The organism is Paenibacillus sp. sgz302190 (genome assembly GCF_059820445.1).
Genome location: NZ_JBZYAO010000037.1, coordinates 1 through 84,667 on the forward strand (window position 1 = coordinate 1; position 84,667 = coordinate 84,667).

An 84,667-nucleotide genomic window follows, 5' to 3' on the forward strand; every position below is an offset into this window, starting at 1 on the left:
GTGCGCTCCCGCAGCCGGCGCCCGGCCTTGCTGGGCCCGCTGCGCTTGCGGCGACCCGCTGTCCTCCAGCGCAGCCGGATCAGCCGCCGGCTGCCTCCAAACTGCCGGGACCGCCGGCTGCAGACCCGGCGCTGCGTTTATAGCTGCATGACTTAGCACCATGCCGCCTTTGGAGATCGCTGCTGCCATAGGCCCGCTGCTCTTGCCCTCTATGCCGCCGCTGCTGCTTCTATCGGCTATCTCTGCCGCCAAGCTCGCGCTCAACTCGGAGCGGCTCGCCATAAATCCGCCGGCAACCTGTTCAGGATGCGTCAAAGTTTGCCCACTTGCTGCCAACGAACCGCCCAACAAATCGCGTCCATCCCCTAAAACAACGTTACCCTGAACATCGGAACCAGAACTTCCGCCGCCTTTTCTCCTTGCGACCGTACCCAAGCTTGGAAAAGTACCTGGACTTTTAGCACCGGCAGCGTGACTTGCCGCCGCCAATTGAATGCCTGCATTCGCTTTTGGAGCGGTTTTCGCAATTGTTGCCGGATTCCCGGTTATACTTGCACGCAAACTGCCGTTTCTGCTTGCTGCCGCTTGCGAGCGCGCATTTTCAATTAATCTTGCATGTACGCTTGGTGCATTTGCGCTACTGTTTGTAATTGCATTTATGCTTGCTGTTAAGCTCCTGCTAACAATTCCATTAATGCTTGCTGTTGAGCTCCTACCAGCCATTCCATCCATGCTTGCTATTGAGCTTCTGCCAGCTACTCTATCCATGCTTACTATTGAGCTTCTGCCAGCTACTCTATCCATGCTTACTGTTGAGCTTCCGCTAGCCACTCCATCCACGCTTGCTGGTGAGCTTCTGCCAGCCACTCCATCCACGCTTGCTGGTGAACTTCTGCCAACTACTCCACCTATGCTTGCTGTTAAGCTTCTGTTAGCCACTCCGTCCATGCTTGCTGATGAACTTCTGCCAACTACTCCACCTATGCTTGCTGTTAAGCTTCTGTTAGCCACTCCGTCCATGCTTGCTATTGAACTTCTGCCAACTACTCCGCCTATACTTGTTATTGAGCTTCTATCAGCCATTCCATCTGTACTTGCTATTGAGCTTCTACCAACCATTCCATCTATGCTTGTTGTTGATCTTCGGCCAGCCACTCCATCTAGGCTTGCTATTGAGCTTCGCCCAATTAACCCATCTATACCTGCTATTGAGCTTCTGCCAGCCACTCCACCTAGGCTTGCTATTGAGCTTCGGCCAACCACTCCACCTATACTTGCTGTTGAGCTTCGGCCAACCACTCCACCTATACTTGCTATCGAGCTTCTGCCTGCCACTCCACCTACGCTTGCTGTTGAGCTTCTGCCTGCCACTCCACCTACGCTTGCTGTTGAGCTTCGGCCAGGCATTGCATTTATGTGTTCTGTTGAGCTTTTGTTCGCTATTGCACTGGCTGATACAAGTACTTTTGTTCCTGCATTGACGTATGTACTCTCAACTGGATTTGCATATGAATTGGTATCTGCATTCGCATGGACTTTCCTGCTAACTTTTGCAGGCCCTTTTTCATATGGAAAAGAATTTTTTGTATGTATAACAGAATCTGCTCCAGCAATGAGACGGCTCCCGGCAAAATTGCTCCTTACCCCGAAAGCCGGTCCCTGGACGTTATTTCGATCCTGAGGGGCAGATTCCTTTATTTTTGCAATGACATTCAAACCTAAATCGGCGATCGCTTCTGTGCCCGGCCGTACGATCGATCTTGTTGTTCGTGGCGTGCCATCACTGCCTGCCCCTGCCAACATTCCTGCACGGACACCAGAATTTACAGCCCCATCGTCAGCAGCCTGTACGTGTCCTTTCGCAATCGATCTGCCCAACGTTTCCGCATTACTCGCAGCCATCACATTTGTACTGCCACTTGCACTTGTATTAGCATTTGTACTCGTACTGCCATTTGCACTGCCACTCGCACTAAGCTTTGTAATTGTACTGGCACCTGAACCTGATAGCGGGCTTGTTTTTGCATATATAACAGAATTTGCTCCAGCAGAGGGACTAACTCCGACGAATGGGGTCCTCATTCCAGAAGCTGATTCCTGAGTACTATTTCGATCCGGTACTGCAAATTCGCTCATTCTTTCAATGACATTTGAACTCAAATCGAGTTTCGGATTTACAAACGGTTTTGTATGTATAACAGAAATTGCTTCAGCAGCGAGGCGGCTCCTTATGAAATCGCCACTCTTCATTTTTCCGATAACATCCGAACTCAAACCCGCTGCCCCAGCCGCAGATTTCCCAGCACGAGTGCCGGAATTTGCAGACTCGGAAGCACCGGACCGTGCGTTTGCTTTCGCGTCCAATCTCGCACCAGCACTGCTTGAATCTACGCTTGCGCCGAAAGCGGCCGTACCGCTATGCAGCCTTGCGCCGATTACCTCATTGCCGCTACCGGTCTCAATAGCTAATGACCTTCGCAGTATTCTCTGGGCCGTCCCCTGATCATGCCGGGGGCTCTCCATCACAGGCCGCGATCGGGTTCCGGCCTCGTGCGAAGCGGGATTTCCCGATGTATTCCTTTGCTGCTGAACAAGCAGTCTAAGCTCCGTACGGCTGCTGTTTATTTTTGGAGCTGACTTGGCGCTTGCAGTCTGAGTCTCGGCAGAAAGGATTCCGGACATGGACTCGGTCTTTCGGACAAAAACAGGCGCGTTTTCCCGGCTGCGAGTATCTGCCCGTGCTGCATCATTCCCACCCTCTTCCGCTTGCCTTGCTTCCAACTGTGCGGCTTTCGTTTGATCTGGCGCGGTTTTTCGCCAAATAACAGTATGTGCAGGTTTGTCCTTATCGTGAACAACCTGATAGCTGATTGTTCCTTCGTACTGCCGCCGCATGGAGTGCGGAACCGCCGTGGTCAAGCTGGCGGCCGCAATAGCGGAAGGCGCGATGCGCCGGGCAATCGCCACCGGTTCGTTATCCTGGCTCCCTGTCGTATTGTAAGCGAAATGCCGCAGCACAGGTGCTGTCTTTCGAACGGTTTCCGCATGACGATAATCAATGCTCCGCTCTCTCCGAACGGACTCGCCAAAAGCTTCGTTTTCAACCGTTCGCAGCGGTTTGCGGGCCGCCCTTTGAGCCGGTTCCCCCATCCATACAGCCGAATTAGGGTGCCGCTGGGAGGTCGAATGTGTATGTAAGGATTCTAAATGAACGAATTTGGATAAAGCCGTATGATATAAACGGACTGCCGCCGTCCGGTTCGTCGCTGCACTCCTGCTGCCTGCCTGTCTGGAAAGCATCCGAACCGAAGCTGCAAACTGTGCAAAAGCACGCTGTATCGGCGGCGTTCCCCGCTGATTGTCGATAGTAATGTAACGCTGCCGCAGTTCGCGGCTTGAAGGCCGCTGATCCGAGGGCCATCTCAAAATGTGTTTTCCCTGCCCGGTTATTGCCGTGGCCGGGGGGCTTGCGCTTGTATTCGGCGGTGCCCCATGCACTTGCCCTGCGGTTGATGCCGGGTGTGAATTGTTTCCGCCAGAAGGGATGTTCGTTTTTTCCTTGCTGTTCTTTTTAGCGGTTGCATGGCCGGAACTTGTCCGGTCGATTTCATCAAGCTCTGCGGTCAGCTGCAAATCGCTCCGCAGTTCTTCGATAGCCATGAGTTCTGAAACGGCGGCTCTTCGATCTGTTGAAATTACGGCCTGCTGCGACAGCAGATGTCCGTAGCGCTTCACCCATTGTTCAAGACGATGGATCGTCTCCCGCTTGGTGGACAGCGGCGCTGCGTTCGGATGCTGCAAATTTTGCAGCTGCAGTTGGAGCCGGATGATCCACTCCCGTTCGCTCTCGCCTGCCGATGCCGTAGGCTCATCTTCCGCGAGCATGCCGTTGATCCTGAAAATGAGTGCCAGCAAGCCTAAATAAGGCATGCGTCTAAAACCGTACTTGCCCATGATGCCGGAAGCAAATTGATTCGTTATGCGGGCAGTCCGGCCAAACGTGCCGGCGTCTGCCGCCGCCAAAGGGCTGCCGGCCCCTGCGGGCTGCTTCCTGCGGGGGATATGCGATTGTCGGGATAGCATGAACAATCCCCCTGCCCGTTATTTTTTGAAAATCGTCTTCAGGCCGCCATGCACAAGCTCGATGGATTCGATGGCCACATTTCCGCTGGTCGCGTTTAACTCCGGGCCGTTCCATTTCACGGGAAATGCGTCGAAAAAATTCCAACGGCACACTTCCTGCCCGGCCTGATTGTGCAAAATGACGGAACCGTTCTTGCGCTTGATTTTCCCGGCCGTGACGTTGTTATACCAGTCCCACAGCTCGCTGGAGCTGGTGATGCCTCTTTTTAAAACGATGTTCGGGTACTTCGTATGCTCGATCATGTAATGGGGACGCGTGTTGACTCCGCCTTCCCATAGCGGCTTGACCTCTATTTCGGAGCGCATGCCGGAGACTTCGGAAAAACCGCCGACGATCAGCCCGTCAAGCTCGACCAAAAAGCGGAACGCGCCCGCTACATCATGCGTTTTGGACTGCTTCATACCTTATCACCTCTTGCCGAACACGTCGAAAGGATTGTCCGGCTTTTTGCCGTCGTCGTTCAGATTGCGGTTGATGCGCGATATTTCCTCGCACCATTTGCGGCGTTCCCGGTGCTCCATTGACATGATTTCATCGTGCGTCCAATGAAAGTAATAAGCGATGAAGCCGGCTTCCTCGTAGATCTTGTCAATGGGATATCCGGTTATGCCCCCGCCATCTCGTCCAAAAAAGACACGTCCACATCAAATTCGTGCTCGCATTTCGGACAAACCGTATGCACTTTGGGCACTTCCATTTCGTTGATCTGGCGGTAAAAATTTTGCAGAAACGCAAGGTCTGCCGTGAACAATTTTTCCACGACCCGCGTATCGATAGCGCGCAGATCGCCTAATTTGGTAATGACGCGCGTTAGCAAAATGATCGTGAGGTAGCCGGGATTTTGCTGGACGCGCTGATCGCGCATCGGCAGTATTTCGTCGGCGGCCGTCGCAAGGCGCATCACGCCTCTTTTGTGCAGCGTGCCGTCCTCATCGACGTATCCTCTGGGGAGCTCGAATTCGTACTCCGTTTTAAAAGCCATGCTTGCTTCCTCCTTCATGTGAAAAAAGAAGAGCCGGAAGCTGAAGCGCAGCGCTCCAGCTCTCCTACTCTTTCGCTGCCGTTACTTCGTGCGCGTCATGCCTTCGTGGGCAAGCTCCAAATTTTCGATCGCGACTTCGTTGCCCGATCCGTTAAAGTTCGGAGCCGTATACTTGGACGGCCACGCTTCGATAACCTGCCATGTCGCCACGTCGCCGCCCTCTTCGTTGATTGCGATGATCGTAACGGTTTTGCGGGAAATTTTGCCCTGAATCGACTCGGACATCCAGTTGTACATATCCAAAGAGTCGGTTACGCCCCATTTCAGCGTGATGTTGCCGTATTTGGCAAGCCCCGGAAGTTTGCGAGGCGTAATGACTTCGTTGCCCTCGCGGTACTCGATGACGGACAGCGATGCGTCAAAGCCGGACACTTCGCTGAACCCTGCTTGCTGAATGCCTTCCACTTCGATTCTGAATCTAAAATTGCGGTATGGATCTTTACGTTCGACAGCCATATAATACCCCTTTCCTGATTATGAAAAAAATGATCGTCCGAGCGGGCCTGCTCTTCTCTCGTCTTACTCTTCTCTCGTCTTCTGAGTAATGCGGAAAATGACGAACTCGGCAGGCTTCACAGGCGCTACGCCGATGACGCAAATGAGCCGTCCGTTGTCGATGTCGTCCTGCGTCATCGTGCTTCGTCCGATGTTGATGTAGAACGCCTCGGCAGGACTGCCGCCCATCAGCGCTCCGTCTCTCCATACGCGCGTCAGGAACGCATCAATCGTGCGTTGTACGCGAGCCCACAGCTGCTCGTCGTTCGGTTCGAAGACGACCCAGTTCGTGCCGTTCTTGATCGACTCTTCAAGGAAAATGAACAGCCTTCTGACGTTGACATATTTCCATAAACCGTTGGAGGAAGCGGTGCGCGCACCCCACACGCGGATGCCTTGTCCGGCAAAATGGCGGATCAAGTTCACGCCTTGCGGGTTAAGGATATCCTGCTCGCCTTTGTTGTACTGGCAGTCGAGGCCTACGGCGCCGCGAACGACTTCGTTGGCCGGCGCTTTTTGCACGCCGCGGGTTTGGTCCGAGCGCGAGTAAATCCCGATGACGGAGCCGGACGGCGGGATATAAATGTTGCGCTTGTCCAGCGGGTCGAACACCTGCAGCCAAGGGTTGTACATCGCTGCATAGCTGCTGTCGAAAATGTTGCGGTGCGTCATCACGTCCGCCACTTTCGTTTTGTCGCGCGGAATGTCGAGCACGGCAAAACGGCTGCCGAGGTTTTCGCAATGCGCGACGAGGGAAAGCTGAACGTTCGGGTCCGTTACGCCCGGAACGGCCATAATGCTGACCACGTCGTTATCGATGAACGACTGGATGCCCGTACGCTTGCCGGGGCCGCGGTCTACGCCCATGAAATCGCCCGCGGACAGATTGGCGACGGAACCGTTGCTGCCGCCCGACAGCGCGATCTGGAACTTGCCGGCCGTCTCCTCTTCGCCGGAGAGCACCTCGAAAGGAGCTACGGCGCCGAGATCTTTGCCGTCGGTCAAATCTTTCACCGTTACGATGTTGGAACGGGACATGATTTTCTCGATATGGTTCGCTGCGGAAATGTTCAGGGACATCTTTTCATAAGTCTCCGCTTCATCCCCGTAAAAAACGTTGATCGTAAATTCGCAGGTAGTCAAAACTTTGGCAGGCAGCAAATTCGCGTCCGTCACATCGCCTGTAAGCTCGGAAGCGAGCTTGATGATGTTGTCTTGGGAAGCTACGATTTTGTTGTACTGCTTGCTGCCGTCCGCTTCGAAAGCGACGACGTCGCCTACGTTGAAGCCCGCGTTGTTTTTGACGCGGTATTGGTTCTCGCCCAGGTCCTCGTAGATTTGCGTCTTGGCCTTGCTCGCCGGAACGATGACCGCGCGGATTTGGTTGCCCCATGTGCCGGGATTTTTGGAAGTAATGCGTACAATCTTGGCTTCTCTGTTGCCTTCGGTCTGATTCGTCGCAGCTTTGGCGTCGGACGGCGCTACCCGCATGACAAAGCAGCGCGAGCCTCCGTTCAGGAAAAAATGTTCAACGGCATACGATAAAAAGCGGTAATCGCCAAATTCGTTTTCCGACAAATAGCTGCCGAACAAACGGTGAAAGTCCGCTACGCTCGTCACTAATTGAGGTACGCCCTCGATTTCTCCTCTTTGCGCGAGTCCTAAAAACCCGGCCGTACTTGTGCTTGCACCTTCCAACGGCTGCGCGCCGCTGTCAAACTCTTCCACATAGACTCCCGGTGATAAATATTCAGCCATTGTTCCCCGGTTCTGCCTGCAGGCGCTTGCTTGCCGCTTGATGCCGCCGCAGACATGATACCAGTTCTCTCCTTTCTGCTTGTGGTTTTTTGTATAGAAGATGGACGCATGCACCCATCCGCTAAATGAGGTTACGTTATGTATTGCGTTCCGAGGTTGGTGGTTTGGCCTTCCGCCACCATCACCTCCTTCAAGAAAGGCTGGCCGCTCCCGCCGCCGGCGATGTGCAGGCGCACCGAAAACGAAGGCGCTCTGCAGCCTCCCAAAGCGATGACCGCTTCGCCGCGTTCGGTGCAGCGGGTCTCGACGGCGGGAAGCAGCAGCGCTCCCCGCGAATAGCTGCGGACCAGCGGCTTCGCGAGCCGGAAACGCTTCCGGTGCTCCAGAACCTCCGCAATTTGCACCGGTTCTTCCGGACCTTGCGGTCCGCGCTCTCGCAGCACGTACCGGCTGCCCTCAACCATGCTGCCGGTCACAAAACCGACCGCAATTTCTTCCGCGCCTGCGCCGGTCTGCTCCGGCATCAGCCTGGCCCGCGCGCATTCTTCCGTCAGCACGCTGGCTGCGACCGGCGCTCCTTGCAGCGGCGCGTCCTTGCCGTCCCGCAGGCAAACCCTTATGAGCGGGGCGCCCGGCGGAAACGGATACGAGGGCAGCGGCTGCAGCTGCAGCCGAATTTGCTCGATGGAACGGGAAGATCGGGTGGAAAACGGGATTTGCTCTTGAAAATAATGTTCAGCGTCTATGCGGAGCCGGTAATCGCCCTCCGGTAAATCGTTGAATATATAGGATCCGTTCGATTTGCTGATCGCAATCGAGCGGGCGCCTTCGAGATGTACGGCGATATTCGTACCGATGGGGGCTTCTGAGGTGAATGAGTCTGACAGGCCGACAACCAGGGAAACGCGTGATTTCAAATGTACTTCGCGCCTGAGTTCCAAATCCGACGCCACCTGTCCTTTCCGGAATTTTAACCTTGTATGCGAATATCGCGTTCCAGCACCCGCTTCGTCGTCCTGATTCTTGTCGAATCGATTTGGACAGGGCCGACCGTGTAGCTCAGGGAAAGCCTGTAAGGGGTATCGGCAAAATTCCACATGTTCATCATGCTTTCTCCGGCGAACGGGTCCAAGACGATGCGCACTTCCTCCTCGCGCTCGGCCAGCGTGCCTACCGTCATGGAGCCCCGCAGCACCGAATTGTCGTACAGCACCTGCATCGCTCTCCCCAAAATCCGGTGCTCGTCAAGCGCGCGGGACTGCAGTTCCGCCGGCGATTGGACGGTAAGCAGGTAGCCGAGCTCGACCGACATGGGAGGAAACTGGATTTCGTGGGTCCCCCTGGATATCATCTGCGTCCGCCGGTTATCTCCGCTTTCCCTGACCGTATACAGGAAAAGAGACAGGTAGAAATCTCCTTTATCGACAGGCGATGCCAGACCGATCATCTCGGGCTGCGGGATGGGGTCGGGGGTCATGTTTTCTCTGAGCAGCTTCACTAAGGACGCGCTGACATCAGCAATTACGGAATAGTCGCCTATTGGATTTCACTCCTGCCTCTTGAAATGGCAATTATGTATGCGTGTAGAACAAACGTGCAATATGTCAAATCTTTACGTTAATCTTAAATCCTTTTTTATTATAATTGTATTTAAGTAGGATGACTACAGATTTCTTCATCTTTCCCATCAAAAATTTACCTTCTTAATAGTTCTCCAGATCCAGTTTTGCCACGATTTTCCCGGATTTTTGCAATTCATGGCGAATGGAGGCGATAATGTGGCGCATGCGTATCGGCTCTCCCGCTTCCGCAGCCAAAAACGCCGAAGACAGCACGACATTTTTGATGTTGCCCCCGGCTATCTCGAACTTTTGCGCCAGGTATTTGAAGTCGACCTCGCTGCTGACGGGCGCCGCCGGCGGAAACATCGAGCGCCAGATCCGCTCCCGGTATTCCGCGTCGGGAAACGGAAATTTGATCACATAATTGATTCTCCGCAAAAAGGCCTCGTCGATATTGTTCAGCAAATTCGTCGCCAGAACCGTGATCCCCTGGTACTCCTCCATTTTTTGCAGCAAATAGGCCGTCTCGATGTTGGCGTATTTGTCGTGCGAATCTTTCACTTCCGACCGCTTGCCGAACAGGGCGTCCGTCTCGTCGAAGAAAAGCACGGCACTGCTCAGCTGCGCTTCGTGGAAAATTTCGTGCAAGTTCTTCTCGGTCTCGCCGATGTATTTGCTGATCACCTGCGAGAGATCGACCTTGTACAGCTCAAGCTGCAGCTCCCCCGCTACGACCTGGGCCGACATCGTCTTGCCCGTGCCGGGGGGACCGGCGAACAGCATGCTGAGACCTTTGCCGTAGGCCAGCTTCTTCTCGAACCCCCAGTCTCCGTAGACGAGACTGCGGAATTTGACCTGGCTGCACGCATTGCGCAGCTGATCCTTTTGCTCCGGCGGCAAAATGACGTCCTCCCAGCCGTAGCGGGGCTCGATGCGCACCGCCTTGCGCTCCAGCCGGTGCTGGGCCTGCCGGAAGCATGCCCGGTACAGCGCGGGCGCTTCCAGCGCTGCGGCGTCCGCCGGGCGGCCGTCCAGCTGGCGCTGCCAGGCCGAATAGCCGGCGGCAAGCTCCAGCGACTGGCGGATCTGCCCGGGGGTGAAGCGGAATTTGCCGCTCATCACCCGCCAGTCGACGTCCCCCTGGACGCCGAGCTCTTCGGCGAAGCGCCGCCAGAGCAGCTCTCTGGCCGCCTCGTCCGGCACCTGCAGCTCGTGCTCCACCAGCAGGCGGTCCTTCGGCTTCCACTCTATGCGCAGCTGCTGCCCCGCCAGCAGAAACAGCAGGCCGGCATAGCCGTCCAGCTGCTCGTGAAACTGCTGCTGGCGCTGCCTCGCGGCGAAATCCGGCTCTTCCGGATACAGCGCTTCAAGCCGCGTAAAGCAAAGCACCGCCTGATGCAAAATCGCTTCGCGCATCACGGCCGCAAGCAGCCCGGCGAAGCCGGCCGGCTGCAAAAGCAGCTCCTCCGCGTTCACGAGGAGGAGCGGCTTGCCAAATGCGCGGGCGCAGTGCCGCACATGCAGTTTTTTGCCTGCGCCGGCGCTGCCCCACAGGCAGAAAGCAAGCCCCCGGCGCGCCGGGACCGGTGCTTCGTAAGACTCGCGGACGAATGCCTGCAATCGCCGCTGAAAATCTTCCTGGATGAGCAGCGGCGGCGCGGCGTCATCCGGGTACACGATCGCCGCGGCCGGCTTCAGCCCGGCGTCCAGCTCGCCGGTGTCAAGCAGGAACGCGGCGATCCGCTTGTCCAGCAGCACCGGCTTCGAGAGCAGCGATCTGCCCGGCGGCTCGTGCTCCTCCCGCTGCAAAAAGTACCGGGCCAGCTTGCCGGCCGGGCCCAAAAATGTCGCGCGCCATGTGCGCATGTCCTCGGGCGTGCGGCATGCCAATTGCAGCGCCGTGCCGACATTAGGCGCTTTATTCGTCAAATCGTCCTGCAAAAATCCGAATAACCGCTCGTATTTGCGGTCCAGCTCGAGCGCCAGCGCCAGCAGCACGATGCGCTCTTCCACCTGCGAAAGCCCGAATACCGCCGACATGTAGACGAGCGGCAGCAGCACCTGGCTTTCCCGGCTCGCCCGCAGCCGCTCCGCAATCCGCTCCTCCCACTCCTCGATCTCTCCGAGGAGCTCGGCCTCCGTCTCCTCCTGCCGAGCGGCCTCTTCCGCCGCCTGCGCCCCTGCGAGACGCATGAATTCGTCCTCGGACACGAACATGCCGCGAAACGCGTCCGTCTGAGGGTCGGCGGTTTGAACCTGCCTTCTCGCGTACAGCAGGCGAAGCTTTTTGTCCAGCAGGCAAAGCTCGTCCGCATAATGCTCCCAAGCGTGCGTATAAGATTGAGCTGCCATAAATCCTCCTGACGGCCTGCATGCAGCGCCTTTTGCAAATTCCCAAAAATAATGTCGCATTCTATATACTTATGTCGAATCTACTAGTTCCTCTTGCCTAATTGGAAATCCTTTCTTACAATATCGTTAGCACCTCTGCGCAAATCCGGGCGAATACTCCTAATCCTGCTTCCAGCCTGACTGGAAATAAGGATGATTGCCGTTCATGCACCCATGGCCGTCCCGGTAGAAAAGGAGCCTGAAACTTTTGGAACAACCCCCGGTAAACGACAGCAATTGGAATCGGAAGCTCATTCGTATTTTTTGGTCGATTTTGTTGATATACGAAGCGGCTGCGACGATCGGTCTGTTCGTAGACATCAGTCGAACCCCTGATCAGTGGGGGCACAGTTTTATCCGATTCCAGGTGATTCCGACATGCTTGCAGTTGGCTCTTATGGCGATCGGCCATGCCGCTGTTTATTTGTTCAAGCGCTACAGCGATTTTATCATGATTGTCTGGACCATGACTATGGTCGGTCTTTTTATTATTTGCATCCCGGAATTAAACGACAAATACGAGTTGATGTGCATTCCCGTACTGCTGTCATCGAGTTATTTTCAGCGCAAGCTGATCGTTTTTGCATATGTATCGAGCCTTGTTTGCATCGTGATATTGGTTGCCGCCAATTTTTACAGAGGAATCGTGCCTAGCGCGTATGAAATGATCGTGTCCGCAGCAGTCGTAACGGCAACCGCGGTCGTTTGTTTTGCCATTATGGATAAAGGTCTTGATTTAATTACCCAGCTTAAAGATTCCGTCGTCAGGGAACAGGAGCTGCTAATTCGCAACGTGATGATCGACCGGCTCTCCAAGGTGGACGCGCTGACCGATTTGTTCAACCACCGTTCGTTTCAGGAGCATACCGATCATCTCATTTCGCACATTCCGCACGACACGCCGCTCGAACTCGCGCTTATGGACATCGACAATTTCAAAAGAATCAACGATACTTACGGCCACTGGGTTGGCGACGAAGTGCTGAAAACGATAGGCTCCATACTGAAGCAAACGTTAAGCTCGGACGATATGGCTTTCCGTTACGGAGGCGAGGAGTTCGCGGTGCTTTTTGTCGGGAAGCGGCACGACGAAGTGATGGCCCTGTGTGAAACGCTGCTGCACAAGGTGCGCGGCACGCTCATTCCCGAAATACCCGATCAGCACATAACAATGAGTATCGGAGTAGCTCCGTACGACCGCAATACGCTCAAAAAAGCCTGGTTCCAGCGCGTGGACGAATGTTTGTATACGGCCAAGCGGTATGGCAAAAACCGCATCTACGCCCAGACTGCCGATTAGCCCGGCTTTTTTTACCGCCGAACCGCATCCTTCGCGATGCGGTTTTTGTTTTTTCCGTCTGTACTTTTTTTCCGCCTGTACATGATTTTGGTCGTTTAGGCAAATAATAGCCAAAATCATAAAAGGTGGTCTTAACTATGTGCACATCGATATCGATGCTCGCAGACGTCTCGGAGGTTGTCGCGCAATTCCGCATTGACCGTCTGCTGTCGTACAGCTCCAACCGTTACGAAATCAAGCCGACCCAGTCGCTGTCCGCCATCGTAACGAACCGCAAGTCCGAGCGGCTGCTCGACGAATTCAGATGGGGGCTCATGCCGTTCTGGGCCAGAGACGCGGTGTGCGGCGACCGCGATTCGATTTTTCGCAGCGATGCGTTCGAGCGCATCGTCCGCAAGCAGCGCTGCGTCATTCCGTGCAGCGGCTTCTATATAAGCCGGACGGAGGGCAAGCGGACGCAGTGGCACAGGTTCAAAATGCGCAGCGGCACTTTCGGCATCGCCGGCTTGTACGATGTGTGGCGCTCCCCGTCGGGCGAAGAGCTGCGCACCTGCACGATGCTGATGACGGAGGCCAATTCGCTCGTGGCCCCTTATATGGGCCGGATGCCGGCTATTCTGGAAGCGGACGATGTCGACGCCTGGCTCCAGCCGGCCGTGAAAGACGCCCACTCCCTCCATAAGATGCTCCGTCCCATGGAGGAACTGAGGATGGTGGCGAACCGCCTCGCTTCCCCGCAGGAAAAGCTCGAAACGAATACGGACGTCGGCGTGCTTGCCTGAAAGTCTGTCCTGCCTCCGCCGGGCCGTTCACCTGTCCGTTGGTCCCTCATGCCCGTTTGGCCGCCCCTGCGGGCGGACGCATGCACGTAATAAAGCCGGGAAAAGAACCGCTTGGCGGATTCTTGCACCGGCTTTATTGCTTAAGCGGCGGCAGCTCCTCGCCCCGCGTGACAAGACGGACGCCTTCCGCGCAGACCCCGTACGGCTCCCAGGGACAGGTCGCGCATACGACGCTGATGTCCTTCGGTACGAATTCCGCCGCTATTTTACCGAGAATTTCCTCCCAGCTCCATTCGAAGCCCGTTTGCAGACCGAGCATCTCCAGAACGGCGGCATCCTTCCGGTACACGCTTAGATCCTCGCAGTGCGGCCTCTGCTCATCGCTCGGAAAGGCGGCGCAAATCTCGTCGGGCCCCTCCACGATCGCAATCCTCGTCTCCGGGCGGCTCCGCAGCGTCTCGTAAATTTTTGTCATATTGACGCAAAAATACGGGGAATAGCCCATCCCCCTGTAACCCAGCAAGCAAAGCAAATGGTGTCCTCGAAGCTTTATATGCATCGGATGGTTCTCCTTCAACTGATTGGCCTTCGTGTATGACTTCGTGTATGTCTTCATGTAGATGATAGCACAAAAACAGATGCGGAAGGCTTGACATTTTTCCGTATCAACATGTATTATGTGTATCATATCAACTAGTACACTTGGTACATTCGAAAGGAGGAGCTGCATGTATCTTCATTTGGATGAACGGAGCCCCACTCCGATCTGGGAACAAATTGTCCAGCAGATCAAAGAACGCATTCTGCAAGGCGCCATTCAGCGGGGCGACAAGCTGTTGTCCGTACGCGAGCTTTCCGCCGCGCTGGTGATCAATCCGAATACGGTGAGCAAAGCTTATCAGGAGCTGGAGCGGCAGCATGTTATCGAAACGCGAAGAGGCAAAGGGACGTTCGTCGTCGATGCGCTCCCGGCAAAAGGAGACCGAGACAAAATGAATGAAATCCAAAAGGCTTTAAAGCTGCTCGTCGTGGAATCGTCATACGCGGGCGTAAACCGTGAAACACTGATCCAGTGGATCGAACAGTATTGGGAGGAACTTGGAGGTGCAAAGCATGTTAACCGTGCAAAATCTGAGTAAACGCATCGACGGGCGGCTTGTTCTGGAGAACATCGGCTTTGAGCTGAAGGCCGGCTCCATCGCCGGTCTGCTCGGACGCAACGGCGTCGGCAAAACGACGCTGCTGAAAACGATCGTCGGCATTCTCGACCCCGACGAAGGAGAAGTGCTGTTCGACGGCCGCGCCGTCGCCCGCGAACATGCGGTTCGCACTCATATTTATTTTGTGCCCGACCATACAGGCATGTTCAACAGCTACTCGGTAAGCGAGATCGTCAAGCTGCATCAAAAGCTGTACCCGGAGTTCGACGACCTGAAAATGGTCACGTTCATCCGGCAATTCAGCCTGCCGCCCCGGCAATCCTTGCGCAGCTTCTCGCGGGGGATGAAAGCGCTGCTGTTCATTCTTTTGGCGATATGCAGCGGCGCCCGCCTCATCGTTTTGGACGAACCGACCAACGGACTGGATGTCGTCGTGAAAAAGCAAATTATGCAAACTTTGCTGGAGGAAGTGGCGGAGCGCGAGCTATCTCTGCTCATTTCGACGCATCAGCTGGAGGAATTGGAAAAGATCGCGGATTCGCTGCTTCTGATGAAAGGCGGGCGGCTGGAGATGTGCATCAGCACCGACGATGTGAAACAGCAGTATAAAAAAGTGCAGGTCGCCTACGGCACAGGCGCGCTGGAACATCTCGCCGAAGTTAAGGGTATCGAGCTGATCGGACAGATCGGCCGTGTGATGACTCTTTTGCTCAAAGAGCGGCCGGAGGAAACGCTGAAGCAGCTTCAGGCAACGAATCCCGTGCTGCTGGAAGAATTGCCGATGAAATTGGAGGATATTTTCGTAACGGTGCTGGGAGGAGATTCGCGTGTTTCATAAAGCGCTTTTGTTCAGAAACTACAAGCAGGCCAAATTTGCGATTTGGGCATTCTGGCTGATGACGCTGTTCACTTCCTATAAATTGTTCGATCATGCACAAAACTTGCAGAGCATGCTCGACTATTGGAAAAAATCAGGGAAATCCGGTGGGTTCGAATACCATTTTTCCCCTAATCTTTCGAATGAAACGCTGCTTCAAATTTGTATTTGCGCAGCCATCGCCGTGCTCATGATCGGATTCGGCAGATCGAATCAAGGTCTGGAATACTCGTTCTCCTGGCCCGTGCGCCGGATTGACCTGTTTTTATCCAACTGGTGGCTTGGAGCGGCGCATATCACAGCGGCAGTAGCCGTCAGCTCGGGACTCAATTTTTTCATTTTACATAATACCGTTTTGAAAGATTACCTGAAAGACAGCGTGCTTATGTACTACCAGATCCATGAGCTGTTCACGATGATCGGCGTTTTCACCTTCAGCCTGTTTGTCGGACTGATCGGCGCCAGCGTAGTTTCCCAATTTGCGATCGGCTTTATAGGCCTTTTCGTCCCCGGGGTCGTGTACCAGCTTTTGGAGGATTTCGCAGACAAGCACTATTGGGTGTTCACAGGGCGTCATTTTGTGACGAATCCTTACCTGTACGATTTTTTTGGCATCATTTCCTTTCCCATGCGTATGATCAAAATCACCGATTACGTGATGAGAGAGATGAATCAAGGCACCGCCGTTGCCCATGAGGTCTATACCGGGTACGGGAGCATATATACGTCTCTCGTTGTGATCGCGGCAAGTCTGCTGTTGATCGTTAAAACTTCCGGCAAATCGACAAATGAAAATAACGGCAAAATGCTGCTGTACCCTCAGCTCATCCCTTATTTCAAAGCAAGCGTCATCGTGTGCGCCTTTCTGCTGGGAACGACGATGTTCAGCAACAGGTACGAAGACAATCCCAACCTGGCGGGGTACATATTCAGCCTTTACGCAGGCGGCATTCTTTTTACCGCCATCGCTTGGCTGATCGTGCGCAAACTAATGGGAGTCCGGCTCGTGCTCGGACGGAAATAAAACAAAGGCGTCCCACACGAGGGGGACGCCGCAGCGCGACTGCGCCGGGGCAGCTGCTGCGGCGCGACGGTGCCGGGACGGCGCGAACGGCGAGGCAGACGCGACGCAGGAACGTCGCGGCGTGACGGTGCCGAGGTGGCGCGAACGGCCCGAGACGCGCGGCGAACGGCGCCAATCCATAGTCTGTGGCCGGATAAATCTGCAGAAACCCCCGTGGCGCCGTGAGCGTCACTCCACAGAATGAAGCTAATTCAGGTCCGCTGCGTTTTGCGAAACCACACGCAAAAGTCACTCCCCTGCCTAGCTGCGCGAGGAAAACCTGCAAAAGTGCAGGTTTTTACTCGTTGATTCGCTTGCTGCGAACAATTCCTGCAAAAGTGCAGTCTTTTCACCGAGTACACGCGCTCAGATTCATTTCCAACGAAAATTCCTGTACTTTTGCAGGCTTTTCGCCAAAACGGACCATTTTCGCAGGAATTCCTGCACTTTTGCAGGCTTTTTCCCCGGCCTGGCTTGCCAAGCCGTCTTAGGCTCCCTGCTGTGCAGCGCCGCAACCCGTGCGCATTGGCAAAAAGCAGATGCGCCGAAATAGGCCACCTTTTGCGAAATCACACGCAAGAGCCACTTCCTTTGCCTAGCTGCGCGAGGAAAACCTGCAAAAGCAACCATTTGCATTTGACTTGGGAAGAGCTCCCAAAGTAGATGATTATGGCCGTTTCGCAGCAAAAGCCAGGCCTTCAATGTCACAAATTCGTTCAAACATCCGCAAAAGGCTTGTAGAAATAGAATGATGCTTCAGGGATCAGTGCGCCGGCACCGCGAGGATAGAGCGATGTTGTGGAGTTACTAAGGAAAAGAGAATGTATTTTTTAATGATCAAAATCCCAAATTGGCTCGCATTAACTTTCCTGCTAGCCTTGTGAGTCTTGCCCGAACAAAACTTCACCTTTTTCCAAAACGCCGTTTTTCCGCGCTAAATGTTGTCATTTAACCTCTGTTTCGAATTGTAATCCGGCAATTTAATCGAACTATACACTTCTTTCGACTCATCAACAGACAGGCTTTCTGAGTCAGAAGATTGTAAAGTGGCGAGCATCTGATTACGGAATTCCAGCTCCTTACTGGTACGAGGAAAAAGGACTGCCGCACCTTTATCGGCCAAAGCCTGGTTCGCTTCAGCAAAAGGCCGCATTAATTTTTCATAAGCAGAAAAGGCTTGTTCATGTTTTTCATGTGAAGCGATTTCTCCAGCCAGAATATAAGCGCCAACCAATGCGAGACTTGTTCCCTGTCCGGTTAAAAAGGACGGAGCAAAGGCAGAGTCACCTGTCAGCACCACTCTGCCCTTCGACCATCGGGGCATTCGAATCTGACTGACTATATCAAAATACATATCCTCAGCTTCCGTCATCGCCTTTACAAGTCGAGGAACTTCCCAGCCACTATCGGCAAATTTTTCTGCGGTCAACTTGCGTTGTTGGCCAGGATCCGGCCTCCCAGAAAAAGGAGGCTTTTCTAATGCGAACGCCAGAAAAGCAAAAAGCGTTTCACTGTCTCGGTAGGCCAACAATGCGGTATACAGCCCTGGTGTGGCATAGGAGATAATCTCATAGGACAGGCCCAGTTCATTCGGAATGGTGAATACGTTAAAACAATATCCAAGATATCGAGTAAACTGCTCCTCTTCCCCGAATACAAGACGGCGCGTTTTGGAGTGTATACCATCTGCACCGATAACAAGATCGAATCTTTCGCTATGACCGCTCTTAAATGTAACATCTACTCCATCATTGATGTCATTCAGAGTAGCAATGGAATCATTGAACATGTATCGAACCGGTTGATTCTTCGTTAGTTCGAATATTGCTTCCGACAACTTGCCTCGCGGCACTTCGAGATCCCGCTCTTCCTCTCCGCCGGTAAGCTCCTCCGGCTTCATGATGGCTGCAATGCTGCTATCCGGTTTGAGAAAAGTAAACTTCTTTGACTGACTGTGAGCTGCTTGGAGTTGTGGGAGTATTCCCATCTTCTCGACCACATCAATTGCCGTTCCTCGGATATCGATTGGGTATCCACCAGTACGGACTGTTTCGGCAAGTTCAACAATAGTTACATCGAAGCCATACTCACTAAGCCAGTAGGCAAGAGTCGGCCCGGCGATGCTTGCACCTGAGATCAATACTTTCTTAGCTTTACTTTTCTTAGCGTTTGTCATTAAGATTCTTCCTCCTTCAAATAAGGTACTATTAGTTCCTTATTCCAAGGATAACCTATTGACTTAGGATGTGCAATAAATTTATTTTTTCATAACAAAAAGCCACATTCCATACCGTTGGAATGCGGCTAATTAACATACTGTCAAACTTGGACTGTCAAATTCGGACAAGTGGCAAAAAAATGTCATCCACGATTTCTGTAATGATCTGTTCAGTCAGCGCCTCATGAGTGGTGAACACTTCGTATCGGAGCAAATCGGCCGGCAGTGAAAGGATCCTTTCACTTATTCCTTTCAGGCTAACTTCTCCACGCTTCTCCGCGTTATTTAAAATAGTCCTTATCAGCATCGTCAACTGATCCTCGGTTTTGTTACCAATAAGCTGAGGTAGATAAGCGATAATATCCTTGCCGTGGTAGTCGACCATAATACCATGTATCGTTTCCGATCCAATGATTTGCAAAATTTCTGCAATCCGATTCAGCAGTATTATAACATCTTCACGCAAATCTCCTGTGTTCGGATCCTCAAGGGAGGGCTTGGGAATCAGTTTGGTAATAGCCGCAACCACAAGCTGCGTTTTATTGGGCCAACGACGGTACAGTGCGTTCTTGTTCGTTTTCGCCCGTATAGCGACTGCCTCCATAGTTAAAGTAGTATAGCCTACCTCTTTCCATTCATCCCATGCTGCCTGCAGAATTGCATTCTCCAAAATGTCACCTCGACGCCGTGTACCCTTGTTCTGCTTTCTATCGTTATTCTCGTCCATTATCTTTTGGTACGTCCCTTCTAAGTTTTATTATCACAACCTCACACCTGAAATTCAGCCTCAGTTTAGATGAGATTCTCTGCAACTACAGCAACTCCTTTCGGATTTTCTTAAATATGAGCGATCTCCAAATGTAGCAATTATTCGATGGAGTTCCCCCCGAGATCTATGCATGATCATCCAAGTTTCGGCGGGTTCACGTGTGATAACTAGCAAGGATAATGGCATAAACTAAACATTTTTGAACCCCGACTTCGAGATCGTGACGGTGCGTGGTTTGGGGTATAAAGCGGTGAGGCGCGTATGAACCCGATAAAAAAGCTACTTCCGAAAAAATCAGCCTTGCGCTTTCCTTGGTAGCATTGGTTTTTCTTATTATTTTTTAGCTCATACTTTTGGTGCTTTTTTTGAGCATCCAGAAAAAAAGGGGGTTCTCAAGAGCCTGAATAGTGCAAGCTTTTCACCAAAACGAACCATTTTCGCAGGAAATTCCTGCACTTTTGCAGGCTTTTTCCCCGGACTGGCTTGTCAAGCCGTCTTAGGCTCCTCGCTGTGTAGCGCCGCACCCCGTGTGGGAGAGACGCGCTTTGGAAAACGGATGCGCCGAAATAGGCCCCCTCCGGTTCTTCTTGCCCGCCACTTCTGATTTTCGCTGGTTTTCCGCGTGTTACCGGCTGGCCCCTGCTCCTATTGGCGAGCATCTTTTGCGATGGTTTCCGAAACGTCGTTCCGTACACTTTTCGCGATCAGGAGTAGGAGCTCCCGGAGAAGTGCAGCGGCGACTGCTGCTACCTGCCTCCGGCCGGGACTCTGTACAGCCCGTAGCCGTTCATCGGAACGATCGGGTGCTCGTCCACGGTCAGGCCCGCCGCGTTCGCGTTCAGCGCCACATCGACGAGCCAGCGGGTAAAATCGGCCACAGGCATCGATGCCATTTCATCGAGGCTGTAAAATCCCGCCGCATCGACTTCCACGTTGTCCGGTACAGGCTCTCCGCCGATGTATTCCATTTCGAAAGCGATGTACAGGTTATGAATGCTTCTTGGAAGATCGCGCACTGCAACCACCCGTTTCACAACCGCTTCTACGCCCGCTTCTTCCAGCACTTCTCTTTGAATTGTATCGTGAATAAGCTCCATCTGCTCGATGTATCCTCCAGGATTCGTCCATCTTCCCAGCCCCGGCTCCTGGGCTCTGCGCACGAGCAGCACTTTGCCTTCTTTTACCACCAATGCACCGACGCCAACGCTGTAATTTCCCCAGTGCACGAAGCTGCACGCCGGACAAGCTCTTCTTGCAGCGCCGCCGATTTCCCGGGTTTCCAAAGCAGTCCCGCATGACATACAATAGTTGATCTCCATAAATTACCTCTCCAATTCTCAGGTGTGTTACCCCTGAACCTTATGCCCCTCATGTTCCTTATACTCTTGTGCTACGTACTCTCTTTGTCAGTTCTCACTTCACTCTTGTGGCGATCGTTTGGTTTCGAATCCGGCCAGGAGGACGTCGATTCCGAATAAAAATTCGTTATCCCAGTCTACGGCCGTTGTATACGAAGCCAGCCGGGCGATATGGGGATAGTGCTCCTTGGGAAGCGCCTGAAACCGTTCGGATTGGGCTTTGCCCAGTTCATCCATATCCATATGTTCCCTCTCGGCGCGGCCGGTTAAGCGGCTCTCCTCGTCCACAAAACCTAGCACGTAGTTTTTCAGCATGGATGCCAGCCACGGAATATGCGGGTCCCTGAACCCGGATTCGGCCAATAAGCGGAACAAAAATTCGATATGCGCCAGTCGGCTGGGACTCGCTGCAATCGTCGCGCCCATGATGCGGACAGCGTCTCTGTACCGGTGAAGCGTCCGGCGAAAATTCAGCGCCCACTGCCGGGCCTGCTCTTGCCAAGCCAGTTCCGCATCCGGGAATTCGGCTTCGGCGCTTATTTGCTCCGCTAACAAATGGAGCAGCTGCTCCTTGTCTTTTACGTGATAATAGAGGGCCGCCGCTTTAACTCCGAGGGAATCGGCGATTTTCCGCATACTCAGCCGATCCAGTCCTTCGGCCTGCAGCATGTTCAAGACCGCCTTCACGATCCGTTGACCGTCGAGAGGCGTATGCAGCGGCTCTGTCTGCCCCTCGTGCAGTTCGGCCGCCGGTTGATGAATTCGCCTTCTAGCCATAATCACCCTCCAGTTTTTCTTGACAATTATAGCACACCATATTAATCTAACGGTATTAAATTACAATTTAACATCGTTAAATTAAAATCAAAAAAAGGAGCTGCATATTATGACCGAAACTTCATTTACCACCCTTATCCGCAGCGCGGGGAAAATTTTATCCGTCTCATGGCGGGCGGTTTACGAGGAAAAGAAAGAGGAATTAATGCGGATGTTCGAAGAACATGGGGACCGGGCATACGGCGTGTGGATTCAGCAATTTATGGCGCCGGTCTTTGAATACTTGGCTGCGGAAGGTTATCTCGTGAAAAGCGGCTTTAATCGGAAAGACTCCGTGGAAAATTGGGGGCCTCCCGAAGAAAGGGAACGGTGCATTTGGTATATCGTCAAAAGCGGAGACGGTATCCCGCTCGGTACGATGGTTTTGCAAGTGTATCATTCGCACACGACGTTTCATCTCCCCCGGGCTCCCCGCCTGTTCGCTCTGGAAGTTACGGAAACGGAACAAATCGTATCCGCGCTTTCAAATGCCGCTACCCGCATCAGGTGGGATGTGAAAGAAGAGCGGCTGCCGCATCCGGACGCCGCTCCTGCCCGAGACGTCCGTTGGGCATACGCGACGGATATCGCAATCTCGGATTGCCTGCACGCCGCAGCCGACGGGCACATGTACAGCTGGACACTGGACGACTCGCTGTCCCATTGGGGCCGGTACGGCTGGGAGCTCGTTTCCGTCGTGCCCAAAGACGGCCATGTCATCGCCTTTTTCAAGCGGCCATGCCCGGCGTGACGCGAAATATCGCGTCGCCGAGCAAGGCCGCAGCCACGCGATAGCGCAGCCGCTCCGGCGATTATTTGCGCAGCAGCGCGCGCCACTCGTCGATCTCCAGCGAGGCGAGCCGGCCCTCCTCCACCCGGACGGCAAAATAGTTCTGCACCGCCGGATCGGCGCCGCAAATATAGCGCTCAACTTCCGCTGCCTGCTGCTCGGTTGCCGCGGTTCGTCTTACCCAGGCCGGGAAGGCGTGCCTTTTGCGGCTTAGCACGGAGTTTTCGACGCGGAGCCCCGCTTCCCCGGCCAGTTCTTCCCACTCCCGAACGGGTAGACAGCGCACATGACTGGTGTCGCGCAGCCGTTCGAATTCGTTCATATACGCCCCGTAAGCCGGGTCGTCGGGAGCGACGTTGTCGATGAGCAGCAGCCTGCCGCCCGGCTTCAGAACACGGGCCGCCTCGCGCAGGAAAAGATGCGGATTCGGAAAATGATGCGCCGCAATCCGGCAGGTCACCGCGTCGAAAGTGTCCGCCAGGAACGGCAGCTTTTCGGCGTCCGCCTCCACGAACAGGACATTGCCGCACTGTTCGCGCCGGAGATGGCCTGCAGCGGCCTCCAGCATCGGCAGCGTCAAATCCGAGGCGACGACCTGCCTGACATGGCCGGAAAGCTTTTTGGCCGTATGGCCGCCGCCGGTGGCGATATCGAGCACCTGCCAGTCGGGCTGCGGGGATAGCCATTCCACGGCCAAATCGAGGTCATCGCCCTTGGCATGGCTCTCGCTCGCTACATATTTTTCGGCATGCTTGCCAAATTGATCCTGAACATTCTGCTTGATGAGGCGATCATCATTTTTCATTAATTATGCACCTCCAAATGGAATACCATCATTTCATTAGACGAAACCACATTGCATTAGACGAAACTAACAATTTCATTTTACCACTCCTTCATGCAAAAAGAAATAGAACAAACTCACTGCACAGCAGATACCTCCGTTACCATCTGACACAAAACCACACTCAATTATTCCCATATTTTACTGGATCTATAGATAAATCAGAGGTATATTTGTGTCAATGGACGGTACAGCGAATCGGAAGAATGGCAGGCATTAGAGCGCGGCCTTAGGCTGAGCAAATCCAACCTTTGAGCTGCTTTTACACGTATGCGAGAAGAGGTGAACAAATTTGTCTAAAAGAGGCGTTGGCGCTTTATTTTGTATCGTTGCTATTTTTTTGTATATTCTCCCCTACGCACTGGCTGCAATAATTGCATCTGGCGGGCGAATTGAAAATTACCAGATTTCTTTGGATATCATTGGAACAACTTTCCACACTGTTATGTATTTTTCTTTGATTCTGGGATTGTTTTATCTTGTCTGGTCAGAAGTTGAGAGGAAATGAACTCCTGATCCGTCAGGCTCCCCGAGAAAGTGACGGCGCACTATTAGGGCTGGCGGAACTGGGGGAGGCGTCTCATGCAGCCTTGCTCTCCAGCTCGCGTCTGTCCTAGAGCTGATTGCCGCTGCATGGCAGACTGTCATGAGGCGGGTTGACAGGGAAAAACCTGCAAAAGTACAGGTTTTTCCTGCTGGAATGGTTCATTTTGGCGAAAAGCCTGCGAAAGTGCAGGAATTTTCAGCGAAAATGGGCCAGAGCCCCTATGCGTAGCGAAAAAACTGCACAATTGCAGGAATTCTTCGTATCCAACGTATCGAGGCGCAAATTCCTGTATTTTTGCAGGTTTTCTTCGCACCGCCACCGCCACCGCCAGAAGGATTGTAGCTATCTGGTCAACCGACCGCCGTCATGCAGCGCAACACCGTGCGCTGGGAGCTGCGCGCGGGGCGGCCTGGCGTGGTTTTTCCAACAGGGGAATTGAACTCCCAGTTGAAAGCCGCCGTCTTTACGTGTCATGCATCGATAGCAATGGAAGCAGGCGGGGCGGCCGGACAAGCCCCAACGCACGCGAATCCCTGCGCCGAGAGACTCGGCCTGCCGTCACGTACGGAGAAGTCTGCAGCTCCGGTCTGCCAATCGGCTTAAATCCATAGTTGACTCATAGGATTTATTATGTTTTAATGAGGATACAATTCGAATTCCTGCTCTTTCAAACTGCAATGCAGCCTCTTGGAGCCGCAAGGAATCCATCATACCAACGTGAGATTTAAGTGATATAATGTAACATCACCACTTCATTTTTATTTCAAAAGTTGGTTGCGCCCTTTGGCTTCAGCTGGCAGCTCTATTCGTCAGCTTTTATTCGTGTGAAATATGTTGACACTATTTTTTTCGATCCTTTATAATTTCTTCATAAGGAAGTCCCTCTTTTTTTTGGCTTTTTTAATGGTTTAAGGTTTGGACCTTAATGTATTATTTCACTGATAGCGGAGGGGTCGGATGCAGTCGACGGATACGCTGCAATTCCAAAAGGTGTCGCCTAAAAAGGTCAGCGATTTTATTTTGGAGCAGTTGGAAGAAGCGATTATTTTGAAAGAGTTTTTGTCGGAGGAGCAGCTGCCTACGGAAAGGGAGCTGGCCTCCATGTTCAATGCCAGCCGGCTGGCGGTCCGGGAAGCCTTGTCCCAGTTGGAAGCGAACGGGCTCATCGAAAAACGGCTCGGCGCCAAAGGCGGGACGTTCGTCCTTCCGCTGACGATGAACTCGCACCGCCGCAACCGCGCCGAGATTCGGAAGAGCTGGGACCGGATGCTGAAGGTGTTCGAGTTCCGCTCGATCATCGAGCCCGAAGCGGCCCGCCTGGCAGCGGAGCGGATCGCCCCCGGCGACATCGGCCAACTGCGGGGCTACGTCGAGAAAAGCATGGAAGAAGATTGCGAACGCGAAATGTTTCGCTCGCTCGACGTCAAATTCCATCTGTTGATCGCCAAAGCGTCGGGCAACGTTTATTTCGAACGGGCGGTCCGGCAAATCCGCACCAAAATTAATCCTGCGCTCGATCTGATGCCTTACAGCCCGAGCGTGAAGCTCGCCAGCTACGACAAGCACACCGTGCTGCTCGAAGCGCTTCAGGCGGGCGACGGAACGAAAGCACGGGACATTATGAAGCAGCACATCGACAATACGGCGTCCGCCATTTATGCCAGAGTGTTCGGCGATACGGCGCCGTAAGTCGTGCTGTGAGCCTGTCCGGCGGAGCCTTTTTCCACCGGCGTCATCGGACAGACTCCTATGTACTGCATAAGCAATCATAGAACGAGCATCATTCGGGAGGTAGTTGTTGTGGAGCTTGATAAGTTGGTTGATTTGGCGGGAAATTTAAAAGAACAGGTCGTCGCATGGCGGAGGGATTTTCATCAGCATCCGGAGACGGGTTACGAGGAGTTCCGCACTTCCGGCATCGTCGCCGACCATTTGGCGAGCCTGGGCCTTGAGGTGCAGCGCAACGTCGGCAAAACCGGCGTCATCGGGCTGCTCAGAGGCGAGGAACCCGGACCTACGATCGGACTGCGGGCCGATATGGACGCGCTGCCGATTCAAGATCAGAAGACCGCGCCTTACTGCTCGCAGGTGCCCGGCAAAGGGCATCTGTGCGGACATGACGCCCATACCAGCATGCTGATGGGCGCCGCCCAGCTTCTCGCCGGTCTCGGCAAGCCGAAACGCGGCAACATTAAGTTCATCTTTCAACCGGCCGAGGAAGGGCTTGCGGGCGCCAAAGCGATGATGGACGACGGAGCGCTCGACAATCCGAAAGTGGATGCGATGGCCGGGCTCCACGTCTTCCCGGCTTTGCCGACGGGCTCCCTGTCCGTAACCAAAGGCGTCGCTTTTGCCTCGGCCGACAGCCTGTACATCAAAATCATCGGCAAAGGCGGACATGCCGCCCGGCCTCACGAAGCGGTCGATTCCATCACCGTTGCCGCCCAGGTCATTTCCGCCTTGCAGCACATCGCAAGCCGCCTGGTCGATCCGCTCGACACGGTCGTCGTCACGATCGGCAAAATTCAAGGCGGCTATATGGGCACAGCCATCGCCCCGGAAGTTGAAATGACCGGGACGATCCGGACGCTAAATCCGGCGCTGCGCAAGCAAATGCCCGGTCTCGTCGAGAACATCGTCCGCGGCGTAACCCAGTCCTTCGGCGCCGAGTACGAGCTGAAGTTCAATATGGGCTACCCGATGGTCATCAACAACGACGATATGGTCGATTTTATGACCCGAACGAGCGAGCAGGTGCTAGGCGGTAAAAAGTGGACGTACGTCAACCCTTCGACCGGCGGAGAAGATTTCGCTTTTTATTCCGAAGCCGTGCCGAGCGTGTTTTTCCGTCTGGGTGTCAGCAACGATCAGGAATACACCGGCTATCCCCTGCATCACCCCAAATTCGATCTGGACGAAAACGCGCTCCCTTACGGAGTCGCCATGCTTTCGGCCTTAGCGCTTTCGTACCTCGCGGATTCAACGCAAGCCAAATAAACAGCACCGAAAGGGAGGTCGTTTCATTTGAAACGTTTTTACGCAAAAGGGTTAACCGCCGTTCTGGCCGCCATGCTCGCCGTAACCGGCTGCAGCACGGGAGCAGGCAAAGAAGGCGCCGCCGACGCATCGCCGAAAGCTTCGGCAAGCTCGGGCGGACAAGTTTTGACCATCGCCAACAGCACCGACATCGAGAGCTTTGACGCGCACAATAACAACAACACGCAGAGCGAGGCCGTCCTGGTCAACGTGTTCGATTATTTGATCAAGAACGACAGCTCGCAAAAGAAAGTCCCCTCACTGGCCACTTCCTGGGAAAAAGTCGATGACACCACTTGGAGATTCAAGCTGCGTCAAGGCGTCAAATTCCATAACGGCGATCCGTTCACTGCCGCCGACGTGAAATTTTCCCTGGAGCGCGTCGCCAAGGACGGCAAGCTCAAGCAGAACACTTACTACAAAAACTTTAAAGAAGTCAAAATCGTTGACGATTATACCGTCGATATCATTACAACGGAACCCGATCCGCTGATGCTGAACCGCTTGTCCCGCATGGGCGCCGATATGCTGCCGTCCAAATATATTCAGGAAAAAGGCGTCGACGCATTCCTGAAAGAACCGGTCGGCACCGGCCCGTACAAATTCAGCAAATGGACGAAAGACGACCGCATCGAGCTGGTCAAAAACGCCGACTATTTCGGCGGAGCGCCGAAATGGGACAAAGTCGTTTTCCGCTCGATTCCCGAAGCTTCCACCCGGGTATCCGAACTGATCGCGGGCGGCGTCGATATCGCAGCAGGCGTGCCTGCGACGGACATCAAACGCATCGAAGGCTCCGGCAATAAAGTGGCCCAGGCTACGATCCAAAGGGTGCTGCATATCATCATGCGGACGACGCCCGGCACTGTAACCGCCGATCCGAAAGTTCGCGAAGCCGTGGATCTGGCCATTAACAACAAGGCGATCATCGACAGCGTTGCAGGCGGTGCGGGCATTCCTACAAGAACCTCCGTTACGCCGGGCAATTTCGGCGCTGATCCGAGCTTGTACAACCAATATGTATACGATTTGGACCGCGCCAAAGCGCTGCTAAAAGAAGCCGGTTATGCGAACGGCGGACCTGAAGTTACTTTCTCCTCCTCCGTCGTATATAAGGAAATTGCCGAAATGACCGCCGCCATGCTGACGGAAGCCGGCTTTAAGGTGAATCTGGAAATTTTGGAAGCAAGCAAATTCAGCGAAAAATTGAATTCCAAAAAATTCAACGAGCTGTTCCTGCTCGGCGTCGGCAACTCGCTGTTTGACGCGTCGAACAACTACAACCGGTTTAAATTCGCCAATGCCAAGGGTGAGACGGATTACAACAACCCTGAAGTCGAGCAATTGCTGCAGGCTGCCGATAAGAACATGAGTCCCGAAGACCGGGAAAAACAATTCCAAAAAGTGCAGCAAATATTAGCCGTCGACAGACCGACCATTTACCTGTACCAAATGAAAGGCATCTACGGCATCGGCTCCAAAGTCGATTACACGCCGAGACTGGATGAAATGTATTTTGCCGAAGACGTTACACCTAAGAAATAACCGGATTGCACCGCATGAAAAGGGAGGATCAGCCTTATGTTCCTCCCTTTGCGTTTAGGATGACCATTTGGGAGGGAGGCGCTGTCCTTGGGTAAATATATCGTCAAGTCGCTGCTGCAAATGGTTCCCGTGCTTTTTTTGATCTCGACGATCGTCTTCATTCTCGTGCACGTCACAGGAGATCCCGTGTCTCTGATGCTGCCGGAGACGGCTACGGAGGAAGACCGCGCGGTGTTGTCCAAAGCGCTCGGACTTGACCAGCCTTTATACGTTCAATTCGGCTTGTTTTTAAACAGCGTGCTGCACGGCGAGTTCGGCAGGTCCTTTCACTACGGCCAGCCGGCGCTGCCGCTGGTGCTGGAGCGCTTGCCGGCCAGCTTCGAGCTGGCGCTTGCGGCCATGGTGATCGCAACGGCTATGGCCGTGCCGCTCGGCATCATTTCTGCGATCAAGCGCAATACGTTCCTTGACTTGTTCATTTCCGGCATCTCCGTGCTGGGCAAAGCGATGCCTAACTTTTGGACGGGCATTATGCTCATCCTGCTGTTCTCCGTCATGCTGGGCGTGTTCCCTGTGTCGGGAAGAGGCGGGTTCGGGCATTTGGTTCTGCCTGCCGTTACTTTGGGAGCCGGCGTCGCCGCTCAGATGACGCGCCTCATCCGCTCCAGCATGCTGGAAATTTTGAATCAGGAGTACATTCGAACCGCCCGAAGCAAAGGTCTGCTGGAAATGATCGTCATCTGCAAGCACGCTTTCCGCAACGGCCTGATTCCGGTAGTGACCATCATGAGCCTGCAATTTACGAGCTTGATCGGCGGCACGCTGATTACGGAAACGGTCTTTTCCTGGCCCGGGCTCGGGCAGCTGCTCGTTTCTGCGGTGAACACGCACGATATGGCGATCGTACAGGCGGCGGTTTTTATTATCGCCATCATCGTCATCCTCGGCAATCTGGCGACGGATCTGGTTTACCGCTTTCTGGACCCTCGTATTAAATACAACTAGCGAAAGGGGGAAGCGCCTTGGCCTTGTCAGCGGAAACGCAGCCCGGAAGCTTGCCGCCAGATCATTCGAAAGACCGCGCCAAATCCGGGCGGATCAAGCATTGGTTAAAGCTTCTGCTCAAAAGCAAAACCGGCACCGTAGGCGCCGTGCTGGTCGCCGCCGTATGCCTCGTCGCGCTGCTGGCGCCTGTGCTGGCGACGCACGATCCCGCCAAAGTGAATCCGATGCAAAGATTGCTGCCCCCGATGTGGCTGGAGCGGGGAACCGCGGATCATATTCTCGGGACGGACAATCTCGGCAGAGACATATGGAGCCGCATCGTGTACGGTTCGCAGGTATCGCTGATCGTCGGCATCTGCGCCGTCGTCGTGTCCGGAGCGATCGGCGCCGTGCTGGGGCTGATTGCGGGTTATTACGGCAGATGGATGAATACGGTCATCATGCGGGTGGCCGACTCATTCATGGCAATCCCTTCCATTCTGTTCATGCTCGTCGTGCTGGCCGTGCTGGGGCCCGGGCTCGGAACGCTCATCTTCGTCATCGGAGTTACGAACTGGGTCTCTTACGCCAGGGTCGTCCGCGGCGAAGTGCTGAGCGTGAAAGAGCGGGATTTCGTGAGAGCGGCCAAAGCGGTGGGCGCGAAAGATTTTAGAATTATTTTCACCCATATTTTGCCTAATGTGCTCTCTTCTTTCATTATCATTTCTACCATGAGCGTCGCGACGACGATTATTATGGAAGCCTCGCTAAGCTTTCTCGGTCTCGGTATCAAGCCTCCGACCGTGTCTTGGGGAGGCATGTTAAGCGATGGCCGGCAGTATTTGGCAACCAGTTGGTGGGTGGCCACGTTCCCGGGATTGGCGATTACGGTCACCGTACTGGGCGTCATCTTTTTGGGCGACTGGCTGCGGGACGTGCTGGACCCTCGCATGAAGACGAAAGAATAACATTACGAAGCGGGGGGAACCGAGTATGACAACGAGCTTGCTCGAAGTGAAAGGGCTGAAAACGTATTTTATGACCGACGAAGGCGTCGTGCCGTCCGTTAACGGCGTAAGCTTCTCCGTCGCGCCCGGCGAAACTTTGGCTATCGTAGGGGAATCCGGCTGCGGCAAAAGCGTCACTTCCCTGTCGATCATGCGGCTCGTCGCTTCGCCGGGAGAAATCGTCGGCGGCGAAATCCGCTTTGAAGGGCGCGATTTGCTCAAGCTGTCGCGCCAGGAGATGCGCAAGCTGCGCGGCAGCGAAATTTCGATGATTTTTCAGGAGCCGATGACTTCCTTGAACCCGGTTTTTACGATAGGCAATCAGGTTGGCGAAGTGATCCGGCAGCATCAGCGCGCGAGCAAGCAGGAAGCTCGGCGGAGAAGCGTCGAGCTTCTTGAGCGCGTCGGCATCGCCAATGCCGCCAAAGTGGCCGCCAGCTTCCCGCATCAGCTATCCGGAGGCATGCGGCAAAGAGTCATGATCGCCATGGCGCTCGCCTGCCGTCCGAAGCTGCTGATCGCCGACGAGCCGACCACCGCGCTGGACGTAACGATTCAGGCGCAAATTTTAGAGCTGATCGCTACGTTAAGCAAAGAGCAAAACACCGGCGTCATCCTCATTACGCACGATCTCGGCGTCGTCGCGGAGATGGCGGACCGGGTGGCGGTCATGTACGCCGGCGAAATCGTCGAAGAAGCTTCCGTATATGACCTGTTCGCGCATCCCGGGCATCCGTATACGATCGGTCTCCTCGGCTCGCTGCCCAAATTGAACGAACAAAAGGATGAGCTAGATTCGATTCCCGGCATGGTGCCGAACCTGCTGCACATGCCGAGCGGCTGCGCCTTCCATCCGCGCTGTCCGTACGCCGACAGCCGGTGCTCGGCCGTCAAGCCGGAGCTGGAACTCAAAAAAGACGGGCACCTAGTCAGATGCCTGCGCGCCGAGGAGGTGTCGTCATGAGCGAAGCCAAAGAACGGAGCTTGCCGCTGCTTAGCGTAAACGGGCTAAAAAAATATTTCCCGCTCAAGCAGGGCATTTTCTTCAAAAAGACGGGATACGTCCGCGCTGTGGACGGGCTCACTTTCGACGTGCATCCGGGTGAGACGCTCGGCATCGTAGGCGAATCCGGGTGCGGCAAATCGACGATGGGGCAAATGATCGCCCAACTGCTGGAGCCTACCGCAGGAGAAATCCGGTTTGACGGCCGACAGCTGGGCGAACTGAACGAGTCGGAAATCCGGCACGTCCGGCGGGATTTACAAATCGTGTTCCAGGACCCTTTCGCCTCGCTAAATCCGCGGATGCGGGTGTTCGACCTTGTCGCCGAACCGCTCAAAGTGCACCATATCGCCAAAGGCCGGGAGCTGCGGGACATGGTTATCGAGCTGCTCGAAACCGTCGGGCTCGGCGCATACCACATCGACCGCCATCCGCACGAATTCAGCGGCGGCCAGCGGCAGCGCATCGGCATTGCCAGGGCGCTCGCCCTGAAGCCGAAGCTGATCGTCTGCGACGAGCCCGTATCGGCGCTCGACGTCTCGATCCAGGCGCAAATTCTCAACCTGCTGAAAAAGCTGCAAAAGCAGTTTCAGCTGACTTACATTTTCATCGCGCACGGCTTGCCGTCCGTGAAACATATCAGCGACCGCATCGCCGTCATGTACTTGGGCCGGATCGTGGAGTTGGCCGACCGCGACGATTTGTTTGCAAAGCCGCGCCATCCGTACACGGAAGCGCTGCTTTCCGCGGTTCCGGTTCCCGATCCGACGCTGCGCAAGAAGCGCGTTTTGCTCACCGGCGAGCTGCCCAATCCGGCCAATCCGCCGCAGGGCTGCGCGTTCCATCCCCGCTGCCCGTACGCCAGCGATTTGTGCCGGCAGCAAGCACCGTCGCTGGAAGGCGGCGCTCATTCCGTCGCCTGTCACCACCCGTTAAACGGCGAGTAACCCATCTGCACAAATAAGGAGCTGTGAGGATAAAATGGCTTTTCAACTGGTTATGGCGCAATTGATCTCCACCGACGACAAGCATATCAACCTGAAAAAAGCGGAGGCCGCCGTTCAGGAGTCGGTCTCCGTGCACGGCGCGCAATTGATCGTTTTTCCCGAAGTGTTCATGAGCCATTTTCCTATCGGCACGCCCAAGGACGTTTCTTTAAAAGATGCGGAGCCTGTTGACGGCCCTTTCGTTCAAGGGATGGCGCAGCTCGCAAGAGCCCACGGCGTCTGGCTTATTTTCGGCATGCGGGAAGCGGTGGAAGACCCTCAAGAGGAACGCGTCTACAATACGACGGTGGTCGTCGATTCGAACGGAGCGGTGGTCAGCGTGTATCGGAAAACCCATCTGTTCGACGCCTTCGGCTATAACGAATCGCGCAACATCAAGCCGGGCGACGCGCTTTTCAAACCGATCGATACGCCTTTCGGCAAAATCGGCCTGTTCGTCTGTTACGAGCTGCGATTTCCGGAAATTGCCCGCTACCAGGCGATGCACGGCGCGGACATCATCATCGTTCCTTCAGGCTGGGTGCGCGGCCCGATGAAGGAAATGCATTGGACCAATCTCGTCACGACAAGAGCGATCGAGAATACGGTCTTTGTCGTCGCCTGCGATAAAATCAGCGATAACTTTTACATCGGGCAAAGCCTCGTCGTCGATCCGATGGGCGTTACGATGGTCGCCGGGCCCGAGACCGAAGCGCTCATCCCGTGCCGCATCGATCTCAAACGGGTCGAAGAGGTGCGCGCGAAGCTGCCTTCCTATGTGCACCGGAGACCTGAGCTATACGAATAAACCCCATGAACGGAGGGAACCCGATGAAAGAAGGCTGGACATTCGATACTTTGGCGATTCATGCCGCGCAAAAACCGGACGACCGGACGGGAGCCGTCTCCCAGCCTGTCGTCCCCGCCGTCGCCTACGCGTTTCCGGACGTTGAAACGGCTGCGGCCGTCGTAGCCGGAAGTATGCCCGGAACGTATTACGGCCGATACGGGAACCCTACGACCCGCGCGCTGGAAGAAAAAATAGCCCTGCTCGAAGGCGGAGAAGACGCCGTCGGGCTGAGCAGCGGAATGGCCGCGGTTTCCGCGGCTCTTTTGGCTTTTTTGCAGCATGGGGACCATGTCGTCGTAACCAAGGACGTTTACGGGGGAACTTACAATTTTATGACGCTGCTCGCTCCCCGCTTCGGCATTGAGTGCGATTTTGCCGATTGTACGAATCCGGACAGCGTGCTGGCCGCCATCAAGGAAAACACCAAAGCGATTTATGTGGAAACCCCTTCCAATCCCAGGCTCACGGTGTTGGACCTGGCCCAGCTTTCCGCCATCGCCCGGCAATTCCGTATTCCGCTCATTGTCGACAATACGTTTATGACGCCATGCTTGCAGCGGCCTCTGGAGCTCGGAGCGGACGTGGTCGTGCACAGCGCGACGAAATATTTGAACGGCCACGGCGATGTGCTGGCAGGCCTGGTCGTAGGCCGTAAAGACGTTATCGATTTTATCCGCAAGCGGATTGCCGGGGATCTCGGGCAGCATTTGAACGCATGGGACGCGTTCCTCATTCTCCGCGGGCTGAAGACGCTGGGTATCCGGGTCAGAACGCACTGCGACAATGCGATGAAGGTCGCCGCCTACCTGGACGGCCACCCGCAGGTCGAAGCCGTTTATTACCCCGGGCTTCCCTGCCATCCCCAGCACGCGCTGGCCAAGGCGCAGATGCAAGGCATGGGAGGCATCGTCTCCTTCGAGGTGAAAGGCGGCCTGGAAGCCGGCAAAGCTTTCATCAACCGGCTGCGCCTGGCTCTGATTTCTTTCAGTCTCGGAGACCCGGAAACGCTCGTTCAGCATCCGGCTTCCATGACCCATTTCTCGATCCCGGAGCGGGAAAGGCAGCGTTTTGGCATCACGGACGGCCTGATCCGGCTTTCCGTCGGTTTGGAAAGCGCGGCGGACATTATCGCGGATTTGGAGCAGGCCTTAGCGCCCGCCGCCGGCGAAAAGAAGGGCCGGGTCATCAGCCAGGCGCTTTGATCCCCGGCAGGCGGAAATGCAAGGCTACGAAACGGAAACGGAGGCGAGCATGCTGAAACGAAAAATAACAACGGAAGATTTGTACGAATACCGGTGGATCGCCGACCCGGCAGTCAATTCGGCTGCCGGCCTGGTTGCCTACACGCACAAAACGATCGAGCGCGATAAAAATGACTACCGGACGTCCATTCGGGTCGTCGGGCTTGATGGCGGCGGCGACCGCGCTTTTACGTACGGTGCTGGAGACGGAGCCCCCGCCTGGTCGCCGGACGGCGGGTCGCTCGCCTTTTTGCACGCTGCCGCCGGAGAGGAGGGCCGGCAGATCTGGCTCCTGCCCGCGCAAGGCGGGGAGGCTCGCCCGCTGACCCGTGCGAAGCACGGCGTCAGCGCGTTCGTCTGGGCGCCGGACGGGCAGGCCATCGCCTTCACGGCGCGGGCCACGGCCGCCGGGGAAGAAGCGGCCGCGCCCGACCAGGTGCGCGTCATTGACCGCACAAGCCCGAAAGCCGAAGGCTCCGGCTGGTGGGACGGCTTGTACGCGCACCTGTTCGTGCTCGATGTGCGCAGCGGCCGCATCGCGCAGGTCACGTCCGGAGCCTATGACGCGGCTCAGCCGTTTTGGCTGCCGGACGGGCAAAGGCTCGGCTTCCTGGCCAAAATCGCGGCCGATCCCGCCCAGGACATCGACCTGTTGGCCTTCAACGATGTGTACACCGTCCGCGCCGATGGCAGCGAGCTCGTGAAGCATACGGACTCGACTTTACTTATCAGCCAAGCCTGCTGCTCCCTGGACGGCAGAACGATCGCCCTCATCGCGAACGACCGCGCTTACGGCAGCGCTACGCACAACCGGATTTTTTTCGTTCGGGAGGACCGCCTTTCCTGCATAACCGGGCTGCTGGAGATGCAGATCGGCAATTTTGCGCTTAGCGATATGAAAGCCATCGCGGCCTGTCCCCTGATTTTTGCCGACGACTCCTCCGTGCTTGCGCTTGGTTCTCTGCACGGCAGCGTGCACGTCTACCGCTTTTACGAAGATGGCTCCTTTGAGCAAATAACCGCCGGGGACAGAGACGTGTACCAATTCGGCGTTACGGCCGATGGACGGCATTTGATCGCCGCCTCCACCGAACCTTTGCTGCCGGGCGATTTGTACAGGATCGATTTACAGACGCGCGAAGAACTCCGGTTGACGGCAAGCAATGACGCTTTTTTGGAGCAGCTTGAGCTGAGCCGCCCTTCTTCGTTCTGGTTCAAAACTTCGGATAACTGGGACGTCCAGGGCTGGATCATGACGCCTCCGGATATGGAGCAGGACCGGAAATACCCGCTCATTTTGCAAATTCACGGGGGCCCTCACGCCTTGTACGCCAACGATTACAGCCATGAGTTTCAGACACTGGCGGCGCAAGGATACGTCGTTCTTTATACGAACCCGCGGGGCAGCTTCGGCTGCGGCCAAGACTTTGTGCGCGCCTGCCGGGGCGATTTTGGAGGGCGGGATTATGAGGATTTAATGGATGCTGTCGATTACGCGCTGGGCCATTTCGGCTTTATCGATGAAACGCAGCTGTATGTGACAGGCGGCAGTTACGGGGGATTCATGACCAACTGGATCGTGGGCCAAACCCGGCGGTTTCGCGCCGCAGTCACGGATCGGTCGATTTCGAACTGGCTCTCCTTCTACGGCATGAGCGATATCGGCATCTCTTACACCGAAGGGGGAATCGAAGGAAACCCTTGGGACGATCCCGAAAAGCTGTGGAAACGCTCGCCTCTCGCTTACGTGAAGCAGATCGAAACGCCGCTGCTGATTCTACATGGCGAGCAGGACCACCGCTGCCCCATCGAGCAGGGCGAACAGCTGTACGTCGCCTTGAAGCGCCTCGGCAAACGCACGCAGTTCGTCCGCTTCCCGAACGCCAACCATACGCTGCTGAAAAGCGGCAAGCCTTCGCTGCGCGTCGAGCGCCTGAACCGGATCATCGCCTGGTTCAACGACGACCGGGTCGCGTGAGCGCGCGATGTGAAAAGACGCCTGCACAACCACTTCCGCAAGTGGGGGTTGGGGCGTCTTTTTTCCGATGCCGGCGCGGAAAACCCTCTCGCTAACGGGGCCGGCCGGCTGGTTGTGCACTACTTGGCAGCGCAGGTGCGCCGCGCCGTACCTTCCAGCGCGCGGTGTTGCGCTGCATGACGGCGATCGGTCGACCACGTCCCGTCGGGTGCCCCGGATGTGGGCAAACTCGCCCACTACTGGCTGCACATCTGCTTTGCGACGTTGGGAGCAGAAAAACTGCAAAAGTGCAGGTTTTTTCGCCTTGCTGCGCTTGTCTCGAACAATTCCTGCAAATGTGCAGGCTTTTTCGCTCAATGCGGGGCTCAGGGCCATTTTCACCAGGAATTCCTGCACAATCGCAGGCTTTTCCGCCAAATGGGCCACATTCACGAAAAAAGCCTGTACTTTCGCAGGCTTTTGGCTTGCCAACCTGCTGGCTAACTGCAACACAGGTGCAGAAAAACTGCAAAAGTGCAGGTTTTTTCGCCTTGCTCCGCTTGTCTCGAACAATTCCTGCCAATGTGCAGGCTTTTTCGCTCAATGCGGGGCTCAGGGCCATTTTCACCAGGAATTCCTGCACAATCGCAGGCTTTCGGCTTGCCAACCCGCTGGCTAACCTCATGGGGTTCCTCCCGCCTCCAGCTTCAATCCTAATCCTCGTATGGAATGGCTGCGAACTCTGCGTGTATAATCACTTTGTCTGGATTGAACAGGAAAAGGGAACTATTCCCGAAGGAATGGTTTGTACAGTGTTTCCCTCCAGTTCGTATGCCCTATTCACTCATACAGGGTTCTTTGCATAAATTAATGGATACGTTTAGCATTGGATGAAGTTCGAGGAGATGACATAAATATGCAAGAAGAGAAAGAAGTGAACAGAAGTCTGCTTGCCGGCTGCCGGGAGGTTGAACTCGTCGATGAGCAAACAGGTGTAACTTTTCCTATGATAGTTATGTACCCGACATGTACTCCTGAAAAAACCGAAAGACTAGGCCCCTACTATTTGGATGTTTCGAAAAACGCCGCACCGCAAGAAGGCGTATTCCCCTTGATTTTAATCTCTCACGGCAACGGCGGTTCGCCTCTTGTCTATCGGACGCTTGCCCGCCATTTGGCGCGTAACGGGTTTATCGTGGGCCTGCCTGAACACCCCTTCAACAATGTGAAAAATAACACCATGGCAAATACGGTCGAGAACCTGACCCAAAGACCCCGGCATATTCGGGCGGCTGTCGATTGGTTTTTCAGCAGCAAGGATTTTGCGGGTGTTTTAAAACAGGATGCCGTTTCGCTAATCGGGCATTCCATGGGCGGATACTCGGCCTTGGCAGCAGCGGGAGGCGTGCCGACTTCGTTCCCGAATGAGTCTGCGGACGGGCAATCCCATCTCATCCATGTTACACCTGAGCCCAGAATCAAATCATTGGTTCTTTTGGCACCGGCATCCGTCTGGTTTAAAGCCGATGGCGCATTGAATGCGGTCGACATCCCCATTTTCATGCTCGCTGGAGAAAAGGATTCCTTTACGCCTTATTTTCATGTACAAATTATTTTGAACGGGGTCCCCGATCGTGAAAAGGTTCAACACAGAATCGTTGAGAATGCCGGGCATTTTTCATTTCTGAGCCCATTTCCGGAAGCCATGACTAATCCATCTTTTCCTCCCTCGCAAGACCCGCCGGGCTTTAATCGCGAGAGCTTCCAGCATGAATTAAACGTGGAGATCACAGATTTTTTGCTGCGTACCACATAAAACGATACAATACTCCGGAGAAAAATGCGGGGCAAAGGTTTGCTGGCAGGATGATTTTAAAGGCAGCGCAACCGTTGGCGGAGCGGCTGAACCACCTGCAAAACCTGCAAAAGTGCAGGCTTTTTCTCAGGAATCCGGTCATTTGGAGAAAAAGCCTGCGATTGTGCAGGAATTCCCGATCAAAATGGCCCTGAGCCCCATATTCAGCAAAAAAAACTGCACTTTTGCAGGAATTTTTAGAATCCAGAGTATTAATCGGCAAAAAGCTGCACTTTTGCAGGCTTTCTGCGCACCCCCCAAGTAGGTGCACTACCCCCATGCATGCGAGGTTTTCAGCCGCCTGACTTTCGCGGGCTTTCTGCGTTCTGCCCAGCCCAGGCTAGTCACCCAACGACCTCCTCGCATCGTTCCGAGAGGCTGTCGTGAGCCGACGCCTGGCCGCGGCGGACGTGGGCCCCTCTCGGGCCCCTCCTCCGAGACTACACCAAAAGCATCACGACAACCGTCGTTACCGCGAGTCCGATCAGCATCGGCAGCAGGTTCCTTCTCGCCAGCTCGAACAGCGTAACGGCGATGCGCGATGCGAACGGCACGCTTACGCTTTCTTACCCGCATTTTGCAATCAGGGCATTTGACGGTAAATCCGTAACTTGTGGTACAATAGAGCGGAAGCTTTGAACCATGCAGAGAGAAAGGAAATGGTGCGATGGCCCGCAACTATCGTTTGCACACCGATGCCGATTTTCAGGAGGCTGTAGAACGGCAAGCCAGCATCCGGATTTTCAAAGATGATCATATCGTAGATTCGAACGCCGTTATTTTGCGTTTTAGCGATACGACTGTCGTCGTTCAGACCAGGGTCAGCGAGCTGACTTACTACGACCGTGAAGCTTGCGAGTTTTTCGAAATGAAACGGACCGGCGGATAAGGGTGCAGCCCACGCTTAACCGGGACAAACATCGTATATGCCGCCTTTGACATACATGCAGCCGCATCTCGGGCAATTTCCTACATTCAGACTCATTCGTCAGCCCCCCCCTTAAAAATTCCCATTATTCATGTGGTCCCGAACACTTCTGCGGGCACCGCTTCCTTGATCGCCTTCGCGCATTGGTTCAACGTGCTGCCGGTCGTAACAACTAAAAATACCGCTCCTTTACCGGTTTTGTAGAAACCAATAAGTGAGCGGTATTTGTTGGTTTGCTGCTGAACTATCGCGATGAACTCGCGATCCGTCGGTTTTATATTACTTTTTTTTGCATAGGTACGCTTTCTTCGTGCTATTTATCTTAAATTAATATAATAGCTGGTCGTTGAAGGGCTGGCAACAAACTGAACGTTCCCTGAACCAATATTATTAAAGTTTGCATCATATGCGGTAACTGCAAACAGATAAGTTTTCCCGGGTACAAATCCGGTAATATATTTACCAGTCGCAGTTTGAGAACCAAATTCATAAGTATAATTATCAGTTAGATTAATAGCACTGTAGTCGTATCTATATAGATTAGGAACTGACCTCCAAGAAAAATTAATAGAAAATGAGGCTAGCTGAGCATTCGAAATTTGATTAGCAGCTACTACACTTGCAGCGGTTGAGGAAGCAGCCTGATTGTTATCTTGAGCGAAAGCTGGAACAGCAGAAGCAAATAAAAGACACGTTGCGAAAGTGGATGCGATCAGTTTTTTCATAGCTAAAACACTCCTCTTTAATAAATTTTTTCCGTCTCACAAAACTACCAAATAAAGGAATTATTTTCTTTAATCACCCCTTTAATGTAAATATATGTTTGTTACATATACAATTTAACATCATCATACAAATATTTCAAGTAAAATTATGGTAATTTTATCGTGTGAATAAGCAACTTCTTCGCTTATTCACAAATTTATATACATATTATCCACAGACGATGAGAATCATAATTTCCTAAACAATAAAAAAAGAACCGCGCAGATGCCCATTCCGCGCGGTTCTTTTTCTATTCCGGAGACTCGTCCGACTCCACGTAATGCTTGAGCACGGACAAGCGATTTTCCCAATATCGCTCATAATAAGCCAGCCAGCGCTTCAATTCGAGCAGCGGCTCCGGCTCCAGTCTGTACCGCGTCTCCCGGCCGACCTTCTGCTCTTTCACGAGCCCCGCATCGGCCAAAATGCGCAAATGCTTGGACACGGCAGTCCGGCTCATCGGAAAGTGGCCGCTGATGGCGGTGACGGGCATTTCGCGATCGCTGAGCAGCTTCAGCAAGCTGCGGCGGGTCGGATCGGCGATGGCCTGAAACACGTCGTGTTTCGGGGACGGTTCAGCCATTTCAGGCCTCGACGTAGGCGGCCAGCTTTTTTTGAATCCCTTCCCAGCCCTGTTCCATGTTGCCGCGAACGACCGTGTGCGGCTGTCCGAATTCGGTAACCTGGTCGATATCCCAGCCCGAATGGATCAGCGTAAATTCCGTTTTGCCGTCCTGATCGGCGAGCTCGAATGTGAGCGTCCAATCTTTGCCCCACCGGAAAGACAGGCGGTTCGGCGGATCAATTTCCGTTACTTTGCAAGGAGACTTGCCGAAAGGACCCGCTTCCAGGTGAAACTCATACCCTACTTCAGGCTTAAAATCATTGGGCATAAACCATACGGCAATGCCTTCCGATGTAGCTACGGCGTTCCATACTTTCTGAATCGGCGCGCTCAATACAATAGTCTGGCGAATATCCGGCAGTGTCGGCTGGCTTTTGTTTTCCATAGTTCAGTAATACCTCCAGTTCATAATACGAAACCAAAAGGTTTCTCTTTATATATTACGAAACCTTTTGGTTTCGTGTCAAGCCAGCTAACTGGCAGGTTACTTCAAGGTAATAGAAAAAGTAGCCTATAGGCTACTTTTCTATTTACCAATTTTAAACCAACCTGGCGATGCTTGAATAACATTCCAAAGTTTTTCTGGAATATGAAGCTGGTCGCGTTTCGAAACGCTCAGCTCAGAAGCGACCTCGGCTTCACGTCCATTTGCAACCTTTTCAACCCAATCGGGGTTCATCATTAACGCATGCCCGATGGCGATTAACGGTAATCCTAATTCCATAGCTTTAAGAGCATCATCCGGTGTTATTATGGAACCGGCCGCCAACACAGGTACCTTACCGTTTGCTCTCTCAAGAATCAATTCAAGCCTTGTTTTTTCATCTTGACTATCTACCGGCTTGGAAGAAACATGATCTAATGAAGCATGTATATAATCTAAATTTTGTTCAACAAGGAAATCAATTAATTCATATGTGTCTTTCATTCGTAATCCGCCCACTTTGGAGGATTCTTCAGGGGAAAAACGATATCCTAACATGAATGGTTTTGTAGCGTGCATTTCAATTACCTTTTTGATTTCTTCAATAATTGCCGATGGAAAACGCAGTCGATTCTCAAGTGTTCCCCCCCATTGGTCTGTCCGTTGATTGGTTGCCGGAGACCAAAAGTTTTGAATTAAAAATCCATGGGCTCCATGAATTTCGACGCCATCAAATCCAGCTTCAATCGCTCTTCTCGTTGTATCGCCAAAAGCACGTATAGTTGACACGATTTCCTCATGGGATAGCTCCCTTGTTTCTGCACTTGGACCAAAAGTAGTAACCTCAGGTTGCAATGCACTCGCACTGACTGCATCCAATCCAGGCAAGGCTTTATCGCCTGCATGAAAAATCTGCAGTACAGCAGGGGAACCTCCACTTTTGGCTGCATCAGCTAATTTTCGTAAACTTGGAATAAATTCATCGTTGTATCCGGCAAATTCATTCGTAAAACCTTGCCCATTAGGTGTAACATGAGTACAACCTGTAATGACGAGTCCTACTCCATTTGCTCTTTGTTTGTAATAGTGTACCTCTTCATCCGAAATGGTAAGGTCGTCATTACTTGACCAGGTTGTCATAGGTGCCATAACGACTCTATTCTTGATTGTTATTCCGCTTCTGAATGTGAAGGATTTAAATAACTTACTGTATGTTTGATTCATTTCATTAACCTCTCTATCCAGTATTTTTCTGGTGCTATTATTACCATTCTGATCCATCGCAACCCTCCCTGTTACAGGTTCTACCTTAATGTAATTTGTTGACGTTAGGGTAAGTCAAGCGTAAATTTTCATATGAATAAGCCAAGATTATTGGATTTTCATAATCCTCTATGATATTCTTTTAGTTACAGTAACTGTAACTAGAGGTGGGACAGGTAAATGTTGTATTCAATGAAATATGTAGTGGAGAACTTAAATATATCGGCAAAGACACTTAGATTTTATGAAGAGCAAGGGATTCTGCCAAATGTATCTCGTGATGAAAACGGTCGAAGAGTTTATACCGAACAACATATAGATTGGATATCTTTTATTCGTTGTCTCAGAGCGACAGGAATGTCTCTTGCTAAGATAAAAGAATATATGGATCTTTTTGAAGTAGGAAATGCTACCTTCTTGCAAAGACAAGAAATGTTGATGAAGCATAAATGGGAAGTGCAGAAGAAAATTGAAGAAGACTTAAGGCACTTGGAGGAAATAAACTATAAAATAGCCATGTATGAACTTCAGAAAGAAGAGGTTAAGAAAAATCCCAATCATAACTTTAAATGCCACGGTCTGGAGCTTAAGAATGTGAATTAATGTATTTTTGTTTTATGGGATAGTAGGGCGGAGGTGAATACTGCATTCGTTAATGTCTTTATCCTTTTTAGTTTCAACGATTGACTTGATTGTAGAGCTATCGTAAAATTTTGTTATGTTAATTTTAGGTAATGCACTTACTTAAAAGTAAGGGGATGATTTATCAATGATTCATCAGCGTGAATGTCCAGTTGAGACACTCATTCATGTTTTAGGTGGCAAATGGAAGCCAATGATTTTATGGCATTTGATTGAATCCAAACAGAGATTCAACGATCTGGAAAAGCTTATACCTGATGTTTCACAAAAAATGCTTTCACAACATCTCCGAGATTTGGAACGAGAAGGCATAGTCGATAGAACGGTCTACCCTGCTGTCCCTCCAAAAGTAGAATATTCTCTTAGTGAATACGGCAGAACATTGATTCCTGTAGCAGAAGTCATGTGTGCTTGGGGAGAAAACCATAATAAGCGGAAATATGAAGAGCCAGCGTCATAAAGCTGGTTCAATGAACTTGCACACTAATTCAATCAACTCAAAACAAAAGCTGCCACGGGATTCCGGGCAGCTTTTGTTTACCTACAGCCGCACTCCTGATATGAATTAATTATCGGGTTGGTCATGCTTACTTTTAAGTAAGTACCCTACTTTAAAGTGGGTTCTTAACATAATTTTGAAGCGATGCTAAGCTTGAGTTAACCAAATGTTGGGGTCCATTTAAGAGGAGGAAAGAACAATGAAAATTATTGTTTTTGGAGCGACGGGGAATACAGGGAAAAGAGTGTTGGTACAAGGGATAAAAATGGGGCATGAAATGACCGCATTTGTGCGAAATTCTGAGAAGCTTCATGATCAACTAGGTGAGCATTCCGCAAAGCATGTGAAGGTGATCGTGGACGATATTATGGACCCGGTGAGCGTCGGTGAGGCACTCGCGCATCAAGACGCCGCTATTATTGCGGCCGGCCATGCGGGCCAGGGAGAAGAGTTTGTTCGTATCGTCGATAACATTATAAGCCAATGTGAATCCCAACCTAGTTTCTCTGGGCGGGTATGGATAATGGGAGGAGCCGGCCTGCTGGATATTCCATATACTGATCTTATCGGCAACAATTTACCCGGCTTCCCACCTGAGTATAGAAATCACAACCGGAATTTCGAAAGGCTACAACAGACTGGGCTCGATTGGTCCATTATGTGTCCGGGAACAATGATTGATTCGAGAGAGCATCCAGACCCGGTTCATCTACATGTAACAACGGAAACCTTGCCCGTTCCGATTCCGGAGACGATCAGGGAATATTCCGAGGCAGATATAGCCGGTCACTTGTTCAGCCGACTTCAAGAGCTGAATGTTGCTTATGACGATGTCGCAATATGTATGTTGAACCATCTTGAGCTCGGAGGAGCGTTTAAAAGAAAAAGGGTCGGTCTAGCCTATCAAAGCAATATTACGGTGCACTGAGGAGAAGGGGGATAATGGGTTTGTTTGGATTACTGCTCGTTTTGCATATATTGGCTTCGATCGCCGTAATTGGCCCCGCTATCGTGATGCCCATCATTCGAAGATCCGCTAGAACCGTGGGCCAGATGCACTTTGCTTTTGGTATAACGACCAGACTTGCCATAATGCTTAAAATTGGCGGAACCGTACTTATTTTAACCGGGGTTTGGCTTATGATCATAACCAAGATGGGGTTATCCCAAATGTGGCTGAATGTATCCATCCTTTCATCGCTGCTCATGGTCGTCATGATCGACGGATGGATCGAGCCGCGTATGAAAAAGATCATAAAGATCATATCTGAAAGTCAAGACCATGGTAATGAAATACCCGCCGAGTTCGGACTGCTGATAAAAAAGATCGTACCAATCGAGACGGCAACACAGCTGCTGATGATTGCCATATTGGTGCTTATGGTCGTTAAGCCATTTTAAAGAAAAGTAATTGCTAAGTATCTTGAATATCGAAAGGTGATAATTACTGGGCACGGAATGGCTTTTCGTACCCTAGTAGGAGAGATAGGTGAAGTACCGCATGCTTCTATTATCGAGTATTACAAATAGAGGAGCGTCAAGTTAAACAAACGAGGAACGATAGCTTAATAATAAGGGGGTTCACATATTAGATACGTCTAATGTGAACCCCCTTATTTAATAAATTTAGGTCTTGATAACCGTGGCGATGCTTATTTTTTACCGCTAACCGCAAACAACATGATAAAAGATATAATAATGATCGCGCCGGCCCAGCACCAGGCAAGCGTCGAATCCCCGGACTCCACGGCGATATAAATCGCTGTCGGCAGCGTCTGCGTTTTGTGCGGAATGTTTCCCGCAATCATCAGCGTCGCACCGAACTCGCCCAGCCCGCGGGCAAACCCGAGTATGTACGCCGTCACGACAGAACGCCAGGCCATCGGCAGCGTAATGAACCGCAGCACCTGCCACTCGCCCGCCCCCAACGACCGGCCTGCGTCTTCGAGGTCCCGGCTGACCGAAAGAAACCCGGTCTTCATCGTTTGATACACCAAAGGAAAAGCTACCGCGACCGAAGCGATCACGGCAGCCCCCCAGGTGAAAATGATCGACTGGTCGAACAAGCGCTCCATCAGGTAGCCGATCCAGCTTTTTTTGCCCAGAAACACCAGCAGGATGAAACCTACGACCGTAGGAGGAAGCACCAGCGGCAGCAAAAACAAAGTTTCCACCAGCGTCTTCCCTTTAAAGCTGCGCCGCGACATCCCCCATGCCGATAATCCTCCGAGCACCAAAACAAACACGCTGGAAAAGACGGCCACCTTCAAGGAGATCAGAATGGGAGAAACAAACTCATTCCAATCGATTGACGGCATGATCATTTAGGCACGGTAAAACCGTGTTTTACGAACACGTCCAGCGCTTCTTTCGTTTGGAGATAGGCGTAAAAATCGGCGGATTCCTTGCTGTGCTTGGTCGCTTTCACGATGCCGATAGGATACTCGATAGGCGTGTATGTTTTCGGATCGGCGCTGAAGGCCACTTTCACCTTTTTCGAAGTGAGCGCATCGGTTTTGTATACGAAACCGGCCTCTGCGTTGCCGGATTCCACATAAGTAAGAACTTGGCGCACATCTTTGCCCTGCACCAGCTTGGATTGCAGCGAGTCCCACAATTTGGCGTTGGTGAGCGCTTCTTTTGCATAAGTTCCCGCCGGTACCGTCTGCGGCTCGCCTACGGCCAGATGCTTAATATCCGCACCGGACAAATCCTCGACCTTTTGCACGGAAGCTTTGCCGTCGGCAGGCACCACAACGACCAATTCGTTGATCAGCAAATTTTTTTGCTGTGCGCTATCGATCAGCTGTTTGTCGACGAGAGCTTTCATATTTTTGGTTGCAGCCGAAAGAAATACGTCGGACGGGGCTCCCTGCTCGATTTGCTGCTGCAAAGCGCCGGAAGCGCCGAAATTAAAGTTCAGCTTTATATTTTTGTTCTTGCCTTCATAAGCGGTTTGAATCTCTTTCAACGCATCGGTCAAGCTTGCCGCCGCCGAAATCGTAAGCTCCACTTTTTCAGCAGGAGTCTGCGTCGTTTGAGCAGTGGCTGCAGGCGTTTGCGACTGGGTCCCGGCAGTTGCCGCCGGCTGTTCCTTCTTCTCTGCGCAACCCGTGAAGACGGCAATGGCAATCCCGAGCAGCAACAACAGACTACTGGCTTTAACTCTTTTAAACATATGAATCCCTCCACCTATAAAATATAATCTATCTAAATATATTTAGACCTATTTAATTGTAAATAATTATACTGAATCCCTGTATACTAGTAAATATCTAACATTAAAATTGAAATGCCGGAACGATCCGCTTATGATGAATATACATGCAAACGGAAAGCAGGTGGCCATTATGACAGCCGACATCTCCTATACGACTGAAGAAATAGCGAAACTTTTGAAAATATCCAAGCTGACCGTATACGACTTGATCAAAAAAGGCGACCTTCCGGCCTACCGGGTCGGCAAGCAGATGCGCGTGGACGCGACGGATCTGGAGGCCTACAAAAATCGGGCAAAAAGCGGGAATCCCGCAGCTTTCAGAGCGGACAGCCCCGCGCCTGCGGCACGAAGCGAATCTCCGGCATCTTCGGCCCGGCCACTCGTCATTACCGGACAAGACGTCAGTCTGGACATACTGGCCAAATACATGGAAAAAAAAGCGCCCGGCTTCCGGCCGCTCCGCTCCTATGTCGGCAGTCTGGACAGCCTGATTTCGATGTACCGCGGCGAGTCGGATATCGTCAGCACCCATCTGCTGGACGGGGATACCGGCGAATACAATCTCCCCTATATCCGCAAGCTGCTGATCGGCTCCTCCTACGTCGTCGTCAATCTTGTTTCGCGCAATGCAGGTATGTACGTACCCCGAGGGAATCCGAAGCAAATTGGCAGTTGGGCCGATCTCAAGCAGCCCGGGCTGCGGATCGCCAACCGCGAAAAAGGCTCCGGCGCACGCGTGCTGCTGGACGAGCAGCTGCGGCTCCACGGCATCTCCCCCCAATCCTTGCTGGGGTATGACGAGGAAGAAACGAATCACCTTGGCGTAGCCGGCAAAGTCGCCTCCGGACAAGCCGACGTCGGCGTCGGCAACGAGAAGGCCGCTCACCTGGTCGGCGGCGTCGATTTCATCTGCATGATCCGGGAGCGCTACGATCTGGTCATGCTCAAAAAACCGGAAAATCTCGAATGGATCGAGCAGGTCAAACAGGTTTTGCAATCCGAGCCGTTTCAAAGCGAGCTGCGCTCCATCCAAGGCTATGACCTGTCTCAGACAGGACGCATTTTGCTCGAAACATGAACCAAAAGACCGCAAACACCAAAATACCGCAAACCCGTCGTTTTTCGCAGGATTTGCGGTATTTTGGGTTGTTTAAGTTGCTCCGGCTGCTCCGATCGCCCCGGTTACTCCACATCGATCGGATGCCGAATACGATCCTGATACAAATCGTAGAACATCTCCCCGTTGGTCCCCCTGACCGCGTAATATACCTCTTCCGCCTTGACCCCCCGCTTTTTCAGCTGCGCGGAAAGCCATTCCGGCGATAACCCGGTCAGGCGCAAATTTTCCGTTACGACTTGTCCGTCCATGATCAGCTCAACCGGGAACTGCGGCTTATTAGCAGGGTAAAGCAATTGCAGGTCCTTGCGCAAAACAGGCATGTATTCCGGCTTTTTCAACACGGACAGCTTCCCGTTGATTTCCAGGACGGCATACTCCACTTCTCCGGGGTCAAAAATCTGAACCTCCCTTAATTCCTGATTTAACGAATCGAGCGAAACTTTGATTTTCCTCAAATTCTGCTCCAAAATTTTGCCGTGTTCGATGACGACCGTAGGCTTGCCTGCCAACCATTTGCGCGATTTGCGCGATTTTAAAGAAATGTACGAAATGAGATACGCAATCAGGCTGAACGTTAAAAAAGAAACAATCGGATTCCATATCCTTAGCTGGGTGTTGAACGCGAGATTGGCCGTGATCGCCCCCAACGTAACAGATGCGACAAAATCATGATAGGTCATGCGTGCAATCGTATGCTTGCCGATAACACGGGTAATAGCCATCATAAGAATAAATGCAATCAGCGTCCGAAAAGCCGTATCAAGCAGCACCATAGCGTTTCGCCTCCTGACCGCTAGTATTTGTAATATGTTGGAAAACATGCACGATCCGGCTATATAGTTATGGCCCACTGCCTGGCGCCAACCAACGCCACATATCGTTAAGAGCAGCAACGGCAACAGCATCGCAGCAGCGAGCACATCAGGCACAATAACGGCCAAAGCAGCCGGAACAGCTACCATTACCGTAACCACCAACGATAGCAGCAAAACAGCCACTGTCAGCGTCACCGTTACAAACTAGTTGCTATTTGAATCGACTTGGCACGAACGCCGAAAAAACTGCGAAAGCTGTTTAGCCCCCTAATTGAACCGCCTTGACACAAACGTTGAAAAACCTGCAAAAGTGCAGGCTTTTTCCGGGAAAGTGGCTCGTTCGGGCGAAAAGCCTGCAAAAGTGCAGGAATTTTCGCTGAAAATGGACCTGAGCCCATGTCCCCGCTGAAAAGCCTGCACAATTGCAGGAATTGTTCGTTACCAGCGTCACAACGGGCAAAAAACTGCACTTTTGCAGGTTTTCCTCGCCCTGTCGGATGGATGCGCTGCCCTCAGCGTGCGAGTTTTTTCAGCAACCTCAGATTTGCAGGGTTCCTTTGCATTTCTGGCGGTGTCTTGTCGGGCAGGAATGTGTTTCGACCGGCGACCGGCGGGGCCAAAGAGCCTGGGACGTGCCCGGGACTCGGCTGAAACGGTTGCCTCCTCCCCGTCAAGGGATGCCACGCCAACGCAAAAAGACGCCTTATTCCCATTTGCACAATGGGTTTTGGAGGCGTCTTTTTGTATAGCGTCGCATTCCTTGCCTGCCTTGCGAATCCTATAGGCGCGGGTAAGGAGGATTTTCATGAATACACCGAAACAGGCTTCATCTTCATTTTTGAAAAACAAAAAGCTGTGGGCCTCTGTCGGCGCTGTTTTGTTCGCGGGCGCGGCAGGCTTGGCCGCCGGCTGTTATTTGTACATTCGCGGGCTCGATGTGTCCAAGCTGGACCAGCCGCTGCCGGAGCCGACCCTCGTGCTGGACCGCTACGGAAAGCCCGCCTCCCAACTATCGGCATCGAAAATGAACCCGGTATCGCTGTCGCATATGCCGAAAACGCTGACCGATGCGGTTGTCGCCGTGGAGGACAAAAGATTTTACGAGCATTCCGGCGTCGATGTGCAGGCGGTTGCCCGGGCGCTCGTCCGCGACGTTCTGCGGGGCGGCTACTCCGAAGGAGCAAGCACCATCACCCAGCAGCTTGCGCGTAACTTGTTCCTGAATGCCGACAAAACAATTGGCCGCAAACTGCGCGAAACCGCCTATGCGTTGAATATCGATATGACGTACAGTAAAGACGACATTTTGGAAATGTATTTGAACAGCATTTATTTCGGCGAGGGCAGCTGGGGGGTGCAGAGCGCGGCTATGACCTATTTCGGAAAATCCGTGCAGGACTTGTCCCTGCAGGAGTCCGCGCTGCTCGCCGCCCTGCCCAAAGCGCCGAGCCGCTATTCGCCGTTTCAGAACGAAGCCCAGGCGTTGGAGCGGCGGAACACCGTGCTTGCATTAATGCGCGAGCAGGGGAAAATCACGGATCAAGCTTATTTGCAAGCGAAAAATTCGCCGCTCGGCGTCGTCAAAAACAACAAGAAGGGCGAGCTGAAAGGCCGCTATCCCGCCTACGTCGACGCCGTGATCGAAGAGGCCGTGAACCGTTACGGCTTCACGGAGGAGCAGCTCCTCACCGGCGGCCTGCGGATCACGACCGAGCTTGATCCGGCGGCGCAAAACGCCGCCCTTGAAGTTTACGGCAACGACAGCTTCTTTCCGGACAGCAAGCAGGATCAGTTGATCCAGAGCGGCGCCGTCATCCTCGATCAGAGCAGCGGCGGCATCCGCGCCGTTGCGGGAGGGCGCGGAGACGGGGTGTTCCGGGGGTTCAGCCACGCCACGCAGCTGAAGCGGCAGCCCGGCTCCGCCTTCAAGCCGATTGCCGTCTACGGCCCGGCTTTGGAGAAGGGCTACACCCCCGCTTCGGTCCTCTATGACGGACCGCTTAATATCGACGGCTACCAGCCGGAAGATTGGGACCATCAATCGAGAGGCAGCGTCACGATGCGGGAAGCGATCGTCTCTTCCTGGAACGTCCCGGCCGTATGGCTGCTCAAGGAAATAGGCATCGGCAGCGGTCTGGCCTTCGCCGACCGGCTGGGCCTGACGCTTCCGGCGGAAGACCGCCAGCTCGGCATCGCCCTCGGCGGTCTGTCCAAGGGCGTCTCTCCTTTGCAGATGGCGCAGGCGTTCAGCGCCTTCGCCGCCAAAGGCGTTCTGCACAAGGCGCATACGATTGCCCGGATTGAAACCGGCGACGGCCATGTGCTGGTCGAGGCGAACGCGAAAGGCGAGCAGGTGATGCAGCCTTCCACCGCGAATGCGATGACTTCCATGCTGCAGGAAGCCGTTATCCGCGGGACCGGCCGCAATGCCGCCATGAACCGGCCGGTTGCCGGCAAGTCAGGCACGACCCAACTGCCGGACACGGACGAATTCAAAGGCGCCGGCGCGAATGCCGCGAAAGACGCCTGGTTCGTCGGCTACACGCCGGAGCTGACGGCCGCGGTCTGGGTCGGTTACGACTATACCGACCGCAACCATTACTTGACTACGTCGGGCGGCGCCGTGCCGGCCGTGCTGTTTCGGGAAATGCTGTCCCGCGCCCTGGCGCAGACGCCGGCCGCTGCATTCGATATTCCCGCGGCTGTTGACGCTGCGCCGGAAGCCGCGGCACCGTCACCCTCTCCATCTTCCGCATCGACGGAGCATTCCGAAAAGCCCGGCCACGGCCATGGCAAAGGGAAGAAAAAATAACCGCAGCTGTCCGCGACGCGGCTGCGGCAAAAAAGACGCCTGATCCCCGCTCGTACAGCGGCTGGACAGGCGTCTTTTCATTTTCGGAGCGTTTCCTCAATCGTCCTCATTCTCGTCGTCCGACTTGCTATGTTTGTCACGGCCTTCGGACTTCCCGTTTTTTTTGGCTTGTTTCTCGTGTTTATCCTCGTTCTGCTGCGCCCATTTGGTTTTTAATTGCACCTGCATGCTGCCAGCGTCGAGACCGTATTGATCGGCGATTTGTCCAAGCACCTGTTGACGGGCGGAATCCGACTTCAAATCCACGGAAGCCAACAATTGCTTGATCCAGGCGGCGGCCTCCGCTCCTTTAAGATGAATCGAGCCGCTGCCGCCAGGCTTCAGGCTGAGCTCGTACCCCGCTCCGCCCGGCCCGTGCGTTTGCTCGATGCGAAGCTTAAAGTTTTTACCGTCCACTTTCAGCTCCAGTTCGTCCAAACCGGGGTAGACGCCCTGCGTTTGCACAGGCGGGGTCGCTCGCGGCCCTGCCGTCGGCGTCGGTGACGGCGCTTTCGTGGACGATGCCGCCGCAGCAGTCGGTGTCGGGCTCGGCGTTGCGGCCGGCGTCTCTGTCGGCGCTGCAGTCGGCACCGCCGCAGACGCGCCCCCCTGCCCGGAAGCCGCTCTTATGTAGGCTGCTTGATGCTTGCTGTTGAGGATGACCTCGACCTGGTCGCCCGGCTTCAAATCCGGCAGCAGCGCCTTTTGCTCGTCGCGGTAGACCCAAACGGATTTGGCCAGCGGCATCGTTTGTTCCCCGGCGGCAGTAGTTATAGTTACGCTGGCCCCATCGCTGCTAATGGATTTGAACGTGCCGGTCGCCGTCTCCGAAGCCGCGGAATTCGACGATTGCGCGGCATAGGCTGTCCAGCCGCACAGCGCCAGGACGACGCATACGATAACGGCGATACTTATTGACGCTCTTTTTTTCATTGCAAATTCACCTCTACCACAACGTTCGGGCGCAAATCCGGTTTTAAGGCGGTCCCGCAAGCAGAGGTGCCTCTGCCGCCCGAGTCAACCGCATCGCGTGCGGCATTCAACAATTCCGCCGATCCTTCGAACGAACGTCGCAGATTTGTAATGCAAATGAAATATCATTTTCATCTTGTTTTAATGTACCTGGGCTATTCTATATATGACCCCCCTTTAATATATACATTTAAGACCCACAAAGCCCGTTGCTTGTGGGTCTCTTTCTTGTTTGCGGCGGCCGCCGTCAGCCGGGGAAGCTCGCCAGCGCGGAACTATGAATGACAGTTACGGCGACGGCGATAATCAGCAGAACGAGCGGGAATACCGTCTGCCCCGCGGGATCTTTGCCGCGAATATGAGCCGCTACGGCGCCTAACATCGTGACGGCCAGCAAAATTCCGGCCCACGCCGCCCAACTGGGCGTCCAAATGCCGACGATGACGGCGATCGCGCCCACCAGTTCAACCAGCCCGGTAAATACCCGGAACCATTGGGGCAATTTTAAACGCTCAAAATTGTCCACATGTATTTTGATAAAATTCAGTCATGTAAAAACAGGTCACAAGCTAGTATTTTATTACCAAATGTGTGACCTGTTTATTTTCAACGGCTCTGGTTCGTTATTATTTATATACGCTGTCGGTTACAGAATCTGAATCTTTGCTTGATTCTTTTGAGTATTTGTCTTTCACTAATTTTGTGAACTTCTCAATCCTCTTGTACTCAGGCTGATCATTTCCTTCAGAGTACAATTCAATAGAGCCATCACTTGAGTATTTTCCTTGATTTATAGCGACAATGCCATATCGATTATTTTGGGGATCTTTAAATAAAAACAAGACGTATTCTTTTCCAGTAGCCATTCCTTTATACCCTTCATAAGAAGAGATGACTCCTTTGAAAGTGCCAACAGGCTCCACGACATTAATAGTTTCTTTTTTGTGTAGATTTCCTTTAAAAACCTGTGCAATTTCAATTGACGATTCGGTATATAAATCATCAATTGTACCAATGTCTGTAGTTGTAAGAACTTCACGCCCGGATAGTTTTCTTCCTTTTACTATCACTTCTGCATGTTTTTCAAGTTCATCAAGAGTTGGGTATGCTTCGGACTTCCCCTCTGATATGCTAACTTTATTACCGTCTGACTCAAAATTCGAAGCTAAAGTAAAGTCTGGGAGATTTGAAGCTTTACTCTTTATCGTTTCGCTAGAGATGGCAAAGGCGGAGATAGCAGCAATGACAATAGCTGTAACTCCTAACTTTGTATTTTTTTTCATATAATCACGCCCCTTATTGATATAGAGTATTGATTTTGGCAAAATCCCACCATGTAGGAACTTTACTTCCAAGCCAGTCATACTGCATCATAATTGTTGGATTCGTTGTTTTACTAAGATCATCATGGTGAAGGCCATAGACATGTCCCATTTCATGGGCAGCTGTTTCATACTGCTTGGATGAATCAATTTTATCCATCATATATTTATTCAATTTTACTTCATCGTATCCGGAGTAATGATAAAATGGAATGCTTGCTTTGGTTTCATAATCACCAGAACCTATATCGACTGCCCCAATGCCGGCGTAATGGTAGGTCATGCCATACCAAGTAACCGCAGTATTATTAACCCCATACCATTTTAAATGTAAGTCTGACCCTGGGCTTGATGCATTTGGTGAGTAATAAGCTTCCACATTACTGCTAGAATCATAAGCATAAGATCCTGCGCCTGCAATATCATGGTACCCGTAAGAGTCTATCGTAGAATCAAATTTAAAGTTTAAATGTGCATGGTGAGAGTTGTAAGTCTGATAGATATAGTACGGTGCTGCAGCTGCTACTGATGTACTGAGAATAAAGATTGTGCTAAATAATAAAAGCGGCGATTTATCTATTGGTAGACTTCACTCAATCTGCTTCCAATTTCCTGCGTTTCTCTTGCACAATATACGATCATAAAAAAAAGGGTTAGAAGCTTGACTTCCAACCCATTAGAGTTATTATTTTCTGGCATCATAACCTACAATTTGGTCTGTTTTGGGGTCTATATATATGCCAATAGGCCCAACCATTCCATCATTTTTAGTTTTAAAAGTCACTTTCAGTATCTTCTCTGGCTCTTTATCTGTTAGCTTAGTGGGAACATCGTTCCATTTCACCTCTTTTACTTCTGCTTGTTTCCAGTTGCCTAGAACTGTTTTCTGTTCTTCTTTAGACACCTGAGCCCAAGCTATACTTCGAATGTGTGACCATGAGTCGTTAGGGGCATTTTCTATTTGCTGCCGACTCGAACATCCAAAGATAAGCAGTAATAATAAAAGAATCGTGGACTTTTTCACTCTGCTCATGGGATCGCTTCCATCGTAAGGGTAATTTCTTCGCTTAATTAAAGACGATGTTGAGTATGTATATGTTTCATGTTTTCAATATTCCTCAGTCCATCTCCATTATCCTGTCAGCTAACTTAATCCCCTCTATTCTTGTCAGTATGAACTATTATACCTCAAACTGACGTCAGAGGATCCCTAAATAACGTCAGAATAGGGTGCTTATGAATATTAATTGACACTTCCGAAAAAGGGTTAACCATGCAAACAAGAAAGGTGGCACAACCCAATGGTACACCTTCGTTCCCTGTCTGACCAGTGCGAGGTCTGGACCCCCGTTGTACACAAATAATGATTTCAGGGCTGCCTTGAAGGCAGCCCTTTTAAAATTTCTGCGTGCCTTTCGGCCGGTTCCTTCCGACTCGCTTACGGCCGCACCCATTTGGCGCCCTGCCAGGTGTGGATGTAGTACCACGTTTCCCCGTTAGGGGATTTCCAGACGCGTGAAGCGGTGACGGTTTGCGGCGTAAAAGTGAGCGCGTCGTTCGTGGGCGAGTTATCCACATAGGGTATATCCAGTGCAATCGACGCTTCGGTCAGCTCGAGGCGGGCATCGCTCAGCTTCACCCCGAGCTTTGCATCGTTCTGGAAATCCCCGGTCAATCGGGACGAGATTTCTTTGGCCGGGTTGATCCATTTACCGGAGCCGTCCGCCAGAACGAAGTACCAGTCTTCTCTTTTGCCGATCGCGTGAACGGTTTGCGGCTGCTGCTGCCCTGCCGGCTCCGCATAGGAGGAGAAAGGGACTTGGAAATATTGGAACGGGACAGGAATGTCGAGTTTAAGGTCGACCCGCTCCACCCCTTCAATTCCAAGCCCATAAGCGTCATCCGAATGAATCCATCTAAGTCCCTTCGGGGTTTCGATCTGATACCAGACGCTTGGAGGGACCATTCGCGACTGCTGAGTATATTTCGCAACAGGCTTCACCACTTGAGGAGTCAGCTTCGGCTCGTCAGTCAACGACTTTTCGAAGGGAAGCATGTACACGTCGCTATCCTGTGCGATAGCTATCATGCCGTCCACCGGAATGCCTACATATTTCTCGGCATAATGGTAGGGACGAATCCATTTTTCTCCCATCCACGAGGTTCGGATCAAATACCACTTATCTTTCGAATAACAAGGGGTGTATGGATCGCACGCATCGATGGAGGCAACCGCCTGCACCTTTTGCGGCGAGAGTGTATATTCGGTTGTTCTCATAGGCGAATCGTAAATGGGGGTTTCCTGTTCAAGCAAAGTCAGCGTTTGCTCCCGAACTTCCAGTTGGCCGTACTTGTACGCGCCTTCCTTCAAGTTAATCCATGCTTCGCCAAGCCACGTCACAACCTTCACCTTATCCTGATGCGTAATGCCAAGCAGCTTGTCGCTCTCGATCGGAGCAAGCCGGACGGATTGGAGAGCGCTTAGCGAGCCGATTGCCTCATCCGGTTTTGTTTTGTTGGTTGCATACAACGTAAATTCGTCAAGCAGGGTAACATAAGGCATATCGCTTGGCGCGGCAAGCGCCTGCTCTGCCCGGGTGTACTGCGGACCGGACAGAAGAGCTATATCTGCGGCCAACAGCAAAGTTAAATATTTGTTCATCCTGATCATTCTCCTTTGCCAAGTTAGACGTAGGTTCCACTGGAAAGTTTCTTTAGATTTGGAAATGGAACGCTCGCCAAAAAAACTTGTTTCGGCGTGCTATCCGAACCTCCCCCTGGTACTGTACATACAGTAGGCAGTATTTGGCAAACGCCGTAGGCGGCGTTACCCGATACAAATCCTCGGGCAAGAATTTCGTCCCCCCTCTATGGGTATGGAACGACGGCATGTCGTAGCAAGTCATCGAATCCCAACTGCAGGAGCTTAAAAATCAAGATATGGGAGGCGCTTTCATTCATCCCGCCCAGGGTTTATCACCGAGTAATCGCCGGACGATTGGTTTGGTGGCATGCGAGGTGGTTTGGCAAGGAGAAAGCCTGCGAAAGTGCAGGTTTTTTCTGTAAAAATGTTTCATTTTGGTGAAATACCTGCAAAAGTGCAGGAATTTTCGATGAAAATGAGTCCGAGCCCCTGCGCTCGATGAAAAGCCTGCACAATTGCAGGAATTCTTCGTGGCCAGCGATCAAGGACGCAAATTCATGTATTTTTGCAGGTTTTCTTCGCGCAGCCAGGCAGTCAAGCAGATGGGCGATCCGGCTCTGGGCGTCGGTTTCCGGGCTGCCGCCGCTACCGCTGCCGAGCTGCATAACGCGACCTGCTGCACCGGCCGTAGAACGGCCAAATGAAAGGGCATCCCGACTGTGGTCAGCCAGTTGGGATGCCCTTTCCCGCTCCAGTGAGTAAAGGCCGGTTAAACAATTTTACCGCGACGTCCGTTGTTTCGAATAATTCCAGGACGGCCAGTGCCCCTCGTCTGCGGAGCGGGTTTTTATGCTGGCGACGGCATTCTTCAGCGGAGCCAGATCCGGATGCCGGGACTGCAGTTCCAGCAGGGCGGGCAGCGCATCCGTGGACAGTTCGCCCAGGTAAGGGAAGTCGATCGCACCCGTGCGTTCGTAGCGTTCGATGTTGCCCTCCGCAATGCGCGCATCCAGATTCGCGTAGTTGATCGTTAAATAAGCGAGAATGGATACGCAGACGTACGCTTTGGACAGCGACAACCGCTCCTGCCAAATCCGGGCAAAGGCGATGATAAGCAGCACGCCCAAATACAGCATAAATCCGTGAACCAAAAGCCTTGTCACTGTAAAACCATAAGCGTCCTCGTACAAGGAAAGCCGGCTGTAGGCGGAAACAAGCATAACGACGGTACAGCCGACCAGCAGGCTCAGCAGCAGCTTGCGGATTCGTTCCGCCCACTCGCCTGCCGAGCGAACGAGATGCAGCCCGCCGAACAGCAGTCCCAGGTTGATAAGCGATACGAAAACCAACTCCGCAAAACCTCTGCGCGCGTATTCCGCGTAAGCGACTCCCGCAGGGAGCAAACCGTCGGCCGCACCGAACAGGTAAGAAAACTGAATCGCCGCAAACAGCGCGTATACGAGGTTCACACTTAGCAGCAAAGTGCCTGCCGCCACAGGGCTGAGCGCAAATACATTCAGCTCGTGCTCTTCCCTTTTTTCCAGCGTGGCGGCAACGCCGTCCGCCCGATCGTCCGATTTGTGGAACAACAATCCCCATATGTAGCAAAACGTGTACAGCGCAAGGCCGCCGGCTACGCCGGTACGCACGATCCCTTCGCCTGGCGAGACCCCGGCAAACCAATCGGGAATTTCCGATACCCATGCGAAAAAGATTTGATCCGCCGATGCAAGCAAAGCAATCACGATGGCCAGAATCGGCGCGGCGAGCAGCAAGCCGAAGGCGACCTGGCGCAGCCTGCCCAAAGTGGAATCGGGTCTGCCGCTCGAAGGCGCAATATCCCGGATCAGGCCGAACGGAGCGGAAATATGGGAAATCGGCTTCACGACGCTTTGATGTACGATTTCCTGCACAAATCCGATCCGGTACCAGGGATGCGTACCGCTGCGGGTCAGCAGCATCGTCTGGGCGACGATCAGAATCGGCAAGGCGATCCCGTTCAGCGCCCGAAAAAGGCCGTTGGCGAACATAACATACGTGAACGCGAGCAATCCGATCGGAACGAGCAATATCCAGCCCGAATGAGCCTGCCCCCGCCACTTTTCGAAGCCGCCGATTCTGCCCTTGACCGCGTAAAAAAAGATGCCGTAAAAACCGAGCAAAAACAAAATGACGGATACCCCCGCCGCTTTGCCGACAAACAAATACTGGCTGACCAGACCGAACAATAAGGACAGCAGCAGCAGTCTGCCGTACCTTTTTTGCCATGGCGCCGGATCTCTCATGCACTTTCACTCCCGTGTTCGTTTTAAGTGGAACGGTTTGTTTATTTCTCCCTTTTATTGTAACCTGGAAAATAGGAAGAAAAAGTGCAAGTTTATCCAGGGAAATTTCATGTTTTACAAACGGCAGACCGACGGGAGCAAAGAAGATGAAAATACGGCGGCATTATTTGGCGCTGAGGCGCTCTTTTCCGCACATCCATGAAGAAGTGCCTTTCGATACTCACATTGAGGAGCTTGCGCGATTGCTAGACTGTACCCATCGCAATATGGTCATGCTCTTGAAACGGATGAGCCAGGAGCAGTGGCTGACATGGACGCCGAAAAGGGGGCGGGGAAACCGCTCGGAGATGGTCTTTTTGGCCCGTAAGGAGCAGATTGCTCTGCAGGAAGCGCAGGAGATGGTCGAAAAGCAGGATTTGCGCTCGGCGCTAGAGCTTTTGCAATCGGTGGAGGAAGCTTCCGTGCTGCGGGAGCAGTTTCAGGAGTGGCTGTCCGGCCAGTTCGGCTTTCGCTCGGAGGTTCAGGGGTACAGGCGGACGGATATTTTGCGGTTCCCGCTGCCGCAGACGATCCATTCTCTCGATCCCGCAGCGATCCATTACATGGGCGAATCCCATCTTGTCAATCAGCTGTTCGACGGGCTTGTGCGGATGGATTCGCAGGGCGGCGCGATTGTTCCGCACCTTGCCCATGCGTGGGAAACCGATGATACTCGGACATTGTGGACTTTTTATCTGCGCAAAGGCGTCCTCTTCCATCACAACCGCGAGATGCTGTCCGCAGACGTGAAGTATTCGCTCGAACGCCTCCAAAAGCTTGCGCCGCGCGGGCTGTACAGCTGGGCCTATGCGGGAATCGAGTCAATGGAGACGCCCGATGATACGACGATACGCATCCTCCTGGCGGAGCGCAACGAAGCTTTTCTCGCTTTTCTGACGACCAATCGCGCTTCGATTGTGCCCCGGGACGTTGGCGAGGCGGCCGGCGGGCAGTTTGGCGCAGCGCCTGTCGGCACCGGCCCTTTTCGGCTTGCCGGGCAGGAGCGGGGAGTCTGGATTTTGGAAGCTTTCGCCCCTTATTTTCAGGGACGGGGGTTTTTGGACCGGGTGGAGGTGTGGACGCTGACGGAAGAAGAGCAGCGCGGCCATCCGGAGCAGTGGCAATCTTTTCAGGTGATGCACAATGTGCGGATGTCCGATATGAACGCCGATCAGTGGCAGCAAGTCCGCCAGTCGGGTATGACCTGCAAATTCATAACCGTCAATGAGCTGAAAAGCGGGCCGCTCGCCAATCGGGCAATCCGCGCGGCGCTTGACTTTGCGATCGACCGGGCGCTGCTGCTGGAGCGGCTGTCGGGAGATGTTATTGAATACGGGGACAGCTTTTGGCCGGATTCGCACGATACCGGGCTGCGCGAGACCCCCAGGGACCCCGCAGAGATCAGACGGAAGCTGGAAGCCGCCGGGTACCGCGGCGAAACGCTGACGCTGGCGACGATTCCGCAGTACGAAGCCGACGCCGAGGCTGTGCGGCAGGTGTGCGCCCAATCGGGAATTGCGCTGGACATCCGGCTCATTCCCGCGGAGCAGTTCAAAGGCGAAGCCCGCATGGCGGCGGATTTGCTGCTCTTTGCCGTCATGCTCGACGAACACCGGGAGCTGCGGCTCATCGATCTGTACAAAAGCATGCAGCAGCATGCGCTGCCGGACGTGCGCACGACGCTGGAGCAAAGCCTCCGGCTGATTCTCGCGGAGCCCGACGCCGGACTGCGGGCCGGCATCTTCAGGCGAATCGAAGCCGAACTCAAAGAAAGGCACAACCTGCTGTTCCTGTACCGCAAGCACCTGAAAACCGCGTTCCACCCGGCGATCCGGGGGATATCGCTGGAATCGCTCGGCTGGGTGCGGTTTCGCGATCTTTGGTTTACGTAAGCGCAGGGGGCGATTCCCGGGCACGCGTTGAAGTGCAGCCGCAGACAGTGAGCGGTCACCGCCACGGTTATTCCAGCGGGTAATCCGCCAACCGGACAAAAGTGAAGCCTTGCTCTTTCAGCTTCGGCACGGCTTTCATCACCCCTTTTGCGGTGTCCTTCTCGGGGTGGTTCATGTGCATGAGCGCGATGGAGCCGTTTTGCGATTTCATGAGCGCTTTGTACACCTGCTCCGTGTTGTAGGTAGCGCCTGCGTCCCCCAGCACGTTATAGTTGACCGCGCGCAACCCCAAATCCTGGACGATCTGCACCGCCACATCATCGTAATAAGCCGTTCCCGAGCGGAAAAACAAAGGGCGGCGGCCTGTCAGCTTCTCGATTTTGTCCTCGTTCCGCTGCACCTCGTCGAACGCTTCGGCCGCGCTCTTCGTGCCGCTGATCCCGTAAGCGGCTTTCCCGGTTACGGACAAGGGCCGGTGCTCGGAGCCGTGGTTCTCGATCTCGAACAGCGGATTGGCGGCCAGCTTCGCAAACGCGTCCGGGTTGGCGTCGATCCACCTTGCATTGATGAACAAGGTGGCCGGTATTTGCTCCTGATCGAGATAATCGATCAGCTTCTTGTCGAACCCGCTCCCTTCCTTGCCGCCGCAGGCGTCAAACGTAAGGGCGATGACTTTGTCCTGCGTGCGCAGCCGCGTCATCACGCCGGGCACATGCTCGCCCCAGCGGGCCGGGACGCTTGCGCGGTAGCGGCTGGCGATCGCCGCGCGGTCCGGCTCCGCGCCGGCCGCGGCCGGCTGCGCCGACGGCAATGCCGCCGGTGCGGCTGCGGCGGGCTGCCCGGCGGGAACCGCCTGCGCGGCGCCTGCCGCTTGCGGCGAGGCCGGCGCTTCAGGCCGCGCCGCCTCTTCCGACGCGGGCTGTGCGCCCGCGCCGCAGGCAGTAAGCGCAATCATGGCCAGCATGATTGCGAATCGAATCCAAGGCCGCGCCTGGTTCATCGGCGGTCCTCNGCTTCAGGCCGCGCCGCCTCTTCCGACGCGGGCTGTGCGCCCGCGCCGCAGGCAGTAAGCGCAATCATGGCCAGCATGATTGCGAATCGAATCCAAGGCCGCGCCTGGTTCATCGGCGGTCCTCCATTCAAGCTGCCTCTTCGCGAGGCAGCTTCAGATTGTTCATAAGCGGCAGAGGTGTACAGCCGTTCTTCCCCCCTACTATGCCACCCCTTCACGGTTTACGGAGCTGGAGTGTACCACACCTCTCCTGCACAGTTTACGGAGCTGGTGTGTACCACGCCTCTCCTTCACAGTTTGCGGAGCTGGTGTGTACCACGCCTCTCCTTCACAGTTTGCGGAGCTGGTGTGTACCACGCCTCTCCTTCACAGTTTGCGGAGCTGGTGTGTACCACGCCACCCCTTCACGGTTTGCGGAGCTGGAGTGGTAGGACAAGGCAGCTTAGCAGGGAGAAAACCTGCGAAAGTACAGGTTTTTCCCGTGGAATTGGTTTATTTTGGCGAAAAACCTGCAAAAGTGCAGGAATTTCCTCTGAAAGTGAACCTGAGCCCATGTCCCCGCTGAAAAGCCTGCACTTTTGCAGGAATTCTTCGTAGGCAGCGATCAGGGACGCAAATTCATGTATTTTTGCAGGTTTTCTTCGTGCGACCAGGCAGTTTGTGGCTATCGATAGTGACGCGGGGGGGTTCTCAACAGTCTGAAGCTGCCTCTCGATGGTGTGCCGTCCGCTTCGCCACCGTTCGACATTGCCGCACGAACGGGTTTACTTATGTTTGCGCCAGTCCAGGCTGCTCTTGTTCAGCAAATGCTCGAAGTCGTTTTCGAGCCGCTTCTCCTCCGCTTTGCGCGCTGCTTCAGCCTGCTTGCGGGATTCTTCTCTGCGCTCCGCTTCCTCGGCTTTCATTGCGTCCGCTTGCGCCTTCAGCCGATCCACGACGTCCGGTCGCAGCAAATCCTTGAGCATAGCCGGCTTCTCCTGGGCAGCAGGCTCGGGAGAAGCCTGGGGCCGTTTTTTCTTTACCATTGCATTCACCTCTGTTTCTATCCCCTATTATACTGCTTTCAGCACTTTGTATAAAATATAATTATCCCAGAACCATATCGGGAGCTTATCCCGCTAAATGGCAGTCGAGCATGATCTTATCCAGATGGTAACTTCGATTAAAATCAAACTATCCATAGCATCTTTCAAGGGTTGCAGATTACGCTAAGAGATAATGCCGGATTTCGCACAGAAACGTACAAGTCTTAAAAATGCTCCCCAAAGGTTTTTCTACATGTAACGAACCGAGCACCCTTATTTCGTGGTAAACCGCCCGTATTATAACAATACAGACAAGAGGGGAACCGAGATGCAAACCGAATTAACTACGATGCGCCTGGAAACGGAGCGCCTGATCATTCGTCCTTATATTGAAAATGATTTGATGGAATCGTTTGAGCTGATGCAAAACCCGGAATTGTTTACTTATATGCATATGGGCGTCTTGTCATCTGAAGAATATAAAGGACTATTCAAGTGGCTAATCGACAGTTACAATACCCCCTTCGACATGCCGTTTAAATACTCATTTGCGATTCGAAGCAAAGCAACAGGCGCTTTCATTGGCTGGTGCGGTGTGGGTGTGCTTGATTTCATTGCTCCTGATAAAGAATTGTATTATTTGATTGGCCGTGATTATTGGGGTAATGGTTATGCAGCTGAAGCAGCCGCCGCGTTGGCAGCCTATGCCTTCGATGTTATTGGATTAGACCGATTGTTTGCTAAGGCCCATTCACAAAATACAGCGTCATTGGGAGTTTTAAAAAAGCTGGGCTTTGTATTCGATCGTGAACTAAGGGGCTTGGCAGGGGATTTCGAGGAGTGCAACGGCGAGTTATTGCATGTTCTCACAAGAGGAAAGGTTTCGCGAATTGGCCGGAATTCATCCGATTTAGGGAATGTCATCTTGCGATGAGCGGAATTTTTCGAACCCCCTTACTACCTTGCCCATTCATTCCGTTAAATGTTAACGATGTAAACTTTCCGGGATAACGCAACATGAAGCCGCTCGTCAGAGAAACTGACTTTCGTTCCGGCCGATTCCCATCGGGGATCAGGATCGAATTCGGCAATCCGCAATCAATCGTGGAGTTGGAGCCTGGCAAGATGGCCCTGGACTTGGGCAGCAGCGCGGTCGTTTGCGGCCGGCTGCCCGTCAGGCGGTCACAGGCGGCCTCATACAAGCGCAAGCTTGATTTTCCCGATGGAGCGCGGCGGCGTTGCACCGATCCGGCTCATATCGGATCTCCTCCGGCATGCTCCGGGACTCCAAGCATCCGGAAGACATACAACGTTATATACTTGGACATATCCTCATATGTAATGGGCTTTTCAAGCAAAGGTTCCACCACCATAGTATTGGGAGGAAAAAACACCATTCCCATAATGCCTGTCATGGCATAGTCCATAGATTCGAACCGGAAAACAGATAGCCTCCGGCCCTCCTCCAGAATTTGCTGCAGCAGTTCCCATATCGGAAGCAAATGCCCGCGTATCATCTCCGCACGTTTGGAGCGCGTCGTCATCTCCCGGGAGGCTATCACCATCAGCTCCGGCTCTTCAAAGCGGTAGCCAACAATAGAGCTAATAAAAGCCTTCAGCGCAGCGCCGGGATCACCTATTAATTGATAAAAGAGCTCATATCTCTCCGGTCTGTAATAGTATTCGTAGATGGCTTTGAACAACTGTTCCTTTCCGCCAAAATGATAAGACACGAGAGCCGTGTTGGCTCCTGCCGCTTCGCAAATCTGGCGAATACTTGTCGCATCGAAGCCCTGTTTGGCAAACAGCATTTTGGCGGCCTGGAGTATTCTTTGCTTGGCGGCGAGTTCGCCTTGATTCACTAGCCTCTTCCTTTCTAAGCCGGATTTGAAGCCTTATGGCCGAACCTTTCTTCATTCATTGCAGGCTTTGACTTCTTAAGCATAACCGCAAGGACGCTTACGCTCAAGCAAACTGCCATTGCCAGGAACAGCATGCCAACAGAATAGCCGACGGACGGGCCTCCAAAAATCAGGTTCATCATGCCGTTAACAGCATAGGTCGCCGGCAAATAATCGCTTATGCCATGGTAGAATCCGGACAGCAGCTCTCTTGGAATCGTAGCTCCCGAAGTGACAAGCTGGACCGACAGGCTGATGATGTTAAGCAGCATGCCGGGCATTCCCAATAACAGCAGGAACATCTGGGAGTAGAACATAAAGGTGGCCAGGAACAAGCTTTGGAACAGCCAAATGGATACATAGCCTCCTTCGCTCTGCCCGCCGAACGCCAGCACCAATGCGGAGCCGATTGCCGATATGATCAGTGAAGACACGAGATTGATAACCACCCGAGCCCCGAAGATCGACCATCTGCCCGCGCGTGCGCCTACTGCCATGGCGGCTTGCTGCATATTCAACTGCATAATCATGGCGCCGACAAAAGAAGCCAGCAACATCATCATCGGCAGCATCTGATTATTCATCCCGTTAACCGGATGCAGGGAATGAGTATCGGACATCACCTTTTCCGATAATCCCTGAGCCATATTTTGAGCCTGTTGAGCAGGCACCTGCAGTTGGCCGAGAGCAGCTTGTACCCCCGCCGCCACCGTCTCTTTATTGGCGTTCGCCGTAATAACAGCCGTTACTCCCTGCATGACGCTCTTGATCATCTGGGGATTCGATTCGTTGATATAATATTCAACTTTCGCTTGCTGACCCGGAGTTTGCAATTGTTTGGTGAAATCCGCGGACAACGCCACAACCAGGTGAACCTCTCTGTTTTCCAGTTTATCCATGGCGGCTTGCCGGGATTCGACTTTTTCCGCGGAAAAAGGCAGCTGCTCCTTCAGCTTGTCGGCGATCGTTTGACCCACTCCTGAGTCTTCGCTGACCAAGGCGATTTTAAGATGATTGACGTTGTCCGTTACTCCTCTGTATCCCGTCATCCAAATGACGCAGAAAATAATCTGAAACATGAGCGCTGTCAGAATGGCGCTTTTGGCTGCCGGATGTTTCATCAGTAAGGATAATGCGTGTTTCATGTGCTCCCCCTATTAATTAAACGATTGATTAATTTGACACAACCAAATTTATCACATTAAAATCAGCGGTGTCAAGCAAGGACTTCTGCATCCAATCGGCAATAGAACAAGAAAATTATGGCCTTTTTACCAACGTCTTATGTAATGATTATTTTCTTAAAAATTGATTATAGACACAAAAAAAGCCAGTATTTTCAAGCCAAAAACAAGACAATAACATAATGATTATTGCAGCAATCCGCGGAATTCGGTATACCTGAACTTGCAAGCCCACAAAATTCCAAAGTTGCAAAGGCGGTGATTTATGAAAGCGTTTGAGCGGCATGCGGCCGTACTCGGACATGCAGGTGTATAAAACCATTTATTTTTAGGAGGATGTGGATTATATGGAAAAAAAGAAACTCGTAAAAACCCCGGCAGTCGTTTTATCTTCACTTCTTGCAGTTGCAGTGATGGCCCCTGCGCCTATGGCTTCGGCTGCGACCAACATTTATGTGGCGCCTAACGGCAAGGACAGCAATGCGGGAACGCTCGCAAGCCCGACTACGCTGACGGCAGCCATTGCCAAAGCAGCCCCTGGCGACATCATTTACATGCGCGGTGGAACCTACGCTTACTCGACGCAAATTACGATCGAACGGACGAACAACGGAACATCAAGCGCCAAGAAGCAACTCGTGGCTTATAACTCGGAAAAACCTGTGCTCGATTTTTCCTCGCAGCCTTATAATTCTTCCGACGTTTCGAAGAACGCCAGAGGCTTGCAGATCAACGGCAGCTATTGGACGATCAAAGGGCTGGAAGTTAAAGGCTCGGCTGATAACGGCATCTATGTCGCGGGCAACAACAACCGCGTTGAGAATGTTGATGTCCATCACAATCGGGACACGGGCCTGCAGATCGGCAGGTACAATTCCACAGCGCCCAAAAACGAGTGGCCAAGCAATAACGAAATCGTGAATTCCTATTCCCACGATAACTTCGACCCGGACAACGGGGAAGATGCCGACGGATTCGCGGCGAAGCTGACAGTCGGACCGGGCAATGTTTTTGACGGATGCATTGCGGCTTACAATACGGACGACGGTTGGGATCTCTTCGCCAAGCAGGAAACCGGCGCGATCAGCCCGGTAACGATCAAGAACAGCATCGCGCACCATAACGGACAAACTTCGTCAGGCCAGTCGACGAGCAACAGCGACGGCAACGGCTTCAAACTGGGCGGCGATAAAATTGCCGTCAATCACATCGTCACAGGCTCCATCGCGTATCAAAACAAAAAACACGGCTTCACCTACAACAGCAATCCGGGCTCGATCACGCTCAAAAACAATACGTCGTTTGACAACGGCCAGAGCAATTTTGCCTTTGACGCAGGCACGCACCAGTTCAGCAACAATTTGTCCTATAAAGGCGGGGCCAGCGACAAAACGAGCGGAACCGACGTGCAAAGCACGAATGTTTGGTGGAAATCCAGCAAAAGCACGAATGCCAAAGGGCTGGTTGCCAGCGACGCCGACTTTGTCAGCTTGACGCCTTCTCTGTCCCGCAACGCGGACGGTTCCCCGAATCTCGGGAATTTCCTGAAGCTGGCTAAAGGAAGCGATCTGATCGGCTCAGGTACGCCATCCGGCACAGATATCGGCGCGGCAGGCCACTAATCGAGGAGGACATACATGCATACTTTGAAATTGGGAAAAAGAATTGAAGTTTATACGGCGTTAATGTTGTCGCTGCTGCTTGCCATCTCGTTAGTACTCCTGTCTCCGCTGAATGCTTCAGCCGCCAACGAGTACGACCTGACAGGCTTCTCGGCCGGCAATGCAGGAGGCGGCAATATCGCCGAAACGGATTCGCGCTACAAAAAAGTGTACAATGCGACGGATTTGGCCGCTGCGCTCAAGAAAGGTTCCGGTGTCAAAGTCGTCGAGATTATGAACGACCTGAGTCTGGGCTGGAACGAGCTTCCGTCGGCAGCCAAAACTTCTCCTTTCAGCGCGCATAACAGCGCCCTTACGCATCCTGTGCTCAAAACGACCGGCGTCAGCAAGCTGACCATCGACAGCTTCAACGGTTTGACGATCTTTTCCGCGAACGGCGCGAAGATCAAGCATGGGGCCATTACGATCAAACGCAGCTCCAATGTCATTATCCGCAACCTCGAATTCGACGAGCTGTGGGAGTGGGACGAATCGACCAAAGGCAATTACGACAAAAACGACTGGGATTACGTGACGATTGAAGAAACAAGCAAAGTGTGGGTCGACCACTGCACGTTCAACAAAGCTTACGACGGCGTGCTCGATGTGAAAAAAGGAAGCAGCGGCGTTACGGTTTCTTGGTCCACTTTTAAGGCGGATGACCGCAGCTCGAACAGTTGGGTAACGCAGCAAATCAATGCGATGGAGGCCAATCAATCGGCTTATCCGATGTACGCTTACTTGAGAAGCAGCGCCGTGGGCCTGAGCAAGAACGATATTATCGCTATCGCAGCGTCACAAAAGAAAGGCCACCTCGTCGGTTCGACCGAATTCGCCTCCGACAATGCGGACCTTGAGGTTACGCTGCACCACAACTATTATCAGGACGTTCAGGACCGCATGCCTCGCCTCAGAGGGGGGAATGTGCACGCCTATAATATCGTTATGGATAGCGCCGGAGCACGGGCTGCCAGCAAAAAAATAACTTCCGCCATGGAATCGGCGATAAGCTCGAAGGGCTACCATTTCGGAATTACGAGCAACGGAGCCATTTCCACCGAGGACGGAGCCGTACTGGTTGAGAAGTCGCAAATCATCGACGTCGTGTTCCCGATCCGCAACAATCAGGCGGATGCGTCTAACGCAAGCTACACAGGCAAAATCCGCGCGCTGGATACGATGTACTCCCTGGACGGCTCCTCGTTCAGAGGCAGCAGCGACACATCCGGCAGTCCGCTCGCTCCTGTCCCTGCGGCAGTGAAAGCTTTCTCTTGGAACAAATTCAGCACTCTGCCTTACAGCTATACGCCAGGCGATCCTTCCACGCTAAAAGCGAGACTTACCGCTTCCAACGGGTCGGGCGCCGGCAAACTGAGCTGGGCCAAGCAAAACTGGCTGCTGACGAGTTATTAATCAGGTGAAATAATCGTCAAAGAGTTGCGCCTTTCGGCAGCCCCGCTGCTTAAAGCGCAGCTCTTTGCTTGTTTTCGCCGCTCCGCTCCGTTCCGTCGCTCCCCTCAGCCCGAGACATGATCTTTTCGCGTCAGCGACCTTTGCTTGAAAATCATCTTTTTCCAGACCAGCGGCACGCCGCCGATCATGAGCAAATACCGGGCGTCAATGACTTTTTTCAAAAGTGCGGCCAGGCGGCCTTTGACCTTTTTCACCTTCAACAGCCCGATCGCTTCCCCACTTCCCAGCGTGGCTACGGTTCCCTTGTAATCATATGCAAAAGGCTGCAAAGGCCGCGTCCGCGCCAAATGGATGAGATTGCGCGCCACGCTTACGCCCTGCTGCACCGCGATCTGCCCATTGGCGGGATACGGCGCGCCCTCCGGGCTGATCACGAGCGAGCAGTCCCCGACGATGAATACGTCAGGGTGCTGGCAGGAGCGCAGGTATTCGTCCACCTTGACCCTGCCGCGCTGCACCTCAAAACCCGCCGACTCCAGCAGCGAGTTGCCGCGAATCCCGCCGGACCATACCACGGTCGCCGACCGGATAAACTCGCCGTCCCCCAGCAGCACGCCTTCCGGCGTACACTTCTTGATCGGAGTCGACAGCTTATATTGGACGCCCTTGCGGCGCATAACGTCCATTCCGTACTCGACCAGGTCGGCCGGCATACCCGGCGGAAGGGCGACCGGCGACGCCTCCACATTAATGATTTTAACCAGCGCCGGGCTCACATCGTAAGTCCTGCACAGCACGGGGACACGGTCGGCCAGCTCACCGACGAATTCGGTGCCCGTGAAGCCCGCTCCGCCGACGACAAAGGTCAAATAATCTTTGCGCTCCGGCTCCATTTTGTATTTGGCGAACATGTACTCGATGTGCTGGCGGATAAAGCGGACGCTGTTGATGCTTTTGATCGACATGGCGTGCTCCTTCATTCCCGGGATGCCGAACGTCTCCGTTTCGCTGCCCAGCCCGACGACCAAATAATCGTACGATAAAGTTCGATCTTCCAGTACGACCTGCTTCTCCTCCGGAATAATTCGGGTGACCGTCGATTTAATAAACTGCACCTTCTTTTCATCGATCAGCTCCGCAATGCTCACCCGCGCATTGTCATGGTGGTCGGTGCCTGCCGCCGGCATGTGCAGATGCGTTGTGATGTAGTGATAGTGATGCTTGTTGACGAGAGTCACTACGATCTCGCCAGACCTGATTTTCTTTTGCAGCCTGATCGCCGTCACAATCCCGCCGTAACCCGCTCCGAGAATGACAACTTTGAGCTTTGTGCTCATAACAACCACTCCTCCGATTCTTTTTGACTAACCAATAGTTTGTGAAAAAAAGAACATGCATAAGCGGCAAAAAGGATGCGCTTTGACTTGGCAGCAATCCATCATGTGTTTGGATGCACGGAGGGCAAATGCTGGACTTGTTTGCGCCTCTTGCATGTTTTTGGAATGTGAAAATTATCACAAAATACCCCGTGGCTGTTCCCCAGTCGACCTTTTTGTGTGTGCCAAGCGTCTGGCTGAAAACCCGCCGTCCCAGATGTCACAGCCGAATCGACGGTCTGCAGGTTAGGTTGTGAAAAAAATCACATCATCGGTTTAGCACTATTATATAACCAATCAGCTTGTGTTGTAAATCACTAAAATGCCCTGATTCCGGCCACCGCCACCGTCTACATCGCGTCACTGTCAGTGTCAACGCCTGGCCGTTTCCCGATTTACGCCAGGCTCAAACTGCCCACCCTGGCTTGAGGGCTGACGCACCGCACGCAGCCCTCAGCGCGCGGTGTTGCACCGCATGTCGGCGGTCGGTCGACCATGTCGCAACAGGCAAAAACTGCAAAAGTCAGGCTGCTGAGCAACTCGCAGGCTAGAGCCACCAGCTTTAGCAACGCGGGGAAAGCCTGCAAAAGTGCAGCTTTTTGCTCGTTCATACGCTGACAACGGAAAATTCCTGCAAATGTGCAGGCTTTTCATCGAACACATGGGCTCGGACCCATTTTGAGCGGAAATTCCTGCACAATCGCAGGTTTTTCCCCGAAACGAGCCGCTCCCAACAAAAAAACCTGCTTTTTCGCAGGTTTTACCGGCTTCCCGAGCCGCTTAACGAACGGCTGGCCGCACCGTCGTCAATCTCCCCCGGATAACTTCTCTTTATCATGCAGCCTTCTGATGCGAAAACAGTTCATCCCCGCCTCCCCCAGTTCCTCCAACAGCCCGTAATTCGCCCATGCTCCCACGACAGCCCCGATGCCGGGAATAAGCTGCAGCATTTTGCGAAAATCGATCGTATCCCGGTATTCCTGCTGCAGTTGCAGCCAGTCCACATGATCCGTGTACGACGCGGCCGGCGGCAGCGCCACCGCTATATCGTCCCAGCCGTGAATCGCGGCCAGAAGCTGGGGCTTTTTGCTTTGACTCGAGAAGGCAAGCTGAAACACATACAAAATAAACAGGCGCTCCCGGTAATCCCGCGTCGAGTAACCGTAAGCGTGGGCCAGCTCAAACAGGAACTTCATCTTGATGCCGATGAGGATCGGAAAATCCGCAAGCCCGAGCAGTATCCCCCCCGCTCCCGTACCGGCGCCTTCGGCGGCGGCGATCTTTTTGTAAAGGGACAGCAGCTCTTCGGCTTTCGCATCGCTCTCGGCCAGCGTCGAACCGAACATCGGTTCATGGCTCGGAATGAAATTCATTCCGAATAAAGTCGACTGAACGATGCCTTTCACCGTTACTGTAATCGTCTGGTGCACTTTTTCCGGTATCATCTTGTTTATGCGCGTCTGGACGGATCTGGAAGTTTTCTCCACCAACCCCGGCGCCTTGTGCAGCCTGATTTCCCAGCGTTTCAGCTTTTTGATCATTTGCTCTTCGTACAACGTAAAATCGGCTGCCACCAGCTTCACCATCCATGCCCTTGTTTATTACCGACAGTATACAATACGGCGCTCCCGATCTTCAAATTCAGTTCAAAATATTTGACATCACAACGCATATATGTTGATAGAAACTTTCTCTTCCCGTGGTCGCGCACTACCTCCAGCCCGAGGAAATGGCAGTACTCTCCCGAAGTGCATCTCGGACGCTACAAAAATTTCGCACACGACTTCTCATTTATAAACTGACGAAGGAACAGATTGCGTCTTTGCTGATAAAGAAACAGAAAGAGTCCAGTGAATTTCAAAGGAAGTTGTATCTGAGAAGGGCAATCAAAATACGGAAAACTAATGCTAAGGACTTCGTTGGAACTACCCCATTTATGTTTACTTTGTTATAATTCTGATGTAATGGGAATAAATTGGAGGAAAGGAGGGGATTAATTGTTTATTCACTGGAGTAACATATTTTTGTTTTTGGGAATATTAGCAATACTTGTCGTGGGTTTAATTATTTATATAAAAAAAAATAAAAAAGAGAGACTCACAATATCAAGTGAATCTCTCTTTTTTATTTCTTACTGTTTAACTTCAGCGGACCATTCTACAACAGATCCATTGTTGTTCCACTCAAATAATCCTCTGTGATAAATGACAGATAAAAAGACAAGTCCTGTAAAAGATTGATCTACGGCAAAGCTAGCCACATCATTCGACCAATTACTTTGAGTATAAGTATTTGTAGCAGTAATCAGTTGACTACCACCCACGAATCCATATCTAGTGATTTCCACTTGTCCTTTTGCTTTTGAAGGATAATCACCTTGAGCAATTACCGTTGTTGCTAAATGGCTATTCAATGTTCCAACCGTATATGTTCCAGAAACATACGCACATCCTCTTTTTGAATTACTCGATTCATATTTACAGTTATTCCCTCCCAAACTGTAATCCACATCGGTACCAGACAGTGGCAAGCTGTTAGCGTTTTTATCAAGTATATCCTTCTTTTTCTTGTTTGCTTCAGTCAAGACACGATCAATATCTTCCTGATTTTTATAAATTTTTATTGTAACTGTTTCGGTATAACCGTCATGTTGAATTACCGTTGTTCCTTCTTTTAGATCACCCAAAGGATTCTCTTTTTCAGGTGAAGCAGCTGATGCAGAAAAAACACTAGTAAAAACGAAGACAAGAGATAATGCAAAAGCTAATATTTTTTTCATTTCCATTCCATCACTCTGCAAGTTGTTTGACAACTCCAGGAGTGGCATTTGAATCGAGAAGATACGGACCGGGACAAGCCCTATAAAGACCTAATCCAGTCTGTATACGACCGATATGATGATAAATACGGATTCTGTCGTTGAAGTAACAGGCAAAATAGCGTAATACTAGGCAATATCTGCTTCCGTGCTACAACCGGCTCAATCGCTCAACACCGCCAGATCAAGCCGGCTTATGCGCTGGGGATCGGAGATCAAGTCGACCTCGGTAATCTTTCCCTGATTTATCGTAAATTTGAGCACATAGAGCACCCTGCCTCGAGGAGCCGCAACGATTCCTACTGTTCCGTTCACGAGGACCGGCTGTGCTGCGGTTTGTGCACGTCCCGAAACTTGTTTTGCCAGCCCGACCGCCCCTCGTGTTACCCTTGAAGACCCGGTCTGGCGATCGTCTCGAAGTACAACGTCCGGATTGAGCGCAGCGACAAGAGCATCAAAATCGCCTGCATGCGCCGCAGCAAGAAAAGCCTGGACAACCTCGCGTTGGAGAGCAAAGTCGACTTCCGGCATTGCCTTTGCCCCGCGAACGCGGCGGCGTGCCCGGCTCGCCAACTGCCTTGCAGCGGTCTCCGATTTCCCCACAATTGGTGCAATCTCTGTGAAAGGCACGTTGAAAATATCATGCAGCACGAATGTGATCCGTTCCGCAGGATTCAGATTACCGAGCACGACTAGTAAAGCAATACCGACAGAATCAGCCAATATGGCTTCTTGTTCAGGATCGATCATATTCTCATGGCTCGCGAAAGTCTCGGACAAGTGTGTTTCTATTGATTCTTCACGTCTAGCTTTTCGCGACCGCAACATATCGAGACAAATCCGCGAGATAACGGTGGTCAACCAGCCTCCCATGTTCTCTATCCCTCTTGCATCCGCACGGCTAAGACGCAGCCAAGTCTCCTGTACCGCGTCCTCCGCTTCGCTCAATGACCCGAGCATACGATAAGCCACTGCCTGAAGGTGATTCCTGTGTGCTTCGAATTCATTAGCCAGCCGAACCAATTCGCTCATCACTCATACTCCCTTGTACAAAAATGAGATAAACCTCTATCGAAGTCTTTCGAAGTAGAGCGACCGCGTTTAGAGGTAGGTTTATTCGCCAATAAGAATGCTGTTCCGCTAAAAAAGCCTCCATAAATACTGACGAATGAAATCCGGACAATGTGACGAGAGACACGACGCCGATTATTTGTCACAGATCCCGAGGGTCCATTCGTCAGCATAGTAAGGAGCCAAAATCGGCTCTTATCAAAAAATAAAGGAGTGTTTCACATGCAATCATAATGTCGCCCTAACGTCTCCGCAAGACAGATCGCAAAAATTACGGTAGGCAATCGCTTTTCATACAAAGGGAAGGTAGGTATTTCCAATATGACAACAGTATTATATATTACAGCAAATCCGCACAATCATGAAAAATCATACAGCATGTTAGTCGGTAATGAGTTTGTACAGGCTTACCGATCTGCAAATCCGAATGATGAAGTTATCCATCTTGATCTGTATAAAATCGATATACCTCAACTTGATGCCGATGTTTTCAGCGGTTGGGGCAAGCTGCAAGCAGGTACTGCATTTGAAAATTTGACCGAAGCGGAGAAAATGAAACTAACCCGTCTTAGTGAGCTGGTGGACCAATTTGTGGCCGCAGACAAATATGTATTTGTTACTCCGATTTGGAACTATTCGTACCCACCCGTCATGAAGTCATATATCGACTCCATTTGCGTTGCAGGCAAGACTTTCAAATATTTACCGGATGTCGGCCGGGTTGGCTTGCTGGGTAATAAAAAAGCAGTTCACATTCAAGCTAGCGGAAGCTTCTTGTCACCGGGCTCAGATGATGCGGACTTAGAAATGGGTCACCGTCACCTGAAGGCCATTATGGAATTCGTTGGAATTCCTGGATTCGAAGGGATTTTTGTTGAAGGCATGGCCGCGAAACCCGAGCAAGAGCCTGCGATAAAAGAAAAGGCGATTCAACAAGCGCGCGAGGTTGCCCGAAGATTTTAACGAATTAGACAGACATGTCTAGGCACGATTCTATTCGAATTTTCATACTTATTTTTCGATTTTACGAGATCAGTACAATTTCTGTATGAAATTTAGAACAGATTTCCACGATGTGCAAGTGGCAGCGGTTGCCAGACCGGCTCCCATCTTATCACTTTCCTGAACCCCAGTCGAACTGGGGTTTTTTATCGTTTGAAACGCTTGTCTTTTGTGTAAGTTCTCTCCCGGAGCACTTTCATCACTGCAGCGAGTTTCCGCCCCCGGCTAGCTCCTGTTACCAATGCGATTTTGAATAACCTTCAATTACTATGACACAAGCTGACATACTTAAGGTTTATAGTGGGTGATAGATCAATGAAAGGAGTAACAAACGATGAAACCTTTAAATGGAAAAGTAGCTTTGGTGGCAGGTGCGACACGCGGCGCCGGCAGAGGAATAGCTATCGAATTAGGAGCGGCTGGGGCTACTGTTTATGTGACAGGACGTACGACACGGACGCAAAGTTCTGAGTACAATCGCCCTGAAACTATTGAAGAAACCGCTGAACTTGTAAGTAATGCGGGCGGTCGAGGAATAGCGGTTCAAGTGGATCATCTGGATCCTGATCAGGTACAGGCTCTAATTGCCCGCATTGAGAATGAACAAGGAGGACTGGACATCCTGGTCAACGATGTATGGGGAGCTGAATATTTGACGCAGTGGAACGTGCCCGTGTGGGAGCACTCCCTTGACCGGGGGTTTCGCATGCTTCGGCTTGCGATTGACACGCATATTATTACCAGTCACTTTGCGCTCCCCCTTTTAATCCGAAAAAAGAATGGACTGGCCATTGAGATAACGGACGGCACGGCAGAATACAACGATAGAAACTACCGTCTATCCCTGTTCTACGATCTGGCCAAGACGTCTGTCATTCGTATGGCTCAGTCTTTAGCCCATGAACTTTCGCCATATACATGCACTGCAGTAGCAGTGACTCCAGGTTGGATGCGTTCTGAAATCATGCTTGATCACTTTAGTGTTAAGGAAGAAAGCTGGCGTGACGCGACTGCGAAGGAACCTCATTTCATCATCTCGGAATCGCCCCGTTTTGTAGGGCGTGCCGTTGCCGCGCTAGCCGGAGATCCGGAAGTTGCCCGATGGAACGGTCGCTCTGTTTCAAGCGGCGAGCTCGCACAAGTGTATGGTTTTTATGATCTTGATGGCTCACAGCCAGACTGCTGGCGGTATCTTGTAGAAGTACAGGAAGCAGGCAAACCGGCGAATGCTTCCGGTTACCGCTAATACCGAACTCAAGCGTTCTGTAGAATGTGTATGGTCCTTACGAACTGTTTGTGATGACGCGGCTGCCGGGTATGTATCGGCAGCCGCGTTGCGCTATCAGGCAGTTTAGCGTAACAAGGTATGTTGGAGTATTTAATTTTTCCGGCTGTTCCTGTATAATTAATCATAATAATTTTAAATGGTTATCGTCCATTTTTATAATTTATTTTTATGGCAGGAGCATACCAATGGAAGAAAAAGACTGGATCATTCTGAAAACATTATATTTGAAAAAAAATATAACCAAAGCTGCGGAGCAGCTTTACATCTCCCAGCCGGCTCTGACATACCGCATACAGCAGTTGGAGAAGGAATTCGGCGCCAAGATCGTATCCCGAGGCAAAACGGGTGTGGAGTTTACTCCCCAGGGCGAATACCTGGTCAAATATGCGGAGCAAATGCTGCATGAGCTCAGAAGGACCAAGGAGCGCATTTTGAATATGAACGATCAGGTCGTAGGCACATTGCGGCTCGGCGTTTCCGCAAGCTTCGCACGTTACTATTTGCCGCTGCTGCTCAAAAGCTTTGTCCGTCAGTACGGCGGAGTGGAAATCAATGTGAAAACCGGATTAAGCCCCGAAGTGTTGTCCTATGTCCAGAAGGAAGAAGTGCATCTCGGCATCCTGAGAGGAAACCACAGTTGGTCGGAGCAATCGCTGCTGCTGACCAGCGAGCCCCTCTGCCTCATCGCTAAAGAACCGATCGATCTCCATGATCTTCCGAGCCTTCCGAAAATCAATTACGTCATTAATGATTCCCGCTTGCGGCAAGATATCGAAAAATGGTGGATGGAAAGATTTTCGGTACCGCCCCTTACTACAATGGAGGTCGACAGCATCGAAACTTGCGTCGAACTGGTCAACAGCGGGATGGGCTACGGAATCGTTCCGAGCATGAGCCTGCAAAATCATAAGTCGCTGTTCGTTCACAATCTCCGGACCAAAAACGGCGACCCGATTATTAGAGAAACGATGCTTATCTATCGCAATGCTTCGTTGGAATTTTCGGTTGTCAAAGCATTTGTTGATTTTATGAGTAATGATCTTAAGAATGTTCTCGGTTAAAGGGCCGGCGAAATATTTTTTTTAACGCAACCGGTATGATGAACAAAACGAAGAATACCCGGAACAGCTGATAGGCCGCAACATTTGAAACGTCGGCATGAATGGCCGCTGCCGTAACCCCCATCTCCGGCAAGCCGCCCGGCGCTATGCTTAAAAACGCCGTTACAAAGCTGATCGGCTGGGTCAGGCTCAGCATGTACGCGATCGCCAGCGTCATGCCTACAAGCAGAACGCTTCCGGCAAGACTGTAAGGAAGAAGACGGCGCCAGCCGCTTAACGCCTTGAGCTTGATGCCTTGCCCAAGATAGATGCCGATGCACAGCTGCGCTATAATGACAACAAGCTGCGGCAAGTGCGGCAGGGCAATGCCGGACGCCGAGATAACGGCGGAAGCGATAAGCGGTCCGATCAGCCAAGGGTTCGGAAATTTGAACCTTACGGCGAAAATGGCTGCCGGCAGTACCAGCACGATTGCGACGGGTAGCATGAACCATGAAGTGCCGGAGATTGACAGGATGCTGTACGCTTGCGGCCGGGAACCGTCCTCCGCAGCGGCTGCAGCGGCCAGACCGTGTACAGCGACAAAGGGCACCATAAATGTAACCACCAGCATCCGGATTGTTTGCATGAACGTAACGATTGTCGGTTCCGCACCTTCAATTTCTTCACTTAACGGAACCATTTGCGAAATCCCTCCGGGAATACACCCCATGATACTGCTCGGAAGACTGATTCCGGTACGTTTGGCTATAAAGAAAGCCAATCCCAGGCTGGAACCGGTCAGCAAGGCGGTGGAGATGGCCATAGAGGGCAGCGAAACGGCTATTTGCCGGGCGCTCTCTGCGGTAAACGACAGCCCCATGCTGTATCCCAAAAGCATTTGTCCCCCGTTTCGCAAGCCTGTCGGCCAGTATAACTTACTCTTAAAAGCAACCTGCCATACCAGAACCGCTGCAAGCGGCCCTAGCATCCAGGCGAGCGGAAAATGCAAAATCGTAAAAAGGGAACCTCCTATACTGGCAATCAGAACCGTTTTGACGATTTGCCATACATGCATCTTTTTAATGCCGGTCAATCCGAACATGAAGCAACCTTCTTTCACAGGACAAGTAATTCAAACCGGAATTGTACGGCGGCACACTCTGCCAATATCCATACGCAGCATGCATGCCTCCGCCAGCGGCTAACGCCATGCATTCACCGCACGCTCAATCCGTTCCAGAGCTTCTTGCAGGACGGCCCTGCGGCAGCCGATGTTCATTCGCATAAAACCCGCCCCTTCCTCGCCGAATATCATGCCGTCATGCAAGCCCACCTTGGACCGTTCCAGCATAAAGGCCCGCAGTTCTTGCTGAGACATGCCCAACTGCCTGCAATCCAGCCACATTAAATACGTCGCTTCCGGTTTAATGACGTTAATCCCGGAAATATTGCGTTCAAAATAACCCGTCAGAAGGCGTACGTTTTCCTCCAAATATTGAACCAACTGATCCGCATAATAACCGCACTCCTTATAGGCCGTTTCAAAGGCCAACGTACCGAAAACGGTTCTACCGTCAGCTTTGTTCGCCGCAATTGTCTTCTCATAGGTACGGCGCAGCATTTCGTTCGGGATAATGATAGCTGCCGTGCGAAGTCCGGGGATATTGAACGTCTTGCTCGGGTTCAGACACATGATGCAATTATCCCTAATTTCCCCGGACAACGACGGAAAAGGTATATGATTATGGCCTTCGTAAACGATATCGGAATGAATTTCATCGGACACGACAATAACGCCGTACTCCAGACACAATTCGCCGATGCGGGTTAACTCTTCCCAGGTGTATACCCGACCTACAGGATTATGCGGGTTGCACAGCAGCATCATTTTCGTTTGCGGATCCTTCAGCTTTTGTTCCAGGTCTTCGAAGTCGATTTCATATTTCCCGTTTCGAAGCAGCAAATTATTCTGCACTTTGGTTCTTCCGTTGTTGGCGATGAGATGGTGAAATGGATGATACACCGGGGACTGGATCAATATATTGTCTCCCGCTTGCGTGAATGCTTGCACCGCATTAACCAGTCCGTTAACTACCGCCGGAGCATAAACAACCCAATCTTCGTCGATATGAAAATCGAAACGTGCGTGCAACCAGCTTTTGACCGACAAATTAAAGCTTTTGCCGCTCAGCGTATATCCGTATACCCCCAGCTCCGCTCTTTTCACCATGGCATCAACGATCGGCTGGGGACATTTAAAATCCGTATCTGCAATCCACATCGGAATGACATCTTCAGGATAAAAATTATGCTTCTTGGAATCGGTTCCTCTAAGTTCTATGATCTCGTCGAAATTATGTGTGCGCACTAATCCGCTCATTATGCCACCTCTTTTATAAGCATTTAACCTGCAGCAATCCCCTTGGCATTAACTGGAAAGCTGGCTCAAAAACTTTTTCGTACGATCGTTTTGCGGGTTCGAGAAAATGTCCTCCGGTCCGCCTGTTTCGACTATTCTCCCGTCCGCCATAAAAATAACTTTGTCGGCAACCTCACGAGCGAACGACATCTCATGGGTGACGATAATCATCGTTGTATTCTTGTCAGCAAGCTGACGCATAACATTCAGCACTTCGCTGACCAATTCGGGGTCCAGGGCGGAGGTCGGCTCGTCGAACAATATAACATAGGGATCCACGGCAAGCGCGCGGGCGATTCCGACCCTCTGCTGCTGCCCGCCGGATAAGGTGGACGGGTAATTATCGAATTTGCCCGATAGTCCAACCTGCTCCAGCAATCGCTCGCCAATCGGCCTGGCTTCGCCTTCCTTCATTTTTTTGACGGCAATCAACGATTCGATCACATTTTGCAGAGCGGTTTTGTTTTTGAACAAGTTATAGTTTTGGAATACCATAGCGCTCTTTTGTCTCAAACGGTACATATCCTTCTTGCCCAACTCTTGCATATTCACGGCGACATCGTCTATGATAACCGTTCCTTCCTCGGGTACTTCCAATAAATTCAGGCATCTTAGCAGCGTCGATTTTCCGGATCCGGAGGGACCTATAATAGCGGCAACCTCTCCTTTGTTAACCTCCAATTCAATATCATGCAGCACCTGGAGATCATGAAATTTTTTCCGCAAGCCGTTCACTTTAATCATTCCGTGCTCCCCCCTAACGGTATGGTTTGTTTAATTTGACTTCGATTTTGGTCTGGATCATCGTAAACAGCACGGTAATAATCCAATAAACAATAGCGACGGCCAGGAAGCTTTCGAAAAATTTATACGTCGATGCCGCAGACATTTTCGCTTGGGCAAAAATTTCGGCTACGCCCACAGTAAAAGCGAGCGAGGTCTCTTTCACCAAAATAATAAAGAAATTTCCGGTCGACGGTACAGCGATCCTCGTCGCTTGAGGCAGCACGATGCGCCTCATCGTTTGCCACTTGGTCATACCCACGGATAAACCCGCTTCCAATTGCCCGTTGTCAACCGAAGTAATCGCCGCCCGGAAAACTTCAGATAAATAAGCGGCATTCCGAAAGCTCAAACCGATGATCACGGCAGTAAAAGCATTAACGAAGCTCATTGCCGGAAATAGCTGGGGAAGCCCGAAGTAAAACAGGAAAATTTGCACAATGGTGGGAGTTCCACGGAAGAAAGATATATACAGATTGGCCAGCGGGCTGATTATCTTCACTTTGCTTTTTGTAATAACCGTCAGTATCAACCCTAGTACAATCGCAAAGAACATGGCGACCAGCGCCATAATCAGCGTGAGATGAACATATTTCAGCAGCTGCGGAAAAAGACTTATCATATAATTCAGGTCAAAATTCATTGCGTTCACCACCCGGAAAAATTGAAGTTAAGCTTTAAGCGCTTCTCCGCTCTGGAAGCTTATTTCTTGCTGATATCTTGCTTGTAAAACTTTATAGACAACTGCGACATAGTCCCGTCCTTTTGCAATTCCTCAATAGCCTTATCGAATTTGTCCTTTAATGCCTTGTTCTTATCGTTTTTTACAAACGGGAAGGCGATAATGTAATCCTCAAACGGTTTCCCTGCGAACTGCAGCGGCAAGCCGGATTTTTCAATTTTGACAAGACCGCTCGCTTTATCGACAATGTAGGCGTCAACCCTGCCGTTGGCAACGTCATAGACAATACCGCTCGGATCCTCATACGTAACAATGTTCATTTTGACTCCTTTTTCATTATCATAATCGCGTAGAAATTTTTCTTTATTCGTGCCTAACCCGACCGCTATCTTCTTGCCTTTCAAATCTTCCAGCGATTTAATCGAATCATTTCCTTTTTTGACAACCAGTTGGCCGCCCGAGTATACATAAGGAATACTGAACAAATATTTTTCTTTACGCTGGTCTGATATCTCCACCTGGTTGGCGATCGTATCGATTTTACCGGCGTCCAGCATCCCGGATAGTCCGCTGAAATCGGCCGTTATCCATTCCACCTTGTAACCGATTTTGCCCGCGATCGCTTTTATCGCCTCGATATCAAAGCCGTCCAGCTCCTGCTTCTCATTTTTGTAAGAATGCGGCACGCTTCTGCCCGATGTGCCTACCCGAAGCACCTTTTCTTCTCCCGCCTCCGTCTTCGATGCATCTTGCGGTCCGGCCGCTGGAGCGGTTGTTTGTGTGCCGCACGCGGAGCTTGATAAAACAACGGCTGCCAGCACGCTGGCTAAAAACGATTTTCTGATTGTCGACATTTTCAACGACCTCCCTGATAATGTTATATTATTTAACAATACAAGAAATATATAATCCCATAATACTGCCTTTCTATATATAAATATAATAGTTAATTTTTATCTTCCTGAATAAAAGTAAATTATGAATGAATTTATGTCATTAAATATAACACATAAATATCATTAAACTAGTCATTATCGATCCTCATGGATTTCATCGGTGTACGAGAAAAAGGAGCTTGCCGCGGCAAGCTCCTTTCCTTTGCGTGATTTTCATCTTAACTGTTCGTCGTTTCGATAGAAGTGAAAGTCCATTCCCGGACGTTGATCCAGTAATGCAATTCCCAACAGTTAAATAGACCTATTTTCTATTTTTTCAATTAATGTCCAATCTACCCCTTCTCCAAGTTCAACATCTATCTCTTCCAATAATTTGAATCCTTCTTGCTCAATGCCTGCGTCATACCCATACAGTTCAAAATATCGTTCTTTAACCTGTACGAACCAAAAATAAATACTACAATAAATACTTGGTTTGTCCAAAGGTATTGAATTGGCATTGTTCTTCAAAAAAGAATACCGTGATAACAACTCATTAAATTGGACCTATTCAGGGAAGCATTTAATAACAATATCCATATTTTTAGATTTAAACAGATTTGTCAATTGCTTTACACCCCCGTCCCCTAAGTTGTAATCTTAAACTGGGACTATAGGTATCTCCATGGCCTCTAGAAGATTCTTTACGGCAAAACATCAAAGCTGCTCGGCTTGTTTTCGATTTGAAGTGTTTTAGGAAAATAATTCTTCATATTGCGCCGCGCATACTCTCTGAGCGTTATTTACCGTTAGCGGTACCGCGGCAAAAAAAGACCACAATACGGGCGGTTAACTCGCATTGTGGTTTTGTTGGTTGTATTGTACGATCTTGTTGTGGAAATTGTAAATGTATTTATACAAAATTTATGACAAACCCATTATCAGCCACCATAACTATTCTTGGGCAATATCTCTTGGATTTTTATAGCACCAATCATTATTATACGGCAAATTAGTGATATTCTCCAAATCTTCTAAAGTATAAAACCAATCTTCCTCAACCCACATTTTTGCTGTCGGATATATATTGAGAATGGCATGGGCAAATCGTAATAATAAATCTTCATTATCATAAAAATCATCAGACACTACTGCTTTAAAATATTCACTATTCGTATCATCCCATTTAAAACTAACTATTTGATATTCATAAGGTTCATCATATACGCTAAAGCAAAGCTGTCTTGAATAATTATCTCTAAATGGTATATCACTTATATACACTCGAGAATATTTTAGTGTTCCTTCAATATTAAAATTTTCTTCATCACTATCAAAAAAAAGGGTTTCCTTAATACATATATTATTAAGATTCCTCAATAGGCCGTTTGCTGGAGCACTCTCTCCACGTTTAAATAATACAAAGGCTGACATTCCCATTACTTGAATACTCCTCCTAACTCTTCGAGCGAATTTACAACTGTTATACCTTTACTATTGAGTTCTTGAATAATTTTAGTTATTTGAGCATTTGAGGTATCAATAACCTCATCAACATATAGCATAACCTCTCTACCCTCATAATTAAAGAATTGAGGATTACTTGGATTAATATACTTATCGATTTGATCCATTTTCACAGCAGACATTGACTTCTTAACCTCTATAATTTGATTATTTGTCATAATATCAATATCTCCTGCTGGTTTACCAGTAGAAATGTTATCTAGCTTTAAGCCGAACCCTGTTACTTCCATCCTTTGTTGAACATAATCTCCAACTTTACCCTCAATGGATTTTCCAGCATTGCTACTATTTTTAGCACTTTCAATTGCACTAGGTATGTTTTTGGGATTTTGTTCAACCCATTTGATTGTATTACCCAATGGATTTGTAAATTCGACTTCTAACCCCTTATTCGTTTTAGTTTTGATTGGTTCATTGAATATGGGCACATCATTACCCGTCCCCTTAGAGCCTGAACCACCTCCACCCTTTCCATGGCCGACTGAATCTCCCTCGCTCTTCATATAATTCGATATTTTCCCCGTTGCTTCCTGAAAGAGTTCCCTTAGCGTTGTTGTTTCAGGTATACCTCCAAACACTCCTGCCTTCTGCGGTGCAAACGGGTTAATAAATTCTGCATCCAAAATCTTATTCATATCCTGAGTCAGCTTCGTGTAACTTCTCCCCAGGGTAGTGCCCTTTTCACCCAGTGATCGTACAAACTGATCGAATCTTGCGCTTATGCTTGCAACCTCTGTCACCTGCACCGACTTCGTGCCACTCAGCACCAACTTTTCAGCTTGCATGGCCCTGGATGCCGCTCCTGCCTCGCCACCGACGAAAAAGGAGGCTATGGTAAGTACCAATTCCGTTCCATATTTGCTTCGACTATAGGTATCTCCATTGATGACGTCATCCTTGA

Annotated in this window: 81 protein-coding genes and 1 pseudogene; 34 read left to right on the forward strand and 48 right to left on the reverse strand. The window is 51.9% G+C overall.

What is annotated here, in order from left to right; genetic code table 11:
* Positions 1-315 (reverse strand): hypothetical protein (locus AC6RNO_RS28945; protein WP_497107606.1); only part of this gene is annotated, 315 nt, incomplete at its 3' end.
* Positions 316-493: 178 nt separating this feature from the next.
* Here AC6RNO_RS28945 and AC6RNO_RS28950 point away from each other — a divergent pair.
* Positions 494-1,681, forward strand: a complete 1,188-nt coding sequence (locus AC6RNO_RS28950) for a hypothetical protein (RefSeq protein WP_497107607.1) — start codon at positions 494-496, stop codon at positions 1,679-1,681.
* Positions 1,682-4,101: 2,420 nt separating this feature from the next.
* Here AC6RNO_RS28950 and AC6RNO_RS28955 read toward each other — a convergent pair.
* The 8 genes from AC6RNO_RS28955 to AC6RNO_RS28990 all read right to left on the reverse strand — a co-directional run bounded on the left by AC6RNO_RS28955 (position 4,102) and on the right by AC6RNO_RS28990 (position 11,353).
* Positions 4,102-4,545 (reverse strand): phage tail protein, encoded by a 444-nt coding sequence (locus AC6RNO_RS28955; RefSeq protein WP_488437431.1) that lies wholly within the window; start codon positions 4,543-4,545, stop codon positions 4,102-4,104.
* A gap of 6 nt (positions 4,546-4,551) precedes the next feature.
* Positions 4,552-4,752, reverse strand: coding sequence for a DUF6760 family protein (locus AC6RNO_RS28960; RefSeq protein WP_474685515.1), 201 nt, complete (start codon positions 4,750-4,752; stop codon positions 4,552-4,554).
* On the reverse strand, positions 4,749-5,126 hold the full coding sequence (locus AC6RNO_RS28965; RefSeq protein ID WP_488437430.1) for a phage tail assembly protein: 378 nt from the start codon (positions 5,124-5,126) through the stop codon (positions 4,749-4,751). The genes AC6RNO_RS28960 and AC6RNO_RS28965 overlap by 4 nt, the downstream gene beginning before the upstream one ends.
* 81 nt (positions 5,127-5,207) lie before the next feature.
* Entirely contained in the window at positions 5,208-5,642 is a 435-nt protein-coding gene (locus AC6RNO_RS28970; RefSeq protein WP_474685442.1) for a phage tail protein, read from the reverse strand.
* Between the two features lie 63 nt (positions 5,643-5,705).
* Positions 5,706-7,439, reverse strand: coding sequence for a phage tail sheath subtilisin-like domain-containing protein (locus AC6RNO_RS28975; RefSeq protein WP_497107608.1), 1,734 nt, complete (start codon positions 7,437-7,439; stop codon positions 5,706-5,708).
* A 131-nt stretch (positions 7,440-7,570) separates the two neighbouring features.
* Complete coding sequence (locus AC6RNO_RS28980; protein ID WP_497107609.1) at positions 7,571-8,356, reverse strand: hypothetical protein; 786 nt, start codon at positions 8,354-8,356, stop codon at positions 7,571-7,573.
* 53 nt (positions 8,357-8,409) lie between these two features.
* Complete coding sequence (locus AC6RNO_RS28985) at positions 8,410-8,979, reverse strand: Pvc16 family protein (RefSeq protein WP_474685516.1); 570 nt, start codon at positions 8,977-8,979, stop codon at positions 8,410-8,412.
* Between the two features lie 163 nt (positions 8,980-9,142).
* Positions 9,143-11,353, reverse strand: coding sequence for an AAA family ATPase (locus tag AC6RNO_RS28990; RefSeq protein WP_488437428.1), 2,211 nt, complete (start codon positions 11,351-11,353; stop codon positions 9,143-9,145).
* Between the two features lie 247 nt (positions 11,354-11,600).
* Between AC6RNO_RS28990 and AC6RNO_RS28995 the strand changes: the two genes are divergently transcribed.
* Positions 11,601-12,692, forward strand: coding sequence for a GGDEF domain-containing protein (locus tag AC6RNO_RS28995; RefSeq protein WP_474685446.1), 1,092 nt, complete (start codon positions 11,601-11,603; stop codon positions 12,690-12,692).
* A 137-nt stretch (positions 12,693-12,829) separates the two neighbouring features.
* A complete protein-coding gene (locus tag AC6RNO_RS29000) occupies positions 12,830-13,474 on the forward strand; it encodes an SOS response-associated peptidase family protein (RefSeq protein WP_497107610.1) in 645 nt (214 codons plus the stop codon).
* 133 nt (positions 13,475-13,607) lie between these two features.
* Here the strand turns inward: AC6RNO_RS29000 and AC6RNO_RS29005 are convergent, their stop codons facing one another.
* Complete coding sequence (locus tag AC6RNO_RS29005; protein ID WP_497107611.1) at positions 13,608-14,033, reverse strand: DUF1284 domain-containing protein; 426 nt, start codon at positions 14,031-14,033, stop codon at positions 13,608-13,610.
* A gap of 169 nt (positions 14,034-14,202) precedes the next feature.
* Here AC6RNO_RS29005 and AC6RNO_RS29010 point away from each other — a divergent pair, with 169 nt between their 5' ends.
* From AC6RNO_RS29010 to AC6RNO_RS29020, 3 genes are read left to right on the forward strand one after another with little or no spacing between them, the layout of a single operon-like run.
* The gene (locus tag AC6RNO_RS29010; protein ID WP_474685449.1) at positions 14,203-14,613 is read left to right on the forward strand and encodes a GntR family transcriptional regulator; all 411 of its coding nucleotides are present in this window, start codon (positions 14,203-14,205) and stop codon (positions 14,611-14,613) included.
* On the forward strand, positions 14,588-15,472 hold the full coding sequence (locus AC6RNO_RS29015) for an ABC transporter ATP-binding protein (protein WP_488437425.1): 885 nt from the start codon (positions 14,588-14,590) through the stop codon (positions 15,470-15,472). Before AC6RNO_RS29010 ends, AC6RNO_RS29015 begins: the two co-directional genes overlap by 26 nt.
* Positions 15,462-16,535: a hypothetical protein gene (locus AC6RNO_RS29020; RefSeq protein WP_497107612.1), complete on the forward strand. Its 1,074-nt coding sequence runs from the start codon at positions 15,462-15,464 to the stop codon at positions 16,533-16,535. The genes AC6RNO_RS29015 and AC6RNO_RS29020 overlap by 11 nt, the downstream gene beginning before the upstream one ends.
* Before the next feature lie 411 nt (positions 16,536-16,946).
* On the opposite strand, the gene AC6RNO_RS29025 is transcribed toward AC6RNO_RS29020, so the two are convergent.
* The 5 genes from AC6RNO_RS29025 to AC6RNO_RS29045 all read right to left on the reverse strand — a co-directional run bounded on the left by AC6RNO_RS29025 (position 16,947) and on the right by AC6RNO_RS29045 (position 21,696).
* Positions 16,947-17,294, reverse strand: a complete 348-nt coding sequence (locus AC6RNO_RS29025) for a hypothetical protein (RefSeq protein WP_497107613.1) — start codon at positions 17,292-17,294, stop codon at positions 16,947-16,949.
* A 214-nt stretch (positions 17,295-17,508) separates the two neighbouring features.
* Positions 17,509-18,750 (reverse strand): FAD-dependent monooxygenase, encoded by a 1,242-nt coding sequence (locus AC6RNO_RS29030; protein WP_474685453.1) that lies wholly within the window; start codon positions 18,748-18,750, stop codon positions 17,509-17,511.
* Positions 18,751-18,907: 157 nt separating this feature from the next.
* Positions 18,908-19,519: a TetR/AcrR family transcriptional regulator C-terminal ligand-binding domain-containing protein gene (locus tag AC6RNO_RS29035; protein WP_497107614.1), complete on the reverse strand. Its 612-nt coding sequence runs from the start codon at positions 19,517-19,519 to the stop codon at positions 18,908-18,910.
* Positions 19,520-20,307: 788 nt separating this feature from the next.
* Positions 20,308-20,880 carry an NUDIX domain-containing protein gene (locus AC6RNO_RS29040; protein ID WP_474685455.1) on the reverse strand — a complete coding sequence of 191 codons (573 nt, stop codon included), beginning with the start codon at positions 20,878-20,880 and terminating at the stop codon, positions 20,308-20,310.
* 99 nt (positions 20,881-20,979) lie between these two features.
* Complete coding sequence (locus tag AC6RNO_RS29045) at positions 20,980-21,696, reverse strand: TetR/AcrR family transcriptional regulator C-terminal domain-containing protein (protein ID WP_488437421.1); 717 nt, start codon at positions 21,694-21,696, stop codon at positions 20,980-20,982.
* A gap of 109 nt (positions 21,697-21,805) precedes the next feature.
* Between AC6RNO_RS29045 and AC6RNO_RS29050 the strand changes: the two genes are divergently transcribed.
* Complete coding sequence (locus AC6RNO_RS29050) at positions 21,806-22,486, forward strand: DUF6022 family protein (protein ID WP_488437420.1); 681 nt, start codon at positions 21,806-21,808, stop codon at positions 22,484-22,486.
* A 61-nt stretch (positions 22,487-22,547) separates the two neighbouring features.
* On the opposite strand, the gene AC6RNO_RS29055 is transcribed toward AC6RNO_RS29050, so the two are convergent.
* Positions 22,548-23,330 carry a methyltransferase domain-containing protein gene (locus AC6RNO_RS29055; protein ID WP_497107615.1) on the reverse strand — a complete coding sequence of 261 codons (783 nt, stop codon included), beginning with the start codon at positions 23,328-23,330 and terminating at the stop codon, positions 22,548-22,550.
* Between the two features lie 331 nt (positions 23,331-23,661).
* Here AC6RNO_RS29055 and AC6RNO_RS29060 point away from each other — a divergent pair, with 331 nt between their 5' ends.
* The 11 genes from AC6RNO_RS29060 to AC6RNO_RS29110 all read left to right on the forward strand — a co-directional run bounded on the left by AC6RNO_RS29060 (position 23,662) and on the right by AC6RNO_RS29110 (position 36,546).
* On the forward strand, positions 23,662-23,877 hold the full coding sequence (locus tag AC6RNO_RS29060; protein WP_474685459.1) for a hypothetical protein: 216 nt from the start codon (positions 23,662-23,664) through the stop codon (positions 23,875-23,877).
* Positions 23,878-24,873: 996 nt separating this feature from the next.
* Complete coding sequence (locus AC6RNO_RS29065) at positions 24,874-25,605, forward strand: FCD domain-containing protein (protein ID WP_497107616.1); 732 nt, start codon at positions 24,874-24,876, stop codon at positions 25,603-25,605.
* Between the two features lie 111 nt (positions 25,606-25,716).
* Complete coding sequence (locus tag AC6RNO_RS29070; protein ID WP_497107617.1) at positions 25,717-26,913, forward strand: amidohydrolase; 1,197 nt, start codon at positions 25,717-25,719, stop codon at positions 26,911-26,913.
* Positions 26,914-26,940: 27 nt separating this feature from the next.
* Positions 26,941-28,497, forward strand: coding sequence for an ABC transporter substrate-binding protein (locus AC6RNO_RS29075; protein WP_497107618.1), 1,557 nt, complete (start codon positions 26,941-26,943; stop codon positions 28,495-28,497).
* An 87-nt stretch (positions 28,498-28,584) separates the two neighbouring features.
* Positions 28,585-29,502, forward strand: coding sequence for an ABC transporter permease subunit (locus AC6RNO_RS29080; RefSeq protein ID WP_497107619.1), 918 nt, complete (start codon positions 28,585-28,587; stop codon positions 29,500-29,502).
* Positions 29,503-29,552: 50 nt separating this feature from the next.
* Positions 29,553-30,449, forward strand: a complete 897-nt coding sequence (locus tag AC6RNO_RS29085; RefSeq protein WP_497107652.1) for an ABC transporter permease subunit — start codon at positions 29,553-29,555, stop codon at positions 30,447-30,449.
* Positions 30,450-30,474: 25 nt separating this feature from the next.
* The gene (locus AC6RNO_RS29090) at positions 30,475-31,452 is read left to right on the forward strand and encodes an oligopeptide/dipeptide ABC transporter ATP-binding protein (RefSeq protein ID WP_497107620.1); all 978 of its coding nucleotides are present in this window, start codon (positions 30,475-30,477) and stop codon (positions 31,450-31,452) included.
* Positions 31,449-32,438 (forward strand): dipeptide ABC transporter ATP-binding protein, encoded by a 990-nt coding sequence (locus AC6RNO_RS29095; RefSeq protein ID WP_497107621.1) that lies wholly within the window; start codon positions 31,449-31,451, stop codon positions 32,436-32,438. The genes AC6RNO_RS29090 and AC6RNO_RS29095 overlap by 4 nt, the downstream gene beginning before the upstream one ends.
* Positions 32,439-32,472: 34 nt before the next feature.
* Positions 32,473-33,285 carry a carbon-nitrogen hydrolase family protein gene (locus tag AC6RNO_RS29100; protein WP_474685466.1) on the forward strand — a complete coding sequence of 271 codons (813 nt, stop codon included), beginning with the start codon at positions 32,473-32,475 and terminating at the stop codon, positions 33,283-33,285.
* 23 nt (positions 33,286-33,308) lie between these two features.
* A complete protein-coding gene (locus tag AC6RNO_RS29105; RefSeq protein ID WP_488437415.1) occupies positions 33,309-34,529 on the forward strand; it encodes a trans-sulfuration enzyme family protein in 1,221 nt (406 codons plus the stop codon).
* A gap of 49 nt (positions 34,530-34,578) precedes the next feature.
* Complete coding sequence (locus tag AC6RNO_RS29110) at positions 34,579-36,546, forward strand: prolyl oligopeptidase family serine peptidase (RefSeq protein ID WP_497107622.1); 1,968 nt, start codon at positions 34,579-34,581, stop codon at positions 36,544-36,546.
* 91 nt (positions 36,547-36,637) lie between these two features.
* Here the strand turns inward: AC6RNO_RS29110 and AC6RNO_RS29115 are convergent, their stop codons facing one another.
* On the reverse strand, positions 36,638-37,210 hold the full coding sequence (locus AC6RNO_RS29115) for a hypothetical protein (protein ID WP_497107623.1): 573 nt from the start codon (positions 37,208-37,210) through the stop codon (positions 36,638-36,640).
* Positions 37,211-37,441: 231 nt separating this feature from the next.
* Here AC6RNO_RS29115 and AC6RNO_RS29120 point away from each other — a divergent pair, with 231 nt between their 5' ends.
* Positions 37,442-38,341 (forward strand): alpha/beta fold hydrolase, encoded by a 900-nt coding sequence (locus AC6RNO_RS29120; protein WP_497107624.1) that lies wholly within the window; start codon positions 37,442-37,444, stop codon positions 38,339-38,341.
* A 706-nt stretch (positions 38,342-39,047) separates the two neighbouring features.
* Positions 39,048-39,269 carry a hypothetical protein gene (locus AC6RNO_RS29125; RefSeq protein WP_474685471.1) on the forward strand — a complete coding sequence of 74 codons (222 nt, stop codon included), beginning with the start codon at positions 39,048-39,050 and terminating at the stop codon, positions 39,267-39,269.
* A 356-nt stretch (positions 39,270-39,625) separates the two neighbouring features.
* On the opposite strand, the gene AC6RNO_RS29130 is transcribed toward AC6RNO_RS29125, so the two are convergent.
* From AC6RNO_RS29130 to AC6RNO_RS29145, 4 genes are all read right to left on the reverse strand, one after another.
* The gene (locus AC6RNO_RS29130; RefSeq protein WP_474685472.1) at positions 39,626-40,033 is read right to left on the reverse strand and encodes a hypothetical protein; all 408 of its coding nucleotides are present in this window, start codon (positions 40,031-40,033) and stop codon (positions 39,626-39,628) included.
* Positions 40,034-40,323: 290 nt separating this feature from the next.
* The gene (locus AC6RNO_RS29135; RefSeq protein WP_474685473.1) at positions 40,324-40,656 is read right to left on the reverse strand and encodes an ArsR/SmtB family transcription factor; all 333 of its coding nucleotides are present in this window, start codon (positions 40,654-40,656) and stop codon (positions 40,324-40,326) included.
* 1 nt (position 40,657) lies between these two features.
* Positions 40,658-41,083, reverse strand: a complete 426-nt coding sequence (locus AC6RNO_RS29140; protein WP_497107625.1) for an SRPBCC domain-containing protein — start codon at positions 41,081-41,083, stop codon at positions 40,658-40,660.
* 141 nt (positions 41,084-41,224) lie between these two features.
* A complete protein-coding gene (locus tag AC6RNO_RS29145; protein WP_474685518.1) occupies positions 41,225-42,346 on the reverse strand; it encodes an NADH-dependent flavin oxidoreductase in 1,122 nt (373 codons plus the stop codon).
* Positions 42,347-42,565: 219 nt separating this feature from the next.
* Here AC6RNO_RS29145 and AC6RNO_RS29150 point away from each other — a divergent pair, with 219 nt between their 5' ends.
* From AC6RNO_RS29150 to AC6RNO_RS29165, 4 genes are all read left to right on the forward strand, one after another.
* A complete protein-coding gene (locus AC6RNO_RS29150; RefSeq protein ID WP_497107626.1) occupies positions 42,566-42,988 on the forward strand; it encodes a MerR family transcriptional regulator in 423 nt (140 codons plus the stop codon).
* A gap of 166 nt (positions 42,989-43,154) precedes the next feature.
* Complete coding sequence (locus AC6RNO_RS29155; protein WP_474685476.1) at positions 43,155-43,487, forward strand: winged helix-turn-helix transcriptional regulator; 333 nt, start codon at positions 43,155-43,157, stop codon at positions 43,485-43,487.
* 238 nt (positions 43,488-43,725) lie between these two features.
* Positions 43,726-44,454, forward strand: a complete 729-nt coding sequence (locus tag AC6RNO_RS29160; protein ID WP_474685477.1) for an NAD(P)-dependent oxidoreductase — start codon at positions 43,726-43,728, stop codon at positions 44,452-44,454.
* Between the two features lie 14 nt (positions 44,455-44,468).
* The gene (locus AC6RNO_RS29165) at positions 44,469-44,927 is read left to right on the forward strand and encodes a DUF2269 family protein (protein WP_497107627.1); all 459 of its coding nucleotides are present in this window, start codon (positions 44,469-44,471) and stop codon (positions 44,925-44,927) included.
* A gap of 251 nt (positions 44,928-45,178) precedes the next feature.
* Here AC6RNO_RS29165 and modB read toward each other — a convergent pair whose 3' ends face one another.
* Positions 45,179-45,850, reverse strand: coding sequence for a molybdate ABC transporter permease subunit (gene modB / locus AC6RNO_RS29170; RefSeq protein WP_474685479.1), 672 nt, complete (start codon positions 45,848-45,850; stop codon positions 45,179-45,181).
* Entirely contained in the window at positions 45,847-46,704 is an 858-nt protein-coding gene (gene modA / locus AC6RNO_RS29175; protein WP_497107628.1) for a molybdate ABC transporter substrate-binding protein, read from the reverse strand. The genes modB and modA overlap by 4 nt, the downstream gene beginning before the upstream one ends.
* Before the next feature lie 172 nt (positions 46,705-46,876).
* Between modA and AC6RNO_RS29180 the strand changes: the two genes are divergently transcribed.
* Positions 46,877-47,824: a substrate-binding domain-containing protein gene (locus tag AC6RNO_RS29180; protein WP_474685519.1), complete on the forward strand. Its 948-nt coding sequence runs from the start codon at positions 46,877-46,879 to the stop codon at positions 47,822-47,824.
* Between the two features lie 104 nt (positions 47,825-47,928).
* Here AC6RNO_RS29180 and AC6RNO_RS29185 read toward each other — a convergent pair whose 3' ends face one another.
* Positions 47,929-48,639 carry a YetF domain-containing protein gene (locus tag AC6RNO_RS29185; RefSeq protein WP_497107629.1) on the reverse strand — a complete coding sequence of 237 codons (711 nt, stop codon included), beginning with the start codon at positions 48,637-48,639 and terminating at the stop codon, positions 47,929-47,931.
* 103 nt (positions 48,640-48,742) lie between these two features.
* Here AC6RNO_RS29185 and AC6RNO_RS29190 point away from each other — a divergent pair, with 103 nt between their 5' ends.
* Complete coding sequence (locus AC6RNO_RS29190) at positions 48,743-48,889, forward strand: Ig-like domain-containing protein (protein ID WP_497107653.1); 147 nt, start codon at positions 48,743-48,745, stop codon at positions 48,887-48,889.
* Between the two features lie 597 nt (positions 48,890-49,486).
* Positions 49,487-51,493: a PBP1A family penicillin-binding protein gene (locus AC6RNO_RS29195; protein ID WP_497107630.1), complete on the forward strand. Its 2,007-nt coding sequence runs from the start codon at positions 49,487-49,489 to the stop codon at positions 51,491-51,493.
* Between the two features lie 96 nt (positions 51,494-51,589).
* Here the strand turns inward: AC6RNO_RS29195 and AC6RNO_RS29200 are convergent, their stop codons facing one another.
* From AC6RNO_RS29200 to AC6RNO_RS29235, 8 genes are all read right to left on the reverse strand, one after another.
* Positions 51,590-52,465 carry a hypothetical protein gene (locus AC6RNO_RS29200; protein ID WP_474685483.1) on the reverse strand — a complete coding sequence of 292 codons (876 nt, stop codon included), beginning with the start codon at positions 52,463-52,465 and terminating at the stop codon, positions 51,590-51,592.
* Between the two features lie 286 nt (positions 52,466-52,751).
* Positions 52,752-53,030 carry a DoxX family protein gene (locus AC6RNO_RS29205; RefSeq protein WP_497107631.1) on the reverse strand — a complete coding sequence of 93 codons (279 nt, stop codon included), beginning with the start codon at positions 53,028-53,030 and terminating at the stop codon, positions 52,752-52,754.
* Between the two features lie 100 nt (positions 53,031-53,130).
* Positions 53,131-53,787, reverse strand: coding sequence for a hypothetical protein (locus AC6RNO_RS29210; protein ID WP_497107632.1), 657 nt, complete (start codon positions 53,785-53,787; stop codon positions 53,131-53,133).
* Between the two features lie 13 nt (positions 53,788-53,800).
* Entirely contained in the window at positions 53,801-54,205 is a 405-nt protein-coding gene (locus AC6RNO_RS29215) for a hypothetical protein (RefSeq protein WP_474685486.1), read from the reverse strand.
* Positions 54,206-54,511: 306 nt separating this feature from the next.
* The gene (locus AC6RNO_RS29220) at positions 54,512-54,859 is read right to left on the reverse strand and encodes a hypothetical protein (protein ID WP_474685487.1); all 348 of its coding nucleotides are present in this window, start codon (positions 54,857-54,859) and stop codon (positions 54,512-54,514) included.
* Between the two features lie 405 nt (positions 54,860-55,264).
* Entirely contained in the window at positions 55,265-56,488 is a 1,224-nt protein-coding gene (locus AC6RNO_RS29225) for a hypothetical protein (RefSeq protein ID WP_497107633.1), read from the reverse strand.
* Between the two features lie 314 nt (positions 56,489-56,802).
* On the reverse strand, positions 56,803-57,135 hold the full coding sequence (locus AC6RNO_RS29230) for a hypothetical protein (protein ID WP_497107634.1): 333 nt from the start codon (positions 57,133-57,135) through the stop codon (positions 56,803-56,805).
* 114 nt (positions 57,136-57,249) lie between these two features.
* On the reverse strand, positions 57,250-58,755 hold the full coding sequence (locus AC6RNO_RS29235; protein ID WP_497107635.1) for a DUF4153 domain-containing protein: 1,506 nt from the start codon (positions 58,753-58,755) through the stop codon (positions 57,250-57,252).
* Positions 58,756-58,901: 146 nt separating this feature from the next.
* Here AC6RNO_RS29235 and AC6RNO_RS29240 point away from each other — a divergent pair, with 146 nt between their 5' ends.
* Positions 58,902-60,686, forward strand: coding sequence for an ABC transporter substrate-binding protein (locus AC6RNO_RS29240; RefSeq protein ID WP_497107636.1), 1,785 nt, complete (start codon positions 58,902-58,904; stop codon positions 60,684-60,686).
* 67 nt (positions 60,687-60,753) lie between these two features.
* On the opposite strand, the gene AC6RNO_RS29245 is transcribed toward AC6RNO_RS29240, so the two are convergent.
* Together AC6RNO_RS29245 and AC6RNO_RS29250 are read right to left on the reverse strand one after the other, a co-directional pair.
* On the reverse strand, positions 60,754-61,686 hold the full coding sequence (locus AC6RNO_RS29245; protein WP_497107637.1) for a polysaccharide deacetylase family protein: 933 nt from the start codon (positions 61,684-61,686) through the stop codon (positions 60,754-60,756).
* Positions 61,687-62,462: 776 nt separating this feature from the next.
* Entirely contained in the window at positions 62,463-62,723 is a 261-nt protein-coding gene (locus tag AC6RNO_RS29250) for a DUF3886 domain-containing protein (protein WP_497107638.1), read from the reverse strand.
* Between the two features lie 328 nt (positions 62,724-63,051).
* Between AC6RNO_RS29250 and AC6RNO_RS29255 the strand changes: the two genes are divergently transcribed.
* Positions 63,052-63,657 carry a GNAT family N-acetyltransferase gene (locus AC6RNO_RS29255; RefSeq protein ID WP_474685493.1) on the forward strand — a complete coding sequence of 202 codons (606 nt, stop codon included), beginning with the start codon at positions 63,052-63,054 and terminating at the stop codon, positions 63,655-63,657.
* Positions 63,658-63,976: 319 nt separating this feature from the next.
* On the opposite strand, the gene AC6RNO_RS29260 is transcribed toward AC6RNO_RS29255, so the two are convergent.
* Both AC6RNO_RS29260 and AC6RNO_RS29265 read right to left on the reverse strand, forming a co-directional pair.
* On the reverse strand, positions 63,977-64,585 hold the full coding sequence (locus AC6RNO_RS29260; protein ID WP_497107639.1) for a TetR family transcriptional regulator: 609 nt from the start codon (positions 64,583-64,585) through the stop codon (positions 63,977-63,979).
* Between the two features lie 14 nt (positions 64,586-64,599).
* The gene (locus AC6RNO_RS29265) at positions 64,600-65,769 is read right to left on the reverse strand and encodes an ABC transporter permease (RefSeq protein ID WP_497107640.1); all 1,170 of its coding nucleotides are present in this window, start codon (positions 65,767-65,769) and stop codon (positions 64,600-64,602) included.
* Positions 65,770-66,155: 386 nt separating this feature from the next.
* Between AC6RNO_RS29265 and AC6RNO_RS29270 the strand changes: the two genes are divergently transcribed.
* Positions 66,156-67,430, forward strand: coding sequence for a right-handed parallel beta-helix repeat-containing protein (locus AC6RNO_RS29270; protein WP_497107641.1), 1,275 nt, complete (start codon positions 66,156-66,158; stop codon positions 67,428-67,430).
* A 15-nt stretch (positions 67,431-67,445) separates the two neighbouring features.
* The gene (locus AC6RNO_RS29275) at positions 67,446-68,882 is read left to right on the forward strand and encodes a pectate lyase family protein (RefSeq protein WP_497107642.1); all 1,437 of its coding nucleotides are present in this window, start codon (positions 67,446-67,448) and stop codon (positions 68,880-68,882) included.
* A 104-nt stretch (positions 68,883-68,986) separates the two neighbouring features.
* Here AC6RNO_RS29275 and AC6RNO_RS29280 read toward each other — a convergent pair whose 3' ends face one another.
* The 4 genes from AC6RNO_RS29280 to AC6RNO_RS29295 form a co-directional block, all read right to left on the reverse strand.
* Positions 68,987-70,219 (reverse strand): FAD-dependent oxidoreductase, encoded by a 1,233-nt coding sequence (locus AC6RNO_RS29280; protein WP_497107643.1) that lies wholly within the window; start codon positions 70,217-70,219, stop codon positions 68,987-68,989.
* Positions 70,220-71,064: 845 nt separating this feature from the next.
* Positions 71,065-71,844: an EcsC family protein gene (locus tag AC6RNO_RS29285; RefSeq protein WP_497107644.1), complete on the reverse strand. Its 780-nt coding sequence runs from the start codon at positions 71,842-71,844 to the stop codon at positions 71,065-71,067.
* Positions 71,845-72,389: 545 nt separating this feature from the next.
* Positions 72,390-73,043, reverse strand: a complete 654-nt coding sequence (locus AC6RNO_RS29290; protein WP_497107645.1) for a hypothetical protein — start codon at positions 73,041-73,043, stop codon at positions 72,390-72,392.
* Between the two features lie 195 nt (positions 73,044-73,238).
* On the reverse strand, positions 73,239-74,108 hold the full coding sequence (locus AC6RNO_RS29295; protein ID WP_497107646.1) for a sigma-70 family RNA polymerase sigma factor: 870 nt from the start codon (positions 74,106-74,108) through the stop codon (positions 73,239-73,241).
* A 360-nt stretch (positions 74,109-74,468) separates the two neighbouring features.
* On the opposite strand from AC6RNO_RS29295, the gene AC6RNO_RS29300 reads away from it, so the two are divergent.
* From AC6RNO_RS29300 to AC6RNO_RS29310, 3 genes are all read left to right on the forward strand, one after another.
* A complete protein-coding gene (locus AC6RNO_RS29300) occupies positions 74,469-75,110 on the forward strand; it encodes an NAD(P)H-dependent oxidoreductase (protein ID WP_497107647.1) in 642 nt (213 codons plus the stop codon).
* 373 nt (positions 75,111-75,483) lie between these two features.
* Entirely contained in the window at positions 75,484-76,395 is a 912-nt protein-coding gene (locus AC6RNO_RS29305) for an SDR family oxidoreductase (RefSeq protein ID WP_474685504.1), read from the forward strand.
* Between the two features lie 227 nt (positions 76,396-76,622).
* Positions 76,623-77,498, forward strand: coding sequence for a LysR family transcriptional regulator (locus AC6RNO_RS29310; RefSeq protein WP_488437386.1), 876 nt, complete (start codon positions 76,623-76,625; stop codon positions 77,496-77,498).
* On the opposite strand, the gene AC6RNO_RS29315 is transcribed toward AC6RNO_RS29310, so the two are convergent.
* From AC6RNO_RS29315 to AC6RNO_RS29350, 8 genes and pseudogenes are all read right to left on the reverse strand, one after another.
* Complete coding sequence (locus AC6RNO_RS29315) at positions 77,479-78,582, reverse strand: AbrB family transcriptional regulator (RefSeq protein WP_488437385.1); 1,104 nt, start codon at positions 78,580-78,582, stop codon at positions 77,479-77,481. The two genes, AC6RNO_RS29310 and AC6RNO_RS29315, sit on opposite strands and share 20 nt — an antisense overlap.
* 99 nt (positions 78,583-78,681) lie before the next feature.
* Positions 78,682-79,860, reverse strand: a complete 1,179-nt coding sequence (locus AC6RNO_RS29320; RefSeq protein ID WP_497107648.1) for a PatB family C-S lyase — start codon at positions 79,858-79,860, stop codon at positions 78,682-78,684.
* Between the two features lie 48 nt (positions 79,861-79,908).
* The gene (locus AC6RNO_RS29325) at positions 79,909-80,643 is read right to left on the reverse strand and encodes an amino acid ABC transporter ATP-binding protein (RefSeq protein WP_474685508.1); all 735 of its coding nucleotides are present in this window, start codon (positions 80,641-80,643) and stop codon (positions 79,909-79,911) included.
* 13 nt (positions 80,644-80,656) lie between these two features.
* Complete coding sequence (locus AC6RNO_RS29330; protein WP_474685509.1) at positions 80,657-81,325, reverse strand: amino acid ABC transporter permease; 669 nt, start codon at positions 81,323-81,325, stop codon at positions 80,657-80,659.
* Between the two features lie 59 nt (positions 81,326-81,384).
* Entirely contained in the window at positions 81,385-82,218 is an 834-nt protein-coding gene (locus AC6RNO_RS29335; RefSeq protein WP_497107649.1) for a transporter substrate-binding domain-containing protein, read from the reverse strand.
* A 333-nt stretch (positions 82,219-82,551) separates the two neighbouring features.
* Positions 82,552-82,770 (reverse strand): hypothetical protein, encoded by a 219-nt coding sequence (locus tag AC6RNO_RS29340; RefSeq protein ID WP_497107650.1) that lies wholly within the window; start codon positions 82,768-82,770, stop codon positions 82,552-82,554.
* A 423-nt stretch (positions 82,771-83,193) separates the two neighbouring features.
* Entirely contained in the window at positions 83,194-83,679 is a 486-nt protein-coding gene (locus AC6RNO_RS29345) for a hypothetical protein (RefSeq protein WP_497107651.1), read from the reverse strand.
* Positions 83,679-84,667 (reverse strand): annotated as a pseudogene (locus AC6RNO_RS29350) (hypothetical protein); the annotation flags it as partial. The gene AC6RNO_RS29345 and the pseudogene AC6RNO_RS29350, both read right to left, overlap by 1 nt.

What these genes read in the sequence shown, in the direction of transcription:
- AC6RNO_RS29150 (WP_497107626.1), top strand. Translation starts at nt 42,566, where the DNA reads ATGTTGTATTCAATGAAATATGTAGTGGAGAACTTAAATATATCGGCA.
- AC6RNO_RS28975 (WP_497107608.1), bottom strand. Translation starts at nt 7,439, where the DNA reads ATGGCTGAATATTTATCACCGGGAGTCTATGTGGAAGAGTTTGACAGC.
- AC6RNO_RS29065 (WP_497107616.1), top strand. Translation starts at nt 24,874, where the DNA reads ATGCAGTCGACGGATACGCTGCAATTCCAAAAGGTGTCGCCTAAAAAG.
- AC6RNO_RS29300 (WP_497107647.1), top strand. Translation starts at nt 74,469, where the DNA reads ATGACAACAGTATTATATATTACAGCAAATCCGCACAATCATGAAAAA.
- AC6RNO_RS29035 (WP_497107614.1), bottom strand. Translation starts at nt 19,519, where the DNA reads ATGGACGAGAATAACGATAGAAAGCAGAACAAGGGTACACGGCGTCGA.
- AC6RNO_RS29310 (WP_488437386.1), top strand. Translation starts at nt 76,623, where the DNA reads ATGGAAGAAAAAGACTGGATCATTCTGAAAACATTATATTTGAAAAAA.
- AC6RNO_RS29210 (WP_497107632.1), bottom strand. Translation starts at nt 53,787, where the DNA reads ATGAAAAAAAATACAAAGTTAGGAGTTACAGCTATTGTCATTGCTGCT.
- AC6RNO_RS29090 (WP_497107620.1), top strand. Translation starts at nt 30,475, where the DNA reads ATGACAACGAGCTTGCTCGAAGTGAAAGGGCTGAAAACGTATTTTATG.
- AC6RNO_RS29030 (WP_474685453.1), bottom strand. Translation starts at nt 18,750, where the DNA reads ATGACAAACGCTAAGAAAAGTAAAGCTAAGAAAGTATTGATCTCAGGT.
- AC6RNO_RS29140 (WP_497107625.1), bottom strand. Translation starts at nt 41,083, where the DNA reads ATGGAAAACAAAAGCCAGCCGACACTGCCGGATATTCGCCAGACTATT.
- AC6RNO_RS29220 (WP_474685487.1), bottom strand. Translation starts at nt 54,859, where the DNA reads ATGAGCAGAGTGAAAAAGTCCACGATTCTTTTATTATTACTGCTTATC.
- AC6RNO_RS29000 (WP_497107610.1), top strand. Translation starts at nt 12,830, where the DNA reads ATGTGCACATCGATATCGATGCTCGCAGACGTCTCGGAGGTTGTCGCG.
- AC6RNO_RS29275 (WP_497107642.1), top strand. Translation starts at nt 67,446, where the DNA reads ATGCATACTTTGAAATTGGGAAAAAGAATTGAAGTTTATACGGCGTTA.
- AC6RNO_RS29105 (WP_488437415.1), top strand. Translation starts at nt 33,309, where the DNA reads ATGAAAGAAGGCTGGACATTCGATACTTTGGCGATTCATGCCGCGCAA.
- AC6RNO_RS29320 (WP_497107648.1), bottom strand. Translation starts at nt 79,860, where the DNA reads ATGAGCGGATTAGTGCGCACACATAATTTCGACGAGATCATAGAACTT.
- AC6RNO_RS28965 (WP_488437430.1), bottom strand. Translation starts at nt 5,126, where the DNA reads ATGGCTTTTAAAACGGAGTACGAATTCGAGCTCCCCAGAGGATACGTC.
- AC6RNO_RS29110 (WP_497107622.1), top strand. Translation starts at nt 34,579, where the DNA reads ATGCTGAAACGAAAAATAACAACGGAAGATTTGTACGAATACCGGTGG.
- AC6RNO_RS29055 (WP_497107615.1), bottom strand. Translation starts at nt 23,330, where the DNA reads ATGAAAAATGATGATCGCCTCATCAAGCAGAATGTTCAGGATCAATTT.
- AC6RNO_RS29125 (WP_474685471.1), top strand. Translation starts at nt 39,048, where the DNA reads ATGGCCCGCAACTATCGTTTGCACACCGATGCCGATTTTCAGGAGGCT.
- AC6RNO_RS29165 (WP_497107627.1), top strand. Translation starts at nt 44,469, where the DNA reads ATGGGTTTGTTTGGATTACTGCTCGTTTTGCATATATTGGCTTCGATC.
- AC6RNO_RS29245 (WP_497107637.1), bottom strand. Translation starts at nt 61,686, where the DNA reads ATGAACCAGGCGCGGCCTTGGATTCGATTCGCAATCATGCTGGCCATG.
- AC6RNO_RS29115 (WP_497107623.1), bottom strand. Translation starts at nt 37,210, where the DNA reads ATGAGGTTAGCCAGCGGGTTGGCAAGCCGAAAGCCTGCGATTGTGCAG.
- AC6RNO_RS29335 (WP_497107649.1), bottom strand. Translation starts at nt 82,218, where the DNA reads ATGTCGACAATCAGAAAATCGTTTTTAGCCAGCGTGCTGGCAGCCGTT.
- AC6RNO_RS29265 (WP_497107640.1), bottom strand. Translation starts at nt 65,769, where the DNA reads ATGAAACACGCATTATCCTTACTGATGAAACATCCGGCAGCCAAAAGC.
- AC6RNO_RS29345 (WP_497107651.1), bottom strand. Translation starts at nt 83,679, where the DNA reads ATGGGAATGTCAGCCTTTGTATTATTTAAACGTGGAGAGAGTGCTCCA.
- AC6RNO_RS29015 (WP_488437425.1), top strand. Translation starts at nt 14,588, where the DNA reads ATGTTAACCGTGCAAAATCTGAGTAAACGCATCGACGGGCGGCTTGTT.
- modA (WP_497107628.1), bottom strand. Translation starts at nt 46,704, where the DNA reads ATGTTTAAAAGAGTTAAAGCCAGTAGTCTGTTGTTGCTGCTCGGGATT.
- AC6RNO_RS29240 (WP_497107636.1), top strand. Translation starts at nt 58,902, where the DNA reads ATGAAAATACGGCGGCATTATTTGGCGCTGAGGCGCTCTTTTCCGCAC.
- AC6RNO_RS29285 (WP_497107644.1), bottom strand. Translation starts at nt 71,844, where the DNA reads ATGGTGAAGCTGGTGGCAGCCGATTTTACGTTGTACGAAGAGCAAATG.
- AC6RNO_RS29250 (WP_497107638.1), bottom strand. Translation starts at nt 62,723, where the DNA reads ATGGTAAAGAAAAAACGGCCCCAGGCTTCTCCCGAGCCTGCTGCCCAG.
- AC6RNO_RS29145 (WP_474685518.1), bottom strand. Translation starts at nt 42,346, where the DNA reads ATGAATCAAACATACAGTAAGTTATTTAAATCCTTCACATTCAGAAGC.
- AC6RNO_RS29270 (WP_497107641.1), top strand. Translation starts at nt 66,156, where the DNA reads ATGGAAAAAAAGAAACTCGTAAAAACCCCGGCAGTCGTTTTATCTTCA.
- AC6RNO_RS29280 (WP_497107643.1), bottom strand. Translation starts at nt 70,219, where the DNA reads ATGAGCACAAAGCTCAAAGTTGTCATTCTCGGAGCGGGTTACGGCGGG.
- AC6RNO_RS29195 (WP_497107630.1), top strand. Translation starts at nt 49,487, where the DNA reads ATGAATACACCGAAACAGGCTTCATCTTCATTTTTGAAAAACAAAAAG.
- AC6RNO_RS28950 (WP_497107607.1), top strand. Translation starts at nt 494, where the DNA reads ATGCCTGCATTCGCTTTTGGAGCGGTTTTCGCAATTGTTGCCGGATTC.
- AC6RNO_RS29255 (WP_474685493.1), top strand. Translation starts at nt 63,052, where the DNA reads ATGCAAACCGAATTAACTACGATGCGCCTGGAAACGGAGCGCCTGATC.
- AC6RNO_RS29095 (WP_497107621.1), top strand. Translation starts at nt 31,449, where the DNA reads ATGAGCGAAGCCAAAGAACGGAGCTTGCCGCTGCTTAGCGTAAACGGG.
- AC6RNO_RS29330 (WP_474685509.1), bottom strand. Translation starts at nt 81,325, where the DNA reads ATGAATTTTGACCTGAATTATATGATAAGTCTTTTTCCGCAGCTGCTG.
- AC6RNO_RS29010 (WP_474685449.1), top strand. Translation starts at nt 14,203, where the DNA reads ATGTATCTTCATTTGGATGAACGGAGCCCCACTCCGATCTGGGAACAA.
- AC6RNO_RS29005 (WP_497107611.1), bottom strand. Translation starts at nt 14,033, where the DNA reads ATGCATATAAAGCTTCGAGGACACCATTTGCTTTGCTTGCTGGGTTAC.
- AC6RNO_RS28990 (WP_488437428.1), bottom strand. Translation starts at nt 11,353, where the DNA reads ATGGCAGCTCAATCTTATACGCACGCTTGGGAGCATTATGCGGACGAG.
- AC6RNO_RS29315 (WP_488437385.1), bottom strand. Translation starts at nt 78,582, where the DNA reads ATGTTCGGATTGACCGGCATTAAAAAGATGCATGTATGGCAAATCGTC.
- AC6RNO_RS29130 (WP_474685472.1), bottom strand. Translation starts at nt 40,033, where the DNA reads ATGAAAAAACTGATCGCATCCACTTTCGCAACGTGTCTTTTATTTGCT.
- AC6RNO_RS29040 (WP_474685455.1), bottom strand. Translation starts at nt 20,880, where the DNA reads ATGGAGATCAACTATTGTATGTCATGCGGGACTGCTTTGGAAACCCGG.
- modB (WP_474685479.1), bottom strand. Translation starts at nt 45,850, where the DNA reads ATGATCATGCCGTCAATCGATTGGAATGAGTTTGTTTCTCCCATTCTG.
- AC6RNO_RS29290 (WP_497107645.1), bottom strand. Translation starts at nt 73,043, where the DNA reads ATGGAAATGAAAAAAATATTAGCTTTTGCATTATCTCTTGTCTTCGTT.
- AC6RNO_RS28955 (WP_488437431.1), bottom strand. Translation starts at nt 4,545, where the DNA reads ATGAAGCAGTCCAAAACGCATGATGTAGCGGGCGCGTTCCGCTTTTTG.
- AC6RNO_RS29230 (WP_497107634.1), bottom strand. Translation starts at nt 57,135, where the DNA reads ATGCAGCTCGGCAGCGGTAGCGGCGGCAGCCCGGAAACCGACGCCCAG.
- AC6RNO_RS29120 (WP_497107624.1), top strand. Translation starts at nt 37,442, where the DNA reads ATGCAAGAAGAGAAAGAAGTGAACAGAAGTCTGCTTGCCGGCTGCCGG.
- AC6RNO_RS29050 (WP_488437420.1), top strand. Translation starts at nt 21,806, where the DNA reads ATGACCGAAACTTCATTTACCACCCTTATCCGCAGCGCGGGGAAAATT.
- AC6RNO_RS29235 (WP_497107635.1), bottom strand. Translation starts at nt 58,755, where the DNA reads ATGAGAGATCCGGCGCCATGGCAAAAAAGGTACGGCAGACTGCTGCTG.
- AC6RNO_RS29200 (WP_474685483.1), bottom strand. Translation starts at nt 52,465, where the DNA reads ATGAAAAAAAGAGCGTCAATAAGTATCGCCGTTATCGTATGCGTCGTC.
- AC6RNO_RS29180 (WP_474685519.1), top strand. Translation starts at nt 46,877, where the DNA reads ATGACAGCCGACATCTCCTATACGACTGAAGAAATAGCGAAACTTTTG.
- AC6RNO_RS29100 (WP_474685466.1), top strand. Translation starts at nt 32,473, where the DNA reads ATGGCTTTTCAACTGGTTATGGCGCAATTGATCTCCACCGACGACAAG.
- AC6RNO_RS29305 (WP_474685504.1), top strand. Translation starts at nt 75,484, where the DNA reads ATGAAACCTTTAAATGGAAAAGTAGCTTTGGTGGCAGGTGCGACACGC.
- AC6RNO_RS29135 (WP_474685473.1), bottom strand. Translation starts at nt 40,656, where the DNA reads ATGGCTGAACCGTCCCCGAAACACGACGTGTTTCAGGCCATCGCCGAT.
- AC6RNO_RS29325 (WP_474685508.1), bottom strand. Translation starts at nt 80,643, where the DNA reads ATGATTAAAGTGAACGGCTTGCGGAAAAAATTTCATGATCTCCAGGTG.
- AC6RNO_RS29185 (WP_497107629.1), bottom strand. Translation starts at nt 48,639, where the DNA reads ATGGTGCTGCTTGATACGGCTTTTCGGACGCTGATTGCATTTATTCTT.
- AC6RNO_RS29160 (WP_474685477.1), top strand. Translation starts at nt 43,726, where the DNA reads ATGAAAATTATTGTTTTTGGAGCGACGGGGAATACAGGGAAAAGAGTG.
- AC6RNO_RS29045 (WP_488437421.1), bottom strand. Translation starts at nt 21,696, where the DNA reads ATGGCTAGAAGGCGAATTCATCAACCGGCGGCCGAACTGCACGAGGGG.
- AC6RNO_RS29225 (WP_497107633.1), bottom strand. Translation starts at nt 56,488, where the DNA reads ATGAACAAATATTTAACTTTGCTGTTGGCCGCAGATATAGCTCTTCTG.
- AC6RNO_RS28970 (WP_474685442.1), bottom strand. Translation starts at nt 5,642, where the DNA reads ATGGCTGTCGAACGTAAAGATCCATACCGCAATTTTAGATTCAGAATC.
- AC6RNO_RS29295 (WP_497107646.1), bottom strand. Translation starts at nt 74,108, where the DNA reads ATGAGCGAATTGGTTCGGCTGGCTAATGAATTCGAAGCACACAGGAAT.
- AC6RNO_RS29155 (WP_474685476.1), top strand. Translation starts at nt 43,155, where the DNA reads ATGATTCATCAGCGTGAATGTCCAGTTGAGACACTCATTCATGTTTTA.